The 115,343-nt window shown below is 34.8% G+C and carries 99 protein-coding genes and 1 tRNA gene (2 of these 100 cut by a window edge); 49 read left to right on the forward strand and 51 right to left on the reverse strand.

What is annotated here, in order from left to right; all coding sequences use genetic code 11:
• Positions 1-270, forward strand: partial view of a M1 family metallopeptidase gene (locus tag G9Q29_RS06130; RefSeq protein ID WP_166134365.1) — the 3' portion only. 1,383 nt of this gene lie to the left of the window's left edge; 270 of the gene's 1,653 nt are visible here — the last part of the coding sequence; the start codon falls outside the window, past its left edge; the stop codon is at positions 268-270.
• 68 nt (positions 271-338) lie between these two features.
• Here G9Q29_RS06130 and G9Q29_RS06135 read toward each other — a convergent pair whose 3' ends face one another.
• The 18 genes from G9Q29_RS06135 to G9Q29_RS06220 all read right to left on the reverse strand — a co-directional run bounded on the left by G9Q29_RS06135 (position 339) and on the right by G9Q29_RS06220 (position 18,389).
• A complete protein-coding gene (locus G9Q29_RS06135; RefSeq protein WP_166134367.1) occupies positions 339-1,214 on the reverse strand; it encodes a sugar phosphate isomerase/epimerase family protein in 876 nt (291 codons plus the stop codon).
• A 20-nt stretch (positions 1,215-1,234) separates the two neighbouring features.
• Positions 1,235-2,128 (reverse strand): hydroxypyruvate isomerase family protein, encoded by an 894-nt coding sequence (locus G9Q29_RS06140; RefSeq protein ID WP_166134369.1) that lies wholly within the window; start codon positions 2,126-2,128, stop codon positions 1,235-1,237.
• A gap of 6 nt (positions 2,129-2,134) precedes the next feature.
• The gene (locus G9Q29_RS06145; protein WP_166134371.1) at positions 2,135-3,373 is read right to left on the reverse strand and encodes a nucleoside permease; all 1,239 of its coding nucleotides are present in this window, start codon (positions 3,371-3,373) and stop codon (positions 2,135-2,137) included.
• 50 nt (positions 3,374-3,423) lie between these two features.
• Entirely contained in the window at positions 3,424-4,161 is a 738-nt protein-coding gene (locus tag G9Q29_RS06150; RefSeq protein WP_166134373.1) for a 3-keto-disaccharide hydrolase, read from the reverse strand.
• Between the two features lie 27 nt (positions 4,162-4,188).
• Positions 4,189-5,646, reverse strand: a complete 1,458-nt coding sequence (locus G9Q29_RS06155) for a Gfo/Idh/MocA family protein (RefSeq protein WP_166134375.1) — start codon at positions 5,644-5,646, stop codon at positions 4,189-4,191.
• A 77-nt stretch (positions 5,647-5,723) separates the two neighbouring features.
• A complete protein-coding gene (locus G9Q29_RS06160; RefSeq protein WP_166134377.1) occupies positions 5,724-6,098 on the reverse strand; it encodes a c-type cytochrome in 375 nt (124 codons plus the stop codon).
• 18 nt (positions 6,099-6,116) lie between these two features.
• Positions 6,117-7,169, reverse strand: coding sequence for a sugar phosphate isomerase/epimerase family protein (locus tag G9Q29_RS06165; RefSeq protein ID WP_166134379.1), 1,053 nt, complete (start codon positions 7,167-7,169; stop codon positions 6,117-6,119).
• Between the two features lie 33 nt (positions 7,170-7,202).
• Complete coding sequence (locus tag G9Q29_RS06170) at positions 7,203-8,369, reverse strand: Gfo/Idh/MocA family protein (RefSeq protein ID WP_225872897.1); 1,167 nt, start codon at positions 8,367-8,369, stop codon at positions 7,203-7,205.
• Positions 8,370-8,373: 4 nt separating this feature from the next.
• Positions 8,374-10,077, reverse strand: a complete 1,704-nt coding sequence (locus G9Q29_RS06175) for a GMC oxidoreductase (RefSeq protein ID WP_166134381.1) — start codon at positions 10,075-10,077, stop codon at positions 8,374-8,376.
• Positions 10,078-10,125: 48 nt separating this feature from the next.
• Positions 10,126-10,689 carry a gluconate 2-dehydrogenase subunit 3 family protein gene (locus G9Q29_RS06180; RefSeq protein WP_166134383.1) on the reverse strand — a complete coding sequence of 188 codons (564 nt, stop codon included), beginning with the start codon at positions 10,687-10,689 and terminating at the stop codon, positions 10,126-10,128.
• Positions 10,690-11,109: 420 nt separating this feature from the next.
• Positions 11,110-12,300: a hypothetical protein gene (locus tag G9Q29_RS06185; protein WP_166134385.1), complete on the reverse strand. Its 1,191-nt coding sequence runs from the start codon at positions 12,298-12,300 to the stop codon at positions 11,110-11,112.
• Positions 12,301-12,312: 12 nt separating this feature from the next.
• Positions 12,313-13,143 carry a type 1 glutamine amidotransferase gene (locus G9Q29_RS06190; protein ID WP_166134387.1) on the reverse strand — a complete coding sequence of 277 codons (831 nt, stop codon included), beginning with the start codon at positions 13,141-13,143 and terminating at the stop codon, positions 12,313-12,315.
• Between the two features lie 22 nt (positions 13,144-13,165).
• Positions 13,166-14,275 (reverse strand): carboxylate-amine ligase, encoded by a 1,110-nt coding sequence (locus G9Q29_RS06195; RefSeq protein ID WP_166134389.1) that lies wholly within the window; start codon positions 14,273-14,275, stop codon positions 13,166-13,168.
• Positions 14,276-14,343: 68 nt separating this feature from the next.
• On the reverse strand, positions 14,344-15,285 hold the full coding sequence (locus G9Q29_RS06200) for an ATP-grasp domain-containing protein (protein WP_166134391.1): 942 nt from the start codon (positions 15,283-15,285) through the stop codon (positions 14,344-14,346).
• An 18-nt stretch (positions 15,286-15,303) separates the two neighbouring features.
• Positions 15,304-16,017: an alpha/beta fold hydrolase gene (locus tag G9Q29_RS06205; protein ID WP_166134393.1), complete on the reverse strand. Its 714-nt coding sequence runs from the start codon at positions 16,015-16,017 to the stop codon at positions 15,304-15,306.
• A gap of 342 nt (positions 16,018-16,359) precedes the next feature.
• Positions 16,360-16,755: a glyoxalase gene (locus G9Q29_RS06210; protein WP_166134395.1), complete on the reverse strand. Its 396-nt coding sequence runs from the start codon at positions 16,753-16,755 to the stop codon at positions 16,360-16,362.
• An 88-nt stretch (positions 16,756-16,843) separates the two neighbouring features.
• A complete protein-coding gene (locus G9Q29_RS06215; RefSeq protein WP_166134397.1) occupies positions 16,844-18,112 on the reverse strand; it encodes a mechanosensitive ion channel family protein in 1,269 nt (422 codons plus the stop codon).
• Positions 18,105-18,389 carry a DUF3817 domain-containing protein gene (locus tag G9Q29_RS06220; RefSeq protein ID WP_166134399.1) on the reverse strand — a complete coding sequence of 95 codons (285 nt, stop codon included), beginning with the start codon at positions 18,387-18,389 and terminating at the stop codon, positions 18,105-18,107. Before G9Q29_RS06220 ends, G9Q29_RS06215 begins: the two co-directional genes overlap by 8 nt.
• A 99-nt stretch (positions 18,390-18,488) precedes the next feature.
• Here G9Q29_RS06220 and G9Q29_RS06225 point away from each other — a divergent pair, with 99 nt between their 5' ends.
• From G9Q29_RS06225 to G9Q29_RS06240, 4 genes are all read left to right on the forward strand, one after another.
• Complete coding sequence (locus G9Q29_RS06225) at positions 18,489-19,016, forward strand: DUF6155 family protein (RefSeq protein WP_166134401.1); 528 nt, start codon at positions 18,489-18,491, stop codon at positions 19,014-19,016.
• Positions 19,017-19,244: 228 nt separating this feature from the next.
• Positions 19,245-20,789, forward strand: coding sequence for a DEAD/DEAH box helicase (locus tag G9Q29_RS06230; protein ID WP_166134403.1), 1,545 nt, complete (start codon positions 19,245-19,247; stop codon positions 20,787-20,789).
• 163 nt (positions 20,790-20,952) lie between these two features.
• On the forward strand, positions 20,953-22,290 hold the full coding sequence (locus G9Q29_RS06235) for a DEAD/DEAH box helicase (RefSeq protein WP_166134405.1): 1,338 nt from the start codon (positions 20,953-20,955) through the stop codon (positions 22,288-22,290).
• Positions 22,291-22,497: 207 nt separating this feature from the next.
• Positions 22,498-23,568: a serine hydrolase domain-containing protein gene (locus tag G9Q29_RS06240; protein ID WP_166134407.1), complete on the forward strand. Its 1,071-nt coding sequence runs from the start codon at positions 22,498-22,500 to the stop codon at positions 23,566-23,568.
• A 28-nt stretch (positions 23,569-23,596) separates the two neighbouring features.
• Here the strand turns inward: G9Q29_RS06240 and G9Q29_RS06245 are convergent, their stop codons facing one another.
• Positions 23,597-24,316: a sulfite exporter TauE/SafE family protein gene (locus tag G9Q29_RS06245; protein WP_166134409.1), complete on the reverse strand. Its 720-nt coding sequence runs from the start codon at positions 24,314-24,316 to the stop codon at positions 23,597-23,599.
• 106 nt (positions 24,317-24,422) lie between these two features.
• Between G9Q29_RS06245 and G9Q29_RS06250 the strand changes: the two genes are divergently transcribed.
• Positions 24,423-24,848 (forward strand): Lrp/AsnC family transcriptional regulator, encoded by a 426-nt coding sequence (locus G9Q29_RS06250; protein ID WP_166134411.1) that lies wholly within the window; start codon positions 24,423-24,425, stop codon positions 24,846-24,848.
• Between the two features lie 213 nt (positions 24,849-25,061).
• Here G9Q29_RS06250 and G9Q29_RS06255 read toward each other — a convergent pair whose 3' ends face one another.
• On the reverse strand, positions 25,062-25,568 hold the full coding sequence (locus tag G9Q29_RS06255; RefSeq protein ID WP_166134413.1) for a DUF2911 domain-containing protein: 507 nt from the start codon (positions 25,566-25,568) through the stop codon (positions 25,062-25,064).
• Between the two features lie 180 nt (positions 25,569-25,748).
• Between G9Q29_RS06255 and G9Q29_RS06260 the strand changes: the two genes are divergently transcribed.
• The 4 genes from G9Q29_RS06260 to G9Q29_RS06275 all read left to right on the forward strand — a co-directional run bounded on the left by G9Q29_RS06260 (position 25,749) and on the right by G9Q29_RS06275 (position 29,466).
• Positions 25,749-27,665: a DUF294 nucleotidyltransferase-like domain-containing protein gene (locus G9Q29_RS06260; protein ID WP_166134415.1), complete on the forward strand. Its 1,917-nt coding sequence runs from the start codon at positions 25,749-25,751 to the stop codon at positions 27,663-27,665.
• A gap of 2 nt (positions 27,666-27,667) precedes the next feature.
• A complete protein-coding gene (locus G9Q29_RS06265; protein WP_166134417.1) occupies positions 27,668-28,264 on the forward strand; it encodes a 3'-5' exonuclease in 597 nt (198 codons plus the stop codon).
• 35 nt (positions 28,265-28,299) lie between these two features.
• On the forward strand, positions 28,300-28,821 hold the full coding sequence (locus G9Q29_RS06270; RefSeq protein ID WP_166134419.1) for a hypothetical protein: 522 nt from the start codon (positions 28,300-28,302) through the stop codon (positions 28,819-28,821).
• A 111-nt stretch (positions 28,822-28,932) separates the two neighbouring features.
• Positions 28,933-29,466: a hypothetical protein gene (locus tag G9Q29_RS06275; RefSeq protein WP_166134421.1), complete on the forward strand. Its 534-nt coding sequence runs from the start codon at positions 28,933-28,935 to the stop codon at positions 29,464-29,466.
• A 138-nt stretch (positions 29,467-29,604) separates the two neighbouring features.
• Here the strand turns inward: G9Q29_RS06275 and G9Q29_RS06280 are convergent, their stop codons facing one another.
• The 14 genes from G9Q29_RS06280 to G9Q29_RS06345 form a co-directional block, all read right to left on the reverse strand.
• Positions 29,605-30,108 (reverse strand): 4'-phosphopantetheinyl transferase superfamily protein, encoded by a 504-nt coding sequence (locus G9Q29_RS06280; protein ID WP_166134422.1) that lies wholly within the window; start codon positions 30,106-30,108, stop codon positions 29,605-29,607.
• A gap of 17 nt (positions 30,109-30,125) precedes the next feature.
• Positions 30,126-30,383 carry an acyl carrier protein gene (locus tag G9Q29_RS06285; protein WP_166134423.1) on the reverse strand — a complete coding sequence of 86 codons (258 nt, stop codon included), beginning with the start codon at positions 30,381-30,383 and terminating at the stop codon, positions 30,126-30,128.
• Positions 30,384-30,424: 41 nt separating this feature from the next.
• A complete protein-coding gene (locus G9Q29_RS06290; protein WP_166134425.1) occupies positions 30,425-31,696 on the reverse strand; it encodes a beta-ketoacyl-[acyl-carrier-protein] synthase family protein in 1,272 nt (423 codons plus the stop codon).
• The gene (locus G9Q29_RS06295; protein WP_166134426.1) at positions 31,697-32,131 is read right to left on the reverse strand and encodes a 3-hydroxyacyl-ACP dehydratase FabZ family protein; all 435 of its coding nucleotides are present in this window, start codon (positions 32,129-32,131) and stop codon (positions 31,697-31,699) included.
• A 14-nt stretch (positions 32,132-32,145) separates the two neighbouring features.
• Positions 32,146-33,198, reverse strand: coding sequence for a type III polyketide synthase (locus G9Q29_RS06300; RefSeq protein ID WP_166134428.1), 1,053 nt, complete (start codon positions 33,196-33,198; stop codon positions 32,146-32,148).
• Complete coding sequence (locus tag G9Q29_RS06305; protein ID WP_166134661.1) at positions 33,198-33,866, reverse strand: methyltransferase domain-containing protein; 669 nt, start codon at positions 33,864-33,866, stop codon at positions 33,198-33,200. The genes G9Q29_RS06300 and G9Q29_RS06305 overlap by 1 nt, the downstream gene beginning before the upstream one ends.
• 42 nt (positions 33,867-33,908) lie before the next feature.
• A complete protein-coding gene (locus G9Q29_RS06310; protein WP_166134430.1) occupies positions 33,909-35,024 on the reverse strand; it encodes an NAD(P)/FAD-dependent oxidoreductase in 1,116 nt (371 codons plus the stop codon).
• A gap of 827 nt (positions 35,025-35,851) precedes the next feature.
• Entirely contained in the window at positions 35,852-37,759 is a 1,908-nt protein-coding gene (gene acs / locus G9Q29_RS06315; RefSeq protein ID WP_166134432.1) for an acetate--CoA ligase, read from the reverse strand.
• Between the two features lie 493 nt (positions 37,760-38,252).
• On the reverse strand, positions 38,253-39,722 hold the full coding sequence (gene ilvC / locus G9Q29_RS06320) for a ketol-acid reductoisomerase (protein WP_166134435.1): 1,470 nt from the start codon (positions 39,720-39,722) through the stop codon (positions 38,253-38,255).
• A gap of 53 nt (positions 39,723-39,775) precedes the next feature.
• A complete protein-coding gene (ilvN, locus tag G9Q29_RS06325) occupies positions 39,776-40,294 on the reverse strand; it encodes an acetolactate synthase small subunit (RefSeq protein ID WP_086454453.1) in 519 nt (172 codons plus the stop codon).
• Between the two features lie 95 nt (positions 40,295-40,389).
• A complete protein-coding gene (ilvB, locus tag G9Q29_RS06330) occupies positions 40,390-42,084 on the reverse strand; it encodes a biosynthetic-type acetolactate synthase large subunit (RefSeq protein WP_166134437.1) in 1,695 nt (564 codons plus the stop codon).
• 136 nt (positions 42,085-42,220) lie between these two features.
• Positions 42,221-43,894 (reverse strand): dihydroxy-acid dehydratase, encoded by a 1,674-nt coding sequence (gene ilvD / locus G9Q29_RS06335; protein WP_166134439.1) that lies wholly within the window; start codon positions 43,892-43,894, stop codon positions 42,221-42,223.
• 37 nt (positions 43,895-43,931) lie between these two features.
• Entirely contained in the window at positions 43,932-45,035 is a 1,104-nt protein-coding gene (gene leuB, locus G9Q29_RS06340) for a 3-isopropylmalate dehydrogenase (protein WP_166134441.1), read from the reverse strand.
• Between the two features lie 29 nt (positions 45,036-45,064).
• On the reverse strand, positions 45,065-46,240 hold the full coding sequence (locus G9Q29_RS06345; protein ID WP_166134443.1) for a 2-isopropylmalate synthase: 1,176 nt from the start codon (positions 46,238-46,240) through the stop codon (positions 45,065-45,067).
• Between the two features lie 154 nt (positions 46,241-46,394).
• On the opposite strand from G9Q29_RS06345, the gene G9Q29_RS06350 reads away from it, so the two are divergent.
• The gene (locus G9Q29_RS06350) at positions 46,395-47,939 is read left to right on the forward strand and encodes a hypothetical protein (RefSeq protein ID WP_166134445.1); all 1,545 of its coding nucleotides are present in this window, start codon (positions 46,395-46,397) and stop codon (positions 47,937-47,939) included.
• Positions 47,940-47,973: 34 nt separating this feature from the next.
• On the opposite strand, the gene G9Q29_RS06355 is transcribed toward G9Q29_RS06350, so the two are convergent.
• Positions 47,974-48,198 carry a hypothetical protein gene (locus G9Q29_RS06355; protein ID WP_166134447.1) on the reverse strand — a complete coding sequence of 75 codons (225 nt, stop codon included), beginning with the start codon at positions 48,196-48,198 and terminating at the stop codon, positions 47,974-47,976.
• 279 nt (positions 48,199-48,477) lie between these two features.
• The gene (locus tag G9Q29_RS06360; protein WP_166134449.1) at positions 48,478-50,454 is read right to left on the reverse strand and encodes an alpha-ketoacid dehydrogenase subunit alpha/beta; all 1,977 of its coding nucleotides are present in this window, start codon (positions 50,452-50,454) and stop codon (positions 48,478-48,480) included.
• Between the two features lie 167 nt (positions 50,455-50,621).
• Between G9Q29_RS06360 and G9Q29_RS06365 the strand changes: the two genes are divergently transcribed.
• From G9Q29_RS06365 to G9Q29_RS06400, 8 genes are all read left to right on the forward strand, one after another.
• The gene (locus G9Q29_RS06365; RefSeq protein ID WP_166134451.1) at positions 50,622-51,572 is read left to right on the forward strand and encodes an isopenicillin N synthase family dioxygenase; all 951 of its coding nucleotides are present in this window, start codon (positions 50,622-50,624) and stop codon (positions 51,570-51,572) included.
• A 117-nt stretch (positions 51,573-51,689) separates the two neighbouring features.
• The gene (locus G9Q29_RS06370; RefSeq protein WP_166134453.1) at positions 51,690-52,073 is read left to right on the forward strand and encodes a GxxExxY protein; all 384 of its coding nucleotides are present in this window, start codon (positions 51,690-51,692) and stop codon (positions 52,071-52,073) included.
• 53 nt (positions 52,074-52,126) lie between these two features.
• Entirely contained in the window at positions 52,127-52,456 is a 330-nt protein-coding gene (locus G9Q29_RS06375; RefSeq protein ID WP_166134455.1) for a translation initiation factor, read from the forward strand.
• An 82-nt stretch (positions 52,457-52,538) separates the two neighbouring features.
• The gene (locus G9Q29_RS06380) at positions 52,539-53,411 is read left to right on the forward strand and encodes a nucleoside phosphorylase (protein WP_166134457.1); all 873 of its coding nucleotides are present in this window, start codon (positions 52,539-52,541) and stop codon (positions 53,409-53,411) included.
• An 88-nt stretch (positions 53,412-53,499) separates the two neighbouring features.
• A complete protein-coding gene (locus tag G9Q29_RS06385; RefSeq protein WP_166134459.1) occupies positions 53,500-54,624 on the forward strand; it encodes an SDR family oxidoreductase in 1,125 nt (374 codons plus the stop codon).
• Between the two features lie 140 nt (positions 54,625-54,764).
• A complete protein-coding gene (locus G9Q29_RS06390) occupies positions 54,765-55,292 on the forward strand; it encodes a GNAT family N-acetyltransferase (protein WP_166134461.1) in 528 nt (175 codons plus the stop codon).
• On the forward strand, positions 55,292-56,143 hold the full coding sequence (locus tag G9Q29_RS06395) for a substrate-binding domain-containing protein (protein WP_166134463.1): 852 nt from the start codon (positions 55,292-55,294) through the stop codon (positions 56,141-56,143). Before G9Q29_RS06390 ends, G9Q29_RS06395 begins: the two co-directional genes overlap by 1 nt.
• Positions 56,144-56,164: 21 nt before the next feature.
• Entirely contained in the window at positions 56,165-57,097 is a 933-nt protein-coding gene (locus tag G9Q29_RS06400) for a transglutaminase (protein WP_166134465.1), read from the forward strand.
• A gap of 28 nt (positions 57,098-57,125) precedes the next feature.
• Here the strand turns inward: G9Q29_RS06400 and G9Q29_RS06405 are convergent, their stop codons facing one another.
• From G9Q29_RS06405 to G9Q29_RS06445, 9 genes are all read right to left on the reverse strand, one after another.
• Positions 57,126-58,862, reverse strand: coding sequence for a HAMP domain-containing sensor histidine kinase (locus tag G9Q29_RS06405; RefSeq protein ID WP_166134467.1), 1,737 nt, complete (start codon positions 58,860-58,862; stop codon positions 57,126-57,128).
• A gap of 116 nt (positions 58,863-58,978) precedes the next feature.
• Positions 58,979-60,139 (reverse strand): sensor protein KdpD, encoded by a 1,161-nt coding sequence (locus G9Q29_RS06410; protein ID WP_394367673.1) that lies wholly within the window; start codon positions 60,137-60,139, stop codon positions 58,979-58,981.
• A gap of 43 nt (positions 60,140-60,182) precedes the next feature.
• Complete coding sequence (locus G9Q29_RS06415) at positions 60,183-61,265, reverse strand: porin (protein ID WP_166134469.1); 1,083 nt, start codon at positions 61,263-61,265, stop codon at positions 60,183-60,185.
• 203 nt (positions 61,266-61,468) lie between these two features.
• A complete protein-coding gene (locus G9Q29_RS06420; RefSeq protein ID WP_166134471.1) occupies positions 61,469-62,023 on the reverse strand; it encodes a K(+)-transporting ATPase subunit C in 555 nt (184 codons plus the stop codon).
• 52 nt (positions 62,024-62,075) lie between these two features.
• Positions 62,076-64,109: a potassium-transporting ATPase subunit KdpB gene (gene kdpB / locus G9Q29_RS06425; RefSeq protein ID WP_166134473.1), complete on the reverse strand. Its 2,034-nt coding sequence runs from the start codon at positions 64,107-64,109 to the stop codon at positions 62,076-62,078.
• Positions 64,110-64,117: 8 nt separating this feature from the next.
• Positions 64,118-65,839: a potassium-transporting ATPase subunit KdpA gene (gene kdpA, locus G9Q29_RS06430; RefSeq protein ID WP_166134475.1), complete on the reverse strand. Its 1,722-nt coding sequence runs from the start codon at positions 65,837-65,839 to the stop codon at positions 64,118-64,120.
• Between the two features lie 120 nt (positions 65,840-65,959).
• Positions 65,960-66,037 carry a K(+)-transporting ATPase subunit F gene (gene kdpF / locus G9Q29_RS14970; protein WP_166134669.1) on the reverse strand — a complete coding sequence of 26 codons (78 nt, stop codon included), beginning with the start codon at positions 66,035-66,037 and terminating at the stop codon, positions 65,960-65,962.
• Positions 66,038-66,150: 113 nt separating this feature from the next.
• A complete protein-coding gene (locus G9Q29_RS06440; protein ID WP_166134477.1) occupies positions 66,151-66,432 on the reverse strand; it encodes a DUF7674 family protein in 282 nt (93 codons plus the stop codon).
• Between the two features lie 215 nt (positions 66,433-66,647).
• Positions 66,648-67,991, reverse strand: coding sequence for a sigma-54-dependent transcriptional regulator (locus G9Q29_RS06445; protein ID WP_166134672.1), 1,344 nt, complete (start codon positions 67,989-67,991; stop codon positions 66,648-66,650).
• A gap of 267 nt (positions 67,992-68,258) precedes the next feature.
• Between G9Q29_RS06445 and G9Q29_RS06450 the strand changes: the two genes are divergently transcribed.
• From G9Q29_RS06450 to G9Q29_RS06465, 4 genes are all read left to right on the forward strand, one after another.
• On the forward strand, positions 68,259-69,668 hold the full coding sequence (locus tag G9Q29_RS06450; RefSeq protein WP_166134479.1) for a glycosyltransferase: 1,410 nt from the start codon (positions 68,259-68,261) through the stop codon (positions 69,666-69,668).
• 279 nt (positions 69,669-69,947) lie between these two features.
• The gene (locus G9Q29_RS06455; RefSeq protein ID WP_166134481.1) at positions 69,948-71,387 is read left to right on the forward strand and encodes an FAD-dependent oxidoreductase; all 1,440 of its coding nucleotides are present in this window, start codon (positions 69,948-69,950) and stop codon (positions 71,385-71,387) included.
• Positions 71,388-71,489: 102 nt separating this feature from the next.
• Positions 71,490-72,296 (forward strand): DUF3822 family protein, encoded by an 807-nt coding sequence (locus tag G9Q29_RS06460; RefSeq protein ID WP_166134483.1) that lies wholly within the window; start codon positions 71,490-71,492, stop codon positions 72,294-72,296.
• On the forward strand, positions 72,293-72,892 hold the full coding sequence (locus G9Q29_RS06465; protein ID WP_166134485.1) for an RsmD family RNA methyltransferase: 600 nt from the start codon (positions 72,293-72,295) through the stop codon (positions 72,890-72,892). Before G9Q29_RS06460 ends, G9Q29_RS06465 begins: the two co-directional genes overlap by 4 nt.
• A gap of 45 nt (positions 72,893-72,937) precedes the next feature.
• Here the strand turns inward: G9Q29_RS06465 and G9Q29_RS06470 are convergent, their stop codons facing one another.
• The gene (locus G9Q29_RS06470) at positions 72,938-73,495 is read right to left on the reverse strand and encodes a hypothetical protein (protein ID WP_225872898.1); all 558 of its coding nucleotides are present in this window, start codon (positions 73,493-73,495) and stop codon (positions 72,938-72,940) included.
• 94 nt (positions 73,496-73,589) lie between these two features.
• On the reverse strand, positions 73,590-74,513 hold the full coding sequence (locus G9Q29_RS06475) for a ketopantoate reductase family protein (protein WP_166134487.1): 924 nt from the start codon (positions 74,511-74,513) through the stop codon (positions 73,590-73,592).
• Positions 74,514-74,907: 394 nt separating this feature from the next.
• On the opposite strand from G9Q29_RS06475, the gene G9Q29_RS06480 reads away from it, so the two are divergent.
• The 11 genes from G9Q29_RS06480 to G9Q29_RS06530 all read left to right on the forward strand — a co-directional run bounded on the left by G9Q29_RS06480 (position 74,908) and on the right by G9Q29_RS06530 (position 94,759).
• A complete protein-coding gene (locus tag G9Q29_RS06480) occupies positions 74,908-75,645 on the forward strand; it encodes an outer membrane lipoprotein-sorting protein (protein WP_166134489.1) in 738 nt (245 codons plus the stop codon).
• A gap of 62 nt (positions 75,646-75,707) precedes the next feature.
• Positions 75,708-78,788: a WD40/YVTN/BNR-like repeat-containing protein gene (locus G9Q29_RS06485; protein WP_166134491.1), complete on the forward strand. Its 3,081-nt coding sequence runs from the start codon at positions 75,708-75,710 to the stop codon at positions 78,786-78,788.
• Between the two features lie 137 nt (positions 78,789-78,925).
• Entirely contained in the window at positions 78,926-81,757 is a 2,832-nt protein-coding gene (gene uvrA, locus G9Q29_RS06490) for an excinuclease ABC subunit UvrA (protein ID WP_166134493.1), read from the forward strand.
• A gap of 220 nt (positions 81,758-81,977) precedes the next feature.
• Positions 81,978-82,706, forward strand: a complete 729-nt coding sequence (locus G9Q29_RS06495) for an LOG family protein (protein ID WP_166134495.1) — start codon at positions 81,978-81,980, stop codon at positions 82,704-82,706.
• 117 nt (positions 82,707-82,823) lie between these two features.
• Positions 82,824-85,649, forward strand: a complete 2,826-nt coding sequence (locus tag G9Q29_RS06500) for a gluzincin family metallopeptidase (protein WP_317164730.1) — start codon at positions 82,824-82,826, stop codon at positions 85,647-85,649.
• 186 nt (positions 85,650-85,835) lie between these two features.
• Positions 85,836-88,244: an alpha-ketoacid dehydrogenase subunit alpha/beta gene (locus tag G9Q29_RS06505; protein WP_166134497.1), complete on the forward strand. Its 2,409-nt coding sequence runs from the start codon at positions 85,836-85,838 to the stop codon at positions 88,242-88,244.
• Between the two features lie 171 nt (positions 88,245-88,415).
• On the forward strand, positions 88,416-88,709 hold the full coding sequence (locus G9Q29_RS06510) for a putative quinol monooxygenase (RefSeq protein WP_166134499.1): 294 nt from the start codon (positions 88,416-88,418) through the stop codon (positions 88,707-88,709).
• A gap of 144 nt (positions 88,710-88,853) precedes the next feature.
• Positions 88,854-89,531: a peptidoglycan DD-metalloendopeptidase family protein gene (locus G9Q29_RS06515; RefSeq protein WP_166134501.1), complete on the forward strand. Its 678-nt coding sequence runs from the start codon at positions 88,854-88,856 to the stop codon at positions 89,529-89,531.
• 1 nt (position 89,532) lies between these two features.
• Positions 89,533-90,009, forward strand: coding sequence for a hypothetical protein (locus tag G9Q29_RS06520; RefSeq protein ID WP_166134503.1), 477 nt, complete (start codon positions 89,533-89,535; stop codon positions 90,007-90,009).
• Between the two features lie 683 nt (positions 90,010-90,692).
• Entirely contained in the window at positions 90,693-94,514 is a 3,822-nt protein-coding gene (locus G9Q29_RS06525; RefSeq protein WP_166134505.1) for a T9SS type A sorting domain-containing protein, read from the forward strand.
• 29 nt (positions 94,515-94,543) lie between these two features.
• The gene (locus G9Q29_RS06530; RefSeq protein ID WP_166134507.1) at positions 94,544-94,759 is read left to right on the forward strand and encodes a hypothetical protein; all 216 of its coding nucleotides are present in this window, start codon (positions 94,544-94,546) and stop codon (positions 94,757-94,759) included.
• A gap of 77 nt (positions 94,760-94,836) precedes the next feature.
• Here the strand turns inward: G9Q29_RS06530 and G9Q29_RS06535 are convergent, their stop codons facing one another.
• Positions 94,837-95,874: a response regulator gene (locus G9Q29_RS06535; protein ID WP_166134509.1), complete on the reverse strand. Its 1,038-nt coding sequence runs from the start codon at positions 95,872-95,874 to the stop codon at positions 94,837-94,839.
• On the reverse strand, positions 95,871-97,040 hold the full coding sequence (locus G9Q29_RS06540) for a PAS domain-containing sensor histidine kinase (protein WP_225872899.1): 1,170 nt from the start codon (positions 97,038-97,040) through the stop codon (positions 95,871-95,873). The genes G9Q29_RS06535 and G9Q29_RS06540 overlap by 4 nt, the downstream gene beginning before the upstream one ends.
• A 434-nt stretch (positions 97,041-97,474) precedes the next feature.
• Between G9Q29_RS06540 and G9Q29_RS06545 the strand changes: the two genes are divergently transcribed.
• The 12 genes from G9Q29_RS06545 (at position 97,475) to G9Q29_RS06595 (ending at position 109,549) form a co-directional block, all read left to right on the forward strand.
• On the forward strand, positions 97,475-98,143 hold the full coding sequence (locus G9Q29_RS06545; RefSeq protein WP_166134513.1) for a BON domain-containing protein: 669 nt from the start codon (positions 97,475-97,477) through the stop codon (positions 98,141-98,143).
• A 330-nt stretch (positions 98,144-98,473) separates the two neighbouring features.
• Positions 98,474-99,520: a glycoside hydrolase family 130 protein gene (locus tag G9Q29_RS06550; RefSeq protein WP_166134515.1), complete on the forward strand. Its 1,047-nt coding sequence runs from the start codon at positions 98,474-98,476 to the stop codon at positions 99,518-99,520.
• Positions 99,510-101,873 (forward strand): glycosyltransferase, encoded by a 2,364-nt coding sequence (locus G9Q29_RS06555; protein WP_205729836.1) that lies wholly within the window; start codon positions 99,510-99,512, stop codon positions 101,871-101,873. The genes G9Q29_RS06550 and G9Q29_RS06555 overlap by 11 nt, the downstream gene beginning before the upstream one ends.
• A 103-nt stretch (positions 101,874-101,976) precedes the next feature.
• The gene (locus tag G9Q29_RS06560; RefSeq protein WP_166134517.1) at positions 101,977-102,237 is read left to right on the forward strand and encodes a hypothetical protein; all 261 of its coding nucleotides are present in this window, start codon (positions 101,977-101,979) and stop codon (positions 102,235-102,237) included.
• 191 nt (positions 102,238-102,428) lie between these two features.
• Positions 102,429-103,106, forward strand: coding sequence for a DUF6629 family protein (locus G9Q29_RS14975; protein ID WP_317172486.1), 678 nt, complete (start codon positions 102,429-102,431; stop codon positions 103,104-103,106).
• 18 nt (positions 103,107-103,124) lie between these two features.
• Complete coding sequence (locus tag G9Q29_RS06565; RefSeq protein WP_166134519.1) at positions 103,125-104,135, forward strand: 2-hydroxyacid dehydrogenase; 1,011 nt, start codon at positions 103,125-103,127, stop codon at positions 104,133-104,135.
• A gap of 116 nt (positions 104,136-104,251) precedes the next feature.
• A complete protein-coding gene (locus G9Q29_RS06570) occupies positions 104,252-104,497 on the forward strand; it encodes a hypothetical protein (protein WP_166134521.1) in 246 nt (81 codons plus the stop codon).
• A 31-nt stretch (positions 104,498-104,528) separates the two neighbouring features.
• Positions 104,529-104,849 carry a hypothetical protein gene (locus G9Q29_RS06575; RefSeq protein WP_166134523.1) on the forward strand — a complete coding sequence of 107 codons (321 nt, stop codon included), beginning with the start codon at positions 104,529-104,531 and terminating at the stop codon, positions 104,847-104,849.
• Positions 104,850-105,323, forward strand: coding sequence for a hypothetical protein (locus tag G9Q29_RS06580; protein WP_166134525.1), 474 nt, complete (start codon positions 104,850-104,852; stop codon positions 105,321-105,323).
• Between the two features lie 92 nt (positions 105,324-105,415).
• The gene (locus G9Q29_RS06585) at positions 105,416-107,917 is read left to right on the forward strand and encodes a cation-translocating P-type ATPase (RefSeq protein WP_166134527.1); all 2,502 of its coding nucleotides are present in this window, start codon (positions 105,416-105,418) and stop codon (positions 107,915-107,917) included.
• A gap of 74 nt (positions 107,918-107,991) precedes the next feature.
• Positions 107,992-109,101: a DNA alkylation repair protein gene (locus G9Q29_RS06590; protein ID WP_166134529.1), complete on the forward strand. Its 1,110-nt coding sequence runs from the start codon at positions 107,992-107,994 to the stop codon at positions 109,099-109,101.
• 271 nt (positions 109,102-109,372) lie between these two features.
• Positions 109,373-109,549, forward strand: coding sequence for a histone H1 (locus tag G9Q29_RS06595; protein WP_166134531.1), 177 nt, complete (start codon positions 109,373-109,375; stop codon positions 109,547-109,549).
• Between the two features lie 158 nt (positions 109,550-109,707).
• Here the strand turns inward: G9Q29_RS06595 and G9Q29_RS06600 are convergent.
• Positions 109,708-109,782 (reverse strand) — tRNA-Val (locus tag G9Q29_RS06600).
• Positions 109,783-109,993: 211 nt separating this feature from the next.
• Between G9Q29_RS06600 and G9Q29_RS06605 the strand changes: the two genes are divergently transcribed.
• Entirely contained in the window at positions 109,994-111,781 is a 1,788-nt protein-coding gene (locus G9Q29_RS06605; RefSeq protein ID WP_166134533.1) for an ABC transporter ATP-binding protein, read from the forward strand.
• Between the two features lie 96 nt (positions 111,782-111,877).
• Here G9Q29_RS06605 and G9Q29_RS06610 read toward each other — a convergent pair whose 3' ends face one another.
• The gene (locus G9Q29_RS06610) at positions 111,878-113,047 is read right to left on the reverse strand and encodes a proline dehydrogenase family protein (RefSeq protein ID WP_166134535.1); all 1,170 of its coding nucleotides are present in this window, start codon (positions 113,045-113,047) and stop codon (positions 111,878-111,880) included.
• A 184-nt stretch (positions 113,048-113,231) separates the two neighbouring features.
• On the opposite strand from G9Q29_RS06610, the gene aroB reads away from it, so the two are divergent.
• Both aroB and G9Q29_RS06620 read left to right on the forward strand, forming a co-directional pair.
• Positions 113,232-114,299, forward strand: coding sequence for a 3-dehydroquinate synthase (aroB, locus tag G9Q29_RS06615; RefSeq protein ID WP_166134538.1), 1,068 nt, complete (start codon positions 113,232-113,234; stop codon positions 114,297-114,299).
• A 291-nt stretch (positions 114,300-114,590) separates the two neighbouring features.
• Positions 114,591-115,343: the 5' portion of a type III PLP-dependent enzyme domain-containing protein gene (locus tag G9Q29_RS06620; protein ID WP_166134540.1), read on the forward strand. The gene runs 648 nt beyond the window's last position; the window shows 753 of its 1,401 coding nt (coding positions 1-753); the start codon lies at positions 114,591-114,593; its stop codon lies off the right edge, out of view.

The raw sequence follows: 115,343 nt of genomic DNA on the forward strand, positions 1-115,343 counted from the left end.
ACAGGAATTGATCTGTCAATGGTTTTTAATCAGTATTTAAGAGATATTCGGGTACCAAAATTAGAATATTCTGTTAAGAATAAGCAGCTTATGTATCGATGGACAAATAGTGTGCAAGGTTTTAATATGCCTTTAAAAATTACTCTAAATGGCAAAGATGAATTGTTACAACCAGAAAATCAATGGAAATCAATTCCATTATCTAATAATGAACTTAAATTGGTAGTAGATCCAAACTTCTATGTAGAAAGTTTAAACGTAAGAGAATAATTAAAAAAAACTCAACAAAAAAGGGATACTGACTGCATCCCTTTTTTGTTGAGTTTTTTTTTTAAAGTTTAAATCAAATTTTTCTTGATATAATTAAAACTCGTTGCTGCTGATTCTATCGGATTAGGTTTATAATTTGATTCATGTTCCAAGAAAAATCGTTTCATTCCTGCTTGTTTTGACTGAGCGAATATTGCTTTAAAGTCGATAGCACCCGTGCCAATTTCGGCATTAAAATCAGGATTTGCTTTATCCATATCTTTTACATGCCACATACTAAAGCGGCCTGGATATTTTTTAAACAATTCCAGAGGATTATTTCCAGAACGAACAACCCAATACAAATCCATTTCAAAATCAACTAAATCTTTGTCTGTATTGTTTAGCAAAATTTCATATCCGTTCGTTGCTCCAAATTTGGTGAATTCAAAATCATGATTATGGTATGCCAATTTCAGTCCACCACCTTTACAAATACCACCAATTTTGTTTACATGTTCTGCTAACTTTTTGTAAGCATCCGCAGTAGTTCCTCTCAAATCAGCAACTATATAAGGTACCGTGATATATGTGCTACCCAAAGTATTGGCTGTTGTAATGTAATCCGAAACTAAATCAGTAGATCCATCTTTAATCATGCTATTAAAATCAAAATGGTTGCTACTTGCTTTTAAACCATTATCATCTAACATTAATTTAAAATCTTTAACGCTTGTTCCAAAAAATCCTGTCTTAGGAGCGTATCCAAAAGTTTCTACTTCTGTAAATCCAGCCTTGCCCACTTGCGCCAATACACCTTTAACATCTTTAGGTAATGTATCACGTAATGTCCATAATTGAATCCCGATGTTTTTTCTTTTAGCTTCAAAAGCAAAACTTGGAGCAATTGCTAAAGCACCTAATGCTAAACTGGTATTGATTAGAAATTCTCTTCTTTTGTTCATGATCTTTATTTTTTTAAAAGTTAAATGTCACAAATTGATATGGCTTGTTGCAATGAAGCTAATTTATTAGAGTTGGTAGGTATAAATTCTTGACCTACAAAACCTTTAAAACCTGTTTTTGCAATGGCTTTCATGATTGCAGGATAGTTCAATTCTTGGCTATCGTCAATTTCATGTCTTCCGGGAACTCCAGCAGTATGATAATGTGCAATGAATTGATGATTATTTGTAATTGTACGAATTACGTCTCCTTCGTCAATTTGCATATGGTAAATATCATACAACAATTTAAAGTTTGGAGAATTAATACGTTTGGCTAGAGCAACACCCCAAGATGTTTTATCACACTGATAATCTTTATGATCAATTTTACTGTTAAGTAATTCCATAACTAAAGTTACGTTGTGTTTTTCGGCAAGTTTTACTAGCGGTTGTAGCCCGATTTCGCAATTTTCTATACCTTCATCATCCGTTTTTCCTCTTTTGTTTCCGCTAAAACAAATAAGATTAGAATATCCTGCAGCCGCAACCCTAGGAATCATATCAGTATATCTTTTTTGTAATTGCTCATGAAAAATAGGATCATTAAAACCATCAATAAGATTAAGTTCAGCTCCATTGCACATGGTAGAAACTAAATTGTATTTTTTTAAAATTGGCCAAGCGTCAGGACCTACCAAATCAATTCCAGTAATACCTAACTTTTTAGCTTCTTTACAAAGAGTTTCTAAATCTAAATGGTCAAAACACCAGCGAGAAACAGAATGATTGATTGTACCTTTTAGTTTAATTTTTTTATCAGAATTAAAACTTTGCGATTGACCAAATGCTGATAATTGGCTTGCAAAACCCATACTTGCTGTACCTGCCAAAATACCTTTAATGGCTGATCTTCGGTTTAACGAATCGCTCATAATGCGCTAGATTGAATTAACAGCTGGAGTACCTTCCTTTTTTTGATCAAATAATAAAGCAAAAATCACAAAAACAAAGAAAGCAATGGCTGCTGGAGCAATCCAAACCACTTGCCAATTAATAGCTCCATCAGTAAGCTTGTAATTGTCAGTAATCCAACCTGCAACCGCAAATCCTATTAACATTCCAACGCCATAAGTAGCGAGAGTTATTAATCCTTGTGCAGCACTTTTATATTTTTCTCCCGCTTTTGAATTGGTATAAATTTGACCCGAAACAAAGAAGAAATCGTAGCAAATACCGTGAAGTGCAATTCCAATAATAAGCATGAAACTTAAGTCATTTCCATTCCCGTAAGCAAATAGAAGATAACGAACGGCCCATGCCAACATACCAATTAAGATTGTTTTCTTAAAGCCATAGCGACTAAAAAATACAGGAATAAAAAGTAAAAACAAAACTTCAGAGATTTGACCGATTACCATTTTACCTGTTGGTCCTTCAATACCTGTTTGTGACAAGTAAAGATTGGCGTTTTGATAGTAGAATGCCAATGGAATACAAATAAGTATTGATGAGATGAAAAAAACAGCAAAGTTTCTATCCTTTAAAAGTTTTAGAGCATCTAAGCCAATTATATCGGCAATTTTTATTTTTTCGTCGCTACCTTTTGGTGGGGTAGCTGGTAAAGCAAAACTAAAAAGGCCTAATAGTAAAGAAGCGCTGCCTGCTAGTAGGAATGTATTTTTAAGTAATCCGTCACGAAGTCCTTCTGCAGAATCCCAATGAAAAACATAGCTAATAGCTAAGCCAGCAATGATCCAACCAAGAGTTCCAAAAACTCTAATATTTGAAAATTCTTTTTCAGGATCTTTCATTTGATTAAATGATACTGAATTAACAAGGGCCAATGTTGGCATGAATAAGATCATGTAACTCAATACATAAGTGTAAAAAACAGAAACATCCGAAGATTGGTACATTTGATACATTAAAAAGGCACCAATTATGTGCAAAATACCCAGAATTTTTTCTGCATTAAAATAGCGATCAGCAATTAAACCAATGATGAAAGGAGCAACAATGGCACCCCAAGATTGTGTAGAAAAAACAGCAGCGCTTTCTGATCCTGAAGCCTTTAAATTGTTTCCTAAAAAAGTTCCTAATGTAACAAACCATGCGCCCCAAACGAAAAATTCAAGGAACATCATGATGGATAGTTTTACTCTGGTTGTAGTATTCATTGGTTAAAAAAATAAGTGGTTTGGTTAGTTAATAGCATTCTTTTTTCAAATTACATTCCGGCTTCACAGCCAGTGGTAATCTTCATGGTATTCCATTCTTTAATCATAATATTTCTAAACCAAACATTATCACCATGGTCTTGTAAAGCAATTTTACCTTTCTTGAAAGTTCCAAATCCTGGCCAAGTTGCAAATTTGCTACCAGAAATTAGATTTTTAAAATTAGGATCCCACAACGTAGTCTCTACGATTTTTACGCCATTTAATTGAAAAGTAAGTTTTCCAAATTTGCAAACTATATCCACAGAATTCCATTCACCAGCTGGTTTTACTGGCTCTGAACTACTTTTTATCAAATCGTACAAATCACCAGCTCTGTGTTTTTCAATTTTTGCATCAGGATGTCCTGCATTATCTAACACTTGCATTTCAAGACCAGTCTCGTAAGTGTTTTTATATTTTGTTAAATCTTCATTTACATAAAATATAATTCCACTATTGGCATTAGATGCCACTTTCCATTCTAACTTCAAGTGGAAATTTTCATATTCTAGATCAGTAACCAAGTCGCCACCTTGACCATCTTTCGAGGCAGTTGGATCAAAATGCAACATACCATCTTCCACTTTCCATGCACTTCCTACTGTTTTTTTTCCGTAAGTATGCCATCCTGTTGTTGATTGGCCATCAAAAATTGATTTAAACCCTTTTGGAACAGCTGTTTGCTGTGCATTTGATGTTTGCATTGCTACTAGCAGAACAAACGCCGAACAAATATTTTTAATCATTTTATTGTATTTTAATTATTCTAAAAATTATAAAGTAAGCGCTTTCCAACCCTCGCGGTAATCACGTTTTACAAACTGATTTACTTCGTCAAAATTGGTGATTTTCATCGCAGAGTTATCCCAAAGCAGTTTAGCAGAACGGCCAGGATATACTTCTTCACCAAGTTCCTCACGAATTACATCGTATCCTCTTACAGCTAAATTAGCCATAAGCAACGCTTCTGTTAATGGTCCCGCTACTTCAAATGGAGAACTTAATTCTGTTTTTCCATAGCCTGCAATAGCCGCTTCAACCCATTGTTTGTAATGACCTTCTGCGCCGCCATCAACTCTAGCATATTTTTTAGCCACTTTCAAGTTTTCGTTTTTGCTTAAAGGCAACAATCTCGGATTCAATCCATAAGTATCGCACATCATTTTTCCTTTGGTTCCAGTAAACAAAGTTCCGTTACCTCCATCGCCAAAGATTTCATTTGGAGCTAATTCATTTGGACGTTCTGGCTGAATTCCCCCATCCATCCAATGTACTTGAACATCACCTTTTGTTTTGTTTGTTTTAGGGAAGGTAAGGGTAACGTGACTTGATGGAGGACAACTTTCTGGAAAGTAACCTCTTTGGAATTCATCAACATAAACAGAGCCAACGCTACATTGAACATCTTTTGCATATTGCAATCCTAATACGCTAAATGGGGCTTCTAATAAATGACATCCCATGTCACCCAGAGCTCCTGTACCATAATCCCACCAACCACGCCAGTTAAAAGGTACCAATTTATTTACATATTCTTTGAAGGGAGCAGTACCCAACCACAAATCCCAATCTAATTCTGTTGGAACTGCTGCTTTATTTGTTGACCAAGGAATTCCTTGTGGCCAAACAGGACGATCTGTCCAAGCATGTATCGTGTGTACGTCGCCGATAAGGCCTGCTTCGTACCATTCTTTCATTATTCTAGTTCCATCATTTGAGGCACCTTGATTCCCCATTTGTGTCACTACTTTGTATTTTTTAGCTGCCTCTGTTAAAATTCTTGCTTCAAAAATATCGTGAGCAATCGGTTTTTGTACATAAACGTGCTTACCCAATTGCATTGCAGCAAGTGCTTGAATAGCATGGTTATGGTCTGGAGTAGATACAGAAACGGCATCAATATTTTTATGTTCCTTATCTAACATTTCGCGCCAATCCTTATAAAATTTGGCTTTTGGAAACGCTTTAACGCTATCAGCGGCTCTACGAGTATCTACATCGCATAAAAAGGAGATATCTGCTTTTCCACTTTTAGCAAACATCGCAATATCAGAACGACCTTTACCACCAACTCCAATTCCAGCTACAGAAAGACGGTCGCTAGGAGCAATAAATCCTCGTCCCAACACGTGTCGAGGTATAATCATAAATGCAGCAGCTGCAGCAGCGGTTGTTTTAATAAAATCCCGACGATTATTTGTTATTTGATTATTTTCTTCTTTTGGTTTCATAGTTATTTTTCAATTAGATAATAAAAAGGAATCAAACACTAGTTATTTCGAACCTTCCGCTTAGTAGAGGGTCTGTCTTATTTTTTTAGAGATAAGATGTATTTGGCCATTGATTTGGCATCTTCCTTTTTAATTGATCCATGGGCTGACATTGGTACAGCACCCCACACGCCAGAACCACCCTTGATGATTTTTCCACTTAAATAAGCTACGTTTTTATCATTCAACGGATATTTCTTTGCAATATCTAAATAGGAGGGACCGATTAGTTTTTTATCAATTTTATGGCAACCAACACAATCAGATTTAGCAATTAGTTTTTCACCATCAGTTGCCTGATAGATAACAGAAGCTTTTTTGGTAATCGTAATGTATTTAGATGATAAAGTAGGGTTTGAAAATGAAGTCAAGGCTAATAAAGCTGCTCCAAACAGTACAAATTTTAGTTTCATTTTAGTTTATTTATAGTTTTATAGTCCTAAGTTTTTTCTATTGAATGCTTGATCAGTAGCTACTGCTGCAAAATCATCAAATGCTTTATCGGTCACTTTAATGATATGATTTTTGATAAATTCTGCACCTTCACGAGCACCGTCTTCTTGATTTTTTATACAGCATTCCCATTCCATAACAGCCCATCCTTTAAAATCATATTGTGCTAGCTTGCTAAAAATAGTTTTAAAGTCTATTTGACCATCACCTGGAGAACGATATCTTCCTGCTCTATTGGCCCAATTTTGGTATCCGCCAAATGTGCCTTGTTTTCCGGTTGGATTGAATTCAGCATCTTTCACATGAAATGCCTTAATACGTTCGTGATAAAAATCGATATATTGAATGTAATCTAATTGCTGCAATACAAAATGAGAGGGGTCGTATAATAGACAAGCCCTTTCATGATTATTTACTGCCTTTAAAAACATTTCGTAGGTTTCGCCATCAAACAAATCTTCACCAGGGTGTATTTCGTAACAAACATCAACCCCATTTTTATCAAATTCATTTAAAATAGGAGTCCAGCGCTTGGCTAGTTCTGCGAATCCCTCTTCAACCAATCCTGCCGGTCGTTGCGGCCAAGGATGAAAATATTGCCATAACAAAGAACCGCTAAAGGTAGCATGTGCAGTCAAACCTAAGTTTTGAGATGCTTTTGCAGCATACATCATTTGCTGTACAGCCCATTCTTGACGCGCTTTTAGATTTCCATGGACATTTTTTGGTGCAAATGCATCAAAAAAATCATCATAGGCTGGGTGTACTGCCACTAACTGCCCTTGTAAATGAGTAGATAATTCGGTGATTTCTAAACCATAGGAGGCTATTTTTCCTTTTAGTTCGTCGGCGTATACGGTACTTTCGGCAGCTTTTTGAAGGTCTATAAATCGAGAATCTAAAGTAGGCATTTGAATACCTTTAAATCCTAAATCAGCAGCCCATTTACATATACCATCTAAGGAATTGAAAGGTGCTGTATCACCAATAAATTGTGCTAAAAAGACTGCTGGTCCTTGAATTGTAGTCATATAATTCGTTACATGTTTAATACTTGTAGTTATTTAGACAACAAAAGGTGTCCATTTTAAATCTGATTCGGATGAAGCCACAACATTATCAATAAATGCCATGCCGCGAACTCCATCAACAACCGTTGGAAAGTCGAGCATTTCTCGACTTGGTTCCGTTCCTTGTAATTTACATTGCAATGTGAGCGCAAAATTTCTATAAATATTAGCAAATGCTTCTAAATATCCTTCTGGATGTCCACCAGGCGTGCGACAATTGTGAGTAGCAAAAGATGATAAATGACTGTAATTAGAACCAGCTCGTAAAATTTGAGTTGGTTCAGTCAACCATTTAACTAATAAGGTATTCGGATCGTGCTGCAACCATTCTAGACCACCATTTTCTCCATAAACTCTAATTTTCAAAGCATTTTCTTCACCTGCAGCAACCTGCGATGCCATTAATACTCCTTTAGCTCCATTTTCGAATTTAAGTAGAACAGCGCCATCATCATCCATAATACGGCCATCAACTAGCGTATTTAATTCAGCACAAACCGCGGTAATTGGACTGCCAGTTATGTACTCAGCTAGATGTGCTGCATGAGTACCAATATCGCCCATTACAGAACTTTTACCTGATTTTTTAGGATCAGTTCTCCAAGCTGCCTGCGCATTACCCTCTCTTTCGGAAAGCCTACTCAACCAGCCTTGAGGATATTCTACCCAAACTTTTCTAATTTTTCCTAGCTTCCCATCTTTAACCATGGCTTTTGCCTGTTTTACCATAGGATATCCTGAGTAGGTGTGGGTTAAACACAGTGTTAAACCCGTTTCATTTACCTTATCTTGTAGTAACTTGGCCTCCTCAAGAGAAAACGTAATTGGCTTTTCGATCACTACATTAAAACCATGTTCTAAAGCCATCATAGCCGGAGCAAAATGAGCAAAATTAGGAGTAACAATTGTTACAAAATCTATTCTTTCTTCTGAAGGCAAAGCAGCTTCAGACTTAATCATTTCTTCATAACTAGTATAAGTTCTAGACTCAGGTAAAAAAAGTGCTCTGCCAGATGCAATAGCAGTTTCGGGATTGATACTTAGCGCACCACAGCTCAATTCAATTAAGCCATCCATATTTGCTGCTAAGCGATGAATTGCTCCAATAAAAGCATCCTGTCCACCGCCAATCATTCCCATTCTTAATTTTCGTAATGCCATTGCTTTAGATATTACCTTTTTTTAATTCTTTAACTGCATAATCACAAGCACGTGCTGTAAGAGCCATAAATGTTAGTGATGGATTTTGACATGCAATGGATGGCATACAGGAACCATCAGTAACAAAAACATTACTCACTTCGTGCATTTGATTCCATTTGTTTAAAACTGATTCTTTCGGATCGTTACCCATACGTGCGGTTCCCATTTCGTGAATTGCCATTCCTGGATAACAATCATTATCGTAAGTTTTGACGTTTTTAATTCCTGAAGCTTCTAACATTTCAGCAGCATCATTCATCATATCTTCTCGCATTTTAGCCTCATTTTCTTTGTGCTCACAATCAATGGCAAGAACGGGTTGACCCCATTTGTCTTTACGAGTATGATCAATATAAACTCTATTTTCGTAGTAAGGAAGCATTTCTCCAAAACCACCTAACCCCATACTCCAAGAATCTGCAGGTAATGACATGGTTTCTTTAAAATTTTGACCAAAGGCTAACTCGGCCACTTCTTTATGCCAAGAACCTCTACTTGCGCCACCTTGATAGCCGAAACCACGTAAATAATCGCGCTTGTCACTTCCATAGTTTTGATATCTTGGGATATAAATTCCGTTAGCTCTTCTTCCGTAAGTGTATTTGTCTTCAAAACCTTCAGCAGTTCCTTCAGCCCCGCAACGGAAATGGTGATCCATTAAATTATGTCCTAAATGGCCACTAGAATTTCCTAAACCGTTTGGATGTGCCTCCGATGTTGAATTTAATAAAATGAAAGTTGATCCTAAAGTTGATCCATTTACGAAAACAATTTTCGCATAAAACTCCATGGTTTCATTAGTTTCGGCGTCAATTACCATAACACCTTTTGCTTTCTTTGTATCCTTATCGTAAATAATATGATTTACAATAGAGTAGGGTCTCACAGTTAATCTTTTAGTAGCAGTAGCTGCTGGAAGCGTAGAGGATTGGGTGCTAAAATAAGCTCCAAACGGACATCCTCTGCTACATAAGTTGCGATACTGACAGCTTCCACGACCTTTGTGAGGAACGGTTAAGTTAGCTGTTCGTCCGATAGTCAATATACGTGTTTGATTGTAGTGTTTTTCCAATCTTTCTTTAACTGATTTTTCTACACAGTTTAAGTCCATCGGAGGCAAAAATTTACCATCTGGTAGCAAAGGCCAGTTCTCTGCTTGACCGCTAATTCCAGCAAATTTTTCAACATAATCATACCATTTTTCTAAATCTTTATAACGTATTGGCCAGTCATTACCATAACCGTCTTTTTTGTTATCCTCAAAATTGTGATCGCTAAAACGATAACTTTGTCGGCCCCACATTAATGATTTACCACCCATGTGAAAACCTCTGTACCAGTCAAATCTTTTGTCCTCGGTATAAGGACAATCCAAGTCATTTACCCACCATTTTTCAGTAGCTTCATTATAAGGATAATCTCGAGTTTGTACCGGATGTGTACGTTTCTGTTCTTGTGTTAGTTTGCCTGCTCGTTCAAATTCCCAAGGAGCTTTCATTGCCGACTCGTAATCTTTAATGTGCTCTATATTCATTCCGCGTTCAAGCATTAGCACACGCATTCCTTTTTCGGTTAGTTCTTTTGCTGCCCAACCACCACTTATTCCTGAACCTACTACAATAGCATCATAGGTGTTTTCTGCTTTTAAATTGGTATTAATGTTCACGTTTAGTTTTTTTTTGGTTTAAAATTCTAGTTTTTTGTTTTTTAGCATTTAATTGGTTGCCCAAGCTTTTTGTCCTGGTTTGTACTCTGCACTACCGTCGTATCGTCCTGGAACAGGCAAATATTCTCTGGCTTGTGTACAACCAATTTCTGATGAATAATACCCAAGAATGGTTAAATCTCTGGCAAGAAGAAAAAAGGAAGGAGCTCTGTTAGTTGCAATAGCCTCTGCTCTTAAGTCTTCCATCAGTTTTTGACGTTCCGCTGGTGAAGTAGCTAAAAATTCTTTGTTAAAATCTTTTACAGATTTGTATTGCATTGCTTTCAATCCGCTTGCAAAAATTTCCTGCATTTCAACTGGATAACAATCTTGAATAATCATTGGAATGAAAGTACCCAAACCTGCTGCTTTAGCACCTGGTGATGAAGCTGTAGTTGGAATAATGATTTCGGCAAATTCAGCTAAAATAGTTTCATCTGTTGCCGTAAAGTTTAGTTTTTTGTTTTCGTCAATTGGCGAACTAAAACTTTCAAACAAAACGCCCATAGTTGTTGCTGAGATTGCGCTTCCCATCAAAAACGCAACGCTTTTAAGTGCTTCTCTTCTATTCATTTGCTGATTATTAAAATTAATGATTGTTACAAAATTATTAGAACTATACAATAATAAAGAAAAAAAAACCAGCTTGATTTTTTTTATGTTAAAAAAATAAATTATTCCATATTTTACATTTTTTTAAGTAAAACAATTTAAAAAATTCATCAAAAGGGTTTACTACTGTCTATTTTTCAGTAAAAAATTATTATCTCAGGGTGTTTAAAATTCGAAAAAACATTTTTTTTAGTTTATTTAGGTCTTTTAAATAAGTTTTATATTACAGTTTAAACCCTTAAAAGTTACTAAACCGTTTTATCATTGCGTTAAAATGACTTATTAAAGAAAAATATTAAGTGTTCTTTAAAATCTACTTAATAAATATTTGTAGTGATTTTCGACAACTTGGTTTAACTATTTTTTTAACTCAACAAGGAATTATTTTTCAAATAATCCAATTGCCCCACCAACCCAATCAGCATCTTTATTGAATTTAACACCGATCATTTCGCCTCGACTCAGGCGAACTAAATTACAAAGTAGAGTAGGTGCGCTATCATTTTGATCCCAAGTACAAAGAATCCTGACTTCGACCTTTACTTTCCCATTTGGTGATTGAATAATTGGTGCGTAAGTAACTTTTTTTTGCAGAATATAAAGGTCTTTTTCTACAACATTTTCAATATCCTGGCGTGTTACATGAAAAATAACTCCTGCGCCTGCAAATGAAAATAAAGGTTTCAAAACATAATTTTCTAAATCTTCTGGGATCTCATCGAGTTCGCTTAATAATGTCGTTTCAATACAATATTTTCCTTTTAACAGGGGCAGAATGAATTTGCTGATTCGGAAAAACCAATTGGGATGTCCTGCCCACTCTATATCAAGGGAATCAGTAAAACTAAAATTCAAGTCCAAGTCAGATCTTTCTTCTAATTCATCAAAGATAACACGATTGTATATTCGTTTTATTTGTTTTTGTTCGCCAAGTTTGTTGGTGTAATACAATTTATTTCCTTTTTTTATCACTGCTGTGACACAAACGACAGCTACTCCTAAATCGCGTTCACAGTAATAAAAATCAATTTTTGTGTTTTGTTTTTCCGGTTCAATTTCTAGTAATATTACATCTTCTGGTAAATGATTACCACAAATTATTTTTTGTAGAATGCTTATGTATTCATGCTTTGAAATCCCATTAATAAAAGGTGTTAATTCATCCAGAAAAGGATAATGATTTTTAAATTTCTCATAAAGATTCATTTGATAATTAAACAAAGATGGAAATCCTTGCACTTCGATCAATTTTGGTATGATCTTTTCATTTTCTATGCAAATGCCAAAATCAATAGCTAGAAATGTGGTGTGATTGTCCTCGTTGGGAACATTACAATGAGGAGGCACTGCTTTTTGAGTTTGCGCTTTAAAATCACTTTGACTAATAAAGGAAATAACTTCGCGACAGCCTTCGATCAATTGATCTTTCAGGGTGTTGGGAATAAAAAAAGGAGTTTCGGCTATTCTGAAGGTTGGTAAATAGTCAAAATCAGAGGCAATATCGTTTTTTAAATTTTGGTATTTCTGCTCAGAAAATTGCGAGTTGAATAATTCCCTATATTTTTCAATCATGAGAGAATGGTTTTAATTCGAAATCATTTTTTTTGTCTTAATCAAATCATTAATTGCGATTCGAAGAAAGTTCGGAATCAGAGTTTCGTTCGTTCTATAAATTTTATCATCATCTAATAAATCCTCTAACATTGAACGAAATTTACGTTCCCCTTTCATAACTTTAATTCTTTCTTTGGTTTCTTTATTTCTCAGGAAGGTTACAAAACTTATTGGATCTGCTTCTGGATGAAACTGTGTGCCAACAAAATAATCGGTAAACCGAACAGCCATAATTGCTCTTTCATACTGGACATGATCTCTGATTTTTTCGAGAGAAATGATACGAGCTCCTTTTTTACTAAAAACACTTAATTTAGGCTGTACTACTTGATAATCACGTGAATCAATTGCATAAAAAGGATCTGGAAGTCCCTCAAATAGAGGATCTACAAGACCTTCTTTTGTTTTATGAATTGACATTACTCCAAATGAGGTGTCGTTTCGTTTGGTAACTTTTGCTAAACCAAAGTGCTGGCAAGCCATTTGAAATGAATGACAAATAAAAAGCATGTGTTTTTTTATATCATTTTCTATATTCCATGCCGATAAAGCATCAATAAATTCATAATATTTTCTATCCCAAATACCATCTCCTTCAAGAGGGTTTCCTGGCCCGCCTGTCGAAATATAAATATCGTATTTTTTAATATCTGGTAATTCACATTTTTGGCGAACATCAAAAATATCGTAACGTACAACCGGATGAAACCTATTGATCACATCAATTATACAACGCATGCCCTGATTCGATTCACCGTTATACATGTCTAAAAGTGCAATTTGTAATGGTTTTGGTAGCATATCCGTAGATTAAATATTTAAATTATAAGCCTTTGGTAAATTCGGATGTAATGAAATCAACTACGCTTGTTAGTTGTCCTGTTTCATTAAAAACAGCCAATTGCTTGTCTGCCCCCGTGCCATTTTTTAAAATTTCATGAACAAAGTTAATTTCGTTTCTGCTTCCTAGTTCGTCTACAACGTCATCAATAAAATCAAGCAATTCAAGAATAAGCATTTTGGTTGCTACCTCTTTTTGTAACCCAAAATCGATCATATTGTTTTCTATTCCGTAGCGAGCTGCTCTAAATTTGTTTTCCTTGATTAATGCTAACCTGTAGATATTAAAGCTAGTATTATTCATGTTTAATTTGTATAATTTGGCCACAATAGCTTGAATTATAGCTACAATACAAATAGTTTCATCAACGGTAAGTGACATGTCACAAATTCTAAATTCGATAGTATTATAAAATGGATGTAAACGCAAATCCCACCATATCTTTTTAGGATTATCGATGCAATTGGTTTTTACCAAAGTGTCTAAATAATTGTCATAAGAACTTACCGAATCAAAGTATTCAGGCAAACCTGTTCTTGGGAACTTATCGAAAACCTTAGTTCTAAATGATTTATAACCCGTTTGTCTGCCTTCCCAAAAAGGAGAGTTTGTAGAAAGAGCAAAAATATGCGGTAAGAAATAGGTGGCTTGGTTCATTAATTGTAATCCTATTTCACGATTTTCGATACCAACGTGACAATGCATTCCAAAAATTAAATTTGAACGAGCGGCATCCTGAAGTTCATTTACAATATCATGGTACCGAGGATCGTCTGTAATAGGCTGGTCTTGCCACTTTGAAAAGGGATGCGTACCTGCTCCGCCAACGATTAAATTTTGCTTATCAGCCAATTCGACTATCTTAGTACGTAAAAATCGAATCTCATTTTTGGCATCGGTAATATTTTTACAAATATTAGTACCTACTTCAACCACAGATTGATGCATTTCAGCCTTAACTTGTTCGTTCAGGATAATTTTTGCGCCATCTACAATTTTAGATAAATGGGAACGTAAATCTCTAGAATCAGGATCTATGATTTGGTATTCTTCTTCTACACCAAGCGTAAATACAGGTAATTTCTTTAGCATAATTATTTTTTTAGTGTTTAGTCGCAGTCGCAGCTTTCAGCTTAATTACTGATTACTTTGAATGAAAACTACCTTACTGCATCTTTGATAAAATCACCCCAAGTTAGGTTTACTTTACCAGATTTTTGTTTTTTTGCTGCAGCAATTGCCATTTTAGCAGCTTCTTCAACAACCCATTCAAAATTAGCTTCTCCTACAGATGTGATTTCAGCATCGGGAGCGGGATTTCCAAAATCTATTGCGTAAGGAATGCCTTCTCTTACAGCAAATTCAACGGTATTAAAATCGTAACCTAAGCCTTTGCATAGGCGTAATGTGTAATCCTTTATAGTCGCCAGTAATTTTTTATTTGCAGGTGGTCCATCGAGTACATATCTTAAATGATGAGGGTTTCGTGGCTCATATTGCATAATGCGAACCGCCTTTCGACCTAAACAATACACTCTAAAATATTCAGTAAAAACGATTTCTTCCTGCAAAAGCATTACTAATTGACCTGTTTCTTGATGTTTTTGCCAAAATTCTTCTTTGTTTTCAAGACGATACACGTTTTTCCATCCACCGCCTGCGTAGGGTTTCATGTAGGCAGGAAATCCGACGTACTCAAATATTCCATCCCAATCCATAGGATATTTCAAGTTGCGAAAAGATTTTTCGGTAGTATCTGTAGGATGGTCGGCAGAAGGTAAAATAACCGTTTTAGGTAAAGGAACTCCCAAAGTATCTGCCAAGGAATTATTGAAAAATTTATCATCAGCACTCCACCAAAAAGGATTGTTAATCACATTTGTACCTGTTAAAGCAGCATTTTTTAAGTAAGCTCTATAAAAAGGAACATCTTGACTAATGCGATCAATGATGACAGCATACTCTCCATCTTTGTTTTGTACTACTTTATCAATTGTTACCGCTTCGGCAATTATGCCTTTTTCATTTTTTGAATTAACTCGATCAATAAAGGCTTGCGGAAAAGAGTCTTCCATGCCAAATAAAATTCCAATTTTTTTCATCTTGATTCCTTTATTTTGTTAAAAAAACTTAATTCGTGATAAATAATGCGGAAACATTTCTTTCCATAAGGGCCAATCATGATTTTGTTCTTGCCTGATATCTAACCAATGGTGAATATTTCGATTACTCAATACTTTACTCATTTTTAAATTGGCATCAAAGCAAATATCCCAATTTGAAGTTCCTAAAACGATATCAATATTCCACAATTCATGATCGTCAAGTCCGTATAAATAATCTTCTGGGCTGTTGTAAAAAACAGCATCATTGTGAAAACCGTCCATGAAATTTTTAATACTAAAAGCACCACTCATTGAAAATAAATGGCTGACATATCCCGGATGACGAAATGCAAAATTTGCTGCATGATAGCCTCCAAAACTGCAACCTGCAATTGCAATTTTTCTTATTGGACTATGATGGAGAATTTTTTCAACTATTTCGTGACAAATCATCTTATCGTATTGAACGTGGTTTTCGATACGATGAATAGGGTGTATATTTTTGTTATAAAAACTGTTTTTATCTACACTATCAGGACAAAAAATCTGAATTAACCCTTGATCTAAATACCATTTTGCCGATTCAATCAAGCCCATGTCCTTGTTTTCGTGAAAACTTCCCATAGAGGTAGGAAACAGTAAAACAGGGTAACCAGCATGCCCAAAAACTAGCATTTCAATTTCTTGATTGAGATGCGGTGAATGCCATTTGAAATAGTCTTCCATCATAAAATTTACTTTAAACAAGTATAATGAAAAAAATGACTGAATTATCTTCAAATTAGAAAGTTACAATACAATTCAAGGATTTCGAGCATACGAGTATTATTTCAATCAAATATTTAAAATAGGATTATATGAGGTACCAAAAATGCATTTTCGTTAAAAAATTAACAAATTTACATTCGCAGATAATCAAAAGAAATTGATATTACAATTAAAAATAAGTAAGGATTTTAATGAGATTTTGATTTTTATAATGCTATCAATAATAAATTGCCACAAAACATTGTGAACGATGTTAGAGATAATCTATTTATTCTGAGGACGTTTTTTGTTTGTAGGCAAGTTTTATTTAGTGGCAAAAAACTGTAATTGACTTTTTAGACGCTCTAACAACATACTCATCATTCGTTTATTTAAATGAGATGCATTAACACTGTATAAATCATATTCTTGTGCGGTAAAAAGACCAATAATAATTCCTTGACATTTATTTCTAAAGGCAGTATCTTTTTGCACAGCATTCTCCATGAGTGCCATTTTTTTTTCTAATGTAAGGTTGTAAAAATCAACTTTACTGTTTTGAGCATACGAATTAAAAATACTCAAAAACAAGTCGTTTTGTAGCTTTAAAATAGGTCGTAATACTTGGTTTTGAAAATGCTCATCAGGAGTTGTAGCTTCATTGATAGAACCAATAGTTTGACCTCTAAAGTCATTTAAAAAAGAATCTCTTGTTGTCATTTTTTTATTAAAGGTAAACAATAGCGTGAAAAGTAAGGTTACGCAAGCTTAAATTAGTTGTTAAGATTATAATGTATTTGAAAGAATTTTATTTTTTGGTAAAACTACCAAGTTTGTTCTCAGACATAGTTTCAAACAGTTCGAGACCAAAATAAGGTGCTGCAGCAATAATATGATCGAAAATGTCAGCCATAATATATTCGTAATTTTCGAATCGTTTATCATACGAAAAAACATAAACTTCAAGTGGTACGCCATGTGCAGTTGACTGTAATTGTCTACAAAGTAAGAGCATATCCTTATTCACACCTGGATAATGTGATAAATATTCGGTAATGTATTTGCGAAAAACACCTAAATTAGTCAAGTTTCTACCATTTATTGGAAGTGATTTGTCTATACCGTTTTGTAGATTGAATTGATCAATTTCTTGCTTTCGAGCAGCAAGGTATGTTGTAATAAGTTGTATTTTTTTTAGTTCAAATAGATCATTTTCATTTAAAAAACGAATGCTACTCGTTTTGATCAAAATATGTCTTTTGATACGTCTTCCATCTGAATTCAGCATTCCACGCCAGTTTTGGAACGAATCGGAACTTAAACTGTAAGTAGGTATTGTTGTAATAGTGTTGTCAAAGTTTCGCACTTTTACAGTAGCTAAATTGATTTCAATCACATCACCATCAGCACCAAATTTATCCATTGTAATCCAATCGCCAATGCGAACCATATCATTAATTGAAACTTGTACGCTTGATACAAATCCCAAAATAGTATCCCTGAAAATTAAAATAATAACCGCAGAAACAGCTCCTAAAATAGTTAGCAATTCCTTTTTATCGATATCAAATAATTTAGAAATTATGAGTGTGCTTCCTACAACCCAAAGAATAATCATAATTACCTGAATAAAACTGTCAATAGGCTTATCGCTATAACGTGGTTTTAATTTTAAATAATCACGAAGAGCGTTAAAAATGGTTCGGATAATCCACAAAACCAAAACAACGATGTAAATGCTAACTACTTTCCCAAAAATACCCTCCCAATATTCAAATCGCTCTAAGATGATGGGTACTGATTTGTAAATAAATAAAAGCGGAATTAAATGCGCGATATATTTTGCTGTTTTATTAGAAACGAGCAAATCATCAAATTTAGTATTTGTTTTTTTTGCCAATACGGCCAAAACTGTGACTAAAATCAATCGAAAAACTACATATATAGCATAAGAAATGACGTATAAAAAAGCAAGGTTTAGCACTAAACTCAAATACGAAGCCACACTACTTCCTAAACCCCATTTTCTAAAAATAGGGTAGAGGAAAGTAAAAAGTGTTTCAATGTATTTAAACATTTTTTAGGTATTTTTTATCAACGTAAAAAGTTCCGAACGGGATTAAGGAGCCCAAACAGATAATTCCGAATTTTTTCCAATCCCAATTTTGTTCAAATTTGAGCATTATTGCTAATATAATGTAGCTAACAAATAGGAGACCATGTGCCATTCCTATCGGAAAAAGTAACGTTTTATAAAGAACTAAATTTGTAGGTTTTACAATTAGCATATTTGAAAACAATGCCAAATAAGAAACTCCTTCTAATAAAGCGACAATTTTGAAAATTTTAAGCATGATATTTTCTTTAAGGTATAAAACAAAATTAGCTATTATCAAGCAATTTTATGTAACGGATTCCTAAAGTAATTACTTTTACAATCTTAAACTTTGATAATGAGTAAGCGAGAGTTAAAAAAATATATTGCAACACTAGATAAAGAACAACTTGAAGAACAAATAGTCGAGTTGTATGAAAAATTTAGCGCTGTCAAAGTGTATTATGATTTTGTTTTTAATCCAAAAGAAGACACTCTTTTAAAAGAATGTAAAACTAAAATTACCCACGAATATTTTCCTGTCAAAAAAACAGGACGTCGTAGCAGACCCAAAATGCGCCGTTCTGTAGCTCAAAAATATATCAAACACTTTCAAATTTTAGGTGTCGATTCTTTTGTAATTGCCGATGTGATGTTGTACAACATTGAAATTGCTCAGACTTATTCAAGCGAAAACACCATCAAAGTAGATGGTTTTTATAAAAGTATGTTCAACTCATTTGAGCAAGCTGTTGTTTTTTTAATTGCAAATGGAATTTTGGATGATTTTAGAGATCGTTTGAAAGCAATTCACAACGAAGCAATCCGTCAAAAATGGAATAATGAGGCATCTTTTGAAGCTGTTTTAGATCGATTAGAATACTAGAAAAACACTATTTTAAGATCATTCATAGTACTCCATTATCAAGATTTGAAGGAAAATCACAGTAGAATTCTACGTTTTCGAAGTGATTAGATGGAATTAAGTGTCTCAATTTGAGTAAAGCGTTCCTCTTTAAATCAATTTTATTTAATCTCATGCCTATTTTTTTTCTTAATTGTGGCTCAAAAACTGTTTTTTAGGCGTATTTTTGCAAAAATCCAATATTTACCAATGTCCCAAAACACTTTAGAAATAGAAATCGAAGACAAAAAAGAACTTTATGCGTACCAAAAAGGCGATATTGATGCCATTTTTGAACGCATAGATAATGCACCGGAAAAACATCATTTACTATACCAACTCCCAACTGGAGGAGGAAAAACTGTTGTGTTTTCAGAAATTGTAAGACGTTATTTATCACAACACGATAAAAAAGTGGTAGTTTTAACGCACCGAATTGAACTTTGTAAGCAAACCTCAAAAATGCTAAAAGGCTTTGATGTAAAAAATAAAATCATCAACAGTAAGGTTAAAGATCTACCAGACCAAAACGAATATTCTTGTTTTGTAGCCATGGTCGAAACACTTAAAAACCGTATCAATGACGATAAGTTGCATCTTGACAACATTGGTTTAGTGATTATTGATGAGGCACATTACAACTCATTCCGCAAGTTATTAAGTTCGTTTAAAAACGCATTTATATTAGGAGTGACGGCTACACCATTAAGCTCTAACATTAAATTACCAATGCATCAAAGTTATGATGAACTAATAGTAGGTGATACCATTAGCTCATTAATCGAAAAAGGATTTTTGGCAAAAGCCATTACTTACAGTTATGATGTGGGTTTGACTTCCTTAAAAGTAGGTATTAACGGAGATTACACCGTAAAATCATCTGATGATTTGTACACCAATATGGCCATGCAAGAAAAATTATTACATGCCTACACTGAAAAATCTATTGGCAAAAAAACCCTTATTTTTAACAACGGTATCAACACTTCGTTATACGTTTATGAAACGTTTAGAGAAGCGGGGTACGGCATCAGACACCTAGATAATACAAGTAGCAACGAAGAACGTAAAGAAATTTTACATTGGTTCAAGCACACGCCAGATGCCATTTTAACATCGGTAGGAATTCTTACAACAGGTTTTGATGAGCCAACTGTTGAAACTATTATCTTAAATAGAGCGACTAAGTCACTAACTTTATACTACCAAATGATTGGTCGTGGATCTCGAAAATTGCCTGGCAAAGATTCCTTTACCGTAATCGATTTGGGTAATAATGCAGCACGTTTCGGCTTGTGGAGCGAGCCTGTAAACTGGCAACATATTTTTAAATCACCGGAGTTTTATCTTGAAAATTTACGTGACGACTCAGAGATTGAAATGTATTTCAAATACAGTATGCCACCTGATCTTCGCGAAAAATTCAGCAAAACAGAAGTGGTTACTTTTGACGTAGAAGAAGAACATAAATTGATTATCAAGCAAAATTTACGCTCTAAAGAGGTTCTAGATAAGTCTCTTGACCAACACGCTGCCATGTGTGTAGACAATACTGAAACCTTGCAAGAAGCCAAAGCGCTTGGTAAGTTATTAGAGGAAGACATTGAATGCCGCATCAAGCGTTATGCAAAATGTTTGAGTCAGTGCAGTAAAAATTATCGCGAATGGCTGGTAGACGATTATAAAGTCAAACTAGTTTTGCTCATCGGCAAAAAATACCGCGAAAAAATCATGAACGAACCTGACGAAGATTAATCTATCTGTTAGGAGCTATTTCCCGCTATCCGCTGTATTCCCGATAAATAAAAACTACGGCTAAAAAGCCTTGTTTTTCTAAATCGGGAGATGCCGCTACTATCGGGGCTAAAAAACGAGCAGGCAACAACTATTTTTTTAAAACATTCAAAATCCAAATAACATGTCAAAACAATTCTCTGATTTAGGAATTTCGGCACCACTGGTAAAAGCAATTACCGATCTGAAAATTGTTGTGCCAACAGAAATTCAGCAAAAAACAATTCCGATACTACTTTCAAATACAACTGATGTTGTTGGACTTGCGCAAACCGGTACAGGAAAAACAGCTGCTTTTGGATTACCAATTTTACAATTAATAGAAACTACTGCAGCACACGTTCAAGCTGTAATTTTGGTACCAACCCGCGAGTTGGGTCATCAAATTACACGAAATTTAGAAGATTTTGCCAAATATTTACCTGAATTGTTAATAGCAGCTACTTGTGGTGGAATTCCAATTAAACCACAAATAGAACGACTTTCAAAACCTACCCACGTTGTAGTTGCAACTCCTGGAAGGTTAATTGATTTACTGCAACGTAAAGCCATTGATTTATCTAAAACAAAATTTCTTGTGTTGGATGAAGCTGATGAAATGGTGTCCATTTTAAAAGAAAGTCTAGACGAAATTATAAGTGCCTTGCCTAAAGAGCGTCGTACTTTACTTTTTTCAGCAACCTTACCTGGCGCAATCAAACAATTGGTTCAAAACTACCTTCACAAAAATGTGCAACACATCAGTGCACAAATGGAAACTGTAGGTCATCAAGGAATTGATCACGAATATATAGTTGTGGACCCAATTGAAAAATTAGATGTTTTAATGCATTTTTTAAATTTAAGAGAAGGGGAGCGCGGCATCATTTTTTGTAAAACAAAAGCCGCCGTTAATAAATTGGCTAAAAACCTAGCTATAAACCGTTTTTCCTCTGGAGCCTTACACGGAAGTTTGTCGCAAGGTATTCGAGATCGCATCATGGAGCAATTCAGAGAAGGTCATATCAATATTTTAGTGGCTACAGATTTGGCTGCAAGAGGTATCGATGTAAAAAACTTGTCGTACGTTGTCAATTATCATTTGCCTGATGTGTACGAAGCTTATGTGCACCGAAGCGGAAGAACAGCTCGTGCTGGAGCAAAAGGTTTGGCTTTGACCGTTTTACAAGCGGAAGAAGTAGCTGAAATTGCTGATTTTGAAAGAGAATTAGGTATTACTTTTACGCCTTTTCAAAAACCAAGTGCTTTAAGTATCGAGCAAAACAATACTTTACTATGGGCCAAACAAATTTTTAAAACCAAACCCAACCACGATGTTGACGCTGAGTTTAAAAATAAAGTAAAAACGATTTTTCATCATTTAACAAAAGATGAATTGGTAGAAAAATTACTAGCGAATTATCTGTTACAAAATAAAAATGAGCCAGCCGAAAAAGTCGTAAAAAGACAAAAAATGAAGTAAAATATACTTCGTTAAACATACAAACATCACTCGAGCGTAACAGTTTTGGTGATGTTTTTTTTTTGATTTTAGAACTAGTACTGCTTTATTCTATAATTTGGCTTCTTAGAAAAGCTTAAACTTTGTTAGAAAGATGTAAAATTTTAACAATACGTTAAACCTTTTGCAAAATCAATAGTCAAAACAATAAATCAAAATTAAATAATCATGAAGAATTTAACACCATTTGTGCTTTTATGGCTATTTTTTACATCTTGTAGCGGAGATGATAATCCAAACTCACCACAAGTACCAACAAATATGTATTTTCCACCCACAAGTTCAAATACTTGGGAAACACAGTCTAGCAATGACTTAGGATGGAATCAGGCCGCAATAGGACCGCTGAAAGATTTTTTAACGCAAAAAAACTCTAAATCGTTTATGATTTTAGTTAATGGTCGCATCGTTATGGAAGAGTATTTTAACGGACATAATGCTAATACTTCTTGGGAGTGGAATAGCGCTGGAAAGACTTTAGTGTCAACTACCACAGGAATCGCACAACAAGAAAATCTTTTAGATATAAATAGACCTGTCTCAAATTATTTAGGTAATTCTTGGACAGCAATGCCTTCAGAAAAGGAGCGATTGATTAAAGTTGCTGACTTGTTAAGCATGACATCAGGTAATGATGACACCAAACAATTTGTATTAAAATCAAATATAACCTATGTTGCCGATGCTGGCACAAGATGGGCTTACAGCAATGTTTTTCAAAAATTATTTGATGTTGTTACAGCAGCAAGTAATCAAAATTTTGAAACATATTTTAATGCCAAGCTCAAAAATAAAATAGGAATGGATGGTTTTTGGAATTACGGAACGATATTTACTGTTTATCATAGTACCACCCGAAGCATGGCTCGTTTTGGATTATTGGCCTTAAACAAAGGAAAATGGGAAAACGAAAACATTATCAACGAAACTTTTTTTAACCAAAGTATAACTCCATCGCAAGCAATTAATCCTTCTTATGGATTTTTATGGTGGTTAAACGGAAAAAATAAATACATGGTTCCGAGTGATCAAACTGTTTTTCAAGGCTTCTTAATCCCATCAGCACCTGCAGATATGTATGCCGCGATGGGAGCCAAGGACCAACGTATTTATGTAATTCCGAGCAAAAAAATGGTAGTAATTCGAATGGGAGTAGCATCTGACCCAGATAATACTAATTTTGCAGTATCAGGTTTTGATGAAGAGCTTTGGAAGAAAATAAACGCCGTTATTCAATAATGACGAAATGTAAAGTACTTCATTTAATCTAGTTTTTAATCAAAAGTAAAACACCAGATACACAAAGTAAAAAAAGCATACTGTTTTTTAACATGGTTTCATTGATAAAGGAGTAGACCTTCTTTCCTAAAAATAATGCCATAACAAAAAAAGGCAACACATAAAGTGCGTTGTAACATTGTTGCCAAGTCAAGATCCCTTCAAAAGCAAGTACGGGAATACGCATCAAAGTGATGAGTCCCAGAACACCAAACATAGTAGCGCGAACTACTTTAACATCTGGAGTTTGATTTTTAATGATGATCAAATACAATGGTCCGCCGGTTGAAAACACTCCTGAAAAAAAGCCACCTAAAAAACCGAAAATGAATTTCATCTTGGTTAAAACTTTGATTTCACTTGCTGATTTTAGGCTGTTGAGTACAAATAACAAGATAAATATACCTAAAGCCTTTTTGAGAAAAATAGGCTGACCATAAGCCAAGACAAGAATCCCAATTAGTAATCCAAAAAAAGAAGAAATAAATAATTGTTTCAGTAATTGCCTATTGATTAACCGCCATTCTTTATAAACATGAAAAGGCGTAGATAGCATGTAAAAAATAGACAAATAGCCTATAGCATCAGGCAAAGGCATTACAAAAAGAAGTACGGGCAAAGCAATCAAAGCGCCTGCAAAACCCGTTACGGTTTGCACAAAGAATCCTAAACAAATACCAATCGTGAGCCAAAAAACAGTATAATCCATTTGGCAAAATTAGATTAGAAAACCGTATTTTTTAAAATAGAATCAATGGAAATAAATATAATTTACCTTAAAAAAATGTAATTTTACACCTTAAACCAAAAATAAAATGGTAGACACGTTAGATCTAAAAATAATAGATTGTTTGAAAGTAAATGCGCGAAGTTCATTTGTAGAAATCGGAAAACAAGTTGGTCTTTCGCCGTCATCAGTGCGAGAACGTGTGCAAAAGCTTGAAGAGAATGAAGTTATTAGTGGATATCAAGTACAGTTGAATCCGGCTAAACTAGGTTTTGGTTTAGAGGTGTTTATCATGTACAAATTATTCAGTGGTAAACTGATGATATTTTGTGCGGATTTGGCTTTATTCCCAGAAATTTATGAAATTCACCGAATCACAGGAACGCATAATATTTTTATGAAAGTAATTCTACGAGATCAAATGCATTTGCAACAATTTATTGACAGACTTTTAGGTTATGGTGAACCAACAACGCATTTAATTTTATCCGATTTAAAAGAAGTTAAAATTTAACCGATTCGTTCTTGACATAACTCTTGATTTACTGTAAAAGTAAATATTTCTCAAGTTTACAAAATGAACTATAATTTATATTATGTAAAATAGAAAACTTAACTTCTACCTACCATGAATAAATTTAATTGTACCATAATTGAAATAAGCCTAAATTAGAGATATAAAAAAAGCATTGCTCTAACAATGCTTTTCTGTTCAATAAAAATTATTTTATTTTATGTTTACTACAAAATCCCAGTTTTCCCAGCTTAGTACAACAGCATTTTTTTCTACAGTATAAACTAATTTCTCAGTTGTTTTTTTAGATGCCTTCTGTTTGATTGTCACTCGCAATTGATCTTCGGTTTGCTTGTATTTGTAAGCTCCCCATTGTTTAACTTCTTTATTGAAAATGACTACAGATTCTTTTTCTGCTGGTAAAACAAAAAATGAATATTTTCCTGCTGGTAATTTAGTACCTTCTACATTAATTTCCTTATCGGTTTCAAATGTAGTTGCATCATTTGCACCAGCACGCCACACTTGATTAAATGGTACCAATGCACCCCAAATTGCTCTACCATTTACTGATGGGCTACCATAATTAATTGTAATTGTAGCTCCATTAATTTTCCCTGTTACAGATTCTTTTGTACTTGTTGGTTTTCCTTGTGCTGAAGCCACATTAACAAGTAAAAATCCAATAATTGCAAATTGTATTTGTTTCAATAATTTCATAATAAATTAGTTTAAATTTAAGTTTAAAAGTAAAACAACTTCCACTTTTTTTCATGCTATTTGCTCTACTTTTATGAAAATATTAAGGATTGTACAAATTATGTGTTTTGCCATGTGCTACCTTGCAGTAGTGTTTTTTAATTTCTTATTTTTACCATCGATTACAACACTTGAACCATTATGAATTCGATAGCTGAACAAATTGCTGATTTTTTAAAAGAATATGCGCCCTTCAATTTTTTAACATTTGAGGAGTTGTCCAATATTGCAACGAATATTCGGGTAGTTAATTTAGAAAAAAATAAATCTCTTTTTCAAATAAACGATGCCTTGCATGATAGTTTTTATGTAGTAGCTCAAGGTGTCATCAATTTATCTGTAATTGCTGATGCAGAAGAAACATTGTTAAACAAATGTGGCCCGGGCGATATTTTTGGATTGCGTCCGTTTTTTGCAAAAAACAATTACATGATGACTGCTAAAGCCCGCGAAGAATCGTTGGTTTATGCAATTCCCATCGCAACTTTTCGTCCTTTTGTTGCAAATAATTCCGAGGTGCTCAATTATTTATTAGAAAGCTTTGCGGTCAATACCAGAAATCCAAAAGACAAAGAAAATTTAATAGGAAAATTAATTAGCGATAATGTGTTTTATTCTGATCAACAATCAGAAATGCAGTATTTTCAGTCCTTAAATTACAATACCTCGCCACTAGTTACCAACCGCAGGTCTTCGATTAAAGAAGTTGCTTTGCTAATGACCGAATCATTGAAAGACAATGCGGTGGTGGTCGAAAATAATTGGCCGATTGGTATTGTAACCGATTGTGATATGCGTTCTAAAGTGGCCACTGGTCGCTATGAACTGCACACACCAATAACATCAATAATGTCATCTCCTGTTATTACAGTGGTCGAAAATATTTCACTTGCCGAAGCACAACTTGTTATGCTCAAGAATAACGTAACTCATTTGTGTGTGACCCAAGATGGTACAGATAAGTCTGCTATAAAAGGAATTATATCTGAGCACGATTTAATTGCAGCTCAAGCAAATAACGCTGGTGTACTTATAAAAGAAATTAAAAGAGCTCAAAACCCGAAAGAATTAAAGCAGATCAGAAATCGTGTTACCGATTTAATTCAATCTTCTATTTCTAAAAATATCCCGTTATCACACGTTTTCAATATTACAAGCGAAATTAATCTGGCAATTATTAAAAGAAGTGTAGAACTTTCTATTTTAGATTCAGGCTCTCCTCCTGCCCGATTTGCATGGTTAAGTATTGGAAGTCAAGGACGAAAAGAACAGCTATTACGCACTGATCAAGACAGTATAATTGTATTTGAAGATGTTTCGCCAGAAAAATACCGTGATGTAAAAGATTATTTTGTTAGACTTGGTAAAAAGACAACCGCTACACTTGAAAAAATTGGATTTGACTACTGTCCAAATGGCCACATGGGTAGTAATATACTTTGGTGCAAATCACTGACTGACTGGATAAAACAATACGATAATTGGATGAATACTCCAGGTGAAAATTCCACTGATTTAAGTAGTATCTTTTTTGATTATGAAATTACTTTTGGTGAACAAAAAATAGAGGATGCGATAAGCAATACTATTTTTAAAAATGCTAAAAACAACGCCTTGTTTTATGATTTTCTAGGTAATGATGCACTGCGAAAAAACTCTCCTTTAACGTTTTTCAAAAATTTCAGTTTGGAAGAAGACGGTCCAAACAAAGACAAATTTGATATTAAAACTAAAGCATTAATGCCATTAATAGACGGCGCGCGCTTATTTACTTTAAGTTTTGAGATTCGCGGAATAAATAATACGTTTCAACGTTTTAAACAATTGTCTCTAACAGATCCCAAACATGCTGAAATTTATTTAAATTGTGCGGAGGCATTTTTAACTTTATCAAAATTTAGAACCCTCGAAGGCTTAAAAAATGATAATGATGGACAGTTCATTAACCTTGAAGAACTATCAAAAATTGATCGCGAAAAATTAAAAAATGCATTAGCACCGATGCGTGATTTAGAAGAATTGATTAAAAGCAAATTTCAACTTACACAATTTTCATAATTATGTTAGACTGGTTAAAAAATATTAACAAAGAATATCCAGAATTCTGGAAATCTTACAGCGCGAAATTCGATAAAAAATCTTCTCGATATGTTATTTTATCTACCGAAACAACAGGCTTGAATCCACAAAAAGATGTTATTTTATCAGTGGGTGCTTTTGCTATCAAAGATAATGCAGTGCACATAGGTGATAATTTTGAAAGTTACCTAATTCAGTACAAATTTTTACATGACAACGGCTTGACTAACGAATTCATGATGGAAAGTACTATCAAAAAAAGTAGCGAACCACAAGCCATTCAATCTTTTGTAGAATATATTGAAAATGCAATCTTAGTTGGCCATCACATTGATTTTGATGTTGCCATTATCAACGAAGCTTTAGAACGAATGGGATGCGGTAGACTCAAAAATGAAGCTTTAGACGTAGATGTGATGCACCGTAAGCTAAATGACATTAGTGATAAAGAAACGTCTCTTGATACTCTTTGCGAATTGTATAACGTTCCCATTAGTGACCGTAACTCGGCAGCTGACGATGCTTACAAAACGGCGCTTCTATTTTTGAAATTAAAATCAAAGTTAAAGATCAAGTAGGAAGTTACCGGTAAGCATATACCAAACTAAAAATAATGACAAAAAAGGAATTCATTGATACAATAGCTCAGAAAAATACAGACTTAATAACTAATTATATTTTAAGCATTCTTGTAATAATCCTCTCTATATATCTTCAAGTTAAGTTTTATAGCCTCTTCGAGTTAAATCTATCTAAACCCAATTTTCTAATTGTAATTTTTATTTATATCGTATTTATATCACTTTTTGCTTTAGGTTGTTACGGAATCTTTGCTTTGGCAAATCCTCTTAAAATAAGCTATTGGCACAATGAAAGGACAATAGTTGAAAATAATGAGACAATAGAACAGTTGTATAAAAAATTAAACGCCAAAAATTTTCTAAAACAAGGAGATACAATTCAATTTGAATTCAAAAAAAGTTTTTGGAGTTATAGTTATAAAATTTATTTTTTAGCAGAAGATAAATCAATTGCTCTAACTGTTAAAGGTATTGACTCAAATCCGAAAGGTGGTTTTCTAGATTTTGGTGCGAAATATAGAATGCAGAAAAAAATAATTAATATGCTAAAATAAAGCCAGCTGTTAATTACCACTGCAATGGACTTGGGTATTTAGCTTAAAAGAAAGATTGTTTTATACTTGGCAGTTATAGGTTATACTACCAAAAATCGTAAAAAGAAAAATATGAAAATTTACTGTTTGCTTTTCTTAACTATTTCAACTTTATGTTTTTCACAAAATAATTCAGAATCTGACGTTTTAAAAAAAATCATTGATGAGCAAATTGGAATGAATACATTCGGAATATATGTTCAATGTGAAAAACATAAAACTTTTTTTGACCTAAAAGAGTTTAAAGAAGAAACTGGTCTTGAAGTTCCTGAAAAAATATTATATGAAATTGAAGCAAACGTCGCAAAAAGCAATGGTGGAACTTGGAATTCAGAATTGATAAAAGAATTGAATTACAGCTCTGATCTTATAAAAAACATAAAATGTTTGACTAAAAAAGAAGCTGAAGAAATATTTATAAAAACAAAGAAAATACAAAAAATAATCTCGATAAGTGAACCTATTTTTGACAATAATTACGAAAATTGCATTGTTTCAGTTATTTACTCGACATTTACACACAGCGCAAGTGGATATAGTTATTTTCTTAAAAAAGTTTACGGAAAGTGGACTGTAATCGCTGTATATGGAATTTGGATGACCTAAAAAAGTACAGCCTATAACACACGCTACAAGCAATTTGGGTATTAGGCTTAATTTGAAATTGGTTTTGTATTTGGAAGATTTGGCAAATCCGAAAATAGGGCTTAATTTAGTTCTAAATTCGCTTTAGTACCAGAACGTTTAAACTATACAATTTTCATCTAGCATTACGGCTTGCCAAAATTTTCCGTGATGAGTAACTGAAATTGGGTAATCAAAACCTAATTCTTCGTTCCGAATAAAAGGTAGACCTTCTTTTTTTAATATTTTGTGGTCTTTTTTTAATTCTAAAACGGATGAAAAATATTTAGGATCAGTTACAGCAATTGTATAGATTTTGTCATTGTCAATCACTGTTTTAGTAAAAAAAATTTTGTCTTTAAAATTTACCTTTCCAAATACACTTGTATCAATTGAACATTCAAACTGTATCGGATTAAAAACTCTCGTTCCTGTTTCTCGATTGAAAATTTTATAAGCCGCTTCCTTCTGGGACCATAGTTTCCAAACCATTTGCTCTTGGTCTTTCGCAGTTTCGATATAAAATTGCTCTTTGACAGAAAAAATTTTATTCAAAAAACCGGGCCGCTGCCAGTTACTTTCTAACCTCGCAACGCTCAAATCGATTACATCGTTCCCAATCACATTTTCTTATTTTGAAATTAATCTCGTGCTGCTAATTTTTCCTCAATGATTGCCATTGCCGCTTTTACAGTTAACATTTTCTCCATCGATTCATTATCAATAATAATATTGTATTTTTCTTCGATATCTAAAACAACATCTACTAAGTTAGCAGAGTTAATCTTTAGATCTGCAATGAAATCAGTTTCTTCAGTTAAGTTTTCAAAAGCTTCGTTGTTAGCAATATAAGGTTTTATAATTGCTTTTAGTTCGATTATGGTTTGTTCTTTATTCATTTTTTTATTTTTTTCTCCACTAATGTAGCAAAGATTATTGATCATTCGTACTTTTTAAAAACGATACATGCATTCACATCGCCAAAGCCAAAACTGGCTTTTATGGCATACTGCATATTTTTTTCTAGCTTTGTTCTTGGTATTTTTTCCTCGTCAATAAGATCTCCAATTTCAGGATGTAAATCAGCACAATTTAAATTCGGAAAAACAAAACCTTCATGCAATTGCAAAACAGTAGCCACACTCTCAATACTACCTGCTGCTGACAAGCAATGTCCAACCATTCCCTTGAGTGAATTTATTAATGGAAAATCGTTCCCTTTCCGATTCAAGGCTTTTGTCCAATTTTCAATTTCCAAACTGTCCTTTGAAGTTGCAGTTAAATGTCCGTTAATTAAATCGATATTTTTTGCTGCTACTTTTGCATCCTCTAATGCATCTGTAATGCACTTTTGAACAGCAACCGCATTTGGAGCGGTCATGGTTCCAGTACCTCGTTGTCCTCCAGAATTACAACTACCTCCCAAAATTTCGGCATAAATGGTAGCGCCTCGCGCTAATGCACTTTCTAAATCTTCCAAAACTAAAGCACCAGCGCCACTTCCCGGCACAAACCCTGATGCTGTTGCCGATAATGGTCGCGAACCTGCTTCAGGATCCTGATTGTGTTTAAAAGTACACACTTTCATAGCATCAAAACCTCCCCAAATATAAGGTCCTGAGTCACTTGTACTGCCAGCTAACATGCGCTTTGCTTTTCCTGATTTGATACGTTCAAAAGCCATTAAAATTGCCTCTGTGCCAGTTGTACAAGCAGATGAATTGGTTGTAACTTGATTTCCTAAACCTAATTTTCCGCCAAGATAGGCACTCACACCGCTATTCATAGTTTGAGCAACTGCTGTGCTACCTAATCGACGGGTTTGCAAATCGTCTATTTTATAAATGCTTTCGCGAAATTTATCAATTCCTGATGTTCCTGTTCCAAAAATAGTTCCGCTATCCCAGTCAGGATTTTCATTGATTTCAATAGGTAAACCACTATTTTTCCAGGCCTCAATACCAGCAATTACTCCGTACAGAATACCACTAGAATTAAAATTACGCAATTCAAGTTCTGTAAAATATTGCAATGCATGTTCATTAGAAACAGAAGGTTTCCCCGCAATTTGGCATGAAAACTGCAGGCGTTCTAGCTCAGCATCGTGCTCAATGCCCGAAATTCCGTTTTTGATGGCATTTGTAAACTCATCAAGGCCAACCCCATTTGGAGCAACAACACCTAGACCCGTTATAACAACTCTCTTTTTCATTTATTTGGAAATTATCATTCCTGCAATTATTCCTCTACAAACTTCTTCTTCTTTTTCATTTATCATAAGGACTTTACATTTTAATTTTCCGAATCTAAAATATATTTTTTCTGAAATAACAGTCACTTTTTCATTAGGAAAAACAGGTTTTAAAAAATTGATTTCTGTTGATGTTAAGCCTATTGAAGTACTTTTGTTAAATGAATCATCTAACAAAAAAATCCCTAAGCAAACCAATCCAATTTGAGCCATAACTTCGGTTAAAATCACACCCGGAGTAACAGGATTATTTACAAAATGACCTTTATAAAACTCTAAATTTTCTTCAAATCTAAACGTTCCTTTGACACCATTTTCATCAATATGCAGAATTTCATCTACAAAAAGAAAAGGTTTTGAATACGGAAGCTTGGTTAAAATTTCATCGTTTTTCATTGGGCTTTTCTTTTTTAAAATTGCAACAAAATACGCTGCGCTGAAAATCCAGGACCAAAACTCAACATTAAACCCTTCTCCCCTTTTGCAGGCTGCGCATCCATAATTTGCTCTAAAACATATAAAACGGTAGCACTTGACATATTACCATATTGTTTCAATACCTCCTTTGTAGCGTCAATATTTTTGCCCAATCCTAAAAATAATGCTTCTACCGTTTGAATGATTTTTTTTCCGCCAGGATGAAAAATCAAATGATCAATTGCGTCAATTTGAAGGCTATTCTTCTCTAAAAAGGGATGAATAATTGCGGGAAAATGTGATGCAATAGTTTCAGGAACTTCGATATCTAAAACCATTTGCAAACCAGAATTGGTCAGTTTAAATCCCATCATATGAATATTGTCATAAAAATGATACATCTCGTCTGCAATGATTTCTGGTCCCTCATCATATTCGTGTGAAGATAACAACACGCAAGCAGCTCCATCACCAAAAATGGCAGCACTCACAATATTGGCCATGGAATAATCATCGAGTTGAAATGTAGCAGTTGGACTCTCAACGGCAATAACAGCCGCGCGCTTGCCAGGATTGGCTTGCAGGAAATTTTTAGCGTAAATCATCCCTGAGATTCCGGCAGCACATCCCATTTCAGTAACTGGCAGGCGCACAATATCTTGGCGCAATTGCAATGCGTTTATCAAATAGGCGTCAAGAGAGGGAATCATAATACCGGTGCAACTCACTGTAATGATATAATCCAAATCTTTTGGGAGCCAATTCGCCTTTTTTAAGGCTTTATCGAGTACTTTTTCGCCTAATTGTATGACTTCACGAATGTAAATATCATTGCGTTCCTCAAATGAAGTTTTGGTAAAAACTTCAATAGGATCCATGATAGAATATCGTTTATCAACAGCAGCACCTTCAAAAATTTTCTTTACTTTTCTGATAAATCGATCGTCTTGACCAAGGAGCCAAGCATCTAAAAAAGGTAAAATTTCTGCGGTTGTTCTTGAATATTGTGGTAGCTGCTTAGCAACTGTTTTTATTTTTACACTCATTATTTGGTAATTATCCATTGGTATCGAAACGCCCATTTCCAGCGAATCGTATCGTTTTTAAAATTAAGCTTTTTCGAAAATTCTTCTAAATCTTCTTTTTTAAAACCACGTAAAATAGATGTTAATCCATCTTCGCGAGACATAGCATTCAATTGAAATACAAAACACAAAGCCTGAAATAATCGATAAGCGACAGCACTGCGATGCAAATCGTTGATTACAACCCCTAAGCGGGCTTGTTCATAAAACACCGCTAATAGCCTTTCTATTTCTTGATCTTTGAAATGATGTAAAGTCAAAGTGCACAAGACAATATCACTTTTTATTTCAACAAATGATGGACTAAAAATATCCAAGCATTCGTAACTTATATTTGAATAGTTTTTTGATAAATTTTGTGCATGATTAATCGTAAATGCATTCGCATCAATTCCTATTAAGCGGAAATTAAAATTATTTTCTTTGCCAAAATCGGCTAAAGACCGCAACATGTCACCATTGCCACAGCCCACATCAACGATAACAATTTCTTTTTCCGAAGCAATACTTTTTAATAGTTTTTGCACTCCCTTTAAGGTAAGCGCGTTTCCTCCTAGAAGTTGATTAATGGATGCAATTTTGTCCAAAGCATCTCGAAGTATTTCACCCTCAAGTGCAAAATCATCCATGATTTCCGCTTCTTCTGTTCTGTATTTTGTTTGTATCAATTGTTATACGGTTTTACCATGAGTTTGTTTGATTATTAGTGGCAGTAAAAACGGAAAGAAACCAAAAATTTGAAGTAAAAAATTCGCAACTTTAGTTTTTTGCAACACATAGCCTAGTATTCGACCCATTAACAAACGAGATTTAAAATTTTTGTTCCACTCGCTTTTATAACGTTGTTCCATTGTTTCTCTTGTACAATTACCATTTAAAAAATTGTGAACTTGTTCTGAGGCAATTTTTGCACTATGCATGGCCATTGCCATTCCGTTACCACAAAGCGGATGAATCAATCCTGCGGCATCGCCAATCATAAGCATGTGGTTTTCTACACATTTTTTCTTGACAAATGAAACTTGACTAATTGTAATCGGCTTTTCAAATTGACATATAGCTTGTTGAAAGATAGTCTTTAATATTGGATTTTTCTCTACCCATATTTTTTGATAGTCATTTAAAGAAGGAAATTGTTTAAAAGAAGTGTCGGTTGCCAAATAACAAATATTAACTAAACCATTTTCAATGCGAGAAACTCCACAATAACCGCCTTCAAAATGATGTAAACCTACCAAATTATCAGGGAAATTCACTTGGTAATGGGCTTTTACTCCTAACCAAATATTTTCATTTTTTCTAGAGAAAACCCTAGTTAATTTATTATCTAAATTTGATCTTTTGCCAAAGGCTCCTAAGACAATATCTGCTGAAAATGTTTCGTCGTTTGTATGCACAAGGAATTGATCGTTTTCAAACTGTACATCGGTGACAGTATCTTTATAAACCATGCAACCTAATTGCTTTGCGTATTGAAAAAGATAATTATCGAGTAACTTTCGACTAACACCAAAACCACCTAAAGGTAAATTAGTATACAAGCTTTTTCCAGATTTCAATGAAAAGTGCAACTTAGTAATGTTTGATGGCTTCAAAGAATTGATGTCTATCTGTAAAGACTGTAAATACGATAGAATTTCATTAGAAATGTATTCACCGCATACTTTGTGTTTAGGAAAATCATTTTTTTCTAAAAGCACCACTTGATGATTTTTTAGTCGAAGATCAATAGCCGAAACTAAACCTGCTAAACCACCGCCTACAATTACAACTGATACTTTTTTCATATAAAGTAAATTTACTCATTTATGTTCTTAAATGCGTGGCAAATCATCTTAAAAACAAATATAATTTTGCAGGAAACTATAAAAATTTTAGATTTGTCAAATGGTGAGTAAAAACATTGTTTCACAGATAGTTATATGTACGTTACTTCTCTTTTTTGTCGCTTACTTTAGCGCAGGTATTGTATTGAATGAAAATTCCGTTGTTTATGCCAAGCCATTTATTATTCCTTTGTTTGTTTTTTATGTCTGGCTAAAGCATAGAAAAAAGCTCCCTACTCTTTTTTATTGGTTTAGTTTTTTCTTCTACGTCAACGAAGTCTTATTACTATTTTGGCAACATTCAAATCTTATTTATGAGCTTGCTTTAATTGTTTCTTTTTGCGGCTACATATGTTTGTGTTACATGGGGTATTTATCTGTTAGAAAACAAAAGATTAGTTCGTTTTCTAAGGGTTATAAATTACTTATTGTGCTAATTAACTGTATGTTTCTACTATCTGTTTTTTACTTTTTAAAGTCAATTATTCCAGAAAAATCCCTAGGTATAATTATATTTTTTAATAGTCTTTCAGCCATTTCTTTAGGTGTTATTGCAGTCTTGTATTTATCAAAAGTCACCTCTAAAAAAAGTTACTATTACTTTTTTGGCTCTTTTTGTCTAATAATAAATGATGTCTTCGCTGCTTTAGGGACCTATTATTTTGATGATGTAATATTAAACACACTTGATAGAGTACTTCACTTTAGTGCTTTTTACTTAATTTACAAATTTGTAAGCATTTCAAAAAAAAGGCTAAAAACAACTTAAGTCTTTAGCCTTCTATTTTTTATAGTTTTCCTTCTTTAATTTCCTCTACAATTTCAGGATTTAGAAGTGTAGTAATATCACCAAAATTAGAATAATCACCTTCGGCTATTTTTCGTAAAATACGCCTCATGATTTTTCCAGATCGCGTTTTTGGCAAACCAGACACAAATTGAATTTTATCCAACTTGGCAATAGGTCCGATATGATCTGAAATATGTTGATTGATCTCTTTGCTTAAGTTTTCTTTATTACGGGTTTCGCCTGTTTCTTTTAAAATAACAAAACCGTACAACGCATTTCCTTTAATATCATGCGGGAAACCTACTATTGCTGATTCAGCTACCGCAGGATGTTCATTGATTGCATCTTCAATTGGAGCTGTCCCCAAATTATGTCCTGAAACAATGACTACATCATCTACTCGACCTGTAATTCTGTAATATCCTACTTCGTCACGTAAAGCACCATCACCAGTAAAAAACTTACCTGGAAATGCAGAGAAATACGTGTCTTTATATCTTTGATGATCGCCCCAAATTGTTCTTGCAATTCCTGGCCAAGGAAATTTAATACACAAGCTACCAACGACTTGATTGCCTTCAATTTCGTTGCGCTTGTCATCCATTAATACCGCTTGCACTCCAGGAAGTGGCAAGGTCGCATAAGTTGGTTTTGTAGGCGTTACAAAAGCAATTGGTGCAATCATGATTCCTCCCGTTTCTGTTTGCCACCAAGTATCAACAACAGGGCAACGCTTATCGCCTACGTGGTCGTTGTACCAATGCCAAGCTTCTTCATTAATTGGTTCTCCAACAGAACCAATTACCTTCAAGGACTTTAAAGGATATTTTTGAACAAATTCGATTTTTTCCTTTGCCAAAGCACGAATTGCAGTTGGCGCCGTATAAAACTGAGTAATTTTATGTTTTTCAATTACATCCCAAAAACGACTAAAATCTGGATACGACGGAATTCCTTCAAATAATACCGTTGTAGCTCCATTTAAAAGTGGTCCGTATAAAATGTAAGAGTGTCCTGTTATCCAACCAATATCAGCCGTACACCAAAAGATATCAGTGTCTTCATAATGAAAAACGTTTTTAAAAGTATAAGCGGTATACACCATATAACCTGCTGTAGTATGCACCATTCCTTTTGGTTTTCCGGTTGAACCAGAAGTGTACAAAATGAATAATGGATCTTCGGCATCCATGATTTCTGCAACATTATTATCTGAAGCTTCATCTATAAGAGGTTGCAACCATTGATCGCGACCCTCCTGCATTTTTACATCAGTTTGAGTTCTTTTAGCGACTAAAACTTTTTCAACAGACGAACATTTTTCTAATGCTTCATCAATTATACTTTTCAGATCAATTGTTTTGTTTCCTCTAAATCCACCATCAGCAGTAATTACCATTTTACAAGAGCTGTCGTTTATGCGACTCGCTACTGCCGATGCAGAAAACCCTGCAAATACTACGGAGTGAATTGCACCAATTCGGGCGCAAGCTAAAACCGAAACAGCCAACTCAGGAATCATTGGTAAATAAATACAAACTCTATCTCCTTTTTTGATTCCTTGTTGGCGTAAAACATTGGCCATTTTGCAAACTCTTTGGTGCAATTCTGTATATGAAATATGTAGAGCCTCCTCGGATGGATCGTTTGGTTCAAAAATTATAGCCGTTTTATCCCCTCTTTTCGCTAAGTGCCTGTCGATACAATTTTTTACAATATTAACTTTAGCCTCGGTAAACCATTTAATATCGGCTTCGGCCATATTAAATTCAACCACCTTATCCCATTGCTGGTACCAAGTAAAATTTTCTTCTGCTATTTTGCCCCAAAATTTTCTAGGTTCGCGTACTGATTTATTGTAGTGTTTGAAGTATTGTTCTAGATTATCAATTTTGTAGTAACTCATAGTTTAATTTTTTATAAAAGTATTAAATCTACGGCTACTGAGAAAATTATTTAAACCATAAATACTGCCAAAAAAAAGCCAAACTGAAAAATTTTGATTGATTTTATTATAAATACAGCGGTTTTAATTGTTTTTGTAGTCAAAATCAAATATACAAAAAGGCGCAAAAACTAAAATCTTCGCGCCTTTTACCAAACAAAAATATATAAAAAACAATTAAAATATTTTTTAAAACCCTTTTCTACAATTATCGAAATCAATTTACAAAAGGATTCATTACTACTTTTAAGATAAATTAGATTTTCAGTTCTTTCTTTTGATTAATTATGGGATTACCTCACTTAACTTTGAAAAAAATCAAAGCTAAGTGAATGTAAAAGCATCCATACCTGTCGATCATTGTAACACTTTTTAACTAACTCAAGACATTATGAAATCAAATGATATAGTGCCAATCCCGCCACATCCTCATATGTGGTAACTTATTATTTGTTTAACTTATTTTTTTCATAGCAGTCATCGAAGCACGCAGCCATTCTCCAACTTCTTCAATCGGATGCTGTCTGATAGTTTTGTTTACTGCAATCAGTACATTGTTATCTACTCCGTTCGAAGTTGCAAATGGTTTACCAATTACATTTGTTTTTACGGTTTTCATAAAATCAATCAATAATGGTTTGCAAGCGTGATCAAATAAATAACAACCATATTCTGCTGTATCAGAAATGATTCTGTTCATTTCGTATAATTTTTTTCGAGCAACAGTATTTGCAATCAAAGGCAATTCATGCAATGATTCGTAATATGCAGATTCTTCGATAATTCCAGATTCGGTCATAGTCTCAAAAGCCAATTCTACTCCTGCCTTCACCATGGCAATTAGTAAAGTACCATGTTCAAAATATTCTTGCTCCGAAATATGAGCTGAGGTTGGAGCTGTTTTTTCAAAATTAGTTTGAGCCGTTGCAGCTCTCCAAGTTAAAAGATTTACATCGTCATTTGCCCAATCAATCATCATGTTTTTTGAAAATTCACCCGAAATGATATCATCCATGTGCTTTTGAAATAACGGGCGCATGATTTCTTTTAGCTCATCGGCCAAACGAAAAGCTTCAATTTTAGCAGGATTAGAAAGACGGTCCATCATATTTGTAATTCCGCCGTGTTTTAGAGCTTCAGTAATCGTTTCCCAACCGTATTGAATTAGTTTCGATGCATAAGCAGGCTCAATTCCCTCTTCCACCATTTTATCAAAACACAAAATAGATCCAGTTTGCAACATACCACACAAAATGGTCTGCTCGCCCATTAAATCAGACTTTACTTCAGCCACGAAAGAAGAAAGTAAAACCCCTGCTCTATGACCGCCAGTGGCTACCGCATAGGCTTTGGCTTGGGCTAAACCTACATTTTCTGGATCGTTTTCAGGATGTACTGCAATTAGAGTTGGAACTCCAAAACCACGCTTGTACTCTTCACGAACTTCTGAACCTGGGCATTTTGGAGCACACATGATAACTGTTATATCCTTGCGAATTTGCATTCCTTCTTCAACGATATTAAAACCGTGTGAATATGCCAAAGTTGCTCCTTTTTTCATCAAAGGCATAATAGCAGTTACAACAGCTGTGTGTTGCTTATCTGGTGTAAGATTGCAAACCAAATCAGCAGTAGGTATTAATTCTTCGTACGTTCCAACTTTAAAACCGTGATCGAAAGCGTTGTTAAAAGAGGCTCTTTTTTCTGCAATCGCATCCGCACGCAAGGCATAAGATATGTCTAATCCGGAGTCTCTCATGTTCAAGCCTTGATTTAAACCTTGGGCTCCACACCCCACAATTACAACCTTTTTACCTGCTAATGCATTAATACCATCTGAAAATTCAGATTGGTCCATGAATTCGCAAACGCCTAATTGTTCTAATTGTAATCGAAGTGGTAGTGAGTTGAAATAATTTGCCATTTTGTATTTTTTAAGAAAAGTATAGTTTTAGTTTTTAGTTTTTTTTTGATCTTTTATAATTGCTCCAGCATCGCTGAAATTTGCATTTTTTCTTTAGAGACTGAAATTCGGCCTGACCGAACAAATTGCATGATTCCAAATGGACGAAGCTTTTCGTATAAATCTTGAATTTCAGCACGCTGTCCTGATTTTGAAATCACAAAAAAATCACGCGCTACAGTCACAATTTCAGAATGACTTTCTTTTATGATATTTTGAATTTGTTTTTCGTCAAAAAGCAAACTGGATTCTATTTTGAAAAGCGCATTTTCAAGAAAAATCGTTTCTTCGTCAACGTGATAAAACGCTTTGATTACTTCTATTTGTTTTTCGATTTGACCTACAATATTATGGACCCATTTTTCAGTAGTGTTTACCACGATGATAAATCGAGACACGTTTTCAATTTCTGATTCAGATACGTTCAGACTTAAAATATTGATGTGGCGTTTTAAGAATATGCCTGATATTCTATTCAATAAACCCACGTTGTTCTCTGAATATACGGAGATGGTAAATGTTTTATTTTCCATTTTTTTTTATGTTTAAAGTTTTTATGTTTAAAGTTTAAAGTTGCGCAACATTATTTTCAGGTTGTAACTACTTTAAACCTTAAACTTTAAACTATTTAGGACAAACGAATGTCCGATACCGATGCTCCTGTTGGGATCATTGGGAATACATTATTTTCTTTTTCAACCATCACTTCTAAGAAATAAGAATCTGGTGATGCTAACATTTCTGCGACAGCGCTATCTAAATCTTCTCTTTTAGTGACTTTTTTTGCTTTGATGTAGTAGCCTTCGGCAATTGCAATAAAATTTGGATTGATCATTTCGGTAGAAGCGTATCTTTTGTCAAAAAACAATTGCTGCCATTGACGTACCATTCCTAAAAACTCATTGTTCAAAACCACAATTTTAACGGGAACTTTGGTCTGGAAAATAGTTCCTAATTCTTGAATGGTCATTTGAAATCCACCATCACCAATTATAGCTACTACTTCACGATTTGGCATTCCCATTTTAGCTCCAATTGCTGCTGGAAGAGCAAATCCCATCGTTCCTAAACCACCGGATGTGACATTACTTTTGGTAGAATTGAATTTCCCATAACGGCAAGCAAACATTTGGTGTTGCCCCACATCCGAAACCAAAATAGCATCTCCTTTAGAATGTTTGTTGATCATTTCGATCGTTTCACCCATTGAAATTCCTTCTTTTTTGGGTTTCAACTCTTCATTTATGACAGCTTCTAATTCAATTTCATATTTAGCTTTAAATTTATTATGCCAAGAATCATGCGTGTTGTTTTCAATAAGTGGTAACAAGGCCGTTAAAGATTCTTTCAAATCGGCTACAACGGCTACATCTGTTTTTACGTTTTTATCAACTTCGGCTGGATCAATTTCAAAATGAATTATTTTAGCTTGTTTGGCATAAGTAGCAAGGTTTCCGGTTACGCGGTCATCAAAACGCATTCCGAGAGCAATCAACACATCGCATTCATTTGTGAGTACATTGGGTCCATAATTGCCATGCATTCCTACCATTCCTACATTAAGTGGATGGGAAGTTGGCAATGCTGATAAACCTAAAATAGTCCATGCAGCGGGAATACCTGATTTTTCTACCAAAGCTTTTAATTCGGTTTCGGCTTTACTCAAAATAACACCTTGACCCCAAATAATAAAAGGTTTTTTAGCGTTATTAATTAAAGCTGCAGCTTCTTGTACCTTATTAATATTAAGGATTGGTTTGGGATGATAACTTCGAATACTTGTACATTTTTTGTAACTGAATTCCATTTCATCAAACTGCGCATTTTTGGTAATATCAATTAAAACTGGTCCTGGACGCCCCGATTTGGCAATGTAAAATGCTTTCGCAATAATTTCTGGGATTTCAGAAGCTTCTGTAATTTGGTAATTCCATTTGGTAACAGGAGTTGAAATTCCGATAATATCAGTTTCTTGAAAAGCATCAGAACCTAATAAGTGTTTACCAACTTGACCTGTGATGCAAACCATTGGTGTCGAATCGATTTGCGCATCAGCAATTCCAGTAACTAAATTGGTAGCTCCAGGGCCAGAAGTTGCAATTGCAACGCCTACTTTACCAGTTGCGCGTGCGTATCCTTGTGCAGCGTGCGTAGCTCCTTGCTCGTGACGCACTAATACGTGATGTAATTCGTCTTTAAATTTGTATAATTCATCATAAACCGGCATGATTGCTCCGCCAGGATAGCCGTAAATTACATCTACGCCCTCTTCTAGTAAGCATTTTATAACGGCTTCTGCGCCAGATATTTTATTATTTTCCATTTTCTATTTTTATTTAGCCGCTGCCTCTTGTAAATTTCCCTAGCAGTAGCAATTTCAATATCAATTTCAAAATTTGTGATACTAACAATTAAATAATTACACTGTTGATATTGCCTTTTGAAATTGCTATTGGTTTTTATTTATCAGTTACGCAACCTGTTGAGGCGCTTGAAACTGACCGAATATATTTTAGTAAAACACCTTTTTTTATTGGTGTTTCTGGTTGTTTCCATTGTGATTTTCGATTTGCAAATTCCTCATCCGAAATTTTAAGATTGATGGTGTTTTTGACTGCATCAATGGTGATAATGTCTCCATTTTGGACTAATGCAATACCGCCACCATCATAAGCTTCGGGGGTTATATGTCCTACTACAAAACCGTGCGAACCACCAGAAAATCTGCCATCAGTAATCAAAGCAACACTTTTTCCTAAACCAGCTCCCATAATAGCTGACGTAGGTTTTAGCATTTCAGGCATTCCTGGCCCACCTTTAGGTCCGCAGTATCTAATGACGACTACATTTCCGGGTTTAACCTCTCCGTTTCGGACTCCTTTAATGACATCATGCTCGTTTTCAAAAACTACAGCATCTCCTTCAAAATATTCGCCTTCGTTACCACTAATTTTGGCTACACAGCCTTCAGACGCTAGATTTCCATATAAAATTTGAATATTTCCAGTACTTTTTAACGCTTTTTGAATTTCATGAATAACATCTTGACCGTCATTTAAATCAGGTACAGAAGCTAAGTTTTCGGCTAAAGTTTTACCCGTAACCGTCAAACAATGTCCGTGTAATAGACCTTCTTTTAATAAATATTTCATGACAGCAGGAACTCCGCCTACCGCATGAAGGTCTTCCATGAGGTATTTTCCGCTAGGTTTTAAGTCGGCAAGCAAAGGCGTTTTGTCACTAATTCTTTGAAAATCATCCAAAGTGATTTCGATATCTACTGAATGCGCCATAGCGATTAAATGCATCACAGCATTGGTTGATCCTCCTAAAACTGCTACCATCGTAATAGCATTTTCAAAGGCTTCGCGTGTCATGATATCTTTAGGTTTGATATCTTTTTCCAATAATATTTTGATGGCTTTTCCAGCATCAAGGCATTCTTGTTTTTTTTCAGGGCTTAAAGCTGGATTCGACGAGCTGTAGGGTAAACTCATTCCCAAAGCTTCGATGGCTGAGGACATGGTGTTTGCCGTATACATTCCGCCACAAGCACCTGCACCAGGACAAGAGTTTTGAATCACACCTTTGAAATCCTCAGGTGAAATCGTATTATTAAACTTTTTTCCAAGGGCTTCAAAAGCCGATACAATGTTTAGCGATTCTCCTTTCCATTTTCCAGAATGAATACTACCACCGTAAACCATGATCGAAGGACGATTGAGTCGACCCATTGCCATAACTGAACCTGGCATGTTTTTATCGCAACCCGGAATTGCAATTACTGCATCGTACCATTGTGCGCCAACAACTGTTTCAATAGAGTCAGCAATTACATCTCGTGACACCAATGAAAAACGCATTCCATCTGTACCATTTGACATACCATCACTTACTCCGATTGTATTAAAAATCAATCCCACTAGATCTTCTTGCCAAACGCCAGTTTTGATGTCTTTGGCTAAATCATTTAGATGCATGTTACACGGATTTCCTTCGTATCCCATGCTAACTATACCCACTTGGGCTTTATTCAAATCAGCTTCGGTTAAACCAATTCCGTACAACATGGCTTGCGCTGCAGGTTGCGTTTCGTCTTGAGTAATCGTTTTGCTGTATTTATTTAATTCCATTATTGATGTTTCGTTTTAAAAAATAGTTTTGTTTGTTTTAAACTATGGTTGACTGACCGATGTACACGTTATCGCTCTTAAAATATAAATCGTCTTTGCTAAGAATATAATTTGCAATAAAATCGCCTACTTCATTAGTTCCGAATTTAGAATACGGATTCAAATCAGCGGTGACTACATTTAATTCAATTGCTTTTTGCACCGCTTCGTACACTTTTAATGATTCGGCATGCAAGCCAAAGTGCTCTAATAACATTGCTGCTGAAATAATTGAGGCAATAGGATTGGCAATATTTTTATTTTTTCCTTCTGGAAAAGAACCATGAATGGGTTCAAAAAGCGCCGACGAACTACCTAAAGATGCTGAAGGTAATAAACCAATTGCGCCGGTTATCACACTAGCTTCGTCAGATAAAATATCTCCAAATAAATTTTCAGTTAAAATGACATCAAATTGTTTTGGATTGATGATAATTTGCATCGCAGCAGCATCCGCTAGTAAAAATTCTAAAACTACGTCAGGATAGCCCTCTGAAAGTTCAGTAACCACTTTGCGCCACAAACGTGAGGTTTCCAATATATTTGCCTTGTCAACTAAGGTTAATTTTTTCTTTCTTTTTTGTGCAGTTCGAAAAGCTAAATGACTGATTCGGATAATTTCTTCTTCAGAGTATTCGCAAAGATCAGAGGCAAAAGTGCCTGTTTCATTGCTTTTTTTCTCACTAAAATACGATCCGCCAGATAATTCTCTAAAAATAATAAAATCAGCTCCTTCGATAATTTTTCGTTTCAACGGAGACAAATCAAGCAAATCAGCATACGGTTTCACAGGTCTTATGTTAGCATAAAGGCCTAGCGCTTGCCGCAAATTCAATACCCCTTGAATTGGTCTTACCGCAGTATTTGGCACCGTGTCATCAACTGCTCCAAATAGTACAGCATCCGTATTCAAACACAAGTTTAATGTTTGTTGTGGTAACGGAATTCCCGTTTTCTCAATAGCGATAGCTCCAATCAAAGCATCTTCAAAAACAAACTCATGATCATACACTACACCTATGGCGTATAATGCTTTCTTGGCTTGGGTTATAACCTCAGGACCAATTCCGTCGCCTGCAAGCGCTGCTATTTTTAAATTCATATTACTTTTATTTTGAGTTGGGGACTATCTTAATTTAAAACCAATTCTTTATTTATTTTACAAACCTCAATTATTTGATGAATGTCTTGATCAATTACTTCTTTTTTAATGTCAGCAAATTTTAAAAACTCGAGATAAACAATATCTAACTGTATTTTGGTCAATTCATAACCTACTTTTTTTGCTCTGTAAGCCAATGCTGCTCTACCGCTACGTGCTGTTAAAACAATTGATGATTCATTAACGCCTACTTCAAGTGGGTCCATTATTTCATAAGTAGCTCTATTTTTTATAACACCATCTTGATGAATTCCTGAGCTGTGTGCAAATGCGTTGGCACCTACAATTGCTTTATTAGGCTGCACAATCATCCCCATACTTTCACTAACCAATCGACTCATTTCGTTCAATTGTCGAGTATTAATATTGGTATCTAAATTCAAATACGGATGCTGTTTAAAAATCATTACCACTTCTTCAAGTGCCGTATTTCCTGCTCGCTCTCCTATCCCGTTTATTGTGCATTCTATTTGTCTTGCTCCATTTATAGCTCCCGCGATGGAATTGGCGGTTGCCATTCCTAAATCATTATGACAATGACATGATAAAACCACGTTTTCAATACCTTTTACATTTTCTTTGAGGTATTTTATCTTTGCACCATACTCTTCGGGCAAACAATATCCTGTTGTATCTGGAATATTTAATACGGTTGCTCCTGATTTAATGACCTCCTCGCAGACTCGTGCTAAAAATTCATTATCGGTTCTTCCAGCATCTTCCGCGTAAAACTCTACATCTTCTACGTACGATTTGGCGTGAGCTACAGCCGCTTTAGCACGTAGAATAATATCTTCTTTGGTAGTATTTAATTTATGAAAAATATGCGAATCAGAAGTTCCAATACCCGTATGAATTCTAGGTCTTTTGGCGTATTGAAGTGCATGTGCCGCTACATCAATATCATTTTTTACAGCGCGAGTTAATCCGCAAACAACTGCATTTTGAACAACCTTACTAATTTCTGAAACAGATAAAAAATCACCGGGACTCGATACTGGAAAACCAGCTTCGATGATGTCTACACCCATTTCGTCAAGCCTTGCGGCAATAACTAATTTCTGTTTCGTGTCAAGCTTACATCCAGGCACTTGTTCGCCATCTCTCAAAGTGGTATCAAAAATTTGAACTTTCTCTCTATTCATTTTCATTTATTTAATGTAATTTGCACAACTTGAAACAAAAATATCTTTCATTGGTGGGATAGAAAATACAATTTCTTGAATTATACTGCTTATAAGCATTGTTTTAATCTTTTAAATCACTGATTTACAATTACATAAACCCTTTTATTCTACAATGGCTAACCATCAAAAAGATTTTTTATTTGTACTGATAAAGTCGCTTTCGAAGTCAGAAAAAAGACAATTTAAAATTTTCGCTAGCCGATTAGAAACTAGTTCGAATACCAAGTTTATCGAGCTATTTAACATTTTAGACAAATCAGAAACGTATGATGAAAAACTGATTTTAAAAAGTGGCAGTATTAAAAAAGTGCAATTGTCAAATCTTAAATCCTATTTATACAAACAAATTTTGGTGAGTATTCGGTTGAATATTCCGAGTCAAAATATGCGCTACCAATTGCGAGAGCAAATTGATTTTGCCACAATTTTGTATAACAAAGGATTGTATAAACAAAGTTTGAAATTATTGGATAAAACCAAAATTTTAGCTTTGGAGAATGATGAAAAGTTAATGGCCTACGAAATTGTCGAATTTGAAAAACTGATCGAGTCCCAATATATTACCCGAAGTATTCAAGGGCGTGCAGATGAATTAGTGGTACAAGCAAAAGAGCTGAACTATCGCAATACAATATCAAGTAAATTATCTAATTTGTCGTTGCAGCTGTACGGCATCATGCTCAAAACTGGGTATGTAAAAACCGATGCAGAGTATACCTATATTGATGACTACTTTAAAAAACACACCGCTAAACTCGACGAAAAGAAATTTGGTTTTCGAGAAAAATACTGGTTTTACAATGCTAATTTGTGGCGTAGTTTTTTGGTTCAAGATTTTTTATCTTGCTACAAATATTCCTTAAAATGGGTGACTTTGTTTTATGAAAATCCAAGTATGATTTACTTGAATCCCGTTTTTTTCTTGAAAGGAAATCATTATTTATTAGAATCTTTGTACATGCTCAAGTATAAAACCAAGTTCAAAAAATATCTTGAATTGTTGGAGGAAACCATCAAAGATTCCCGCTTTCCGGTGAATGACAATATTGCAAGTTTATCGTTTTTGTACGTTTATAATAATAAACTCAATTTACATATTTTGGAAGGTAGTTTTGCCGAAAGTGAATATTTGATTCCAGAAGTATTGCATAAATTGAAAATGCACACCGATCACCTTGACGAGCATCACGAAATGTTATTTTACTATAAATTTGCTTCTATTTATTTTGGAAACGAAAAATATACCGAGTGTATTTTTTATCTGGAGAAAATTATTAATAATAGAAATTTAAGCATGCGCGAAGATTTAATGTGTTTTGCACGTTTGCTGTGCTTGATAGCTCATTATGAACTGGGGAAAGATTACTATTTAGAAAATCAGCTAAAAAACACCTACAAGTTTTTAATCAAAATGAATGATTTGCATGAAGTACAAAAAGAAATTATCAAATTCCTGAAAAACTTAAACTCTATTTATCCGACAGATATCAAGAAAGAATTTATTAAAATGCGAACTCGTTTTATCGAATTGGAACAAAACACTTATGAAAAACGTGCCTTTTTATATCTCGATATCATTTCCTGGTTGGAAAGTAAAATAGAAAACAAAAAAATCAGTTTAATTATCAAAGAAAAAGCCCAACAAGCCAATCGTTAAACTAGAAAAGGAGGCCAAAATATTGCCTCCTTTTCTATTCTATCTCTTTGCGACCGCGCATAATATCTTCATAACTGGAACATTTAACAAACTCTTGTTCACCATCAATAAGCATTGGTAAAAAAATAAATTCTACTTCAGACAAATCTTCTTTTAGATAAAAAGCCATATCATCTAATTTGTAAAACCATTCTTTATCAAATTGTACTTTGTTTATAGTAGCGTCTTTGATTAACAATTTTTCGTTGAGCGGCTTCATGACTGTGTTTTAATTTTTTTTCAAAAATAGAAACATCATTTAGTTGCTACAAATACAAATGAATTTATTTCGAAAAAAATACACAACCATAAAAAGATTGGAATTTAAAAACTTATCGTTACTTTTAATAAAAAAATTATGAACGGATTTTTTAAAACTATCATCGCCGGATATGGCGCAAAAAAATTAGGAGGCGGTTGTTTTGGGACCATCCTCCTATTTATTATTATTTATTGGATTTTAGGGTATTTTTAAAATCCGAAATTCCTTTTCTTGATTTTAATAAGCTAACAGCGCAATAAGCTCATTTTCAAAACGACCTTTTGGTAAATACTGATCTTCAAGCGCTTTTGTGAACGGAATTGGTGTGTCTAAACTGGCCACTCGTTTCACTGGTGCATCCAAATATTGGAAACAATTTTCCATAATCAATGCTGATAAATCACTAGCAATTCCGCCAAACAAACTATCTTCTTGGTAAATTATTGCTCTTCCTGTTTTTTTAACAGATGCAAAAATGGTTTCGGTGTCTAAAGGTTGAAGCGTTCTTAAATCCAATAAATCTGCTGAAATTTCAAGATTTTTATCCAATGTATCAATTGCCCAATGAACTGCCGCTCCAAAAGCAATAATAGTAACTGAATTACCTTCTTTCAATAGAGCCGCTTTTCCTAATGGTAAGGTGTAATAATCTTTAGGAACGTCTTGGTAAACGCTACGATACAATTGCTTGTGTTCAAAGAACAATACGGGATTTGGATCGTTAATAGATTCATTCAGTAATCCTTTTGCATCATACGGAAAGGCTGGATAAACCACTTTTAAACCTGGAGTTTTGGTGAACCAAGCTTCGTTAGTTTGAGAGTGAAACGGTCCCGCTTGAGTTCCACCACCACAAGGCATTCTTACTACAACATCTGCTTTTTCTAACCATCGATAATGCGATTTTGCCAATAAATTTACAATCGGATTGAATCCTGTCGAAACAAAATCAGCAAATTGCATTTCAACAATCGCTTTGTAACCATTAATAGATAGGCCCATTCCTGCTGAAACTACGGCGCTTTCGCAAATAGGTGTATTAATCACGCGCTCTTTTCCAAATTGTGCTATAAAGCCATCTGTAATTTTAAAGGCACCACCATATTCTGCAATATCTTGTCCCATGATTACCGAATTTTCAAAGCGCTCCATAGATTGTTGCAGAGCACTTGAAATTGCATCGATAAAACGAATATTTTCTTTTTCTCTTGATGGTTTAACCTCCTCAAAAGCAAATGGTTTATATACATCATTTAGTTCTTCCGTCAAAGAAGCTTCAATTTCAGCTTCTGCGTTAGCTAGAGCCAAATGTTCTTCAATTTCCTGCTTAATGTCAAGATGAAAAGCCACATCATCATCGGTTTTCAAAATGCCGTTTTCTATCAAATAATTTCTAAAGTTTTCTACCGGATCTTTTTCTGCCCACATATCCATTAATTCCTGCGGAACGTATTTTGTTCCACTCGCCTCCTCGTGCCCGCGCATTCGGAATGTTTTAAATTCTAGCAAAACAGGACGTGGATTTTCTTTCATAGAAGCTTTTAACTCTGATAACAAGTTTACAACTTCCAAAATATTGTTTCCATCAACAATATGACTTTCCATTCCGTAACCAATGCCTTTATCAGCTAAATTTTCACAGCGGTATTGCTCATTTGTTGGTGTAGAAAGTCCGTATCCATTATTTTCAATTACGAAAAGCACGGGTAATTCCCATACCGAAGCAATGTTTAAAGCTTCGTGAAAATCCCCTTCACTTGTGGCGCCTTCTCCAGTAAAAACAGCTGTAATTTTGCCATTTTTCTTGAGTTTATTGGCCAATGCAATTCCATCAGCCACACCTAACTGCGGTCCCAAATGCGAAATCATACCAATAATTTTATACTGTTGCGAGCCAAAATGAAAACTACGATCGCGACCTTTTGTAAAACCATTGGCTTTGCCTTGCCATTGCGAAAAAAGACGGTACAACGGAATATCTCTTCCTGTAAATACGCCCAAATTTCTGTGCATAGGCAAAATGTATTCATCAGAATCTAAAACTGCAGTAACACCAACGGAGATAGCTTCTTGTCCTATTCCAGAAAACCACTTGGATACTTTGCCTTGGCGAATTAGTTTTAGCATTTTTTCCTCGATAAGACGCGGTTTTAATAGCTTTTTGTAAAGTGTTATAAGCTCAAGGTCAGTGAGGTTTTTTCTATCAAAAGTCATTTTTAGGTTTTTAGTATCGATTTCAAAGATAAAAATTTATAACAGTTTTTAATTATTTTGTTATATTTTTTTATTTTAATATCATTTTTTAAAATTCGAAATTAAAATTATTCTTTATCTTTGTAACAGCAAGATTTATTCCTTGCAATTTATAAAATTATTTAAGTATGCAAAACATTCCTAGTGTTGACTTGCGTGATTTCCTGTCGGATGACCCGGCACGTAAACAAAAATTTGTAAATGAAATCGGAAGTGCATTTGAAGACATTGGCTTCGTAGCACTCAAAGGGCATTTTTTAAATGATCAGTTAGTTGAAGAATTGTATGGTGAAATTAGAAATTTTTTCGCCCTACCATTAGAAACCAAACGCAGTTATGAAATTCCTGGAATTGGCGGACAAAGAGGTTATGTTTCTTTTGGAACAGAACACGCCAAAGGCAGAAAAGAAGGAGATTTGAAAGAGTTTTGGCATTTTGGACAGTATGTGTCTCAAGATTCGAAATATGCTTCAGAATATCCTGAAAATGTTGAAGTAAAAGAATTACCTCGTTTTAACGTGGTAGGAAAAGAAGCCTACCAAATGTTAGAAAAAACAGGTGTTTTTGTATTAAGAGCATTAGCATTGCGATTAGGATTAGATGAATTTTATTTTGACAATTATGCCAAAGATGGAAATTCGATCCTAAGACCTATTCATTACCCACCAATTACATCAGAACCTGAAAACGCTATTAGAGCTGCTGCTCATGGTGACATCAACTTGATTACGCTGTTGATGGGTGCTCAAGGAAAAGGGTTGCAAGTGCAAAACCACAACGGAGAATGGATTGACGCTATTGCGGAGCCAGACGAGTTGGTTATTAATGTAGGTGACATGTTATCACGTCATACCAACAACAAATTGAAATCGACTATTCATCAAGTGGTAAATCCGCCACGTGAATTATGGGGAACTTCTCGTTACTCTATTCCGTTTTTTATGCACCCAGTGAGCGATATGCCATTGAATTGCTTAGAAAACTGCATCGATGCTGAAAATCCAAAACAATTTGAAGACATCACCGCAGGTGACTATCTTTATGAGCGTTTGGTTGATTTAGGATTGATCAAAAAATAAATTTTAATTCAATAGTTCAAGAAAGACATCGAGTTCGCTTGATGTCTTTTTGTTTTTCCTAGAATTGGATCGCGGATAACGCTGATTTTACAATGATTTACACTGATATTTGAATTTATGAGTAGTATTTTACATCAAGAATTAACAAGGTCAATTATAAAAATATTCTTTGACGTTTACAATGAGTTAGGATATGGTTTTCTGGAAAGAGTATATCAGAATGCATTATATTTTGAGCTGAAAGCCAATGGTTTTCATGTTGAAGCTCAAAAAAAAATCAAAGTATATTATAAAGAAATTGAAGTTGGTGATTACTATGCTGATATTATCGTAAATGACTTAGTAATATTAGAGTTAAAAGCTCAAGAGTATATAGTCGAAGCAAATGAATTTCAACTAATCAATTATTTAAAAGCGACAAATTGTGAAGTTGGACTACTTTTAAACTTTGGTAAAAAACCAGAATTTATTAGAAAAGTATATCAAAATAATAGAAAATAAAATCCGCGTAAATCCGTATTATCCGTATTATCCGCGTTCAAAATCATAAAGCCATGGACTTACAAGACCAATTAAAAAACCTATTCCCTGATCACGAACCCTTGCCAGAAGAGGTTGTTGTACCTGAACCTCACGAATTATACGTTCAAAAAGAGCCAATGATTTGTAAATTTGAAAAACGTAAAGGAAAAGCAACCACCATCATTGAAGGTTATGAAGGAACGGATGAAGATTTTAAAATTCTAGCCAAAGAAATTAAAACTAAACTGAGCGTGGGCGGTACTTTCAAAGACGATTCGATTATTATTCAAGGAGATTACCGAGATAAAATAATGGAAATATTAAAACTAAAAGGATTCAAAGTAAAACGTGTTGGAGGATGACAGTGAGCTGTTTGCAGTCTTAGTAAATAGTCTCAGTTTTAATATTCACTTGAGCAACTTTAAACCTTAAACAAAAAAAATAATGATACAATCATCAGAATTAATATTAAATCCAGACGGTAGCGTTTACCATTTGAATTTAAAACCCGAAAATATTGCGCACGATATCATCTTTGTAGGTGATCAAAATCGTGTGGAGAAAATCACTCAATTTTTCGATAGTATTGAATTTTCGACTCAAAAAAGAGAATTTAAAACCCAAACCGGAATTTTTAAAGGGAAGCGTATTACCGTGATGTCTACTGGAATCGGTCCTGATAATATTGACATCGTAATCAACGAGCTTGATGCTTTGGTAAACATTGACCTTGAAACGCGTAAGCCAAAAGAAAATTTAACTTCCTTGAACATCATTCGTATCGGAACTTCGGGTTCTTTGCAGGCTGATATTCCTGTGGATAGTTTTGTATTGTCGAAATTTGGATTGGGATTAGACAACATGCTTCGCTCCTATTTAATTGACGAAGTTTCAAATCTGCAAATAGAAGATGCTTTCGTTCAACATACTAATTGGGATCTCAGAAAAGGAAAACCATACGTAATTGCTTGTTCTGAAAAATTAGAAAAAGTAATTGAAAGTGACCAAATGCACAAAGGAATCACAGCAACTGCTGGAGGTTTTTATGGTCCACAAGGACGCGTTCTCCGTTTGAACATTCAAGACGAAGCTTTGAATTCAAAAATGGATAATTTTAAATTTGGTGACAACCAAATTACAAATTTAGAAATGGAAACCGCTGCAATTTATGGGCTTTCAGCACTTTTAGGACACCAAGCCTTGTCATTAAACGCCATCATTGCCAATCGTGCATCTGGAACTTTTAGCGAAGATCCTTATAAAGCGGTAGATGCCTTAATTGCGTATACGCTGGATAAACTGGCCGCAGGAATCTAAATCCAAAATTCTTGATATACACATTTGTAGTTTTAAAAAACAATTTATTCTTTTTTAAAACTACATTTGTTTTTTGAACAAACAACGAATGAAAATAATACTTACCGGTGCCACGGGCGTTTTAGGATCGCACGTCATGTATGAAATTCTAGAACTTTTTAGCACTTCTAATCCTGATGGAAAACTTTTTTTGATAGCTCGAAACAAAGGAAAAAAATCGGCCCACGATCGTATCAAAGAATTACTGACAAGCAGCTACACACCTTCTGTATTGCTTCAGCAAGGTTTTGAAAAACTTCAAAAATTTATCGAAATCATTGATACAGATTTAGCTGACATTCAAAATACGGTAACCGAAAAAATAAAGGGAGCGTATTTCATTCACTCGGCAGGTTTGGTCAATTTGTCTACAGACGAATCCCAGCGTGAAAGAATTTTTAACGAAAATACTACGATAACCAAATCTATTTTTGAACTTTTTCACCCGTTTATTACCAAATTTATTTACATCGGAACAGCATTTTCCTCAGGAAACCGAACAGGAATGATTGATAACAATTTTCATCAATTAAATTTTGAGCCAGAGCACCGCAATGCTTACGAAAACGCCAAATTTGCCTCTGAAAATTTCATTGCGACAGCTTGTAAAAAAATAGGTTTGCCTTTTCAAATTTTGCGTCCCAGCGTTATCGGCGGCAACATGCTTACTCCTGAAAACCCCTATTTTATCTCAAAATACATGGTGTTTTATTTGTTGGCCAAATTTTTCCACTTTACGTCGCAACGCAAAGGCGACCAAGAAAACGTTAGGTTTATTGTAAATCCCGATACGGTTTTGAATATTATTCCTGTAGACTATGTCTCAAAAGTGATTGTTTCAATTTTTCAACGAGACGATATTAAACAGTTAAATATTGTTCACAACAAAAGTTTTAACATGTCTAATGGCTTGAAATTGATAATGAAAGAGGTTGGTTACTCTAATTTTACTTTAATAGAAAACACAAAAGATTTTACCTATCAAAACACCATTGAAAAACTATATTACGAGAGTATTGGCAAGCATTTGAGTCCGTATTTTACAACAGCGGCAAACGAGTACGATACCGCAATTCTGAGCCAAATTTTAGAAATTCCGGATTTAGATGACGATGCTTTTACCAACATGATTCGCTACGCAAAAAATCAGCATTTTAAAGATATAAATGTGTAATTTTAGGAGCTATTTCCTGCTATCCGCTGTATTCCCGATAAATAAAAACTACGGCTAAAAAGCCTTGTTTTTCTAATTCGGGAGATGCCGCTCCTATCAGGGCTAAGGAAATAGTGCTAAAGACTTAAAATTAATTTTCTATGGACTTAATTCTAGAAACTGACCGATTACTTTTACGAGAAATGAAACTTTCAGATGCCGAAGCCTTGTTCGAAATGGACCGAAATCCAAAAGTACACGAATACCTTTGGAACAATCCATTAACAGACGTCAGCGAGGTAAAAAACATCATCAACTCCGTTCAAGAGCAATACAAGCAAAACAAAATTGGACGTTTTGTAATGGTTTTGAAAGAAACTAATGAAGTTATTGGCTGGGCCGGATTGAAATTCAATACGGAAATGGTCAATAACAAAATCCATTTTTACGACATTGGTTACCGCTTAGATGAAAAATTCTGGGGCAAAGGCTACGCCAGTGAAGCTAGTTTTGCGTGGTTGGACTATGGTTTAAAAACTATGAAAATTCCGGTTATGGAAGCGGCAGCACATTCGGATAACATTGCTTCAAACCGAATTTTACAAAAAATCGGCCTACAAATGACCGAAACCTATTTAGAAGACGGTGTTTCTTGGAATTGGTACGAATTAAACAATCCTTTTTTATAATGAAAACAATAAAAATAGCTGGAGTTCCTGAACATTTCAATTTGCCTTGGCATTTAGCTATTGAAAACGGAGATTTTGAAAACGAAAACATCGATTTACAATGGACAGATGTTCCTGAGGGAACCGGAAAAATGTGTCAAATGCTACGAGATGGCGAAACTGATATTGCTGTTATCCTTACCGAGGGAATTGTAAAAGACATCACAGCTGGAAATCCGAGTAAAATAGTACAAGTATATGTTGATAGCCCTTTAATTTGGGGTATTCATGTGGCTGCTAATTCAAGTTTTCAAACCTTAGCAGATTTAGAAAACGCTAAAGTTGCCATTTCCCGCTTGGGCTCTGGCTCGCAATTGATGGCTTACGTAAACGCTAGTAATCAAAAATGGGATACAACTAATTTACAATTTGAAATTGTAAACACTATCGACGGAGCTGTTGAAGCCTTAACAAACGGAACCGCAGATTACTTTATGTGGGAACGTTTTATGACCAAACCACTGGTTGATAAAGGTATTTTCAGACGAGTTGCAGATTGCCCTACTCCTTGGCCGTGCTTTGTAATTGCAGTTCGTGATGGAGTTTTGCTTGAACAACCCGAAACTATTTCGAAAGTATTAGAGATCATCAACCAAACTACACAAGAATTCAAAGACATACCAAGCATTGACAAAACCTTGGCTCAAGCCTACCATCAAAAAATAGAAGATATTCAAGAATGGTTGCGATTAACACGTTGGTCTCAAAAAGGATTAGAACCTCAAATGTTAAACAAAGTTCAAAATCAACTTTTTGAACTCGGAATTATTGATAAAAAAGGTACTTTTGAGGACATTGTAAAAACAGTATAGGGAACTGTTTTTATTGTAACTATGATACAAAAAAAAGAAATTAATTTTCAGGGAATTAAACATCGTTTTCAGGTCAAAAAACCTTGGGATGATGTGATCATTTTTGTACTGAATGTATTAATTGCCATTCCTCTTTTTATCATTTTGCATCAAAACTTAATCAATCCCAATTGGTTTTTGAACATTGACCGCATAGTGATTTTTATCGTGATGGTTGTGGTAATTCAGCTAATTTTAAGGTTATTACGTACCATTATCATACTTTGTATTTTTGTTTATCTATTGGCTTTAATTTACGGTTCTACTATTGGCAATTACGGTTTTAACAGCGTTTATGACGACTACAACACGATGCTTTATACCATGTCTGATAATCCCTATCCGCAAGATATAATCATTGCAAAATTGTTGCCTTTTCCAAACAAATCTAAAATTGTTAACGCCATTGAATACCAAAACCCAAAGATTCGCAATTTTGCAATCATGGCTACGAATGAGCATTTTAAGGGACTAAAAGGCTACTCTGATTACAGAACGATCATTCAATGTTTTGCAGTTTTCAAAGAAATCAACAGCCGTTGGAATTATGTAAGTGACCCAAAAGCGCGTGATTATATTGCAACGGCATCAGAATCTTTGCTTTATTTTTCAGGAGATTGTGACGATCACTCTATTTTAATGGCCGCAAGTATCAAATCTATTGGTGGAACGCCTCGACTGATACACACGACAGGACATATTTATCCTGAAATTTTAATTGGAACTGAAGCCGATTTAGAAAAAGTCAATTTTTTGATCAAAAATATTCTTTTCCCGAAGGAAAGTGCCAATCAAAAATTACATTATCACGTTGATGAACGCGGACAAATTTGGATGAACTTAGATTATACGGCTCAATATCCGGGTGGACCTTTTTTGTCAGAAGAAATTTTGGGAGCTTTGACTTTAGATTAAAAGTATTTGAAGTTGTTTGAAAAACTTTTTAAACCAAATCTACAGAAAAGTAAAAAGTACTACCCAAACCTAATTCACTTTCTACACCAATAGTACCATTTTGAGCTTCGATAAATTCTTTACTGATTGCTAAACCCAATCCTGTTCCTGATTTGTGACTGCCAGGAACTTGAAAATACTTATCAAAAACCTTTGTTTTATAGCGATTGTCAATACCTCGACCGGTATCGATAACTTGAAATATAGCTTTATTGTTCTCTTTTTTGAGATTTACAGTAATACTGCTATTTTCAGAGGAATAAGCAACTGCATTGGTTAAAAAATTAATTAGAACCCACGCCGTTTTTTCGCTATCAACTTTTACTGCTGGAATATTAGGTTCTGCAACCACATTAAATTGGATTTGCTTTTTATCCGCATGTACTTTTACGGCTTCAATTGCGTACTGAATTATGTCATACGGATTACTATTTTCCATTCGCAATTGAATATTTCCAGTTTCTAGTTGCGACAGTTCGAGCAATTCGCCAGTAATTTTTAGTAAACGCTGACTGTCTTCTTTAATACCTGATATTAACTGTTTTTGCTCTGCATTGATGCTGCCCGTTTGTTCTTGTTCTAACAATTGTAAACTTAATTTGATCGATGCAATTGGAGTTTTTAATTCATGCGAAACGGTAGCAATAAAATTAGTTTTTGCAAAATCCAATTCTTTAAAAGCGGTAATATTTTTCAAAATAATTACATCACCAATCGCAATAATGTGTTCCTCTCCAGTTGGCTGGATAGTGATATTCACAATTTCTTTTTCAAAATAACTTTCTTTACCATCAGCAAATATTTTAATCGGAAGTACTTTTTTTGCTGGTTTTTCAATTTCACTTTGAACTTCGCTAAGAATTAAATTTCGAAGCAAATCATTGGATAAAGCCAAGGTTGATGCCGATTGACCAATTACATCTTCGCTATGCATTCCCATAATTTTAAGCGCTTCATCATTGGCAAACAAAACAATTCCTTCTGTATCTAATCCGATAATGGGATCATGTGTTTTGTTGATTAAAGTCTCCAAACGTTTTTTTTCAAAAGCCAATTTGTGCAAGTCACTGTTACTGTATTCCTCTAGCTTTTGAGCCATCGTATTGAATGACCTTGCCACATCGCCATACTCATTATGATTCATAAAATGAACACGTTGCGAGTAATTTTTGTTCGCAATTTCTTTGATGCTTGCTGTTAATTCCTTGATTGGGTTTGCAATATTGTTGGGTAAATTGACAAGCAAATTAAAGGCTATCAAAAAACATAATGTTCCGGTAATTGCAATCCAAAAATTTGCTGTTTCGGCGGTTTGCGTTGCTAGATCACTCTTTTGCTTTATGGCAATCATGTTGAGTTTCATGAGTTCAAAAATATCCAACCGAATAGTATTCTTTAAAGTGGAATTGTTACTATCCGTTTTCAAAGCGTTGAACTGTTTTTGAATGCTGTACGTCACAACATCTTCTCCTGCTTCGGTAATATTGAGAATTTGATTTTTGAGATTGGATTCAAAAACTGCAACTGCCGTTTGTTCATCGGTACTTATTTTTTCTAATGAAAGTAACATATTTCTCGAAAATTCTAAGGTGTTATAATTGGCCTTCAAAATGTTTTCGGTGTCTTTTTTTATCGAAAAAACATAATATGCGCTAACCAAAGAGAGTATAATGATCAGCCCAAATAACAAGCCTACTCCTAAATTTAATTTTGTTTTAATTCTCATATTTTCGTGGGATGAATTAATATGTTCAACCGTACTTTAATTTTTGAAACTTTTACTTGCTAACATAAACAAAGAGCATCTATTTTTTTGCATTTAGCGTTAAAACCTTGATTTAGTTAAGACAAAATCACTAAATCAACATTTGATAATGAAAGACTATTTAGCAAACGTCTAAAAATAGTTGTAGACAAAATTACTTTAATTAAATTGAAATGCGGTTTCCCGATGCAAACTGTTGTAATGTGTTTTTCGGTAACAATTTTTAACATAGTTTCAGTGATATCGGGGCTACTAATTTTTAATACTTCGCCTCCAAGTTGTGTGGCTAATTTGAAATTATTAATCAAATACCGTTGTTTGTCTAGCGCAATTTTATCGCTACTTTCTTTTGGAGTTTCTACATACAAAACATACCAACTGCAATTGTAATAACCGGCCAATCGTGCTGCTTTCCGAATCACTATTTTAGCAGTGGTATCGTTACTGCTAATGCAAGCAAGCAATTTTTCGTGACGATGTCCTGCCGTTGGTTTTACTTCATTTTCTACTTTACGAACCACTTGACTAGCCACTTCTTTCAAGGCTAATTCTCGTAACTGCAAGATTTGATCTGGTTTAAAAAAATTATTAAGTGCAGTTTGAATTTTATCTACAGTATAAATTTTGCCCTCGCGCAATCGTACAATTAAATCCTCAGCTGTCAAATCGATATTGACCACTTCATCTGCCAATCGCAATACATTATCAGGAACTCGTTCTTGAACATCAACTGATGTGATGCGTTTTACATCTTGGTTCAAGCTCTCAATATGTTGAATATTTACGGCACTAATAACATTAATGCCCGCATCTAAAATCTCTAAAACATCTTGCCATCGCTTTTCATTTTTACTTCCTTCCATGTTGGTATGCGCCAGCTCATCGACAATAACTACTTCAGGTCGTAAATTAATGATAGCCTGAACATCCATGTCTTCAAGTTGTTTGCTTTTGTAATAAAGACTTCGCCTGGGAATTATAGGTAATCCATCAAGTAGTTCATGCGTTTCTTTCCTGAAATGCGTTTCGATATACCCTATTTTTACATCAATTCCGTTTTTCAGTAAAGTATGCGCTTCCTGCAACATCCGATAGGTTTTGCCCACGCCAGCGCTCATCCCAATGTAAACTTTGAATTTCCCTTTTCGTGATTTCTGAATCAAATCCAGAAAATGTTGTGCGTTATTTTGTTTTTCTTGTTCCATAAAAAAAGTACCATATAAGGCATATAAGTACATTTAAGTTTTCTTTTTTGAACTTATATGCCTCTCATGATATTAATTAGAGCGAAATCGCTAGCGAAGTAGTTATAAAAGTATTGCTAGTATTAGGAACATTATTTTTGACAAATACTGCATCTTGACTTTGTAAATTTCTAGCTTCTACTCTAAAAATAACATTGTCGCTCACGAGGTAATCAAAATTAGCCGAGAATCCGTAGGTTTTAAAACCATTTGGTGTTCCGCTAGCAATAATTACACCTTTTTCATCACTATAATACTCTGCTCGTGCGGCCAATTGCACCTTGTTTGTAGGTTTGTATTGCGCCATCAAAACGGGAGTAAACCAAACATCATAAGTACTACTTTTAAATGCTTTTTGCTGCGATCCAATATCAAAACCTGCAATTAATGTTGTTTTTTCGGCAACTTTAAATTGTCCGTAAAAATTATTGAAATAACGCCATCTGCGCGCCACATCGGCTTGCTCATTGCCCGCATAAGTACTCCAGTTGAGCGTTACTTTAGCATTCGGTTTATAGGTAACCTGAGTTCCAAAAGCCGGAGTTTGATTGCCTTCAATCTTTTGGATGCGTTGCCATCCGTTCAAATACATCGCTGCTAAATACCATTTTTCAGATGGCGATATGTACCCTATTTTTACACCAGTTTCATAATACGGTGAGTTTTCAGCCAAAATACTTCTCGTTAAAGTCATATTATCTTTGCCAATCGCACTCTCAAATCCAATATGCGAAGGCATAATCCCCGCATCTATCCATAAATTTGCCTTTGATGAAATACGGACACCCACATTTGCCTCAAAAACATGTTGCATCAAATCGCTTTCAGCAGCCAAATTATACTCCGCATAGGTTCCTGCCATCAAAGCAAAATTTCCTCGAACCGTACTGCTGGAATAATTCATTTTTGCAAAGCCCAAATTCAAATTAACCTCATTGTGCTTGTTGTAATTGTAAAAAAATCCAGGGCGAATATGGTTTTCAGGATTCGCAAAATCATAACTGAAATACGTTTCAGCAAAACCTGAAAACGTCAATGGACTTTTAGTTTTTTCGACTTCTTGAGCTTGAATAGTTGATACACCACAGGCTATTAAAGCCGCTAACATTATTTTTTTCATTTTATATTTTTTGTAAGAGCATAAATTTATTTTATCCTCGTTAATTTTTTTTCTAGAAGCTATTCCAGCTGTCCACTTTATCTTTGCTTGCCTAAAGAAGGCAAGCAAAGGATGCCGTTTTCATCTGGGCTAGTACAATAGTAAAGAACAGAATACTATGATTCAATTACATTATTTATTTAAGAAGAAACTTTGCAAGACTCTTATTTTAGTTCATTTAAAGCTACGTTCAACTCTAACACATTAACAGACGGAGTTCCCATAATCTGAGGCGAATTTACCTTGCTCTCGACTAATTTTTTAACTAAATCTTCTGATAAATTGCGCTCCCTAGCAACACGTTTTACTTGGATAAAAGCGGCTTGTGGCGAAATATGCGGGTCTAAACCACTTCCGGACGCTGTGACAATATCAGCTGGAACATCCAACTTTTTTAAATATGGATGCGCTATTAAAAAAGTATCAATACGTTTTTGAACAACTTCTAAATATTCTGCATTACTCGGACCTTTGTTACTTCCTGCGCTTCCTGCAGCATTATAATCTACTGCTGATGGGCGACCCCAAAAATAATTCGATTTATCGAATTTCTGACCAATTTTTTGATAACCTACTACTTTTCCGTTTACCAAAACCGTTTCGCCTTTTCCTTCGTTGGCGGCCAATTGCGCAATTCCAAACACTGCCATTGGATAAATCACCGCCAATAAAACCAACATAAACAAGGTCAATTTTAAAATAGAATATATATTTTTCATTTTTTTATTTTTTATAAACCTAACAGGCTGTGCAAACCTGTTAGGCTTGATTTTACATAAATAATGCGACAACCAAATCAATCAATTTAATTCCGATAAACGGAACAACCAAGCCACCAAGACCATAAATCAAAAGGTTTCTTTGCAAAATAGCACTCGCACCAATTGGTTTATAATCGACTCCCTTTAGCGCAAGCGGAATCAAAATTGGAATAATAATCGCGTTGAATAAAACCGCAGATAAAATAGCACTTTCTGGACTGTGCAGTTGCATAATGTTCAAGCCTTGGAGCGCTGGAATGGCTGTGATAAACAAAGCGGGAACAATAGCAAAATATTTAGCTACATCATTTGCAATTGAGAACGTGGTAAGCGTGCCGCGCGTCATTAGTAACTGTTTTCCAATTTCAATTATTTCAATCAACTTCGTTGGATCATTGTCTAAATCAACCATATTTCCAGCTTCTTTGGCCGCTTGTGTTCCGCTGTTCATGGCAACTCCTACATCAGCTTGAGCAAGAGCGGGAGCATCATTTGTACCATCGCCCATCATGGCTACCAATTTACCCATTAGTTGTTCGTTCTTGATGTAGTTCATTTTATCCTCTGGTTTTGCTTCTGCAATAAAATCGTCTACACCTGCTTTTTCAGCAATAAATTTGGCCGTCAACGGATTGTCACCCGTTACCATAACCGTTTTCACGCCCATTTTTCGCAAGCGATCAAAACGTTCTTTCATCCCCGTTTTGATGATGTCTTGCAACTCGATCACACCTTGAACAGACCCATTTTTGATAACAATTAATGGCGTTCCACCATTCGATGAAATTTCAATTACTTTTTGAGCGATATCCTCAGGAAAAGTAGTTCCCGCTTGGGCTGCAATATTTTTGGCTGCATCTTGTGCTCCTTTTCTAATGTTTGTACCATCTTTTAAAATCACACCGCTTGTTCTGGTTTCGGCAGTAAATTTAATAAGAGTAGCTCCTTCAATGGATAATTTTTCAGCAACTGCAGGACCTGCTAACTCAACAATACTCTTTCCTTCGGGTGTATCATCGGCTAATGAACTTAGTACTGCTGATGCAATAAAATCGGCTTCATTGATGCCTGCAGCAGCATAAAATCCGGTAGCTTTTCTGTTTCCTATTGTAATGGTTCCTGTTTTGTCCAACAGTAAAACATCAATATCGCCGGCAGTTTCCACTGCTTTTCCAGATTTTGTAATCACATTAGCGCGTAATGCCCGATCCATTCCCGCAATTCCAATCGCAGATAATAAACCGCCAATTGTTGTAGGAATTAAACAAACAAAAAGTGCAATAAAAGCTGCAATCGTAATTGGTGCATTGGCATAATCAGCAAAAGGTTTTAAAGTAACACACACAATCACAAAAATGAGCGTAAAAGCGGCTAACAAAATCGTAAGTGCAATTTCGTTAGGTGTTTTTTGGCGGCTAGCGCCTTCTACCAAAGCAATCATTTTATCGAGAAAACTTTCGCCAGGTTCATTCGTTACTTTCACCTTTATTTTATCAGATAGTACTTTTGTACCTCCCGTTACAGATGATTTATCTCCGCCTGCCTCACGTATTACGGGCGCACTTTCACCTGTGATGGCACTTTCGTCAATAGTTGCTAATCCTTCAATGATTTCGCCGTCGGTTGCAATTAAATCTCCCGATTCACACACAAAAACATCACCTTTTTTTAATTCAGAGGAGCTGATATTTTTGATTTCACCATTCGATAAAACTAGTCTGGCTGGCGTTTCTTCGCGTGTTTTTCGCAAACTATCTGCTTGCGCTTTTCCTCTCGCTTCGGCAATAGCCTCCGCAAAATTGGCAAATAAAAGAGTCGCTAATAAAATTAAGAACACGACAAAATTATAGGTAAAAGTACCTTGATCTTGTGCACCAAAAAGGATTGCAATACAAACTGCAAGCATTACGGCAGTTCCTATTTCAACGGTAAACATGACCGGATTTTTGAACATTATTCTAGGATTAAGCTTTATAAAGGATTGCAGTAAAGCTTCCTTAACTTGCTTACTTTCAAACAATGAGTTGGATTTATTGTTAGTCATTTTTTAAATTATTTTAGGGTAAAATACTCTACCAATGGACCAAGTGCCAATGCAGGAAAGAAAGATAAAGCAGCAATAATGGCAATCACAGCAAAAACCATAACACCAAAAATGGTTGTATCTGTTTTTAAAGTTCCAGCACTTTCTGGAATGAATTTTTTGTGCGCTAGCAATCCAGCGATTGCTACAGGTCCAATTATTGGAAGAAAACGACTCAACAATAAAACGATTCCGGTAGTGATATTCCAAAATGGATTGTTGTCTCCAAGCCCTTCAAAACCAGAGCCATTGTTAGCGGCACTTGAGGTAAACTCGTATAACATTTCCGAAAATCCGTGGTGTCCTGGATTGTTTAACCAACCCGTTGCGTTACCCGAAAACCAGTATCCCATTGCGGTATCATTGGCCGCAAAATAAGACGCTAAAGCTGTTCCTGATAAAATCAATAAAGGATGAAGAATGGCAATAAAAGCGGCTATTTTAACTTCGCGTGCTTCTATTTTTTTTCCTAGAAATTCAGGTGTTCGCCCTACCATTAAACCCGAAATAAATACCGCTAGGATGATGAAAATGTAAAAATTAAGCCAACCTACGCCACAACCTCCATAAAAAGCATTTACCATCATGGCCAAAAGTTGCATGGCTCCCGAAACTGGCATAGCGCTATCGTGCATACTATTGACTGATCCTGTTGAAATTACCGTTGTAGCAATACTCCAAAAACCCGAAATTGCAGGACCAAATCGAACTTCTTTTCCCTCCATGGCTCCTGTGGTTTGCGAAATTCCCATTTTTGTTATTGCAGGATTTCCGCTCAATTCTGTAATAACTGTTGGAATTACTAGTAATAAAAACCCGATGGTCATTACTCCAAAAACAACATAGGATAATTTTCTTCTTTTTAGGTAAAAGCCCAAAGCAAAGATCATTGCAAACGGAATAATTAACTGTGCCCACAATTCGACTGCATTTGAAAAGTAGGACGGATTTTCAAAAGGATGCGCCGAATTGGCACCAAAAAAACCTCCACCATTGGTTCCAATATGCTTTATAGCGATAAACGCTGCCGCAGGACCTCGAGAAACTGAAACTGAATCGCCTTGCAAAGTCGTAATAGTATCTTTGCCTTCAAAAGTCATAGGTGTACCACTAAAAACCAAAAGAATAGCCACAAATGCGGACAATGGTAATAAAATACGAGTACACGATTTGATAAAATAGTTGTAAAAGTTACCCAACTTATCGGTTGTTCGTTCTTTCATGGCATTAAAAACCATCGCTGCAGCTGCAATTCCAACCGCTGCCGAAACAAATTGCAGGAACATCAATACCATCTGGGATAAGTACGAAAGTCCAGTTTCGCCAGAGTAATGTTGTAAATTACAGTTGACAAGAAACGAAATGGCTGTGTTAAAAGCCAAATCAGGACTCATGTTTGGGTTGTTATCAGGATTTAAAAATAAAGATCCTTGAAATAACAAGATGAAGAAACAAAGGAAAAACCAAACCATATTTACACTCAAAAGTGCTTTTAAATGTTGTTTCCAATTCATTTCTTCGGTAGCGTTAATGCCACTTAGCTTGAAAATAAATTTTTCAATTGGGTTAAAAATCGGGTCAAATAGTGTTTTATCTCCCGTAAATACTTTGGCGATGTATTTCCCGAAAGCAATAGCCACAAGAATTGAAAGTATAAAAATACTACTGACTCCAAATAATTCTGTATTCATAATTTGTTTGTTAGAAATTAAATAAAACGTCGGCTTTCAAAAATAGGACGAGTAGCAGAAAAGCGACACTCCACGCTAGGATAGCCTTTGTAACCAATTTGTATTGTGGTGCCATCATTTTTAAAATTTTTCAGGTTTAATTAATACGTAAACTAAATAGCCAAAAACGGCCAAAGCGATTAGGAGTAAAAGTGTCATAGATTAGATTTTTTCAAAAAATTCGACGGCTTTAAAGCAAATTGCAAACAATACAACAGCAAGAGCCAATAGTAAAAGAGTGATGATCATAAGTAAAAATGTTAGGGTTAGATTTAAACACCGCAAGTATTGACTTGCTTGATGTAAGCCAACTTTAATTGTGTTGGAAATAAGTTGGCTATGCTACAATGCTGTAATTCCATGAAGGACGAAACCGAGAATAAATACACATTGGTAATAGCAATTTTAGTTTCGTTGCTCCCAACGGTCATTAATCTTTCAGCCAATGCCAAACATTTTTTGGCTCGTAAAATATTTCCTGTTCGGATAGCCGTTTTTGTGATTTCAGCAAATCGCTCTGCTTGCTTATAAATCGTATTGACTTGTTTTTTCATAAGAATGATTTTATTGTTCTGCATACCACTTGCCAAAAAGTATTCCCATTTCAGCAAACAAGTATTAACCACTTACAATTCAATACTTTAAATAATAAATCATGATTTCTGGCATAAAAAAAACCTATCAAAATGATAAGGTTTTATCTTTTTGATAGGTTTAGTGGTAGTTTCAACCAAGTTTTTAAGCGTTGGCAAAAGCGAAAAGTCGTTGTTTATTGAATGCGGTATTCTTCTAACTTTCTGTATAAAGTTGCAATTCCTATTTCTAGTAAGCGTGCCGTTTCGGCTTTATTTCCTTTGGTGTAATTCAACACTTTTTGAATGTGAAGTTTTTCAACGCTTTGCATCGAAAATGCTGACATGACTTTGTTATTATTGCCCTGTTGATGCTGAATTTCATACGGTAAAACATCAGCTGTTAAGGTAAAATCATTGGCGAGAATTACGGCACGTTCTATCACATTTTTTAATTCTCGAACGTTTCCTGGCCAATGGTGTTTCTCTAAATGATGCACAAAATCGGGATCAACTGAGAGCGTTGGTTTATTCGTTTTGGCTGAAAATTGCTGAACAAAATAGTGGGTTAAAGGCGCAATATCTTTTATTCTTTCTCGTAAAGGCGGAATCGTAATTTCAAAAATATTGAGTCTAAAATAAAGATCTGATCGAAATTGATGCGCTTCACTTTCAGCTTTTAAATCCCTATTTGTTGCTGCAACTAGTCTAAAATTTGATTTTTTAGGCGTGGTATCTCCTAATCGAATGTATTCGCTGGTCTCTAAAACTCGTAATAGCTTTGCTTGAAGTTCCAGAGGCATTTCGCCTATTTCGTCTAAAAACAAAGTACCGCCATTGGCTTCTTCAATAAAACCTTTTTTATCTTTTACAGCACCAGTAAACGCTCCTACTTTATGCCCAAATAACTCGCTTTCGAGAATTTCTTTGCTAAAAGTGCTGCAATTTAAAGCCACAAATGACTTGCCAACTCGGGTACTATTTTCGTGAATGGCTTGTGCAAAAACCTCTTTCCCGGTTCCTGTTTCTCCTGTTAAAAGTACGGTCGATTCGGTTTTAGCAACTTTTTTAGCTAAATCAATAACAAGTTCTAAACCCTTGGATTTGCCTATGATGGTATCAAATGAATATTTATCTGAAATTCGTTTTTCTAATTGCTGCACTTTGTTTTGAAGACTTACTTTGTCCAGAGCCTTGTGCAAAAGCGGAATAATTTTATCATTGTCATCTCCTTTTACGATATAATCAAAAGCACCATTTTTCATGGCTTGAACACCATCTGAAATTTTTCCAAAGGCAGTAAGCAAAATTACTTCGACAAACGGGAAACTACTTTTTATTTTTTGAACAAAATCGACACCATTTCCATCAGGCAATTTAACGTCACAGAGCACTACATCAATAGCGTTGTGTTCCAATTTTTTAAAACCAGATTGCAAATCGGGAGCTTCTAGAACTTCAAATCCTTCTGATTTTACAATACGAGCCAGCAAACCACGCAGTTTTTCTTCGTCGTCAATAATTAAGATATTTTTCAAAATGTCGGAGATCAATTTATAAAAAACAAAATTACAGATTTACAATGACGCTTTTGCAAAAGCTTCAAAAAATTAAAATAATGACCTTGAATCTTGCCCCTATTTTCAACTTTCTAATTGCAAAAGCAATTGAGTAATGGGTAACAATTGAGTAATTATTATACACATTAAATAAATTTAAAAGCATTAAAACATTGATAATCAATTGTAAATAGAAATGGTACTGCTATTGCAAAAAGGAATTTGAGTAAACAACAAAAACAATTACACATGAAAACGCAAACCTTACCAACAGCAAACCCAATCTTTGAAAGAACTGAAAAAACAGTTTTTACAACGCCAAAAATTTCGCAAACAGTTTTAAAAAATAGATTGGTATTGGGAACTACAATTTTGATGTTGCTCATCGGCGCATCGACAGTTTATGTATTGCAAGATGATTTTTATAATTTTAACGAAAGTAGAATGGACTCTACATTGGGTTTTACCTTTTTGATGGTGACTCTTGCGTTACTTGCCTTTAAATCAATCTACTTTTTATATACCGTTTATTTGTATTTGACCTACAAACCTATCGCTTCCGTTACAGATGAACTACTTCCTACGATAACCGTAATAGTTCCAGCGTATAACGAAGGACATTTGGTTCATCAAACTTTATTAAGTATTGCTAGCAGCGATTTTCCAAAACATAAATTGCAGATAATGGCCATAGATGACGGCAGTAAAGACGATACTTGGTCATGGATGCAAAAAGCAAAACAAACCTTAGGCAATCAAATTGAAATTTTTCAGCAACCGGAAAACAAAGGAAAACGCCATGCTTTGTACCGTGGTTTTCATTTAGGAACGGGAGACGTTTTTGTGACCATTGATAGTGATTCTATTATTGAAAAAGATACCCTTCGTAACTTGGTAAGTCCTTTTGCTACGGATGAAAATTGTGGAGCTGTTGCAGGAAATGTGCGCGTATTGAACAACAAAACGGCTATTTTACCAAAAATGCTGAATGTAAGTTTTGTTATGAGTTTTGAATTCGTACGTTCTGCCGAAAGCAGGTTGGGAAGCGTGTTGTGTACTCCTGGCGCTTTAGCAGCCTACAAAAGAACTGCTGTTTTCAATTGTTTACCAGAATGGATCAATCAAACTTTTATGGGAACTCCATCGGATATTGGCGAAGACCGTGCTATGACCAATATGATCTTAAAACAAGGGCAAAAAGTACTTTTTCAGCGTAATGCGGTCGTTTTAACCGACGTACCTGAAAAATACAAAGGATTGTACAAAATGTTTATTCGTTGGGGACGCAGCAATGTTCGAGAAAACTTAGCAATGGCCAGCTATGTTTTTACCAATTTCAAAAAAGAATCTAAAACAGGAACTCGTTTTTTATTCATCAACCAATTTTTGACCTTGGTGATGACATATCCTTTTTTGTTGTTCATGTTGTTTTTTATTACAATACATCCATTATTATTTGTAAGTTCAACTTTATTGGGAATCCTGTTATTTTCAACTTTCCCAGTTCTGTTTTATGCCAAAAAATACAGTATATCAGAATCACTCTGGGCGTACTCGTATAGCATTTTGTTTACTTTCGGATTGTTTTGGATCGCGCCTTACTCGATCGCCACGGCAGGTAAAAGCGGTTGGTTAACGCGTGAAATCGCACAGAAATAAATCCAAAAATATATACTTGTTTACTACGATTTTAAAATCACTTGGGTTACAAATCGTTTTCTATATACCTACAAAGTCTTCTTCGCACTTAGCAAAGAGGACTTTGTTTTTATGCATTAGCACTACTCCTTCCCAATAATTTTTATTTAAATTTGCCTTTCGAAAATATCTCAAAAGAATTTAAAACTGTATTAGATTTCTTGAAAATAACTATTAAAGTTTTAGTTTATTTATTTATACATAATACCTTTTAAAACAATACTTTAAAAATATTAAAAATTGATTTCAAATCCCAAAAAATGGATTTTTTGTACAGCATGTCAAGGTCGTGGCAAAAAAAGTAAAGGCCTTAGCGACAAAGCCAAACGCGCGTACACAAACGCGCTTCAGCAATTCGAAAAGGAAGCTCGAAAAGGATTAATGCCACAACCTCCAAAAGCCCATTTGCACATTTGCACTAACTGTAAAGGCACAGGAATTGTTGAAGGCTCAGCTTTTTTAACTCCTGATTTCAATAACTTTCCCACAGTTGCTATAATTGGTGGCGGGATTGGTGGTGCTGCTCTTGCAGTAGCTTGCTTGCACCGCGGCATTCCGTTTACATTGTATGAACGAGATATTAATTTTCAGGCTAGATCTCAAGGGTATGGTTTGACTTTACAACAAGCGAGTAAAGCGATTAGCAGTTTAGGTATCGAAAACCTGTCTCAAGGAATCAAATCATCAAGACATGTCGTTCACAATACTGATGGCCAAATAATTGGCGAATGGGGTGCTCGAAAATGGCTAACAGAAGATGTAAAAAACAGTGGCAAACGCTCCAACATTCATATTGCACGTCAAGCTTTACGCAGTGCTTTGTTAGAGCAATTACAAGACCATCAAGCAATACAATGGAACCATCAATTGATTGGATTTAAAGACTGTGCAGATTCCGGTATTGAACTAAGCTTTCAAGTTAATGATCAAATTATAACTAAAACAGCACATCTTGTTGTTGGTGCAGACGGCATTAGAAGCACCTTGCGAAAACTGCTTTTAGGAGACCAAATCGCCCCTTTACGTTATTTGAATTGTATCGTCATTTTAGGCATTTGTTCGTTAGAGGATAATCCAACAATCCAAGATTCATTGTTGGATAATGCTACTGTATTTCAAACGGCAAACGGCAACGAACGTATTTACATGATGCCTTTTGACAAAAATTCGGTTATGTGGCAATTTAGTTTTCCGCTGGCAGAATCAGAAGCGATTTTACTCAGCGAAAAAGGACCTGCTGCACTAAAAACTGAAGCTTTAGCGCGAATGCAATGGCACCATCCTATTCCGGCGATTATCACTGCCACTCCTGAAAATTTAATTTCTGGTTATCCGGTTTACGACAGAGCTTTATTGCAACCTTCGGATTTGCATCACGATAAAATTACCCTTTTGGGAGATGCTGCCCATCCTATGAGCCCGTTTAAAGGACAAGGAGCCAATCAAGCATTACTGGACGCAGTAGTATTGGCACAAGCCATTCACTCAGGTTCTAGGGGTAACGAATCTTGGCGAAATGTAGGTTTGCGACAAGCTGTTTTACAGAAATATGAATCCGAGATGCTAAAACGAAGTGCGGTTAAAGTAGAAGATTCAGCCGCTGCAGCAAAATTTTTACATTCAGATTTAGTTCTTTTGGAAGCAGATTCACCGAGAGGACGACTTTTAAAAAAGAAGTAGCAATTTCCCGCAATTAGAATCACTTTTGATTTCACTGGTTCACAATCTGTTTCTTTGTTTTAAAATTTGTAAGTTTGCCTTCTCGAAAAAAGGCTTTGCAGTATGATTATTACCGATAAAAAACATAAAAAACTTTCTATTCAAGTTTCATTAACGGGGCTTTCCTTTTGTTGTTTCGATACTTTAAATAATACCGTTTCGTCTTTTAACGAAATTCATTTTGATGTTTTCCCTAAAACAACAAAAATCGAAGAATTATTTGCTGATGCTTTTACCAAACATCCTGAATTACGTGATTCTTACGACGAAGTACTTGTGATTCACAATAATAATTTGGCAACCTTTGTTCCTGAACCTTTGTTTGATGAGCAATATTTAGGTAGTTATTTGCAATACAATACCAAAGTATTCGAAACTGATTTTTTTGCTTTTGATGCTATTCCTGCTTACGAAATGAATACTGTTTTTATTCCGTACGTAAACATTAATAATTTTTTTATTGATCAATTTGGAGCTTTTAATTACAAGCACGCAAGTACTATTTTAGTGCAAACATTGCTTAATGCTTCGAAAAACCAGAGGGATAAAAAAATGTTTATCCACGTAAGTGCAAGTCATTTTGAAATTGTAGTAGTGCAAAATCAAAAATTACTTTTTTTCAATTCATTTGAGTATCAAACTCCCGAAGATTTTATTTACTACATCTTATTTACTGCAGAACAATTGCAGCTCAACCCCGAATATTTCACTTTAGAATTAATTGGAGCCATTACCAAAGAAAATCCGCTTTATCAAATAGCGTACAAATACATTCGAAATGTATCGTTGATTGATGTAGAAGATTTGCGATGGAACAATTACTTTACCGAAGCTGAAAACCGAAACCATTTTATACTATTCCATTCATGAGAATTATTTCAGGAAAATACAAAGGACGACGCATTTTTCCCCCGAAAGGACTGCCTGTTCGCCCTACTACCGATATGTCTAAAGAGGCATTATTCAATGTTTTAAACAATCATTTTAATTTTGATAGCCTAAAAGTACTGGATCTCTTTGCAGGAACGGGCAATATTAGTTACGAGTTTGCATCACGCGGAAGCACACCTATCACTTCTGTTGATGGCGATTTTGGTTGCGTAAAATTCATTAAACAAGTAGCTGCCGAATACGATTTTAATATTGCTGCTACTAAAAGTGATGTTTTTGCTTACCTAGAAAAATGCAAAACATCTTACGATATAATCTTTGCGGATCCGCCGTACAACTTAGATCAAAAAACATTTGAGCGCATTGTAGCTTTAGTTTTCGAGAAACAATTGCTAAACGAGGATGGTATGATGGTTATTGAACATTCAAAATACACCAAGCTCGATCATATGATGCATTTTTCTTTCCAAAAAAGTTATGGAGGATCGATCTTTAGTTTTTTCGAAATTGAAAGTGACGAGGATGATGACGAAGACGATGTTAAAGTAATTCCCTTAGATAAAGAAGAAGAATAAATTACTCAATAAAAAAGCGCTCTATGAGCGCTTTTTTTGTTTTCATTATTTACCAATCACCCAACCAAGTGTAAAATTGATAACAGGTATGACGTTGGAGCCGGAACCTTGAAAATTGTACCCTATTCCGGCGCTTATATCGAGGTTAAAATTTTTGTTGTAAGTACGTTGAAAACCCCAAGCTGGTGCAAGTGTAAAGGACGATTGTGAGGGTAGGAAGTTTTTGTTACTATTGATCGATTCAAAATTGTAAACTCCCATTAATGCAACAAAACTTCCTGTGTTATGCGCTGTATTTTTATTATTAGCTGCACGTTTATCAAGATTATAATAATGACGGAACTGCGTGTCTACGTATGGATAAAAACTCCATGTATTCCCAAACATATTTGAAGTATATCCGTACCCCGAACTTATTTCAGCATACAATGTGTTTTTAGAACTTAAACCATGTTCGTACACCAAACCTGGAAATAGCACATTTATTTTAAATTGACTTTTAGTTACAGAGTTTATATTTTGAGCAAAAGAATTCGGAATTATCAAAGACATAAAGGCCGCGATAATAAAATTTTTGCTATTCGTAAAATTTTTCAATGGCATTTCGATTTTTTTTAATTACAATTTTAATGAATAATTTCAGTTTTCAAACCTACTAAATTAAAATTCAAAAAATCAGAATTTTACACTATTATTTTTAAATACTTGTCAATTTTTTTAGAATTATTTGATAGTTCGGAGTTGGAATTCCATATTTCAATCCTTCAGCAACCACATACTCTGTAAGTGATTTCACTTCTGTAGTTTTTCCAGCTAACAAATCTCGATGCATCGATGAAGTATTATTCTGTGGTGTTTTTTCGAGTTTTGTTATGGTTTGAACAACAATATCGTTCGGTAATTTGAGCCCTTTTGCTAAAGCAACATTAGAAATTTCATTTAATAAAGAATTATAAAGTTCTTTGTTACGAGAGTTGTTTAAAATCCCTCCAATATTTTCATTTAAATACGATGTTGCTGAGGCTAGCGCTGAAATGAAAATAAATTTTTCCCACACCGTTTCCTCAATATTTTCAACGAAATAGCTTTCGATTTTAGCATCTGTAAAAATAGATTGCAATACTTCTAATCTAGAAATTGGTACCGTTGTAGAACCAAAAAACAAATTCTCATAAGTCCCAAATTTCTTAATAACCCCAGGCGCTTCAATCATTGAAACAATATAAACACAAGCTTGCAAAATTGTATTTTCAGGAAATAATGTTTTAATCCGTTCCTTTGCATCAACGCCATTGTACAAAGGCAAAATCATAGTTTCTGAATTGATACAATCTTTTATCGATGCTAAACTGTTTTCAATATCGTAGGTTTTTGTAGCGCAAATAAGTACATCTAGAGCTCCAATCTCTGCTGGATTATTAGAGACCAACTTAGGAAAAACAATGCTTTCAGTAGTATCTGTAGTTATTTTTAGACCATTTTGTGCTATGGCGTTTTGAGTTTCACCACGGGCTATAAATATAATTTCAATCGTATCTGAATTTAGATAAGCCTTTGCTAGCAATCCACCAAAATAGCCGCCTACGCCACCAATTCCTAAAATTCCAATTCTTGTTTTCACTTAATAAACTTTTCCTTTGATTATGTTTTTAAAACTATCAAATATATCTCAAAATTTTCAATAAACTTCTATGATTTTAGAATGCAACAACCAATCAAAATGATAATATTACTGTTCCAAAAAATTATTCGAGACTAAGACAATAGTATTAAATTTCAATGGGCATCACCTAAATTGTAGTCGATAAAAAAAACGACCATTTCAACTCCAAATCTCATCTTTGAAACAATAACCGAAACTGAGTCTTCCTCAAATTAGCTCAATACGTGTGATACCTATTTATGCTATTCAAAACCAAGTATTCACATAAATAAAGATTTTTGTAACAAAATTAACATAAGGTATACTTACATATCACAAATCATCTAACTAAAAATAACTAAATTAAAAAACTATGAAAACATTAAAAATCAGCGCACTAGTACTTTTTCTATGTACAAGCAGTGCTTCATTATTTGCACAAACAGCAGATGAAATTATTTCAAAATACATTACAACCATTGGTGGCGCAGAAAAATTAAAAGCCTTGAAAAGTGTAAAGATGGAAATGGTTACTAACGCTCAAGGAATGGAAATTCCGGTCGAAGTTTTCCAAGAAAAAGGAGGGAAAATGGCTGTAAAACTCAACTTCCAAGGAAAAGAAATTACACAAATGGCGTCAGACGGTGAAACGATGTGGAGCACCAACTTTATGACTATGAAAGCTGAAAAAATGGATGCAGAAACTACAGCAAATGCTAAACTAAGTAATGAAGATTTTCCAGAGCCATTTTTAGACTACAAATCCAAAGGATATAGTGCAGAATTTATGGGCAAAGAAACAAAAGAAGGAACAGAGTGCTACAAAATAAAATTCACTAAAAAACCAGTCATGGTAAATGGTGTAAAATCTGATGATGTTTCTTATTATTTTTTTGAAACCGAGAACAATTTACCAATCGCAGCTGAAACTGAGATTAAGCAAGGACCTGCAAAAGGACAAAAATCAACTTCTACTATGAGCGATTATCAAGAGGTGGACGGAATCTATTTCCCATTTTCAATTAATCAAGGTGGCCAAGAAATGAAGGTTAAAAAAATTACTTTAAACCCTACTTTAGATTCAAAAATTTACGCTTTTCCAGCTCAATAATATCTATTAAACAACTCGAAGTCCTTATTGCAAAATAAGGACTTTTTTTAACAAACATTTTTATGAAAAAAAGAATTATGTGGGTTGTGTATATAGGTATACTATCTGCAACAAATGCTTTGGCACAAGATAAAATCGTCCTGAAAGGCAAAGAGCTTTTTGGTGACATTCAAGCCAGACACTTAGGTCCTGCTTTAATGAGTGGTAGAATTACGGATCTTGAAGTGCATCCTACCAATAATAAAATCATTTACACCGGTACAGCTGGCGGCGGTGTCTGGAAAAGTAATGATGGTGGAGCTTCTTTCAATCCAATATTTGATGAACATATTCAATCCATCGGTTGTGTCACTATTGACCCCTCAAAACCAGATCAAAACATTTGGGTTGGTACCGGAGAAACGTGGACAAGGAATAGTGTTTCTATGGGCGATGGAATTTACAAGTCGACAGATGGAGGCCAGAACTGGAAAAACATGGGATTGCCTAAATCTGACCGTATTAGTTCTATTGTCGTTGACCCGAAAAATAGCGATATTGTTTGGGTTGGTGTTCTCGGTGCCTTATGGGGTGATAGCGACGAAAGAGGTATTTATAAAACAACAGATGGCGGAAACACTTGGAACAAAGTTCTTTTTGTGGATAACAAAACAGGTTGTTCAGATTTGATTATCGACCCTAAAAATAGCGCCATCATGTATGCCTCTTTTTGGGAATTCAGGAGAACGGGTTGGTCATTCAGTTCGGGTGGAACTAAATCGGCTTTGTACAAATCTGTGGATAATGGAAAAACTTGGAACAAAATCCACACTGGTTTTCCAGCAGGTCAATTGGGTAGACTAGCCATTGCTGTTGCACCTTCTAACAGCAACATCTTATACTCGGTACTTGAAACAGAAAAACCAGAATTGAATGGTTTGTATCGATCTGATGATGCTGGTGCAAATTGGAAACATCTAAATAACGATTTTGGTTTAGTGGTAAGACCTTTCTATTTTTCGAGAATCACTGTTGATCCAAAAAATCCTGAAATTGTTGTCAAAGGTGGTTTGAGCGGATCGATTAGTAGAGATGGTGGAAAAACCTTTAAAAACCTTGGAAACATGCACTCAGACATTCATGATGTCGTTTTTGATATTAATGATAGTAACAGAATGTATTGCGGTACAGATGGAGGTGTTTATAGAAGTTGGGATGGCGCCAATACTATGGAAATGGTCAGCAACATTCCTGTTTCTCAGTTTTATCATGTGAGTATCGACGATAAAGAACCATTTAATGTTTATGGAGGTTTGCAAGATAACGGCTCATGGTACGGTCCTTCAAAAAGTCCGGGCGGAATTGAATCTAGAGACTGGACAAGAATTGGTCAAGGTGATGGATTTAGAGTAATCAAACATCCAACCAAAAATATCATTTACAGTGAAATGCAAGGTGCCGAAAATGTTTGGCGCTACAATACAGATACGCAAGAGTTAATCACAATTCAGCCACTGGCAGTAAAAGGTGATCCAAAATTACGTTTCAACTGGAATGCTCCAATGGAAATAAGTAAAAAACAAGCCGATCGTTTCTACATGGGAAGTCAATTCGTACACAAATCAGAAGATATGGGTCGTACATGGACCAAAATTTCACCCGATTTAACTACAAACGATGCTTCAAAATACAACACTGAAAAATCGGGTGGATTGTCTGTTGACAATTCTGGTGCAGAGAAACACTGTACTATTTTTACAATTGCCGAGTCTCCATTAAACGAAAAAGTGATTTGGGCCGGTACTGACGACGGTAATGTACAAGTTACCAAAGATGGCGGAAAAACGTGGACTAATGTGGTTGCTAACATTGCTGGACTTCCAAAAAATACTTGGTGTTATCACATTGAAGCAAGTACTTTTGGAGAAGGAACAGCCTATGCTGTTTTTGAGGGTCATGCAAAAAATGACTATACTCCATATGCCTACAAAACGACCGATTTTGGAAAAACATGGAAATCAATTATTACTCCTGATGTTGATGGTTTTGTGCGTAATATTCAAGAAGATTTCACCAATGAAAACTTATTGTTCTTGGGTACCGAGAAAGGTCTATTCATAACTGTAGATGGTGGCGCAAACTGGTCTCATTTTACCAATAAAATGCCAGCGGTTGCTGTGCACTACATGGAATTAAGTACTAAAACTAATTCGTTGGTTATGGCAACTCATGGTCGTGGGGTCATCATCCTAGATGATATTACACCCTTGCGTCAAATCAGTCAAGACGTTCTTGCTAAAGATGTTCATTTCTTTGATATGAAGCCAGCAGTAATTGAAGAGCAGTCAAGTTTTGGAACTACTGCCACAGAATTGGAGTTTGTGGGTAATAATCCATCGTCAAGTGCTCAAATTATCTATTACTTGAAAAAAAGACATACTTTGGGTAAGATGGATCTTGAAATACAAGACGAACAAGGCAATAAATTGGTGTCGCTACCTGCAGGCAAACAAAAAGGAATCAACGTAGTAACTTGGGACTACAACATGAAAAATCCAAAAATTGCTGCTGGAAAAACAGTTTCTTATGCAGGATTTACTTCGCCACGCGTGCAAGAGGGTAATTATAAAGTAGTAATGACGAAAGGAAAAGAGACTTATACTCACAATTTTAAAGTTATAAATGATCCAAAAAGTAGTATATCTGCTGCTGATAGAGCGAAACAAAAAGAAACAACTCGAGAGTTGTTCAACAAAAACGAGGAACTAGCTTATGCAGTGTATGAAATTGACGAAACTGTAAAATTATTAGATCAATTAATTGCTAAAAATAAAGGTTTTGCTAAAAATGGTACAAAAATAAAAACTGATTTTGAAAATATAAAAGCAAAAATGGTAGTTACTACTGGTGATGGCTACGTAGCTTCAGCAGAACCTCAGTTGAGAGAGAAACTTGGAGAATTATACGCTTCTATTGCTAGCAACTTTACAGCTCCTTCTCCTTCACAATTAGAAAATAAGGAATCGATTATGCAACGCTTTGATAGCGAAATGAAGGAGTTCAAGACCGTTAAAGCTAAAAATGAAGCTAATTATTTAAAACAAGCAAAAGAACAAAACATTCCGTTTGTTTTGAAAACATTTGCAGAGTTTATTGCAGAATAAGAACATTTAAAACAAATTGTATCAAAAACGCTAACTTCGGTTGGCGTTTTTTTTATACCTCATTTTAACACAAACTTCTAAACTGTTGCATCAAAAGAACAATTCAAAATGGTAACTTTGCTTTTTTGCAAAAAATTATGCTAGACAAAGACAATACCATTGAAGTTCAAGGCGCTCGCGTGCACAACTTAAAAAATATAGATGTTTCCATTCCAAGAGAAAAGCTAGTTGTAATTACTGGACTTTCGGGATCTGGCAAATCCTCCTTAGCTTTTGATACCATTTATGCCGAAGGGCAACGCCGTTATGTAGAAACGTTTTCGGCCTATGCGCGTCAGTTTTTGGGTGGATTAGAACGTCCAGATGTTGATAAAATCGACGGGCTTTCGCCTGTGATTGCAATTGAACAAAAAACAACCAGTAAAAGTCCGCGTTCCACGGTAGGAACTATAACTGAAATTTATGATTTCTTGCGTTTACTTTATGCTCGTGGTGCCGATGCTTACAGTTACAACACCGGAGAAAAAATGGTTTCTTACTCTGACGAGCAAATTAAGGACTTGATTATTCAGGATTTTGCAGGAAAACGAATCAATATTTTGGCGCCTGTAATTAGAGCTCGAAAAGGACATTACGCAGAGCTTTTTCAACAAATTGCTAAGCAGGGCTTTTTGAAAGTTCGTGTCAATGCCGACGTACTTGATATTACTCTAGGTATGAAACTCGACCGTTACAAAACACACGACATCGAAATTGTTGTGGATCGAATGGTAATTGAAGACACACCAGATAACACTAAACGTTTGATGGAAAGCATTAATACCGCGATGAATCAAGGTGAAAATGTATTGATGGTTCTCGACCAAGATTCGAATGAAGTGCGCTATTTTAGTCGGAACTTGATGTGTCCTAGCACTGGAATATCTTATCAAAATCCAGAGCCTAATTTGTTTTCTTTCAATTCTCCAAAAGGAGCTTGTGATCATTGCAACGGACTTGGAACTGTGAATGAGGTCAACAGTAAAAAAATTGTTCCAAACCCAAAATTATCTATTAAAGCGGGTGGTTTTGCCCCTTTGGGCGAATACAAAAGCTCTTGGATTTTTAAGCAATTGGAAACCATTGGTGAAAAATTCGGTTTTAAATTGACTGATGCTATTGAAACCATTCCTACTGAAGCAATGGAAATGATTTTGAATGGTGGCAAAGAAAAATTTAGCATCGAATCGAAAACAGCTGGAGTTACCAAAGAATATAAAATTGATTTTGAAGGAATTTCGCATTTCATAAAAAACCAATACGATGAAAGTGGATCGGCGACAATCAAGCGCTGGGCAAAGGAATTTATGGACGAGATAAAATGCCCGGTTTGTGAAGGTTCTCGATTAAAAAAAGAGGCACAATTCTTTAAAATCAACACTAAAAATATCACCGAGTTGTGCGACATGGACATTTCGGATTTGACTGCTTGGTTTAAAGATTTAGACAACCATTTATCTGATAAACAAAAGCGTATTGCCACTGAAGTAATCAAAGAAATTAAGGATCGATTACATTTTTTGATGAATGTCGGTTTGGATTATTTGGCTTTAAGCCGAAGTTCGAAATCACTTTCAGGAGGTGAAGCGCAGCGTATTCGTTTGGCCACACAAATTGGTTCTCAATTGGTTGGTGTATTGTATATTTTGGATGAACCGAGTATTGGTTTGCACCAGCGTGACAATGAAAAACTAATACAATCGCTAGAGCAATTGCGAGATATTGGAAATTCGGTAGTGGTGGTGGAACATGACAAAGACATGATAGAACGCGCTGATTATGTGATTGATATTGGACCTAAAGCCGGGAAATACGGAGGTGAAATCATTAGTAAAGGAACACCTGCCGAAATCTTGAAACACCATACTATTACAGCGATGTATATGAATGGCGAAATGAAAATTGAAGTTCCTAAAAAACGAAGAGAAGGAAACGGAAAATTCCTAAAATTAACCGGAGCAACTGGAAATAATCTAAAAAACGTTTCGATTGAGTTGCCTTTGGGTAAAATGATCTGCGTGACGGGAGTTTCGGGAAGTGGAAAATCGACTTTGATTAACGAGACGCTCTACCCTATTTTGAATGCGTATTATTTTAATGGTGTCAAGAAACCGCAACCGTACAAAAAAATTGAAGGTTTAGAGCATATCGATAAAGTGATTGATATTGATCAAAGTCCGATTGGTAGAACACCTCGAAGCAACCCAGCAACCTACACCGAAGTTTTTACTGAAATCAGAAATCTGTTTACAATGACTTCTGAAAGTATGATTCGGGGCTACAAAGCGGGACGTTTTAGCTTTAATGTAAAAGGCGGACGCTGTGAAACCTGTGAAGGATCAGGTGTTCGAACAATAGAAATGAACTTTTTGCCAGATGTGTATGTGGAATGCGAGACGTGCCAAGGAAAACGTTTTAATAGAGAAACACTAGAAATTAGATACAAAGGAAAATCCATTTCGGATGTATTGAACATGACCATTGATGAGGCCGTTCCATTCTTTGAAATGATTCCGAAGATATATAGAAAAGTTAAAACCTTACAAGATGTTGGTTTAGGCTATATTACACTTGGCCAACAGAGTACCACACTTTCTGGTGGTGAAGCACAACGCATTAAGTTAGCGGGAGAATTGTCTAAAAAAGACACTGGAAATACGTTTTACATCTTAGACGAACCTACAACAGGACTCCATTTTGAGGATATTAGAGTGCTGATGGAAGTGATTAACAAACTAGTTGATAAAGGAAATACGATCCTAATTATTGAACACAATATGGATGTCATTAAACTGGCTGATTACATTATTGATATTGGTCCAGAAGGCGGAAAAGGCGGCGGTCAGTTGATTGCCAAGGGAACGCCTGAAGAAGTTGCAAAAAGCAAAAAAAGCTATACCGCACAGTTTTTAAAGAAAGAGTTGGTTTAATTCCCATCTTTTGAAGGGGAATATGAGACTAAAAAATTAGAAAAAAACTACAAAAGCAGTATGTTGCAGTTTTAAAAAAAGAATTACTTTAGCAGGCTCGATTTTTAGCCCTGATGGAAGTGGCATCCTTTTTATTTTTTAAAGAAAAAAATAAAAAGATAGAACGGACAGCAGGATAAAGCTCCTGAAAAAAATAGAAAAGATAATTAAAAGACAGAATATGAGATTAGAAGATTTTGATAATGACGAGGATAAAATAATCCAAGATAGTTTAAAGCAAAAAACTTGGAACGAAATTAGAGCAAACGACAGTTGGGCGATTTTTAAAATCATGTCCGAGTTTGTAAATGGGTACGAAAGCATGGGGCGAATAGGTCCATGTGTGTCTATTTTTGGATCGGCGAGAACAAAGCCGGAGGATCCAAATTACTTATTGGCAGAAAAAATTGCTTACAAAATTAGTAAAGCGGGTTACGGCGTAATTACAGGCGGTGGTCCTGGAATTATGGAAGCGGGTAATAAAGGTGCGCATTTAGGCGGTGGAATCTCTGTAGGATTGAATATTGAGTTGCCATTTGAGCAGCATTTTAATCCGTACATTGACACTGATAAAAACTTAAACTTTGATTATTTCTTTGTTCGCAAAGTAATGTTTGTGAAATATTCTCAAGGATTTGTTGTGATGCCAGGAGGTTTTGGAACATTGGATGAACTTTTTGAAGCGATCACATTAATTCAAACCAAAAAGATTGGAAAATTCCCGATTATATTGGTAGGAAGCAGTTTTTGGTCTGGGTTGCTTGACTGGGTAAAAACGGTACTTGTAGAAAAAGAAAAAACAGTGAGTCCTCAAGATTTAAACTTAATTAAGATTGTAGATACCGAAGATGAAGTTGTGGCAGTAATTGATGCCTTTTATAAAAAATACGATTTATCTCCTAATTTTTAACACGATAAAGAAGCTGCTCACAACAGCTTCTTTTTTTTTTGGGTAAAATTTGACTCATAGCAAGCATTTGTATTCCATAATAAGTATATTTATTTTTTAATACAGCCCTACCCGATTTTGAAGAAATTATTTTTTACCACACTTTGCCTCCTAGCTGTTTTGCTTCCCGCTCGAATGTTGGGACAACAGGAATCTAAAATACAGCTGACATGGCTTCCGGAACTCAAAAGTTTTGAAGTTAGTCAACAAATTAGCTTTACGAATGAAACTAAAGACACTTTAAAATCGATTGTTTTAAACGATTGGAATCATGCGTACTCTAGTAAAACTACTCCGTTAGCCAAACGCTTTTCAGATGAATTTTACAGAGGATTTCATTTGGCAAAAGAAGAAGAACGTGGCAGTACTCAAAACCTGAGCATTACCAACGCACAACAATTGCCATTAATTTGGAAGCGACCTGAAAAACATCCTGACTTGATAGAATTTACGCTACTTCAGCCTTTGTTACCGGGAGAAAAAACAATACTTTTATTGCGCTACAACAGTAAAATTCCGCATGATAAGTTCACCAAAATTGGTTACAATGATTCAGGTAGTGTTTATTTAAAAAATACTTTTTTGTTTTTGGCACGCTATGAAAATCATGATTTTGTGCGGTACAGCAATTACAACCTTGATGATGCAACTAATGCCATTACTAACTTAGAAGTTATTATTGCTACGCCTAACAATTGGATAATTACTACCGATTTGAATGTTAATGAAGCAGCAATAGAGCAAAACTCTGTTTATCAAGGAACGGGGAAAAACAGAACTGATTTCTCGCTCAGCCTTCAACCCAAACCTAGCTTTTACAGTTACAATAATTCCTTGCTTAATGTATGGACCGACTTAAAACAAAATAAAGTTAATGACATTCAAAAAGCCATAAGCGTAGACCGAATTGTTCAATTTACGCATTCTTTTTTAGGGAATTATCCGCAGCAAAATATAATGGTTGCGCAGGCCGATTATGATAAGAATCCGTTTTATGGATTGAACCAATTGCCTTCGTTTTTGAGTCCGTTTCCCAATGAATTTTTATTCGAAATAAAATTTTTAAAAACTTATTTGAACAGTTTTTTAAAAAATAGTTTGCATCTTGATCCCAGAAAAGACAATTGGCTTTACGACGGTTTACAAGTATATTTAATGATGCAATACATTGAAAACTATTATCCTGATAGTAAACTGATTGGTAACTTAGCAAAGTTAAAATTGTTGAAACCTTTTAGTCTTGCTGACGTAGAATTTAATGATCAGTATAGTTATTTTTACATGCTTATGGCGCGCAAAAATTTAGATCAAGCGCTTGGAGAACCTAAAAGTTCCTTGATAAAATTTAACGAGCAAATTGCTAACAAGTACAAAGCTGGTTTGAGTTTGAAATATTTGGACTCGTACCTGCAAAACGATGTGTTACGAAGCACAATACTTGAATTTTACCAAAATAATCAAACAAAAAATAGCACCAGAACTGATTTTGAAACCATTTTAAAAAGTAAAACTGCAACTAATTTGGATTGGTTTTTTAACACCATTATCAACTCCAGATCGATTGTTGATTACAAATTTAAAAACGTTTCATCAACCAAAGACAGTATTACATTTTCGGTTAAAAATAAAACAGGAACTCAAGTACCTGTGCCCATTTTTGGTTTAGCAAAAGGGAAAATAGTTTATCAAAAATGGTTCTATATCAAAGCCTGTGACACCACAATGACGATTCCGCGCCAAGCGATAGACAAAATAGTGATTAATTTAAAAAATGAAGTTCCTGAATATAATTTACGAAACAATTGGCATAAACTAAATGGTTTTTTTCCGAATAACAGACCTTTGAAATTTGCCTTTTTTAAAGATTTAGAGGATCCTTATTTCAATCAGATTTTGTTTTTACCTTCTATATATTATAACTTTTATGACGGTTTAACGCCCGGATTACGTTTGCATAACAAGACTATTTTAGACAAGCCGTTTACGTTTGATGTCAATCCGTCCTACTCAACAAAGTCGCAAAATTTGTCCGGTGCTGCTGCCTTCGTGGTCAACCAAAATATCAGAAATAGTAACTTGTTTAATATAAAATATGGTCTAAGTGCCAACTATTTCAATTATGCACCAGATGCAAGTTATTTACGCTTCAATACTTCGGTGCAAATGCGCATTCGTGAACCAAATTTTAGAGACAACCGCAAACAATTTATATTGCTACGTCAAATTAACGTAGATCGCGAAACAAGTGCTTTTGTTAACGATAATTCTCCAAACAATTATTCAGTACTTGATTTACGCTACAGCAACAACAAAACCGAGGTCACCAATCATATCAATTTTACTGCTGTAACCCAATTTTCAGGAAAATTTGGTAAAGCCACCGCGGAAGTTGAGTTCAGAAAATTATACGAAAACAACCGCCAATTGAATTTGCGCTTGTATGCAGGACACTTTTTATACAACAAAACCGATTCGGATTATTTTAGTTTTGCTCTCGATCGCCCTACTGATTATTTGTTTGATTACAATTATTTAGGACGATCTGAAAGCAGTGGCTTATTTAGTCAACAATACATCATTGCCGAGGGCGGGTTTAAATCTAAATTAAACACGCCATTTGCCAACACTTTTTTAAGTAGTTTAAATGCTAGTGTGAGCATTTGGAATTGGATCGAAGTATATGGTGATGTCGGAATTTTAAAGAATCGAAGCCAAAAAGAACGCTTTGTTTTTGATAGCGGCGTAAGATTAAACCTAGTTACCGACTATTTTGAACTCTATTTTCCAGTGTATTCTAGCAATGGTTGGGAGATTTCTTCGAATAATTATAACGAAAAAGTACGTTTTATCGTAACATTTTCACCTAAAACATTAATCAATCTTTTTAGCCGAAAATGGTTTTAATCGAAATTAATGAGTGCTTTTTATTGCATAATTATCATTTTTAAAGCAATAAAATTACATATATAAAAAAAATAAGTTTCATTTTATTAGAATAAATTGAAAAAATTAAAATCTATTTTCATCAAACTATTATGAAAAGAACTTGCTTTTCAGTAAATTTGTAGCTTAAAGTGATGCTTTTCAATTATGATAAAAGAAAAAACCAATAGTACGTTGACATTTGAAGATTTCAAAATCGAAGTTTTAAAGGACTACACCACCGCTATTATTAGCCGCGAATGCAGTTTATTAGGACGAAAAGAAGTATTGACAGGAAAAGCCAAATTTGGAATTTTTGGCGATGGAAAAGAAGTGCCGCAATTGGCTATGGCCAAAGCATTTCAAAACGGCGATTTTAGATCGGGCTACTATCGCGACCAAACTTTTATGATGGCTATTGGCGAATTGACCATGCAACAATTTTTTGCAGGTTTATATGGCCATACCGATATTGAACAAGATCCAATGTCAGCAGGTAGACAAATGGGCGGGCACTTTGCTACGCACAGTTTGAATGCTGATGGTTCTTGGAAAGACTTAACCAAACAAAAAAATTCAAGCTCAGATATATCTCCTACTGCGGGTCAAATGCCACGTTTGTTAGGTTTGGCGCAAGCATCTAAAATCTATAGAAATGTAAAAGGTATTCCAAACGCTGCTAATTTTTCGAATCAAGGAAATGAAATTGCTTGGGGTACAATTGGGAACGCAAGTACTTCTGAAGGATTATTTTTTGAAACGATAAACGCTGCTGGTGTTTTACAAGTACCTATGGTAATGAGTGTTTGGGATGATGAATACGGAATTTCGGTACATGCAAGACATCAGACTACCAAAGAAAATATTTCTGAAATATTAAAAGGATATCAGAAAGAAGAAGATACCAACGGCTATGAAATTCTTCGTGTAAAAGGATGGGATTATGCTGAGTTAATTACGACGTATCAAAAAGCGGCGCAAATTGCTCGTGAAAATCACATTCCAGTATTAATTCACGTAAATGAACTAACACAGCCTCAAGGACACTCTAGTTCAGGATCACACGAGCGTTACAAAAACAGTGATCGTTTAGCTTGGGAAAGAGAATTTGACTGTATCCGTCAGATGAGATTGTGGATGATTGCCATTAATATTGCCTCGCCAGAAGAAATTGACGCCATTGATGCACAAGCTAAAAAAGACGTAATGGAAGCTAAAAAAGCAGCATGGAATGCCTTTTTAGAACCAATCATTGCCGATCAAAAAGCATTAGTTGCACTATTGAATGAAATTGCGGCAACGAGCGAACATAAAGAAGCTATCACTAATTATGCAAATGAGTTAAACGCTATTAAATCTCCTTTGAAGAAAGAGATTTTAGTAACCGCTCGTAAAGTATTGCGTTTAATTGTTGCTGAAAGTGGAAAAGCCGTTTTAGCTAATTGGATTAATGAGTATACTCAAAAAGAGCAAAAGAATTTTAGTAGCAATTTATTTTCAGAAACTGAAAAGAACGTTTTCTCTGCTCAAAAAGTGTTGCCTGTTTACGCAGACGATGCCAAAGAAGATACTGATGGACGTATGATTTTGCGTGATAACTTTGATGCTATTTTTACAAAATATCCAGAAACTCTAATTTTTGGAGAAGATGCTGGAGCCATTGGTGACGTTAACCAAGGTTTAGAAGGAATGCAAGAGAAATACGGTGAGCTACGTGTTGCCGATGTTGGAATTCGCGAAGCAACCATTTTGGGTCAAGGTATTGGAATGGCCTTGCGTGGTTTACGCCCTATAGCCGAAATTCAGTATTTAGATTATTTATTGTATGCTATTCAAATCATGAGTGATGATTTAGCTACCCTTCAATACCGTACAGTTGGTAAACAAAAAGCGCCACTAATTATTCGTACACGCGGTCACCGTCTGGAGGGAATTTGGCATTCAGGTTCACCAATGGGAATGATTATTAATGCAGTTCGTGGTATCCATGTTTTGGTTCCTCGCAACATGACACAAGCTGCTGGTTTTTATAACAGTTTGTTAGAATGTGATGAACCTGCATTGGTTATCGAATGTTTGAACGGCTACCGATTGAAAGAAAAAATGCCTTCAAATTACGGTGAGTTCAAAACTCCAATTGGAGTAATCGAAACTTTAAAAACTGGAAACGACATTACACTTGTTTCTTACGGTTCTACGCTACGATTGGTTCAACAAGCTGCGAAAGAACTCAGTGAAGTAGGTATTGATTGTGAAATTATCGATTTACAATCTTTATTACCTTTTGATATCAATCAAGATATTGTAAAAAGTATTCAAAAAACAAATCGCTTGTTAGTAATTGACGAAGATGTACCTGGCGGAGCTTCAGCTTTTATCTTACAACAAATTATAGAACAACAAGACGCTTACGCTTACTTAGACAGCAAGCCTCAAACACTTACTGCTAAAGCGCACCGTCCAGCTTACGGAACTGACGGTGATTATTTTTCGAAACCATCTGCAGAGGATATTTTTGAAAAAGTTTACGATATGATGCACGAAAGTAATCCTGCACTTTATCCAAGTTTATACTAAGAACAATAAAGTAATACCACAAAGTCCCAATCTGCTTGCTGTAGATTGGGACTTTTTTTTAGATATCATTTGAAGTAAAACTATTTTTTAAAGCCGATGGCTACTTGAACAACAGTTAAATAAATAGGAGTTATCATTTAAAGCCGTAATTTTAATAAAAAAAGAAATCACATGGAAAAATTTGCATTATTAGCAAGATTAGAAGCCAAACCTGGCAAAGAAGAAGAAGTTGCAGCTTTCTTAAAAAGCGCTTTGCCGTTAGTTCTTGATGAACCTGAAACCGTAAATTGGTACGGATGGCAAATTGGCGCTTCTACCTTTGGAATTTTTGATACTTTTGAAACCGAAGAAGGAAGAAAAGCGCATTTAGCGGGAAAAATAGCCGAAGCCCTAATGGCAAATGCTGGAACATTATTAGCACAAGATCCAGTTATCGAATTTGTAGATTTATTAGCTGTAAAATAGAGATAGATTTGATTTTATAAGAGTAAATAGCTCAATTAAACTTATAATCTGCAACAATAAAATCTAAATTAAATGTTATAATGCCAACGTAAATTTTTATGTTGGCATTTTTTATTTAAATTTAAACTTTATAAAAAACAAAGCATGAAAACCTTAGAATCCCTATTTCAAGAATTAAATAACATCAAAGTAATTGACGCTTCAATTGATTACCAATATTACACTCCACTAGACTTATCCCCTTCTAATACAGATTTAGAACACATTAAAGATAGTAATTCAACCGATTTTGAAATTTATATCGAAAACCTTTTGCAAAAGCGCAATGCCAAAGTAGCTTATGGTGGTTACAATGAAAAACGCAATTTGTACAAGCGAAGTGAAAAATTCAATGATGAAACTACTGATGAGCGCAACATACACCTTGGTTTGGATTTATGGATAAAAGCGGGAACTTCCGTTTTAGCGCCTTTAGACGGACATATTCATAGTTTCAATTACAACACCGGTTTAGGAGATTATGGCCCTACCATAATTTTAGAGCATCAAATTGAGGAACATAAATTTTATACGCTCTACGGGCATTTATCGTTAGAAAGTATTAGTCATATTGCCATTGGCGATTCAGTTCAACAAGGCAATCAAATTGCTACTTTGGGCGATGCGAGTGTTAATGGTGATTATGCTCCGCACTTACATTTTCAAATTATTAAAGAAATCCCGAATGCATCAGGAGATTATCCAGGAGTATGCAATAGTAAAGATCTTCAGCATTTTTTAGAAAACTGTCCAGATCCAAATCTTTTACTTAAAATTTATTAAGATGAAAAAAATACTTGTATTGTGCGCTATTGTACTCTTTATTGGTTGTAAAACAAAGCAAACAGTAATTGTACCTGAAATTAAGGAAGGTAAAAATGTCAAGCTGCCAACCGCAGCACTAAACGACAATCAAAAAAACAAGTCATATGATTTAGGAAAGCGCGTTTTGATGACGTGTAACACTTCAAAATTCAAACCTTTTACTACTGCAGAAGCTACTGCCTCAGTTATTAAAAATACAACCGAAGCACGATTGACAAAAACCTGCACTCGTTTTAGACAATATTATGGTTCTTTTATTGATTTGCAATTTGTTGAAGCTTACGTTAACAAAGCGGATCAAATTACTATTTACAGATACAAGGCTCAGTATACCAAAAAAGTAGCCAATAAAGAACTACGCGTTAGTATGAATGCAGACAACAAAGTAACAGCCATAAAATCGCTAGATTGGGTAGATTATTTTCCAATTAATTAAAACTAATTTTAAATTAAAAAATTGCTTTAAAGAGAGGTCTATGACCTCTCTTTTTTTTAATGTAACCGCACTATTTATTTGATTTTCATTTTTTTTGGATGCCATTTCTAATCTTATTCCCAGCATCGAATTAAGGTCTTTAGTTCCTTTTTTATACTTTAAATAAAAATGGTAGAATTCATCTAACTACTTCATTAAAACTTATACAGTATTACAACTTATCAAGCGAATATATCTTTTTTGAGTATATACTAGAAAATAACTTTTTGGCTGCTCGTACCTCTATAAAATCGATTAAAAGACATTTTTTATCGATTAAATGCGATTTTTAATAGATTAAGTAAGAAATAAATGCTTTAAAATTTGGTTAGTAATAAAAGATAAATCATTTTTGTATTGTTTATATGCTACAATAAACAATTCGCTGAATTATAATTCATTAGCAACATTTAATACACTAAATTTACTATTAACAACATTAAACAACAAAAACTATGAAAATTAAAAAACTACTTTATTGTTACATATCGTTTTTGGGCGATAAGTCAATTACAAATCCCAAACGATTAACACCACGGCATTCACTAACCTGAAAAGAGGGTATTCCCTTACTTTCTGCAAAGGAACATTGTCAACCTCGCTTAAGATCCAATTAATAATCATTTATGTAAAAAACAACTAACATGAAATTTTTAAGATATTTATTAATTACTGTTGTACTCTGTAGTACCAATTTTGTGACTGGTCAAGGAATTAATTGGCAAAGTATCAATCAAGGTACTGATTTAAGTTACCAATCTGTAACATATGGTAACGGTCTTTACGTGGCTGTAGCTACTAATGGATTAGGTAAGCGCGTGGCTACTAGTCCTGATGGCGCTACCTGGACAATGCGCAATAGCGCAGCTGATAATGGTTGGACATCGGTAACCTTCGGAAATGGAGTTTTTGTGGCAGTGGCTAATTCTGGAACTGCAGGAAGCCGAGCAATGACCAGCCCTGATGGCATAAACTGGACCTTAAGAAACACAGCTGTCGATAACTCCTGGAATTCGGTTACCTATGGCAATGGACTATTTGTGGCAGTAGCAAGTTCAGGAACAGGTAATAGAGTCATGACCAGTCCTGATGGTATTACTTGGACTTCAAGTAACGCAGCAGTTGATAATAACTGGAGGTCTGTCACTTATGGTAACGGACTATTTGTGGCAGTTGCAACCTCTGGTATTAATAACCGAGTAATGACTAGCCCTGACGGTATTACTTGGACCAGCAGAACATCAGCAGCAGACAATTCATGGCAATCTGTTACCTATGGCAATGGGCTTTTTGTAGCTGTTGCAAATAGTGGTACAAATAACCTAGTAATGACGAGTACGGATGGAATCACTTGGACGTTACAGACACCTGCAACAAATACTGCATGGACTTCAGTTACTTACGGAAATGGTCTATTTGTGGCGGTAGCAAGAAATGGTACAAGCGATGGTGTGATGACCAGCCCTGACGGAATTACTTGGACCTCAAGAACGGCATTAACATTAAATTATTGGCGGTCTATTACTTACAGCAACGGTCGCTTTGTAGCATTTGGAGATATAGGTTTAGGTAATCGCATAATGAGTAGTACCGATGGGATTAACTGGATTGCAATAAACAATGCTTCAGATTTTTCGTGGCGTTCTGTAACTTATGGCAACGGACTGTTTGTAGCGGTGGCTTCAAATGGATCTAATAATCAAGTTATGACCAGCCCTGATGGCATTACTTGGACACCAAGGACAGCAGTAGCAAATAATCCATGGTATTCTGTAACCTATGGAAACGGGCTTTTTGTGGCAGTTGCAACTAGCGGTATAAACCAAGTTATGACAAGCCCCGATGGAATTAATTGGACTGCAAGAGTTGCAGCATCAACTAATTCATGGTTTTCTGTAACCTATGGGAATGGGATGTTTGTAGCAGTTTCAAGCAGTGGCATTAATAATCGCGTTATGACAAGTACCGATGGCATTACATGGACTAGTAGAACCGCTGCTGAAAATAATACATGGTATAATGTAACCTATGGCAATGGGCTTTTTGTAGCAGTGTCAGCTGATGGAACAAATAGGGTCATGACCAGCCCGGATGGTATCACATGGACCTCAAGAACTGCTGCGGTAAATAATCAATGGTTTTCGGTGACTCATGGTAATGGGCTTTTTGTAGCAGTGTCAGTTGATGGTACTAATAGAGTTATGACTAGTCCTGATAGTATTACCTGGACTTCAAGAACTGCAGCAGTAAACAATAACTGGTACGCTGTAACTTATGGTAATGGTCTATTTGTGGCCGTCAGTAATAATGGAACAGGCAATCGAGTTATGACCAGCCCTGATGGTATTACTTGGACCTCGAGAACTTCTGCCGCTGATAATAATTGGCAAGGTATAACCTTTGGTAATGGCAGGTTTGTTGCGGTTTCATCTAATGGTATCAATAACAGAGTCATGGTTTCTGGCTGTGCACAACCTGCTGTACCAACGGCAGCTATACAATCCTTTTGTAGCAGTGCAAATCCTACTGTAACTAATTTGGTGGCCACGGGCCAAGATATTAAGTGGTACGCAACAGAGACTGGTACAACGGTATTATCATCAAGCACTGCTCTTAGCTCGGGTACTTATTATGCCACACAAACGATCGACAATTGCGAAAGTCCCCGTACCGCAGTGGTAGTAACTGTATCTAATTGTGCCGCCACTTGGAACGGTGCCGTAAATAACTCTTGGTCTACAGCAGGAAACTGGTCAAACAATCTTGTTCCAGACGGTAGTTTAGATATTGAAATACCTTCAGGTAATCCTGTTTTAGATGTAGCGTATACCGTACCTGCCACTAAAGTCCTAACAGTTTCGGGAACGGGAACTTTAACGATAGCTCCAACTGCAAGTATAACAGTTGAAGGTACATTAGCTTTAAACGATCGTCCAGTTACTTTAAAATCTGACGCTACAGGAACTGCTGTTTTAGGCCAAGTTACTGGTTTAGTAACAGGGGCTACTAATGTTACCGTAGAACGCTATATTCCGCAAGGCAAAAGAGCTTTCCGTTTTTTAAGTCCTGGTGTAACAACTACCAACTTTATCAGCAACAACTGGCAATTGGGTACACACATTACAGGTTCTTCAACTGGAGCTAATGGTTTTGATGCCACTGCAACAGGAAGTGCATCGCTGTTTACCTATAATAATAATCAAGCCACTGGAAGTGGTTGGAGTGCTGTAACCTCTACCAATGCGACTAATTTGCAAGCTGGACAAGGCTATCGCCTTTTGGTACGTGGAGACCGTAATGTAAATATCAACACCACCTCTGCTCCAACTATGAATGCGGCAGTAACATTAAGCGCAACAGGTACTTTAACTACGGGACCTGTAATTTTTGATAGTGCATCGGCAATTGCTTTAAATGCTACTAGCAATTTGGTAACAAACGGTTATAGCTTAGTAGGTAACCCGTATGTAAATACCGTAAATTGGAATACATTGACTAAAGTAGGATTAACAGATTCTTATTACGTATGGGATCCTAATATGGGAACTGCTGCACAAAGAGGACGCTATGTGGTGTACAATAGTTTGAGTGGTTCTAGTAATAACGCCTCTAATGTTAACCAATACATCCAGCCTGGTCAAGCCTTTTTTGTACAAAACAGCATATTAGGAATTCCTGGAACACTTACTTTTCAAGAAATTAACAAAGTGGGTGCCGCTAACTTAACTCCTATTTTTAGAACGAAACAAAACCCAATAGCAAAACTGAACTTGAGCGTATACGAAACAAGTGAATTGACAGCAGGTGGATTCCCAATTGATGCAACTGTTGCAGTTTTTGATGCTTCTTTTAACAGTGCAATTGATAATGCTGATGTTACCAAACTAAGCACAGGAACTGAGAATATTTCAATTGCTAATAATAATAAAATGTGGGCTATAGACGCTCGTGGACCTGTTAGCGAGAAAGACGAAGTAATTTTGAATTTACAAGATTTTCAAGCGAATAAAAACTACAGTTTGCGCGCACAGTTTTCAAATTTTGAACCAACTGTAAGTCCGTTTTTTGTAGATACTTTTTTAGGAACTACAACTCCTCTAACAACGACTGCAACTACTGATATTAGTTTTGTTACTACTTCAAATGCAGCTTCATATAAGAGCGATCGTTTTAAAATCACATTCCAAAACAAAACATTGAGTAATGACGATTTTATTGCAGAGCAAGTAGTATTGTATCCAAATCCAGTTACAAATAATCAATTTAGCTTAACACTCCCTGCAATGATGCAAGGCGCGTTGCAAGTACAATTGATCAACGTAACAGGACAATTGGTATACCAACAAGAAACAGAAGCCAAACCTATGCTAAATGTATCGCTTAACAGAGAGCTTCCTCAAGGGGTTTATTTTGTAAAAATTAGCAATCAAGGAATGAACTTAACTAAAAAAATAACTATCAAATAAGGATTCGCTTATTTTAATTAAGACCCATCATGAAACTAAAAAGTCGTTTACATACATTAGCAACTGCGGCATTATTAATATGTCCTGCCTACACCCTACTTGCTCAAGAGGAATTTCCTGAGGATGTACAAGACGTGCCAGCTGCACCCATTGACAACATGATTGTAATTGCACTAATTCTTGCAGTATGTTTTGCTTTTTATTTTATCAAAAAAGCCAAGCAAATCAATCCTAAAATCAATTAATTTAGATTGCTAACATATTTATTTAAACGGCCCAAAATCAGATGATTTTGGGCCGTTTTAGTTTTATAAAATAACCACTAGTTGCGCATTTTAGTGATTTTCTCAATATTGATAATTTTTAAAATACTTCCCTTTTTTTCAATCAAACCTTCGTTTTTAAACTCGGTTAAGGTACGGCTTACTGTTTCGGTAGCGGTGGCGGTTAGTGCCGCTAGATCGTCTCTACTGATGCGAATGGTAGTATCGTGTTTAAACAAGTCTAAAATAGCTTCTGCAATTCGTTTTCTTACGGATTGATAGGCCAATTGTAATAAAGAAGAATCTTTGGTAAGGATTTCATTTGATAAAATGTTCAGGAACTTTTTAGACACGTCAGGATACAATCGTAGTAATTCATCAAACTGTTGCTTTGAAAAAAAACACAAATGGCTTTCCTCTAAAGCGGTTGCGGTATCGTTATACAATTGATTGGACAGTACCGAATTGGCTCCTAAAAAATCATCTGGTCGATAAATAGCGGTTATTAACTCGCGTCCGTCTTCAGTCATTTTTGTGGTTTTTATTTTTCCTGACAGTACTAAATAAATTCCCAATGGACTATCCCCTTCATAATGAACTACTTGATTTTTTTTAAAAATTCTACTTTGACTTTTTGAAATCAATTTACTTAATTCAGCCAAACCACCATTTTTAGAGATACTAAAGGGAGCTTGTTCTAAGGATTGTAAATGCAAATGTTGCTCTTTATGTTTTTTATTCAATCTGATTTCAACAGCATTTAGCAATTCTAAGCGTCCAAAAGGTTTTACCAAATAATCATCGGCTCCCATTTCCATGCCTTTTCGTAAATCTGTTCTTTCAGACTTTGCAGTTATGAAAATAAAGGGTATTAACGAGGTTTTATCATTTTTTGCAAGTAAGTACAAAACTCCATATCCATCTAAATCAGGCATCATGATGTCGCACAAAATTAAATCGGGTAGTTCAGCCATAACAATTTCTACGCCTTCGATTCCGTTTTTTGCCAAAATCACCTCATAGTTCGCCAATTCTAATATTTCAACTATACTGTCGCGTATGTCGTTATTGTCTTCTATTACTACTATTTTGCTCATAATTTTGAAAATGTTAGAGTGAATATTGCTCCTTTACCAGTAGCACTAGTGCAACTCACTTGCCCGCGCATTAAGGCGATGTATCGTGCTACAATGTTTAAGCCAAGACCAGTTCCGGGAATAGTTCCTGTATTATGGGCTCTAAAAAAAGGTTCAAACAAATGAGGTTGGTCCTCAATAGGAATTCCAATTCCGTTATCCTTTACTTTTATAATGCAATTTAGGGCATTAATCTCAGTTGTAAATGCAATACAACTCGTGTCATTAGAATATTTTATCGCGTTTGAAATAAGGTTAATTAAACTGTTTTTTAGTAAGTTTTTATCTAAATTAATTTCTTGGTCTTCGCCAGAATGTGAATATATTATTTTTTGTTTTGACTTGGCTAATAATTGCATTTCTTCAGTTATTTCATTGGCCAATTGTACCAAATCGAAACAAGTTTCTCTGGGTACTACCTTCCCTATTTCCAACTGTTCTATGTAAAGAAAATCGTTTAACACTGTTGTTAAGTTAGTCACGGCATTGACTATTTTACCCACATGTTTCGTAATGTTGGCGTTACCGTAAGCTTCAGCATATTTTTCTATCAACGAGGCTGACAAATGCACGGTACTCAATGGAGTTCTAAATTCGTGCGAAGCCATCGATAAAAATCTGTTTTTTAAGTGACTCAGCGTTTTTTCCTTTTCTAAAGTTTGACGCACTTTTTCGCGCGATCTCTCCAATGCCTTGATTGTTTTATTGAGTGTTTTTGTGCGTTGCGCTACCAACTCTTCAAGATGCGAAGCGTATTCTTTTAAGCGTGCTTCATCTATTTTTTGCTGTGTTAGGTCGTGTATAAAGCCCACAAAAATTTTCTGATCGGCATAAATAACCTCGCTAACACCTAATTTAAATGGAAACAGTGTTCCGTTTTTAGTTTTTCCAATCAATTCTCTTCCAACTCCTATAATGTGAGCCTTACCAGTGTTTTTATATTGTTTCAAATAAAAATCATGTGATTCTTTTTCGGGTAAGGGCATTAGCATAGAAATGTTATTTCCTAATACCTCAACCTCAGTGTAGCCAAACAACCTACAACCTGTTGGATTAATACATTCAACAATTCCATTTTCATCAATAGTGATGATTCCATCAATGGCGTTATGTATAAGAGCATGCATTAGCGAAGCTTTTTTCATAACTATTGGGTAACCAAAAAGTATCGGTTATAAGTAAAGGTACGCCAATTAGTACGTTTATGGTTTAAAAAGTGATGCATGTCACATATAGTAGCGGTGTACATCATGTGTTGTCATTTTTTATTGATTGAATTTACATGTTCTTTATCAATGGATCAAAAAGCAATACCAAGGTTGATATAATAAACCTCAACATTTAATAATACTTTGAAACCTATACAAAACTAGCTACCTAAATAGATAATTCTACCGAGAGATTAGTACTCTGATTTTTTTATTTTAAAGTGTTTGGTATCACTTATTACAACGGGTCACATCATTTTATGCTCACATAAAGAGCCTCAACTTTGCTTAAGTAATAATCTAAGGTCTCTTAAGGTAAGCGACTTTTAGAAACGTAATTAAATATTTTTTCGATGAAAACAAATGAAGAATTACAAAAAGACGTTCAAGATGCCATTAAATTTCAACCCCTTTTGCAGGCAGCTGAAATAGGTGTCATTGTAAAAAACGGTATCGTAACGCTTACGGGGGTTGTTGATGGTTATTTTAAAAAGACCGAAGCTGAAAATGCTGCAAAAAATGTTGTAGGTGTTAAAGCTGTGGTCGAAAACATAACCATTAAGTACAATAATTATTCTAAAACTGACAGCGAAATTGCCGAAGAAGTCCTAAAGGCATTAAACGAAAGTTGGTCCGTTCCAAAGGATAAAGTACAGGTAAAGGTAGAAAATGGTTGGGTTACCCTTGAAGGAGAACTCCCTTGGAACTATCAAAGAGAAGCTGCAAAAAGTACGATCAATTACTTGCAAGGGGTAAAAGGTATTGCCAATCATATCAAAATCAAATCAGAGGTTCAAGATGCGATCGAGAAAAAAGATGTTGAAAAAGCCCTTGAACGTCATTGGTCTATCAATGCCGATGACATTCATGTAAAAGCTGAGGGAAGTAAAATTATTTTAACTGGGAACGTTACCTCCTTATACCAAAAAGAGGAAGCAGGAAAAATTGCTTGGAATACACCAGGAGTTTGGACTGTTGACAACAAGCTTGAAGTAGAATATGACTATTCTTATATTGACTAAACCAAAAATATCGGGGAGTTTAATGCTTCCCGATTTTTAACTACTAATTAAAAAAATAATGCTATGAAAGTACTTTTTTATGCAATCATATTGACCTCAATGACAACCACAATTTTGATGAACACGTTGGGGAAAAAAATTAAAAAACTAAAAGCTGCAAACAATCACTGTTCATGTCACGACAAAAATTGTGAGTACAATTAATAAATCATCATTGTTTAAAAAACTAGTAAACAAAAGTCTGTTAGTTCTTTAAACATAATACCTTAAGTTCCATTTTCATCGAAAAAAATCAATTATCAAAGGGAAGTGCCCTTTTTTACAAAGCAAATGATACAAGTCAAAAAAGAAGGGATTATATTGAACAAAACCTCATTGCCTTTTGAAAATGAAGGTGTGCTGAATCCCGCAGCAATTAGAGAAGGTAATTTTGTACATCTTTTATATCGCGCCGTAAGAATTGGCAATCATTCTACTATTGGCTATTGTCAGCTTGAAGGTCCATTGTCAATGGTAAAGAGGAACAAAACTGCCTTGTTAATACCGGAATTTGATTATGAAAGTCATGGTTTAGAAGATCCTCGAATTGTAAAAATTGAAGACATTTATTATCTCACCTACACCGGTTTTGATGGTGTAAATGCATTAGGTTGCCTAGCGGTTTCTAAAGATTTAATTCATTTTGAAAAAAAAGGAGTCATTGTTCCGCAAATAACATATGCTGAATTCGATGAATTAGCAGAAAATACGAGTCCAATCAATACCAAATACTTCCGTTATAACGAGCACATCGGTATTTTAGAATCAGACAAGGAGAAATCACTAGTTTGGGACAAAAACGTTATTTTTTTTCCTAGAAAAATTGAAGGTAAGTTTTATTTCTTACACCGCATCAAACCTGATATACAAATTGTAGTTGGTGTTGATAATTTACAGGACTTAACCGCTACCTTTTATCAAGAATATTTAAAACATTTTAATGACTGTGTGGTGCTCAGTTCCAAATTTGATCACGAAGTTAGTTACGTAGGTGGTGGCTGTCCTCCTATTGAAACTCCTCAGGGCTGGCTGCTCATTTACCACGGTGTAAAAGATGGAATCAACGGATATATCTATTCGGCCTGTGCCGCATTACTTGATTTAGAAAATCCTAAAATCGAGCTCTCACGTTTGCCTTACCCTTTATTTTTTCCTCAGGTTGAATGGGAACTAAAAGGCGAAGTAAATAACGTTTGTTTCCCAACAGGAGCAGCAGTTTTTGATGATACTTTGTACATCTATTACGGAGCTGCAGATGAACGTATTGCCTGCGCATCAGTATCATTATTAGGATTAATCAACGAACTATTACTTTATACCACTCAAGATGTTAAATAAAATCAAAACCAATCGTAACAATACCTATTCAGATAATAACAGAAAATCTTTTGGTTTAGAAGCAAAGCCAATTCTTGAAAAAAAGAAAATACCGAAGGTTTTATTTATCACGACTTATCCGCCTCGTGAATGCGGTATTGCTACCTATTCCCAAGATTTAATCGGATCGATAAACAACAAATTCAAAAACACTTTCGATATTCAAATTGCAGCGCTTGAAACGCAACATCAAAAACATGAATATCCTGCGGAGGTCTGTTATGTTTTAGATACCATTAATCCGATTTCTTACCAAAAACTAGCTCAAAATATTAACCAAAACAAAACTATTGAAGTAGTTATTGTGCAACATGAATTTGGCTTGTTTAAAAACAACGAAGCGGATTTCATTCTATTTTTAAAAACAATTCGCAAACCCATTATCATAGTTTTTCATACCGTACTGCCCAATCCCGATGTGTTTTTGAAACAAAACATTGCCGAAATGGAGGAGCTAGTGCATTTTTTTATTGTAATGACAAATGCTTCGGCTGCATTGTTAGAAAACAATTACGGAATTTCGAAAAACAAAATTACGGTTATCCCGCACGGTACACACTTGGTAAAACATGCTGACAAAGAAATTTTGAAAGACAAATACAACTTGACAGGCAGAAAAATAATTTCAACATTTGGATTGTTGAGTTCCGGAAAGTCAATTGAAACAACTTTGAATGCAATGCCATTTTTGGTAGAAAAAAATCCGACGCTACTTTTTCTTATCATAGGCAAAACACATCCCACGGTAGTAAAAGAAGAAGGTGAAGCCTACCGCAAAAGTTTAGAACAAAAAATTGAAGATTTAGGAATACAAGCGCATGTAAAATTCATCAACAGCTACTTGCCTCTTGCCGAATTATTAGATTATTTGCAACTGACAGATATTTATTTATTTACTTCAAAAGATCCTAATCAAGCAGTGAGTGGCACGTTTTCGTATGCTATTAGTTGCGGCTGTCCTGTTATCTCCACACCTATTCCGCATGCATTTGAACTGCTTCAAGATGGAGGCGGTATCATTATCGATTTCGAAAACTCAGCACAACTGCAAAAGCAGGCAGCTATTTTATTAGGTAATACGGCACTACGAAACGAAATTTCAAGCGCAGGCATTCACAAAATGGCACCAACTGCTTGGGAAAACGCTGCAATTGCGCATACTTTGTTGATTTCAAGATTGATTAATACCAAATCACGATTGCATTACAAAATTCCAGCAATCAAATTGGATCACCTTAAAAATATGACTACTCCTTTTGCTATGATTCAATTTTCAGTAATCAATAAACCTGATTTAAATAGCGGTTACACCTTAGATGACAATGCTAGAGCTCTAGTGGCTTTTTGCCAGCATTATCGATTAGCAAAAGATGAAGCCGACTTAAAGTACATTTCTCAATATTACCAGTTTATACATTTTTGTCAACAAAAAGACGGTACTTTTTTGAATTATGTAAATGAAAGTAAAGAATTCACTACTCAAAACGATGAGAATTTAGAAGATTCAAACGGAAGAGCTATCTGGGCTTTGGGATTTTTGATTTCAATGCAAGACTTAATACCAAATGAATTGCTTATTGAGGCCAAGAAAACCATGCAAAATGCTCTTAAAGTTGCTACAAAAATACATTCTACTCGAGCAATGGCGTTCATCATTAAAGGCATTTATTATAGCACTAAAAATGAGATGAATTTTAAAAATACAGCGATTCTAAAAGTGCTGGCTAACCGATTGGTTCAAATGTACAAACACGAATCAAAAGAAAATTGGTCTTGGTTCGAAAGCTATTTGACGTATGGCAACAGTATACTTCCTGAAGCCTTACTTTGCGCTTACTTAGCAACTGGAGAACTAACTTATAAAGATATAGCCAAAACATCTTTCGACTTTTTAGTATCAAAAACAATAACTAAAAATAGTATAAAAGTAATTTCAAATAAAGGTTGGCTGCACAGCCACAAAGCAGAAAACACTGCTATTGGTGGCGAACAACCTATTGATGTGGCCTATACAATTTTAGCACTTGCTAAATTTTACGAAACATTTAAAAGTAGTGACTACTTACAAAAAATGGAAACTGCTTTTAGTTGGTTTTTGGGGAACAATCATTTACACCAAATTATGTACAATCCATGTACGGGCGGATGTTATGATGGTTTAGAAGAAGATTACATTAATTTGAATCAAGGTGCTGAATCAACTGTGAGTTACTTGATGGCACGACTCACCATAGCAACTTACAAAGAAGAAATCGAAAATAAAAAATGTTCTGTAAACGCGACTAAAAGTAAAATTTTAAAAATTATTCATTAGCATCAATTTGTTTAATTATCACATCACTCTGGTAAAAGCAAAGCAATAGATGAAAGATGAACTAATGCAAACGTGTAAAAATTAATTACAAAAAATAACAATCATGAAAACAAACTCAAAAAAAATGACAGCCGAAATCACATCGGCTTTGGCAGCAGCAACATTTGTAAATACTACTGCAAAAAAAATGATGAAAATGATCGATGCTACTGCTAAAAAAATGACTAAAACAATCACCAAAAAAATGGATGCTACTGCAAAAAAATCACAGAAGGACATTGTAAAAAAAGAACAAAAGCAGAAAACAACAGCTAAAAAAGCAGCACCTAAAAAACAAATAGAACCTGCAGTTACTAGCAATTAACTAAAGATTGTACAACTTAGAAAAAAACAGTTCTGATTAAAAAATTAGAGGGTATAAAAATGTATTCCGCAAGAAATACTCATCTCTAATTGATTAGTGGCTGTGCTAACTTCCCCAGAATTTCTGGAATTTTTTCGGGGAGTTTTTTTTAATAAAAACATTAACTGAAACCAAACAATAAAACTGAGTCTATGTTTTTATATGCATTTGTGAGTTTCGGATTAAGCTTTACATTACTACTTTTTGGTGTTTTTTCATTAAAAAAAGTACAATATCAATCGCAAGTGTTATTTGCTACAATTCCCATAGTGTTATGCATACAACAATTCTGCGAAGGAATTCTTTGGTTGGCACTACCTTTTTCTAATTTACATTTACTTCAAAAAAGTACTGTTTTTTTACATCTCAATTTTACGCAACTTTTGTGGCCGTTGTACATTCCAATTGCTATTCTATTTTTAGAGAAGCATAAAAGCCGAAAAATGATACTAAGTATTCTTGTGGGAATTGGTTTGGTAGTATCCTGCTTTTTAGCGCACTGTCTCTGTAATTACAGTGTTCATGCACAAATACACCAATCGACTATCCTTTATATTCAACCTTATCCCGAACAGTTTAGGCTTTTAGGATCAATTTTATATGCAATTGCTACAATAGTTCCTTGCTTTGTTTCACATATCAAACAAATGCGAATTTTGGGTTTATTGATCTTGTTTTCTTATGGAGTCGGTGCTGTTTTTTATCAAAGCTATCTTATCTCTGTTTGGTGTTATTTTACAATTCTCATAAGTTATTCAGTTTGGTTTATAATGAAATATACTGTGCTCACAAATACAAACGATGAAACCGTTTTGCCTATTACAATTTAACATCTAATCAATTACAAAATGAAAATAGCGATCTACAGCACCAAATATTACGAACGTGAATATTTAGATTTATACAATAAAGCCGCCAAACACCAACTGACTTATTTTGAAATACCGCTCAATACAGAAACAGTTGCCACAGTGAAGGATTTTGATGCGGTGTGTATTCAATTAACAGATAAACTAGATACCAACGTAATTCATCAACTTGCTAAGGCGGGCGTAAAATATATTGCACTTCGTAGCGCAGGTTATGACAATGTAGATGTAGAAACGGCAGCAAAACACAAAATGAAAGTATTGCGCATACCTGCCTACTCTCCCGAAGCAATTGCAGAACATGCCGTTGCACTGATTTTAACATTAAATAGAAAAACGCACAAAGCTTACAACAGAGTGCGAGAAAACAACTTTTTGCTTCAAAATTTAATGGGTTTTAATCTATTTGGTAAAACAATTGGCGTCGTAGGAACAGGCAAAATAGGAACTGCGTTTTGTAACATAATGTTAGGCTTTGGCTGCAAAGTTATTGCCACTGACCTGATGGAATCTAAAGAGTTAAAAGACAAAGGTGTTCAGTATGTTTCGTTCGATACGCTTTTGGGACAATCGGATATTATTTCCGTTCATTGCCCTTTGAATAGTAAAACAAAGTATTTATTTAACTCGGCTGCTTTTTCAAAAGTAAAAAAAGGAGTAATGCTTATAAATACAAGTCGTGGCGCAATACTAAATACTGTCGATGTGATTCAAGCCTTAAAGAAAGCACAACTTGGATATTTAGGTATTGATGTGTACGAGGGCGAAGAGCAGCTTTTTTTTAAAGATTTATCGAATGTTGTGGTACTTGACGATCAAATAGAGCGATTAATGTCTTTTAATAATGTTCTAATTACGCCACATCAAGCATTTTTTACTAAAGAAGCCTTACATGCCATTGCGCGCATCACCATCGAAAATTTCAATTCATTTGAAGATTCGGAGGTTACCAAAAATCAGGTAGCGTTCACGCTTCCTAAATCACTTTAAATAAACTATAAAAACATAATGTAAATCATAGTTTTAGGTGTTTAAAGTCATTACCAGAATAACACATTTACCCCACATTTGTTCTTTCATGAAATCATTAAAGTCGTTAACCAAAAATGGAAATAACTGAAGACAAAAAAGTCACGAATAGAGAAATTGTTGTTTATGAGTTAGCAACCATTTTAGAAGAAGAGAAAGCATTATACCATCAAAAGTCTAATGTACACAATTTAGATCCTTACAATATAGCACAGTGCAAATTATTTGAAGTGCAACTAGAAGAACAAAACAGTATTGTTGATAGTATTGCAACTAGATTGCAAACCTACAGCCATTACAAGGACACCCGAACTATTTGGTAAAACACGCTGCCAGCGCATTAAAATATAAATTATGGAAAAAATAAACATGGACAGTTTGATTACCGTCTTGGCCAACATAGAAAAGTTAGGCTTTCGATCGCAATTTGAGGTAACTGGTAACAACTTAGTTTCATTAAAAACTAACACCCATTTTTTGCCTGGGGAAGTTACAATTAAACATTTTTATCGTTTTGAAGGCGAATCGAATCCTGATGATAGTTCCATTTTGTACGCCATTGAAGGCATTACTGGTGAAAAAGGGACTCTCGTTGATGGCTATGGTACATCGGCTGATGCAGATACTGCAAACTTTATGTTGCAGGTTTCCACTTCAAAAGCAAAAAATATTTAAATGAAAAATTCTCGTGTAGCGTTGTACTTTGTTTTTGTTTTTTCAAGTACAATAGTACTGCTCAATAGGTATACAAATCTTAACATCACAGATTATCGAGTACACTATTTTTTTGATCTTTTTGCAGCAACATCATTCGTTTTTATCGTAGCTCATTTTTTTAACAAATTACAAACTAGCTGGTCTAAAATACTTACCTTTATAGTTATAGCAATCGCAATTGCAACTAAAGCTTTTTTAACTTGGAGCGCCGATTGGAAAACACAAACCATTTTGTATCAAAATAAAAGTGATCAAAACAAAACTATCAATTTACAATTTCGTGCTGATCGTTTTTCGTTTAGTCATACAAAACGGGTTATACAAATACACTCTATTTTCCCATGCATAGAATGGACAACAGATATTGACACCCTCAACTTAGATCAATCAAAATGGCAACAATTAAATAAAACCAATGATGATGCTTTATAAATCAGCTATGGACTACTGTAATTGTGAAATTAAATTGTAGTTGTTGAAAAAAAATAGATTGTCAATTCTGCAACTACAATAAATTTTACTTTATGCCAGCCAATAAATACAATAACATTGCAGGTTTATCTTCAGCACAAGTACACGCTGCAAGGGAAAAGTACGGTCAAAACAAAACAACCTTTAAAAAAGATAATCCCTTCTTAAAAGGCATAATCCAAATTGTTAAAGATCCGATGACACTCTTGCTAATGACTGCCTCAATTATTTATTTTATTAGCGGAAAAATTTCAGATGGCATCTTTTTAGCTTCAGCTATTGTTTTAATTGCTGTTATTTCATCTTATCAAAAAGCGAGAAGTCACAACGCTTTAGAAAAATTGAAAGATTTTACAAAACCCAAATGCAAAGTCATTAGAAACAATAACGTCACCGAAATTAAAACAGAAGAACTAGTTATATGTGACAGTTTGCTAATTGAAGAAGGAAACGCCATTGCAGCCGATGGAATAATCGAATATGCTGCTGATTTTTCTGTAAACGAATCGATTCTTACGGGGGAATCAATGGCAGTTAACAAAGACAATTCGACCAAAGACAAAACCGTTTATCAAGGAACAACAGTAGCAAGCGGGCTAGCAATAGCAACCATTACAGCTATAGGCAGTGAAACCAAATTAGGTAAAATAGGTACAAGTTTAGAGCAAATTGAAGAAGAAAAAACACCCTTAGAAATTCAAATTGGAAATTTTGTAAAAAAAATGGCTATCGCAGGCGCTGCTATTTTTGTGATTGTCTGGATGATAAACTTTTACAATTCTCATAATATCTTAGACAGTTTACTCAAAGCATTAACACTTGCCATGAGTGTTTTACCCGAAGAAATTCCCATTGCCTTTACCACTTTTATGGCGCTAGGTGCATGGCAAATGATGGAACACGGAATTATCGTGAAACAAATGAAAACCGTTGAAACCTTGGGTAGCGCGACAGTAATTTGCATTGACAAAACAGGAACGATTACCGAAAATAAAATGAGTCTGGCTAAAATTTTTACGCTTAAATCTCAAAAGATTACTGATATACAAAATGAATTATCCGAAGATGACAAAGAATTAATTTCGATCTCAATGTGGGCAAGTGAACCTGTTCCTTTTGATCCCATGGAAATTGCACTACACGAAAATTATACTAAAGTTGTTTCAAAAGATGAAAGACCTGATTTTAAATTGATTCATGAGTATCCATTATCGGGCAAGCCTCCTATGATGACTCACATATTTGAAAACAAAAGCGGAGAAAGAATTATTACTGCCAAAGGCGCTTCGGAGGCTATTATGGCCGTTTCAAAACTTTCAAAAGATGAAAAAGCGGTAATCTTAAATGCAATAAAGGAATTATCAATTGAAGGGTATCGAATTCTAGGCGTTGGAAAAGCAATTTTTAAAGGACAAAATTATCCCAAAACCCAACAAGAATTTGAATTTGAATTCGTAGGATTAGTAGCTTTTTATGATCCACCCAAGAAAAATAGCCATCTGGTTTTACAACATTTTTACAAAGCAGGAATTAAAGTAAAAATTATCACCGGTGATAATGCTGAGACTACCGCATCGATTGCAAAACAGATTGGTTTTATCGGATATGAAAAAAGTATTTCGGGCGACGAATTAATGCAATTATCCACAAAAGAGCTCAAAAAACAAGTTTCCGAAATCAATTTGTTCACTCGAATGTTTCCCGAGGCCAAACTAAAAATCATCAACGCTCTTAAATCAAATAAAGAAATTGTAGCCATGACTGGTGACGGTGTCAACGACGGACCCGCTTTAAAAGCAGCTCATATTGGTATTGCAATGGGTAAAAAAGGTACCGAAATTGCCAAACAAGCCGCTTCACTTATTTTGATAAACGATGACTTAGGAAAAATGGTAGCTGCGATTGCAATGGGCAGAAAGATATTTGCTAACCTAAAAAAAGCAATACAATTTATAATCTCTATTCATATTCCCATCATTCTAACCGTATTTATTCCTTTGGCATTCGGCTGGTTGTACCCTAATATTTTCTCGCCAATTCATATCATTTTTTTAGAATTAGTAATGGGACCAACTTGCTCTATTGTTTATGAAAATGAACCTATGGAAAAGAATACAATGTCACAAAAACCGAGACCATTTACAACTACCTTCTTTAGCTGGAGAGAACTTTCTACCAGTATCGTACAAGGATTAATTATAACAGTAGGATCTTTAACAGTATATCAATTTTCGGTAAACCAATCATATAATGAAAACGTAACTCGAACAATGGTTTTCTTGGTTTTAATTACTTCAAATGTATTTTTAACTTTAATTAACCGCTCGTTTTATTATTCCATTTTTACGACCTTACGATATAAGAACAATTTGGTTTTCATCATTATCGGCGTTACCATTGCCATAACCTCTTTGATTCTTTATTTAAAACCACTTACCCAATTTTTTCAATTAGAACACCTTAATTTGAAACAACTATGCATTGCTTTTGGAGTTGGAGCAATTTCTGTTTTATGGTATGAATTGGTCAAAGTTTGGAAGCGACAATCAAATTGATGTAATCAATTCCGAACAACTTAATTTTATTTAATGCTATCTTTGAAGTTCGTAATCTTCACAAATAGCATCATATGGCAGCCGAATTGAAAGAAATGTTTAATCTAAAATTCTATCAACTTTTAGCAACCCAAATTAAAACGGTTCATCCACAATTTAATCAAAAGCAATTTTTAGCTGAAGTGACTGAGGGCATCGAAAATAGATCTCTAAATCAACGCTTACGGCATACAACACAAGTCCTAAAGGGTCATCTCCCTTCTGAATTTAAAGAAGCTATTAAAATTTTAAATGAAGTAATCCCGAACATGCCTACTGGATATACCACGCTAATTTTTCCAGATTTTGTGGGACAATTTGGTCTAAATGATTTTGAAATTGCAATGGAAGCCTTGTCTTATTACACTCTGTTTGGATCGTCAGAATTTGCAATTCGTGAATTTTTAAATAATGATTTTGACAAAACTATCGCAATAATGCAGCAATGGTCGCAGTCATCAAACCACCATGTTAGGCGATTGGCTTCTGAGGGTTGTAGACCTCGACTACCTTGGGCAACTGCATTGCCAAAACTCAAGAAAAATCCTGAACCAATTTTACCAATTCTACATCAATTGAAAACAGATCCATCTGAATATGTCAGAAGAAGTGTTGCCAACAATCTAAATGATATTGCGAAAGATAATCCAGAAATTTGTATCGAAACTGCAAAAAACTGGAAAGGAATTTCAAAAGAAACCGATGGAATAGTTAAACACGGTTGCCGAACACTTTTAAAACAAGGAAATCAGGCCGTTTTAAAGCTTTTTGGTCTTGATCCATCACAAATATCAGTTTCTGAATTTCGTATCCATAACCCAATTGTAGCCATAGGAAATTATTTAGAATTTTCATTTTCGGTTTGTAACCATAGTAATGAGGCTCAAACAGTACGTTTAGAATACGCTATTTATTATTTGAGACAGAACCAGCAACTTTCAAAAAAGGTTTTTAAAATTACTGAACGAATCATTGAGCCAAATCAAACAATGACAATTGTTCGCAAGCAAAGTTTTAAAATTATAACCACTCGAAAATTTTATCTGGGAACGCAAAAACTTTCGATACAAATAAATGGAGAGGAAAAAATGACAAGTACATTTGAACTTATAACTGAGGAAAGGACTCTATTGAGCGCAATGTAATATTTTTGAATTGGGCATAAACCGCTTAGCAAACAGTTACTATTTCTATTTATTTGTTCTTTAAAGGCCATAAAAGAACATTAAAAACAATAATTCCTATTCGATTCTAAGCGATACTAGCAAGATCAAGAATTTTTTAAATCACTAGTTTAAAAATGGTTATCAATTTTTAGTCACAAAATCTGATTTGTAAGAGTAACTTTAACAACATTTTATTTCTGACTACCGACTAAAATTCTATTTTTGCGACCTAATTTAATATAGTATTATTATGAAAGATTTAGTTGCAAAAATCAATGCTGAGTTCGAAACATTCAAAACAGAATCTGAATCACTAATTGAAAAAGGTATTAAAGCTGCGGGACCAAGAGCTCGTAAATCTACTTTAGAGCTAGAAAAACTTTTAAAAGAGTTTAGAAAAGTTTCTGTTGAAGAATCAAAAAAATAGTTTTTACTTCCTAAAAACAAACCTCGCTATCTTTGATAAGCGAGGTTTTTTTATACCTAAAATTGTCGAAACTTATTTTTTATTAGAATAATTTTGAAGAGAAAATTTTCCCAAAAAAAAACCTCCAAAATCAATTGATTTTGAAGGTATAATTTTTGTGGGCGATGAGGGGTTCGAACCCCCGACCCCCTCGGTGTAAACGAGGTGCTCTGAACCAGCTGAGCTAATCGCCCTATTTTACTAGGCTGCTATCATTACCTGATTGCGAGTGCAAATATACACCTAGATTCTGTATTTGCAAGTGTTTTTGTAAAATAAATTGATAAAAAATCACTCATTTACTCTACCTTATTCAATACGAACACTTTACAAACATAGGGATTTTGAACTATTTTTTTGAATTGCATTCTTATAGTCATACATTTGTAACATAAACAAAAAATAATGGCTCGATTCAAAGAAAACGATTTACCAAAATCAAAAATTACAGCTACTTCACTCCAAAAAGCAACCGTTATATTTCAATTTGCAGGCAATCATCGTTGGAAATTTTACGTTGGCCTTGTATTTCTACTTTTCACAGGAGCTACTGCCCTAGCCTTTCCTAAGTTAATGGGAATGTTAATAGATTGCGTAAAAAATAAAGACAATTCGCAAGCTAACTATATTGCAGGTGGATTGGTTTTGATTCTTTTCTTACAATCAATCTGTTCTTTTTTCAGATTGTATCTTTTCGTGAATTTTACAGAGAACACATTGGCCAATCTCCGACTTTCATTGTACTCTAACCTGGTAAAATTACCAATGTCATTTTTCTCGCAAAAACGAGTTGGAGAGTTGAACAGTCGCATCAGCTCAGACATCACTCAAATTCAAGACACACTAACATCAACCATTGCAGAATTTTTAAGACAATTTATTTTAATTATTGGAGGCGTTTTACTTTTGGCAAATGAAAGTATCAAACTCACCTTATTAATGTTATCTGTTGTGCCTTTAGTAGCTGTCGCGGCTGTTATATTTGGGCGATTTATTCGAAAATACTCGAAAAATGTACAAGATAAAGTAGCCGAAAGCCAAGTAGTGGTTGAGGAAACCATGCAAGGAATTTCAATAGTTAAAGCTTTTGCAAACGAATGGTACGAAATAGCGCGTTACAATGGTAAAATTAAGGAAGTTGTAAGCATTGCCATCAAAGGCGGAAAATACCGCGGTTACTTTGCCTCTTTTATCATTTTTTGTTTATTTGGAGCAATCGTAGCAGTAGTTTGGTACGGAGTACAATTGAGTATAAGTGGCGAAATGAGTGTTGGTCAATTAATATCGTTTGTGTTGTATTCTACATTTGTTGGCGCATCTTTTGGCGGAATTGCTGAGTTGTATGCACAAATTCAAAAGGCAATTGGCGCTACCGAACGTGTTTTTGAATTACTTGATGAAACACCCGAAAAAATTAATGCTAATGGCACAACTTCGCCACTAGAAAAAATACAAGGTAATGTAAGCTTCAAGAATGTTGCTTTTAGTTACCCATCCAGAAAAGAGATTCAAGTTTTAAAAGATGTCAGTTTCACGGCTAATTTTGGTCAAAAAATTGCAATTGTTGGACCAAGTGGTACCGGAAAATCAACAATTGCTTCGCTCCTACTTCGTTTTTACAATATTGATGCAGGCGAAATTCAAATTGATGGTAAAAATATTTACGACTTTGATTTGGAAAATCTCCGAGGAAATATGAGTATCGTTCCTCAAGATGTAATTCTTTTTGGCGGAACAATTAAAGAAAATATTGCTTACGGTAAACCAAATGCCACAGATGAAGAAATTCTACTTGCGGCCAAACAAGCTAATGCGTATCACTTTATCGAAAGTTTTCCTGAAAAATTCGAAACCGTGGTGGGAGAACGTGGTATTAAATTATCAGGCGGGCAAAGACAACGTATTGCCATTGCACGTGCTTTGCTTAAAAATCCTAGTATTTTAATTTTAGACGAAGCCACATCTTCATTAGATAGCGAAAGTGAAAAATTAGTACAAGAAGCGCTAGAAATTTTAATGGAAGGTCGCACCAGCATTATCATTGCGCACCGTTTATCAACTATTCGAAGTGCTGATCAAATTTTAGTTTTAGACAACGGTAGAATTGCTGAACAAGGAACGCACCAAGATTTGATTGAATTAGAAAATGGGATTTATAAAAACCTAAGTAATTTGCAGTTTAGCAATTCCTAAGCCAAGCTAAAAAATAGCTACAAGAAATCAACAAAAAAGCTCCAATAAAAATCTATTGGAGCTTTTTTACAGCTATTAAACCTATTTGTGATAAAATTATTTCCCTTTTCTACGGTTTCTTTCCGCTTTTATCATAGAAAGTTCACGACTAGTTTGACCTGCTACTGAAGTGTTTTCTTCAGCACGACGAATCAAATACGGCATCACATCTTTCACGGGTCCAAATGGCAAATATTTAGACACATTATAACCTTCATTTGCTAGATTGTAACTAATGTTATCACTCATTCCGTACAATTGCCCGAACCAAATGCGATTATCAGCAGTAGCCATACCGTTCTGCTGCATTAAATCCATCAAAGTATAGGTACTTAATTCGTTGTGAGTTCCTGCAAAAATAGCCATGGTATCAATATGAGCTACCATGTAAGAAACAGCTGCATCGTAATTAATATCGGTAGCTTCTTTTGATGCGCAAATCGGACTCGGATATCCTTTTTCTTCGGCACGTGTATTTTCTTTTTCCATATACGCACCGCGAACAATTTTCATTCCGATATAAAATCCTTCTGCTTTGGCTTGCTCATGTAATTTTTTCAAATAATCCAATCGATCCCAACGATACATTTGTAGCGTATTAAAAACGATAGCTTTCTCCTTATTATATTTTCGCATCATAGAAGCAACCAAATCATCGGCAGCATCTTGCATCCAACTCTCTTCGCCATCAATAAGTAAGGCTACATTTTTTTGGTGCGCTTCTTTACAAACAATGTCAAAACGTTCCACCACTCGATCCCATTCTAATTGTTCAGCAGCAGTCAAACTTTGTTTTTCACCTAGTTTTTCATACAATTCGAAACGTCCAAAACCGGTTGGCTTAAAAACAGCAAAAGGAATTGCCATACGTTCTTTAGCAAATTCAATAGTTTTTAAGGTCATTTGCAAAGCAGCATCAAATTGATCCTCCTCTTCTTTTCCTTCCACAGAATAATCCAAAACCGAAGAAACTCCTTTGGTATACATTTTATCTACTACAGACAAACAATCATCCTCATTGACACCACCACAAAAATGATCAAAAACAGTTGCTCGAATTAATCCTTCGACAGGTAAATTAGCCTTTAAAGCAAAATTTGTAACCGCAGTACCAATTCGCACTAAAGGCTGATTAGCTATCATTTTAAAAAGAAAATAAGCGCGATCAAGTTCGGTATCGCTTTTTAAAGCAAAAGCAACCTGTGTGTTGTCAAATATTTTTTTCATTATCTGTTTAAATTTTATACAAATATAAATAGACTTTGAATATTTAACTAAATACAATGGTTAAAAAACAGAAAAATGCAATGAATGTGAATTTTCTCGCTGTTTGACAGCATAAGATTTGATTAATTAATACATTTGACATCAGATTAATCTAAGATCAACACATCAAAAAACAAGTATTACAATGCAGACCATACAAGCCAACAACTACCCCATACATTTTAACGAAGAAGCCTACCTAGCACTAAACACTCACTTACAAAACAACAGCTATTCTTCTATTTTCATCATAGTTGATACCAATACTAATGAATTTTGCTTGCCTAATTTTTTACCTTTATTAGAAACAGATGTTGCAATTGAAATTATAGAATTTGAGGCCGGTGAAGAAAATAAAAACATTGAAACCTGTGTACAAATTTGGAATGTACTTACTGAACTTGGAGCCGATAGGAAAAGTTTAGTTATCAATCTAGGTGGCGGTGTTGTGACTGATTTGGGCGGATTTGTAGCCAGTACCTTCAAAAGAGGAATCGATTTTATTCATATTCCTACAACCTTATTATCAATGGTTGACGCCTCTGTGGGTGGTAAAAATGGTGTTGATTTAGGTAATTTAAAAAACCAAATTGGAGTGATTAATGTTCCACTAATGGTTCTAATCGACACGCAATATCTTGAAACAGTGCCGCAAACTGAAATGCGTTCTGGTTTGGCTGAAATGCTAAAACACGGTTTGATTTATGACAAAACATATTGGAATCAATTTTTAGACCTAGCCGCAATAGATTACGCCGATTTTGATGCACTCATTTACAGATCGGTTGAAATAAAAAATGAAATTGTAACACAAGATCCAACCGAAAAAAACATCCGAAAAGCTCTTAATTTTGGGCACACACTCGGGCATGCTATTGAAAGTTACTTTTTAGAAACCTCTGAAAAAACTACACTTTTACATGGTGAAGCTATAGCTGTTGGTATGATTTTAGAAAGTTTCATTGCCATGGAAAAGGGACTATTAAACCAAGCCGACTATATCGAAATCAAAAGTTGTATTCAATCTATTTATGAAACTATTGTTTTTGATGAAAAAGATATCGATCCAATCTTGGCTTTACTGATTCATGACAAAAAAAATGAATACGGAACCATTCAGTTTGCCTTAATTGAAGGCATTGGAGCAATAAAAATAAATCAAGCAGTTGAAAATGAATTAATTCTTGAAGCGTTTGAAGATTACAAATCTTAATATTTTTTTCTAAAAAAGCATTGCATTGCGTGGATAATATTTTTTACATTTGCACCGATGAAAAAAACACACAGTAAGTCACGCTCTGGTTCCAATAAAACCCGCAAAACCATGTCCTTTTTAAGGATATTGAAGCGCTTTTATTCTATTAAAGGCAACTTTACTTTCGATGTTTTTCAATACCTAAAAGCCGATAACGAAAAGCTACAGATTGTATACGCTAATATTCGGGTTTGAATGATAGATTCATCTATGTTTTAAAACACTATTTAATCTATTAAACCTGCATCAATGAATACAAAATATTCGGACTTAATCAATCAAACATATTATTTTCCACAAGAAGAATTTACGCTTAACAAAGACCACTTACTTTTTCATAATATTGATTTAATGAAATTAGTTGAGCAATACGGTACACCTTTAAAGTTTACTTATTTGCCGCAAATTTCAAATAACATCAACAGAGCAAAAAGTTGGTTTCGTAAATCGATGGAGAAAAATAAATACGAAGCCAAATACTACTATTGCTATTGCACTAAAAGCTCTCATTTTGAATACATTATGAACGAAGCTTTCAAAAATAACATTCATATCGAAACCTCTTCGGCTTTTGACATAAATATTGTTGAAAATCTTTTAGCAAATGGTAAAATAAACAAGAGCACATATGTTATTTGTAATGGTTTCAAACGCGATCAATACATTGAAAATATTGCTCGTTTAATCAATAACGGACACAAGAATACTATTCCGATTATTGATAATTATGAAGAATTAGATTTATTACAAGGGCAAATTAAAAACAAATTCAAAATTGGAATTCGTATTGCAGCTGAAGAGGAGCCAAAATTTGAATTTTATACCTCAAGATTGGGAATTGGTTACAAGAATATTGTTTCATTTTACAAAAAACAAATTCAGGATAATGATAAACTAGAGCTTAAAATGCTTCACTTTTTTATCAATACTGGTATCAATGATACGGCGTATTATTGGAACGAGTTGGTAAAATGTATCAAAGTATACATAGCACTAAAAAAA

This window comes from Flavobacterium turcicum (assembly GCF_011365745.1).
Taxonomy (GTDB): domain Bacteria; phylum Bacteroidota; class Bacteroidia; order Flavobacteriales; family Flavobacteriaceae; genus Flavobacterium; species Flavobacterium turcicum.

What these genes read in the sequence shown, in the direction of transcription:
- G9Q29_RS06415 (WP_166134469.1), bottom strand. Translation starts at nt 61,265, where the DNA reads ATGAAAAAAATAATGTTAGCGGCTTTAATAGCCTGTGGTGTATCAACT.
- G9Q29_RS06510 (WP_166134499.1), top strand. Translation starts at nt 88,416, where the DNA reads ATGGAAAAATTTGCATTATTAGCAAGATTAGAAGCCAAACCTGGCAAA.
- G9Q29_RS06350 (WP_166134445.1), top strand. Translation starts at nt 46,395, where the DNA reads ATGGCTAACCATCAAAAAGATTTTTTATTTGTACTGATAAAGTCGCTT.
- G9Q29_RS06505 (WP_166134497.1), top strand. Translation starts at nt 85,836, where the DNA reads ATGATAAAAGAAAAAACCAATAGTACGTTGACATTTGAAGATTTCAAA.
- G9Q29_RS06580 (WP_166134525.1), top strand. Translation starts at nt 104,850, where the DNA reads ATGAAAAATTCTCGTGTAGCGTTGTACTTTGTTTTTGTTTTTTCAAGT.
- G9Q29_RS06295 (WP_166134426.1), bottom strand. Translation starts at nt 32,131, where the DNA reads ATGAAAAACGATGAAATTTTAACCAAGCTTCCGTATTCAAAACCTTTT.
- acs (WP_166134432.1), bottom strand. Translation starts at nt 37,759, where the DNA reads ATGAGTTACTACAAAATTGATAATCTAGAACAATACTTCAAACACTAC.
- G9Q29_RS06215 (WP_166134397.1), bottom strand. Translation starts at nt 18,112, where the DNA reads ATGTTTAAATACATTGAAACACTTTTTACTTTCCTCTACCCTATTTTT.
- G9Q29_RS06255 (WP_166134413.1), bottom strand. Translation starts at nt 25,568, where the DNA reads ATGAAATTATTGAAACAAATACAATTTGCAATTATTGGATTTTTACTT.
- ilvD (WP_166134439.1), bottom strand. Translation starts at nt 43,894, where the DNA reads ATGGAATTAAATAAATACAGCAAAACGATTACTCAAGACGAAACGCAA.
- G9Q29_RS06565 (WP_166134519.1), top strand. Translation starts at nt 103,125, where the DNA reads ATGAAAATAGCGATCTACAGCACCAAATATTACGAACGTGAATATTTA.
- G9Q29_RS06300 (WP_166134428.1), bottom strand. Translation starts at nt 33,198, where the DNA reads ATGAGTGTAAAAATAAAAACAGTTGCTAAGCAGCTACCACAATATTCA.
- G9Q29_RS06405 (WP_166134467.1), bottom strand. Translation starts at nt 58,862, where the DNA reads ATGAGAATTAAAACAAAATTAAATTTAGGAGTAGGCTTGTTATTTGGG.
- G9Q29_RS06190 (WP_166134387.1), bottom strand. Translation starts at nt 13,143, where the DNA reads ATGCTACCAAAACCATTACAAATTGCACTTTTAGACATGTATAACGGT.
- G9Q29_RS06440 (WP_166134477.1), bottom strand. Translation starts at nt 66,432, where the DNA reads ATGAAAAAACAAGTCAATACGATTTATAAGCAAGCAGAGCGATTTGCT.
- G9Q29_RS06185 (WP_166134385.1), bottom strand. Translation starts at nt 12,300, where the DNA reads ATGATTGAAAAATATAGGGAATTATTCAACTCGCAATTTTCTGAGCAG.
- G9Q29_RS06170 (WP_225872897.1), bottom strand. Translation starts at nt 8,369, where the DNA reads ATGGCATTACGAAAATTAAGAATGGGAATGATTGGCGGTGGACAGGAT.
- kdpF (WP_166134669.1), bottom strand. Translation starts at nt 66,037, where the DNA reads ATGACACTTTTACTCCTAATCGCTTTGGCCGTTTTTGGCTATTTAGTT.
- G9Q29_RS06515 (WP_166134501.1), top strand. Translation starts at nt 88,854, where the DNA reads ATGAAAACCTTAGAATCCCTATTTCAAGAATTAAATAACATCAAAGTA.
- G9Q29_RS06250 (WP_166134411.1), top strand. Translation starts at nt 24,423, where the DNA reads ATGGTAGACACGTTAGATCTAAAAATAATAGATTGTTTGAAAGTAAAT.
- G9Q29_RS06550 (WP_166134515.1), top strand. Translation starts at nt 98,474, where the DNA reads ATGATACAAGTCAAAAAAGAAGGGATTATATTGAACAAAACCTCATTG.
- G9Q29_RS06480 (WP_166134489.1), top strand. Translation starts at nt 74,908, where the DNA reads ATGAAAACATTAAAAATCAGCGCACTAGTACTTTTTCTATGTACAAGC.
- G9Q29_RS06265 (WP_166134417.1), top strand. Translation starts at nt 27,668, where the DNA reads ATGTTAGACTGGTTAAAAAATATTAACAAAGAATATCCAGAATTCTGG.
- G9Q29_RS06525 (WP_166134505.1), top strand. Translation starts at nt 90,693, where the DNA reads ATGAAATTTTTAAGATATTTATTAATTACTGTTGTACTCTGTAGTACC.
- G9Q29_RS06545 (WP_166134513.1), top strand. Translation starts at nt 97,475, where the DNA reads ATGAAAACAAATGAAGAATTACAAAAAGACGTTCAAGATGCCATTAAA.
- aroB (WP_166134538.1), top strand. Translation starts at nt 113,232, where the DNA reads ATGCAGACCATACAAGCCAACAACTACCCCATACATTTTAACGAAGAA.
- G9Q29_RS06410 (WP_394367673.1), bottom strand. Translation starts at nt 60,139, where the DNA reads ATGTACTTATATGCCTTATATGGTACTTTTTTTATGGAACAAGAAAAA.
- G9Q29_RS06605 (WP_166134533.1), top strand. Translation starts at nt 109,994, where the DNA reads ATGGCTCGATTCAAAGAAAACGATTTACCAAAATCAAAAATTACAGCT.
- G9Q29_RS06155 (WP_166134375.1), bottom strand. Translation starts at nt 5,646, where the DNA reads ATGAAACCAAAAGAAGAAAATAATCAAATAACAAATAATCGTCGGGAT.
- G9Q29_RS06535 (WP_166134509.1), bottom strand. Translation starts at nt 95,874, where the DNA reads ATGAGCAAAATAGTAGTAATAGAAGACAATAACGACATACGCGACAGT.
- G9Q29_RS06150 (WP_166134373.1), bottom strand. Translation starts at nt 4,161, where the DNA reads ATGATTAAAAATATTTGTTCGGCGTTTGTTCTGCTAGTAGCAATGCAA.
- G9Q29_RS06590 (WP_166134529.1), top strand. Translation starts at nt 107,992, where the DNA reads ATGGCAGCCGAATTGAAAGAAATGTTTAATCTAAAATTCTATCAACTT.
- G9Q29_RS06460 (WP_166134483.1), top strand. Translation starts at nt 71,490, where the DNA reads ATGATTATTACCGATAAAAAACATAAAAAACTTTCTATTCAAGTTTCA.
- G9Q29_RS06260 (WP_166134415.1), top strand. Translation starts at nt 25,749, where the DNA reads ATGAATTCGATAGCTGAACAAATTGCTGATTTTTTAAAAGAATATGCG.
- ilvB (WP_166134437.1), bottom strand. Translation starts at nt 42,084, where the DNA reads ATGGAAAATAATAAAATATCTGGCGCAGAAGCCGTTATAAAATGCTTA.
- G9Q29_RS06345 (WP_166134443.1), bottom strand. Translation starts at nt 46,240, where the DNA reads ATGAATAGAGAGAAAGTTCAAATTTTTGATACCACTTTGAGAGATGGC.
- G9Q29_RS06465 (WP_166134485.1), top strand. Translation starts at nt 72,293, where the DNA reads ATGAGAATTATTTCAGGAAAATACAAAGGACGACGCATTTTTCCCCCG.
- G9Q29_RS06270 (WP_166134419.1), top strand. Translation starts at nt 28,300, where the DNA reads ATGACAAAAAAGGAATTCATTGATACAATAGCTCAGAAAAATACAGAC.
- G9Q29_RS06585 (WP_166134527.1), top strand. Translation starts at nt 105,416, where the DNA reads ATGCCAGCCAATAAATACAATAACATTGCAGGTTTATCTTCAGCACAA.
- G9Q29_RS06305 (WP_166134661.1), bottom strand. Translation starts at nt 33,866, where the DNA reads ATGGATGATTTTGCACTTGAGGGTGAAATACTTCGAGATGCTTTGGAC.
- G9Q29_RS06360 (WP_166134449.1), bottom strand. Translation starts at nt 50,454, where the DNA reads ATGACTTTTGATAGAAAAAACCTCACTGACCTTGAGCTTATAACACTT.
- G9Q29_RS06140 (WP_166134369.1), bottom strand. Translation starts at nt 2,128, where the DNA reads ATGAGCGATTCGTTAAACCGAAGATCAGCCATTAAAGGTATTTTGGCA.
- ilvC (WP_166134435.1), bottom strand. Translation starts at nt 39,722, where the DNA reads ATGGCAAATTATTTCAACTCACTACCACTTCGATTACAATTAGAACAA.
- G9Q29_RS06395 (WP_166134463.1), top strand. Translation starts at nt 55,292, where the DNA reads ATGAAAACAATAAAAATAGCTGGAGTTCCTGAACATTTCAATTTGCCT.
- G9Q29_RS06540 (WP_225872899.1), bottom strand. Translation starts at nt 97,040, where the DNA reads ATGCATGCTCTTATACATAACGCCATTGATGGAATCATCACTATTGAT.
- G9Q29_RS06275 (WP_166134421.1), top strand. Translation starts at nt 28,933, where the DNA reads ATGAAAATTTACTGTTTGCTTTTCTTAACTATTTCAACTTTATGTTTT.
- leuB (WP_166134441.1), bottom strand. Translation starts at nt 45,035, where the DNA reads ATGAATTTAAAAATAGCAGCGCTTGCAGGCGACGGAATTGGTCCTGAG.
- G9Q29_RS06245 (WP_166134409.1), bottom strand. Translation starts at nt 24,316, where the DNA reads ATGGATTATACTGTTTTTTGGCTCACGATTGGTATTTGTTTAGGATTC.
- G9Q29_RS06135 (WP_166134367.1), bottom strand. Translation starts at nt 1,214, where the DNA reads ATGAACAAAAGAAGAGAATTTCTAATCAATACCAGTTTAGCATTAGGT.
- G9Q29_RS06220 (WP_166134399.1), bottom strand. Translation starts at nt 18,389, where the DNA reads ATGCTTAAAATTTTCAAAATTGTCGCTTTATTAGAAGGAGTTTCTTAT.
- kdpA (WP_166134475.1), bottom strand. Translation starts at nt 65,839, where the DNA reads ATGAATACAGAATTATTTGGAGTCAGTAGTATTTTTATACTTTCAATT.
- G9Q29_RS06240 (WP_166134407.1), top strand. Translation starts at nt 22,498, where the DNA reads ATGAAGAATTTAACACCATTTGTGCTTTTATGGCTATTTTTTACATCT.
- G9Q29_RS06555 (WP_205729836.1), top strand. Translation starts at nt 99,510, where the DNA reads ATGTTAAATAAAATCAAAACCAATCGTAACAATACCTATTCAGATAAT.
- G9Q29_RS06570 (WP_166134521.1), top strand. Translation starts at nt 104,252, where the DNA reads ATGGAAATAACTGAAGACAAAAAAGTCACGAATAGAGAAATTGTTGTT.
- G9Q29_RS06375 (WP_166134455.1), top strand. Translation starts at nt 52,127, where the DNA reads ATGGACTTACAAGACCAATTAAAAAACCTATTCCCTGATCACGAACCC.
- G9Q29_RS06225 (WP_166134401.1), top strand. Translation starts at nt 18,489, where the DNA reads ATGAGTAAGCGAGAGTTAAAAAAATATATTGCAACACTAGATAAAGAA.
- G9Q29_RS06230 (WP_166134403.1), top strand. Translation starts at nt 19,245, where the DNA reads ATGTCCCAAAACACTTTAGAAATAGAAATCGAAGACAAAAAAGAACTT.
- G9Q29_RS06205 (WP_166134393.1), bottom strand. Translation starts at nt 16,017, where the DNA reads ATGATGGAAGACTATTTCAAATGGCATTCACCGCATCTCAATCAAGAA.
- G9Q29_RS06310 (WP_166134430.1), bottom strand. Translation starts at nt 35,024, where the DNA reads ATGAAAAAAGTATCAGTTGTAATTGTAGGCGGTGGTTTAGCAGGTTTA.
- G9Q29_RS06420 (WP_166134471.1), bottom strand. Translation starts at nt 62,023, where the DNA reads ATGAAAAATATATATTCTATTTTAAAATTGACCTTGTTTATGTTGGTT.
- G9Q29_RS06485 (WP_166134491.1), top strand. Translation starts at nt 75,708, where the DNA reads ATGAAAAAAAGAATTATGTGGGTTGTGTATATAGGTATACTATCTGCA.
- G9Q29_RS06560 (WP_166134517.1), top strand. Translation starts at nt 101,977, where the DNA reads ATGAAAACAAACTCAAAAAAAATGACAGCCGAAATCACATCGGCTTTG.
- G9Q29_RS06195 (WP_166134389.1), bottom strand. Translation starts at nt 14,275, where the DNA reads ATGCTAAAGAAATTACCTGTATTTACGCTTGGTGTAGAAGAAGAATAC.
- G9Q29_RS06385 (WP_166134459.1), top strand. Translation starts at nt 53,500, where the DNA reads ATGAAAATAATACTTACCGGTGCCACGGGCGTTTTAGGATCGCACGTC.
- kdpB (WP_166134473.1), bottom strand. Translation starts at nt 64,109, where the DNA reads ATGACTAACAATAAATCCAACTCATTGTTTGAAAGTAAGCAAGTTAAG.
- G9Q29_RS06470 (WP_225872898.1), bottom strand. Translation starts at nt 73,495, where the DNA reads ATGCCATTGAAAAATTTTACGAATAGCAAAAATTTTATTATCGCGGCC.
- G9Q29_RS06520 (WP_166134503.1), top strand. Translation starts at nt 89,533, where the DNA reads ATGAAAAAAATACTTGTATTGTGCGCTATTGTACTCTTTATTGGTTGT.
- G9Q29_RS06290 (WP_166134425.1), bottom strand. Translation starts at nt 31,696, where the DNA reads ATGAAAAAGAGAGTTGTTATAACGGGTCTAGGTGTTGTTGCTCCAAAT.
- G9Q29_RS06180 (WP_166134383.1), bottom strand. Translation starts at nt 10,689, where the DNA reads ATGAATAGAAGAGAAGCACTTAAAAGCGTTGCGTTTTTGATGGGAAGC.
- G9Q29_RS06235 (WP_166134405.1), top strand. Translation starts at nt 20,953, where the DNA reads ATGTCAAAACAATTCTCTGATTTAGGAATTTCGGCACCACTGGTAAAA.
- G9Q29_RS06450 (WP_166134479.1), top strand. Translation starts at nt 68,259, where the DNA reads ATGAAAACGCAAACCTTACCAACAGCAAACCCAATCTTTGAAAGAACT.
- ilvN (WP_086454453.1), bottom strand. Translation starts at nt 40,294, where the DNA reads ATGGAAAATAAAACATTTACCATCTCCGTATATTCAGAGAACAACGTG.
- G9Q29_RS06145 (WP_166134371.1), bottom strand. Translation starts at nt 3,373, where the DNA reads ATGAATACTACAACCAGAGTAAAACTATCCATCATGATGTTCCTTGAA.
- G9Q29_RS06380 (WP_166134457.1), top strand. Translation starts at nt 52,539, where the DNA reads ATGATACAATCATCAGAATTAATATTAAATCCAGACGGTAGCGTTTAC.
- G9Q29_RS06160 (WP_166134377.1), bottom strand. Translation starts at nt 6,098, where the DNA reads ATGAAACTAAAATTTGTACTGTTTGGAGCAGCTTTATTAGCCTTGACT.
- G9Q29_RS06400 (WP_166134465.1), top strand. Translation starts at nt 56,165, where the DNA reads ATGATACAAAAAAAAGAAATTAATTTTCAGGGAATTAAACATCGTTTT.
- G9Q29_RS06285 (WP_166134423.1), bottom strand. Translation starts at nt 30,383, where the DNA reads ATGAATAAAGAACAAACCATAATCGAACTAAAAGCAATTATAAAACCT.
- G9Q29_RS06355 (WP_166134447.1), bottom strand. Translation starts at nt 48,198, where the DNA reads ATGAAGCCGCTCAACGAAAAATTGTTAATCAAAGACGCTACTATAAAC.
- G9Q29_RS06610 (WP_166134535.1), bottom strand. Translation starts at nt 113,047, where the DNA reads ATGAAAAAAATATTTGACAACACACAGGTTGCTTTTGCTTTAAAAAGC.
- G9Q29_RS06575 (WP_166134523.1), top strand. Translation starts at nt 104,529, where the DNA reads ATGGAAAAAATAAACATGGACAGTTTGATTACCGTCTTGGCCAACATA.
- G9Q29_RS06370 (WP_166134453.1), top strand. Translation starts at nt 51,690, where the DNA reads ATGAGTAGTATTTTACATCAAGAATTAACAAGGTCAATTATAAAAATA.
- G9Q29_RS06495 (WP_166134495.1), top strand. Translation starts at nt 81,978, where the DNA reads ATGAGATTAGAAGATTTTGATAATGACGAGGATAAAATAATCCAAGAT.
- G9Q29_RS06365 (WP_166134451.1), top strand. Translation starts at nt 50,622, where the DNA reads ATGCAAAACATTCCTAGTGTTGACTTGCGTGATTTCCTGTCGGATGAC.
- G9Q29_RS06210 (WP_166134395.1), bottom strand. Translation starts at nt 16,755, where the DNA reads ATGACAACAAGAGATTCTTTTTTAAATGACTTTAGAGGTCAAACTATT.
- G9Q29_RS14975 (WP_317172486.1), top strand. Translation starts at nt 102,429, where the DNA reads ATGTTTTTATATGCATTTGTGAGTTTCGGATTAAGCTTTACATTACTA.
- G9Q29_RS06200 (WP_166134391.1), bottom strand. Translation starts at nt 15,285, where the DNA reads ATGAAAAAAATTGGAATTTTATTTGGCATGGAAGACTCTTTTCCGCAA.
- G9Q29_RS06530 (WP_166134507.1), top strand. Translation starts at nt 94,544, where the DNA reads ATGAAACTAAAAAGTCGTTTACATACATTAGCAACTGCGGCATTATTA.
- uvrA (WP_166134493.1), top strand. Translation starts at nt 78,926, where the DNA reads ATGCTAGACAAAGACAATACCATTGAAGTTCAAGGCGCTCGCGTGCAC.
- G9Q29_RS06595 (WP_166134531.1), top strand. Translation starts at nt 109,373, where the DNA reads ATGAAAGATTTAGTTGCAAAAATCAATGCTGAGTTCGAAACATTCAAA.
- G9Q29_RS06390 (WP_166134461.1), top strand. Translation starts at nt 54,765, where the DNA reads ATGGACTTAATTCTAGAAACTGACCGATTACTTTTACGAGAAATGAAA.
- G9Q29_RS06165 (WP_166134379.1), bottom strand. Translation starts at nt 7,169, where the DNA reads ATGACTACAATTCAAGGACCAGCAGTCTTTTTAGCACAATTTATTGGT.